The sequence below is a fragment of the Pseudoalteromonas sp. APC 3355 genome, from assembly GCF_030407615.1.
Classification (GTDB): Bacteria; Pseudomonadota; Gammaproteobacteria; order Enterobacterales; family Alteromonadaceae; genus Pseudoalteromonas; species Pseudoalteromonas distincta.
In genome coordinates this window covers 444,571-559,913 of the sequence record NZ_JASDDB010000001.1, presented here as the reverse complement: position 1 = coordinate 559,913, position 115,343 = coordinate 444,571, and the positions used below count along the sequence as shown (strand labels likewise).

Sequence of the window (115,343 nt, the reverse complement as noted above, 5' to 3'; positions counted from 1 at the left end):
CTTCAGGCCCCCAGCCGGCACGGTTTACCCAAATATGTTCTTTTTGTAAGTAGTCGTCTAACCCTGATTGCTGTAAAAATGTATTTTTAGGATGGGTTAAACAACAGTAATTATCTCGCCATACACTGGCTTGATGAAACGAGCGTGGCAAACCATTAAAGCGATTTATTGCTAAATCTATCGTGCCTTTTTCCATGTCTTGCAGGTTTACGTCGCTTGGACTTAATACATCAAAATTAATACCGGGATTTTTACTAAGCTGCGCCGTTATAAAAGGGGCTATTAAGGTCGACTCTATGTAGTCATTTGCCATTATTCTAAAGGTAACTTCAGCGGTTGCAGGGTTAAATTGCTCACTAGGCTGCGTAATAGCTTCGGCCATTTTTAAGAGCGCCTCAACTTCAGGTTTTAACGCAAGTGCCTTTGCCGTTGGCGTCATAGAGCCTGCAGCACGAACAAGTAGCGGGTCATCAAATAAATCGCGCAAACGTTTTAGCGCATTACTCATAGCAGGTTGCGTAAGAGCAAGTTTATTTGCAGCTTTTGACACACTTTTTTCATCGATGAGTACATTTAAGTAAACTAACAAGTTGAGGTCGACGTTTCTTATATTCATATGGGCGTGTTGGCCTTTCAGGGTTGAAATTTGTTCAATCTAGGGGCAATTTAATCGCGGCGCGAGGTTTGCCACCTAGTGGGCTAAGTAAAAATCGAGCAAAGCTTCCGCGTCCTGCTCACGCCCCTTACCTACATCCATGTAGGCAACAAAGAGTTAATCGTCCCTAGAAAGAACCCTATGGGCAGTGTGTATTTGGCCTTTATGCAGCGTTAAAGTACATTTATGGGGAGTCACCACACTACATGTACTTTGCCTTGCTTAAAAACCAAATACACGGCTGAAAAATTAACCTCGAAAGGTCAATACGCCCAATAAATTCTATTTATATGCTTTATTAATTATCTAAATTAAAGCCTGCTTGCTAAGGTGTAAACAATTAATAAAAAATAACCGCCATAACTGGCATCAATATAAGTGCTGTATTTATGAAAAATAGGCTAACAAATCAATCTAATAATGCGCTACAACACGTTGTAGCAAGCAAGCTTGCACGATCTGTTTTTGCTGGATTTGAGGCGATGTTTTCGCAATTTTTAAATATTACACTGGGTGCACAAAGCCGTTTTGAGCAACGACAGTACCACAGTGTGCAAAGTGCTATGCGTGAACGTTTACAAGTGTATGAGCGCGAAGTAAAAAACGTGAGTGAAGCCGTGAGAGTTATTGCTTATGCTGAACTTACTTGCCCGCAAACGTGGCAGTTAGCTAAAAATATTTACGGCGATATGGTACAAAATCACGAAAATAAACCTATTGCGCATACTTTTTTTAATTCAACGTTTGGCGCAATTTGGGACGATAAAAAAATTCGTACTGTGCATTTGTTTGTATTAAAAGCAAAGTATCGTAGTGAGCCACGCTCTTATGAAAGCTTAGTGAGCAGGGTATCGCTACATAATGGGTTTAATAACGCCGTTAAAACGCTTATCACTAATCAAGTATTTAGAGTGCCATTTAGTCATTTAGAGCGTGATGTAGCCACATTACAAAGTACGTTAATGCAAGGCGCTAAGCAGCAATGCAAACAGGTGTACGAACTTATAAATTTAAACGACGGGTATATTGAATACGCCAACTCATTATTTTTTAGAAACAAAGCCTGTTATTTAATTGGGCGCTGCATTGCTAAAAATGGCGACAATATGCCTTTTGCTATCGCTATTTTAAATACCGATGAGGGACTAAAGCTTGATGCTGTAATGATGGGCGCCGATCAATTAAGTTTATTATTTGGTTTTGCACGCACCTATTTTATGGTTGATACCGATAAACCCGCACGTTATGTAGATTACTTAAGTGTATTAATGCCACACAAACAACGCTTTGAGTTATTTAACGCAATTGGTTTTATAAAGCACGCCAAAACTGAGTTTTATCGGCATAAGGTCGATACGACTAAAAATAGCCCAGCCAACTTTAAGTATGTCACAGCAGCAGGGACGCCAGGTATGGTAATGCTGGTATTTACTATTGAAGGGCTAGATTACGTTTATAAAGTAATTAAGGACAAATTTAGTGCGCCAAAAACAGCCACCAAAGCACAAGTCAAAGAAAAGTATAACTTTGTAAAACAAGCCGATAGGGTTGGTCGTTTGGTAGACACACACGAATTTAGATATTTAGCGTTTGATTTAAGCCGTTTTAGCGACGAGCTTCTTGAGCAGATGAAAAGCCAAATTGGTAGCAGCATGGTTATATCTGGCAAGGCACTAATTTTAAAGCACGTTTATGTTGAGCGTAAAATGACCCCGCTTAATTTATATATTACCCAATGCGATAACAAAACCCTAGAACGAGTAATGCATGACTACGGCAAAGCAATTAAAGAATTAGCGGGTGCTAATATATTTCCGGGCGACATGCTAATGAAAAACTTTGGCGTAACGCGATGGGGGCGAGTTGTGTTTTACGACTTTGACGAAATTTGCCCACTAACCGATTGCAACTTTAGAGAGGTGCCACAAACCCAAAATGCACTAGAAGAGCTAAGTAGTAACTCGTATTTTGATATAGCTGAAAACGATATATTTCCGAGCCAATTTAAGGTGTTTTTTAGCGCCAACGAGATTGCGTTTAGTTATTTTAATAATGAGCACAGTAACTTGTTTTTAGCGACGTTCTGGCAGGATTGTCAGCAACAAGTACACAATGGTTATCTACCCGATGTTTATCCTTACAAACAAAGTTGGCGCTTTTGAGGTTGTTTGAATCTGTGTTCATCCCCATCTATATGTTATTACAGTTTTTAAACTTGGAGCAACAATGAAATATATTTCTCATGAAGATGGTAATCTTGCATTTAGTGAAACCGAAAAACCGGTTTTAAAGAGCCATGAAGTACTTGTTAAAGTTGCAGCAATAGGTGTAAACCGTGCAGACAGTATGCAGCGCCAAGGTAAATACCCGGCCCCTGCGGGAGATAGCCCTATTTTAGGTTTAGAATGTGCGGGTACAGTTACTGAGCTTGGAAAAGATGTAGATAAAAGCTGGCTAAACAAGCGTATTTTCACGTTGTGCTCAGGTGGTGCTTATAGCGAATATGTAGCCGTTGATGCAAAACAACTTATGGAATTACCCGATGATGTAACAATGGCAGAGGGCGCCGCAATAAGCGAAGTGTATTTAACGGCATTTGGCGCATTATTTGAGCTTGGTAAATTACAAAAAGGGCAAACAGCGCTTATTCATGCAGGTGCTAGTGGCGTAGGCGGTGCAGCAATTCAAATGGCTAAAAGCGCCGGTGCTACCGTGGTTATTACCGCTGGTACGGATGACAAATGCCAACACGCAAAAGAGCTCGGTGCCGATCATGCAATTAACTATAAAACCACCGACTTTGTAGAATATATGAAAGCAAATGAGTTAACAGCAAATGCAATTGTAGATCCTGTTTCGGGTAGTTACTTAAATAAAAATGCCGCTATTGCAGCCATGGATTGCCAAATTGTAATGCTTGCATTTTTAGATGGACGTTTTGCAGAAGTTGATTTTGCGGCGCTTTTACAAAAGCGTATTTCGTTTCATGCCTCAACGCTTAGAAATCGTAGTATTGAGTTTAAACGCCAGGTGCGCGACGACTTTGTAGCACGCTTTTACAATGATATTGCCACTAAAAAGTACGACTTTAACCTGTATAAAACATTGCCTTGGAGCGACGCAAACGAAGCGCATGCTATTTTAGAGCGTAATGAAAACGCAGGAAAAGTGGTTTTACTTGTAGAGTAACTCTTTAATTTTAGGGTTTAGCCCATATACTAAGCCCTATAAAAAATACTTAAGGTTTAATAATGAATCCAATACTAGCAATACTTAAAGAGCACAATGTAAGCGACGAAAAAGTAAAAGCATTGTTTGAAGCGTTTACTCAAAATCCAATGATGGCAATGGCGCTTGTTCAAGAGCTTGGTATTCCGCCAGAAAAGTTACAACAATTAATGGCAGTCGTGATGACTCAACCGCATCTTATTAAAGAAGCGACTGACGAACTTGGTTTAGATTTTGAAAAAGTAAAAGAAGCGAAAGAAAAACTAAATCAACAATAATTGATAATCTAATTTTCAGATTGTTCATATAGCAAGGTAAGCAACTACCTTGCTATACCCGTCGTAAAGCACACACTTTTTGTTACACTCTACATTGAACTGCTCAGTATTTAATTAGTCATAATAATACTTAATTAACGCAGGGAAATAATATGAAACCGCTTTATAGGTTTTGGAAAAATAACCGCTCTCTTATCGTATTTATTGCACTAATGAGCGTATTTAGAAGCGCTGTAGCCGATTGGTACGAAGTGCCAACAGGCTCAATGAAACCAACAATTCAAGAAGGTGACAGAATACTTACCGATAAAATGGCCTACGATATTCGTATCCCATTTACGCACATAAAACTACTTAAACTAGCGGACCCACAAACCGGTGATATTATTGTTTTTGACTCACAAGCTGCCGATAACCGTTTAATTAAACGTGTAATTGGTGTGCCAGGAGACACCGTTGCGCTTGAAAATAATGAGCTCATTATTAATGGTAAAAGACTTAATTATGCAGATCAGCAAAGCAACATAGACTCGCTTGATAAAATCGAAGATTTAAACGGATTAGCGCATTCGATAAGAGTGGCAAATATTCCTTCCCGTTTATCGGGCTTTGATGCAATTACAATTCCTGATGATTATTATTTAGCAATGGGCGATAACCGCGACAATAGCGCTGACTCGCGTGTAATAGGTTTAATTCCGCGTAATGAGTTATTAGGAAAAGCAGAGCGCGTTATAGTGTCTCTTGATTACGATAACTATTACCTACCAAGAAAAGACCGCGTATTGAAAAAGCTCAATTAAATAAGATAATTAATTTTAGAGTTAAAATATAACTGCCTATTTAGGCAGTTTACTTATATATTTTTTTACAAGCTTGGTAAGAACACTACGCTCTTGTTCGGTATTTAATACCTTACAAAAATCGCCACTAACTGCAGCGCCACAAGCACCTGCTTCAAACCACTGAGATATATTATCTAAATTCACACCACCAACAGGCATTAATTGTGCTTCTGAAAATGGACCCGTTAATGCTTTAAAGTAACCAACGCCCATACTACCAGCAGGAAATACCTTAATAATATCAGCGTTATATTCAATTGCATTTGCTACATCGGTAGGTGTTAGTGCGCCCATTAATACGGGTAACCCGTGCTGGTGGGCAAGTTCGACAACCGATTTGTTGGTATTTGGCGTTACGATAAACTGCGCGCCAGCATCAATAGCTTGCTGGGCAAGGGTGGTGTTAATTATTGTGCCTGCACCAATAAGTGCGTTTTTATGCGCTGCGCGAGCTCTTGCTATTTCTTGCTCAAAGCCAGGTGTGTTTGAAGTGATCTCTAATGAGTGTATGCCCGCATTTATTAAACAATCAATTAATGGAGCTACATCGGTTTGTTGTTTTAAGCGCAGTATGGCGACTAATTTGTGTTGCTTTATTTGGCTACTTACTTTTGTTCTGTTGGTATCTAAAATTTGGGTCATAATTACAATTCACTTTATATCAAACGGGGTAGACGATTTAATAGGAAATAGTATAGTCAGGGAGTATGTACCTTTCTAAATTGAAAAATTAATTGATAAAGGTCACAGGCTTAATCAATTAAAGGCTTCAGAAAAATCTTGATTAACTTACTTGTTTTAATCGGCAATTCTTCATGAGGTAGGTGACCGGCATTACTCACTATTTCTAACTGAGTATTTGTGCTGTTGAGTATAAATTCTTTTGTGTAGTCAAATGGAACTACCTCGTCCTCCTCTCCCCAAACAACTAAAGTAGGTATATTTAGTTTATCGCCAGCAAATAACAAAGGGTCGAACGAGTACGATTTTAAAAGGGAGATTAATGCTGCTCTATTACCAACTCTAAGAGTTAGTTCACTGTACTGCTGAAACTTACTAAACGGTATATCTTTATTTTTAAACACTCTTCTGAGACTGTTTTTAGTCACAAAGTAAGGTAAAAAATACAGGCTTAATTGCTTTGTTATTGGTAAATAAGCAAGTTTCCAGCCTATTAGCCAATTCTTAAATGGGGCTAGACGAGGAGTTGCGTTTATAAGAATAAGGGCATTTATTTTATTTCGATGATTTTTGGCTAGTTGCCATGAAATTTCACCACCAAAAGAATTGCCAACTAACGTATATGAGAATATTTCGAGTTTATTAATAAATTTCTCAACAAATTTTGAATAGTTTTTACTATCGTATTTTTTGCTCTCTTCCCATGGCCCAGTTATGCCAAAGCCGGGTAAGTCCAAACTTATCACCCTGAAATCTTTTGTAAGTGTTTTAGTAACATCATGCCACGTATGTAAACTTGCTGATAGTCCATGCAGCATAATGAGTACTGGCGCATCTTTTTTTCCTTCATCTATATAATGAACGCTTATTTTGTCGATATTTACAAACTTTGAGTTATCGTATGACCAGCGTTTTTTTATTACAATAGCCGAAATATCTGGCGAGTACGTTAAATAAAATAATACTGTAAAGCCCAGGAGGAGAAAAATTATAAGGTATGTCAAAGCTTATTATTCCAATTATTGATTAGCGATATTGTAGAAGCTGAATCAATAGGTTTACTGTAGTAATAACCTTGGCCATAAGTACTGCCCATGCCTTTAAAAATTGCTATTTGATTAGCTGACTCGATACCCTCGATTGTTGTTTCAAAGTTAAGCGCTTGTGCCAAAGATATAATAGATTTAACGATGGCAGTAGCTTGGGTGTTATCTACTACATTCAATTTCTCAACGAAAGATCGGTCAATCTTTAATTTATCCAACGGAATTTCTTGGAGATAGGAAAGTGAAGAGTAGCCTGTTCCAAAGTCATCGAGAGCAACCTTTACACCTCGCTCTCTTAAATTGTTCAATACCTTAACAACGTATTCGTAATTGTTAATCATTACAGACTCTGTAAGTTCTATTTCTAACTGTTCGGACGCCAAATTACTGCTTTTTAGGGCATTAAAAATATCTTCAACCAATGTGTTTTTAGTAAACTGTAATGCCGAAACATTAACAGAAACCTTAAGGTGTTTAGGCCATGAAGTAGCATCTTTGCAGGCTTGATTTAAAATAAATTGGCCAAGTTTATTTATTAGGCCACTTTCTTCAGCAAGTGGTATAAATGTATCCGGTGCAATAGTTCCTTTTATAGGGTGATTCCAGCGAACTAACGCTTCAAAACCATTGAGGCTACCCGACTTAAGATTTACTTGTGGCTGGTAATAAATAGTAAATTCGTTATTTATAAGTCCTTTTTTTATATCAGAGAGTAGGGCAAGCTTCGATTTTCCATTTTCTTCCATATATTGTTCAAAGAAACTGCATTTAGATTTTCCTGTCTCTTTTGCTGAATATAGAGCCATATCAGCAAATTTAAATAAATCATGAGCAGTCATAGTATCTTTTGGTGTAGAAGCAATTCCTATGCTCGCATACATTTCAATCTTGTATTCGTGAACATACCATGGTTTTTTTAAAGTATCTAAAATTTGCTCGGCATGTTCTTGGGCTGAAGTTTTATCTAATGTATATTGATAAACAATTGCAAATTCATCTCCGCCAAGACGAGCAACTAACCCATTTGGCTTTATTGCAGCAGAAAGTCGTTTAGCCATTTCTTGTAATAATTTATCGCCCACTATATGTCCTAGTGAGTCGTTTATTATTTTAAAGTTATCTAAATCCATCAAGAAAAGAGTACAGTTTGCTGATGCTTTCTTTTCAAATACTTGTTTAATGAATTGATTGAACTTATGCCTGTTTGCTAAACCAGTTAAAGGATCTGCATTAGCTAAGAACTCCATTTCTTGTTCTCTTAATTTTATTTCTGTTATGTCAGAAATAACACCACGCCAACCTAAAAATAGTCCGTTAAAATTTACTAATGGCTTTGCTGTGATAGCCCACCATTTGTGGCACTTTGCTACTTCAACAGGTATTTGCATATTTTTAAATGGGAGTGGGGTACATAATTTAGTATTGAGGTCTTGAAACAGCTCTTTGCTTGTGGCGCTTTTACACAAGGAAAATATAATTGATGAGAAGTTTTTACCTTCTAATTCCTGTATGGTTACATTAAGTGCTTTAGCAAGGTGAAGGGAGGTATGCTGCAAATTACCTTTTTCATCAGTTTCCCATAGCCAGTCGCTTGCATTTTTTTCGAAGTCATTGAGTAACATACCAACGACTTGACGTTGATGTTCTATTTTTGTTTCTGCCTCTAAGTTTGATAAAAACATTCGAGAAAATACAATTACCGTTGAGGCGAGTATCAAGCCAAAAAAAGTGACTATTAACGCAAAGTACCAATAATGCCCCCAAAAATGGTATGGAATACCAATAAGTAATCCAAGAGTAAAAATACCAACCCATGCTAAGCCCGCTATAGGAAGAAATGAAAACATCCAAGCACCAACAGAGGCAAACGAAATTATAATACAGATAATTAATAGCCGGCCTTGTTCATCAGATAAACCAAATAAATAATTGGCCATCGTGATATGTAAAATAGCCGCTAAAGATAGAATTACAGTTAACCATTCTGCTGCGTGCTTCTTAATTAATGTGTTTTTTTCAATCGATTTACTTTTATGCCACAAAATAATGTTAATAATAGCTATGCACCAAAGAGCGCTTATCCATGATATTAATACATAATGATTAACATCGTTCCAGAAAAATAATGTAAGAAGTAAAGAAGTTAGCATGTTGCCAGTACTACTAAAGGGCATTTGCTGTAAGATTGCGTAGTATTGGCGTGATTTAAACGCTTTGTACGTGTCTCTATTAGAGGAGTTTGTATTTATACTAGACTTGATATTTTTGATAAACCAAAAATAAACAGAATATAACAAATTAAAAAAGCTAGGGTTTGATGAGGTCGGTTCTCGATTCATGAATCTTAGGGGGTCCTTTCCCAAATAGCATTAATTGACAATTTAAAAGGTCTAAATTATTGGCTTATATATTAGCACAGTCCTTTTTTAATACTATTTATGCATTTTATGATAATCATATTGTAATAAAAACCGCTGATGTATCAGCGGTTTTTATAGTATGAGTAATATTACATTACGCGCATACCAGGCTCTGAGCCGTCATCTGGGTTAAGAATATAAATTTCTTTTCCGCCAGGGCCTGCTGCTAATACCATGCCTTCAGACATACCAAAGCGCATTTTACGAGGCTTAAGGTTAGCAACCATAACGGTTAGCTTGCCTTCGATATCCTCAGGTGCGTAAGCTGATTTAATACCCGCAAACACTTGGCGGGTTTCGCCGCCTAAATCAAGTGTTAGCTTAAGTAGTTTATCTGCGCCTTCTACGTGCTCTGCTTTAGCAATTTTAGCTACTCGTAAGTCTACTTTTGCAAAATCATCGAACTCAATTTCGTCGCTAATCGGCTCTTTTGCAAGTGGGCTGTTAGGGTCAATTGTTACTTTTGGTGCTAAGCTTTCTTTAGATTCTTCAACCATTTTGTTTACTTTATCCATTTCAACACGTTGCATTAACGGTTTAAATTTATTGATAGGGTGGCTTACGAGTGCATTTTGAACGCCGTCCCATGCAAGGTCGTCATTTAAAAACGCTTGTACATTGTCTGCCATTCCTGGTAGCACGGGTTTTAAGTAAGTAATTAAAACGCGGAACAAGTTAAGACCAAGAGAACACACTTCGTGTGCTTCTTGTTGCTTAGTTTCGTCTTTAATTAATACCCAAGGTGCTGCGCCATCAATAAATTGGTTTGCTTTGTCGGCAAGCGCCATTATTTCGCGAATTGCGCGGCTGTAATCGCGGTTCTCGTAGTGTGTTGTAATGCTCGGTGCAGCCGCTTGAAACTCTGCTAACAGCTCTGGTTGCATAATAGTGTTGCTTAGCTTGCCATCAAACTTTTTAGTAATAAAGCCAGCACAACGGCTCGCTATGTTGACTACTTTACCTACTAGGTCTGAATTTACGCGCTGTGCAAAGTCTTCTAGGTTTAAATCCAGATCAACAATACCGCTACTTAATTTTGCTGCGTAGTAGTAACGTAAGTATTCTGGGTTTAAGTTATCTAAATAAGTACGCGCTTTAATAAACGTACCCTTTGATTTAGACATTTTTTCGCCATTTACAGTGACAAAACCGTGAGCGAATACGTTAGTTGGCTTTCTAAAATTCGCGCCTTCTAGCATTGCTGGCCAAAATAAGCTGTGGAAGTAGATAATGTCTTTACCAATAAAGTGATAAAGCTCTGCGTCTGAACCCTCAGCCCAAAACGCATCAAAGTCGATGCCTGTTTTGTCACACAGGTTTTTAAAGCTCGCCATGTAACCAATAGGAGCATCTAACCAAACGTAGAAGTATTTGCCCGGTGCATTTGGAATTTCAAAACCAAAATAAGGTGCGTCACGGCTAATATCCCACTGTTGCAAGCCATCGGTAAACCATTCGTCTAGCTTGTTAGCCATTTCTTGTTGAATAGTGCCCGAGTGTAACCACTCTTTTAGCATGCCTTCAAATGCTGGCAGGTCAAAAAAGTAATGCTCAGAATCTTTAAGTACAGGCTCAGCACCTGACATTACAGAACGCGGGTTAATAAGTTCGGTAGGGCTGTATGTAGCACCACACGAATCACAGCTATCGCCGTTTTGGTTTTCAGACTTACACGTTGGGCAAGTACCTGTTACAAAGCGGTCTGGTAAGAAAATACCTTTTTCTGGATCGAATAATTGCGAAATAGTGTGCTTTTTAATATGACCGGCATCGTTTAGGCGGTTATAAATAAGTTCGCTTAATTCTTTGTTTTCTTGGCTGTGGGTGCTGTGGTAGTTATCAAATTTGATATTAAAGTCAGCAAAGTCGCGTTGGCGCTCTATGCTCACTTGTTTTACCATTTCTTCAGGCGTGATCCCTTGCTTTTGCGCATTAAGCATAATTGGCGTGCCGTGGGCATCGTCTGCGCAAACATAATAAGCTTCGTGGCCTTGTAGTTTTTGAAAACGTGACCAAATATCAGTTTGAATATATTCCAATAAATGACCTAGGTGAGTAGGGCCATTTGCATAAGGTAATGCGCTGGTAATCAGGATCTTTCGCTGCGTCATAATCATTCCGAATTGAGGATAAAACGCCGTTTTTATTATACAAACGGCAATTATCATTAATTTATCTACAAGCTATCTGCTTAGAGTGCGCACAGCTTATGGATTTTTATTAATTGACTGGTGTTAATGCCCTGAATGTTACATAATTCCGTGGCACTTTTCATCAAAGAAACGCTATTTAATTGCTATGTTTGGACTGTCGAAACTATTCTCTTCTAAATCGGTGCAAAAACAACCGATTATAACTGCCTTAGCGGCATATCGTAGTGCGGCTTTTGCCGTCGGTATTGACGAAAGCTTTATCGATACTATTACTCAAAATGACGATAAATCACTACACATTAAATTAACTCTGCCATTTGCTGGGCAATCAGAAATGCCTTTAGTTGAGCAACACGTAAGTGAAAGCTTAAATGTGCCTATAACAATTAGCGCCAAGGTTATCATTAAAGAGGCGGCTAAGTTTAAAGCGATTAAACATATTGTACTTATTGCCTCAGGCAAAGGTGGGGTAGGTAAGTCGACTACTGCCGTTAACTTGGCGGGCGCCCTTAAAAACGAAGGCGCAAAGGTGGGTATTTTAGATGCTGACATTTATGGCCCATCTATTCCAATGCTTTTAGGATTAGTGGGCGCAGAGCCCGTAACTAAAGATAACAAACAGCTACAGCCTTTTGATGCAAATGGCATTAAAGCGCAGTCAATTGGCTTTTTAGTTCCAAGCGATGATGCCACGGTATGGCGTGGACCAATGGCGTCAGGCGCACTGAGCCAGTTACTTAACGAAACCGATTGGGGCGAGCTTGACTATTTAATTGTTGATATGCCACCGGGCACCGGTGATATTCAGCTTACAATGAGCCAAAAAGTACCCGCTAGCGGGACTGTTATTGTCACTACACCGCAAGATTTAGCGCTAGCCGATGCGCAAAAAGGCATTGCTATGTTTAATAAAGTAAACGTACCGGTGCTTGGCTTAATAGAAAATATGAGCCACTACATTTGCACTCACTGTGGTGAAGCTAACCACGTATTTGGTAAAGACGGTGCACAAAAACTGGCGCATAAGCACGGCGTGCCTGTACTTAGCCATATTCCACTTGCAATAGATATACGCGAGTATTCTGAGCAAGGTAAACTTATTGCAAGCGATAACGATGCCGCAATAAGCAAAACATACAGCGCAGCAGCAAGGCTAATAGCCAGCACGCTTTATTATCAACAGCATCACAATGCAATTGAAATTGTGATTACGGAAGATTAATAAATAATGAGACTTTCAGACACACATATTAAAGAATACTTAAGCGATGGCCGCATTGTTATTGAGCCTGCACCAACGAGCGAGATGATTTCAGGCGTGACTGCCGATTTACGCTTGGGAAATAAATTTAGAACTTTTAATGCGCATAACGCCGCATATGTTGATTTAAGTGGTCCAAAAGATCAGTTAAATAAGGCCATGGAATCAATCATGAGTGAAGAAATAGTGCTTGATGAAGGTGAAGCATTCTTTTTACACCCAGGTGAACTTGCACTAGCTATTACCCATGAAAAAGTCACTTTGCCAGCAGATATAGTAGGTTGGTTAGATGGACGCTCATCGCTTGCGCGTTTAGGTTTAATGGTGCATGTAACCGCGCACCGAATAGACCCAGGCTGGAGCGGTAATATTGTTTTAGAGTTTTACAACTCAGGTAAATTACCACTGGCACTACGCCCACTGATGAAAATTGGTGCTATGAGCTTTGAAATGTTATCGGGTCCGTGTGAAAACCCATACAATATTCGTAAAGATGCAAAATATAAAGATCAAAGCAGCGCAGTAGCAAGTCGTATTAGTGACGATAAATAATTACCAAATATAGGCATTACTCGTCTATTTTATGAAGCGCATAACCCAGTAGTTCAAAATAGTGGTTAAGCGCTTCATTTGCTTTATTAATATGCTCACTATTTGGGTATATTAAATTACTACTTTTTAAGCCTCCCACTAAAAAGCTATTTTTTATATATGTGTGGCCTTCAATACAGGCTTCAAAACACCGTGCTGCAAGCTCTTCTGGCATGCTCATATAATTCATATTGTGGGCTTTATCGTGTTCTATACACGCTTGTACAAAATTATTTGCATCAATACCATCTTCATCTAAAAATACATGTTTATAAAAACTGTTCAAAGCATTATTAAGTGGATGCGATAAATTAGGCGTGTTTGAAAGCCACAATTTTGAGGCAAAGCCAAAGCGTGGTTTTGCTGCAAATAAGTGCTCGCTTATATGATGGTCAAACGCATGGAACCATTCGTGAGCAAGTGCACCACCGCCTGCATTTTTTGCAAGAGCAAGTGTTTGAGAGGCTGCGTTATAATGCGCTTGCACACCTTTTTGACCACCATGACCAAACGCAAAATTAAGCTTCCCGCGCAGGCCAATAGCTTTGGGCGGTAAATGCAGTATTTGCGCAAGATCCGCCAGCGCATCGTAAATTAAATTAGCGCTAATGTAGCGCTCTTCTTTAGTTACCCATTTACCGACGACCATAGATCTAAAGCCGAAGGTATCTCTTATATCGCTAAAGTCGACTTGGTCGTCAAAGCGATAGTCGGGTCCTTGGCGAGTAAAGCCACGTTTTAGTCTGTTAGGGTAGTTACGCATTGCAAGTTTCATATAGTAACGGATTTAATCTAAGTAACGTGCTTTTACGTGCTCAGGCATGTGTTGGGTTTGTTTTTGTATTAATTCATTAAGCGTATTATAAAGTGGTGCGGGATTTAGCTGCTCTATTAAAAACAAACTATGCGCTACAGCCTCAAGTGTGGATAGGCTGTCGGCCCGAGGGGCTTTACGAATAGCATAACGATTTTTAGGTAGCTGTTTAAAACTGACCGTTTTAAATTGATTTAGTAATGTGGTGAGCTGCAAAATTTTGTAGGCTTTTTTCCATGTACCATCAACCACGATTAAATGGGTGATTTTTTTTACATTTGGTTGCTCAGTGTTATCGTCTAAATTTACAGCGTGTTCGTTAGGGTAGAGTAAAACAGTTGAGCTTACTGGCAGTGTTTTTAGTATGGAAAAGTCATCATTATTTTCGCCTTTGATTATTTGGCAATCAGTTAGGCATAAATTGAGTAGTTTAGCGGTATTTTTTGCTATTTTTTCTTCACTCGGGTGCTGTAGAATAATAACCGTAACTTTGTTGTTTATATTTGTAATTGCGTTGCAAATACAGGTGTTTAGTGAAAAGTTACAATGATTACAAAGTGTGCGTGCCATTTAATAAACTTTTTGTTGCCAGTATGATCCTCGCAATTATACATTTATAAGGTAATTAAGTTGGTTTTTTTTACGCATCAATATAAAGTAGTACTATTAAACTGTAACTTACATGGATTGTTTTAAGGGCTTAAAATATGACAGAAATAAATATTGATACATCAGCATTAGAGAGTATGGAATCGTTATTGGGTGAGCAGTTTGCTGATACACTTGATTTTTGCTGCTCAGAGTTTGAACGTTTAGGCTCAGAAGTTTTAGCAACCATTGGTAAAGATAAAGAAGCAGCTATTCGCCACTCCCATAGCTTAAAATCGAATGCGGCGCAGTTTGGTGCTTCAAGCCTTGCTGAAGTATCGCGTGTTATTGAACAAAATTTAAACCTAGATAACTTAGCTGAAGCTATCGACGCATCTAATAGCTTAATGGCTCAAGTAACAGGCTCTCAAGCTAAGCTAAATGAATGGTTAGCATCTCGTTAATTATTGAAGCTGAAACGTGAATTTATTTCAGTATTAAGCACCTAAATTGACTGGCATTTTACGCCTTTACTAGGTTAGTCTAAAGACTCACTAGGGCGTGTTGATCTTTCGAGATTGAATTTGCAACGAGTGTCTGGTTTTTAGGTTAGGCAGAGCCTATGCAGTGTGGTTTTTCCACATAAATAGGCGATAACAACACATAAAATCCAAACACGCATTGCCCAGAGGGTTCTTCCTAGGGGCTATTTTCTCTTTGTTACTCAATTTTTACTTAGCCCACTAGGTTACAAATCTCGTGCCGCGATTAAATCGCCCCTAGGTTGAACAAATTTAATCCATAAAGCCAATACGCCCTAAAGAGGTAATAATGTCTGATATTAAAAAGAGTCACAAATTAGAAGGTGTATGTTATGACATTCGTGGGCCGGTTTTAGCACAAGCTAAAAAAATGGAAGACGAAGGTCAAAAAGTATTAAAATTGAATATAGGTAATCCGGCTGCTTTTGGTTTTGATATGCCAGAAGATATGCACCGCGATATTATCCGCAACTTATATTCAGCCCAAGGTTACTGTGACTCTAAAGGCCTTTATTCAGCCCGCGTGGCTATTTATCAGCACTACCAACAACGTGGATTACATAATTTAGATGTAGATAGCATCTATATTGGTAATGGCGTAAGCGAACTTATTCAGATGATCACCCAAGCGCTATTAAATAATGGCGATGAAGTGCTTATTCCAGCTCCAGATTATCCACTTTGGACTGCTTCTGTAACATTATCGGGTGGTAATCCGGTGCATTATTTATGTGATGAAGAGCAAGATTGGTTTCCGGATATTGCCGATATAAAAAGCAAAATAACGTCTAAAACTAAAGCTTTGGTATTAATTAATCCTAATAATCCGACAGGTGCGGTTTACAGTGATGATTTGCTAATGCAATTAATTGATATAGCGCGTGAACATAAACTACTGTTATTGAGCGATGAAATTTACGAAAAGATTTTATACGATGGTATAACGCATACTTCAATCGGCTCACTGTGTGATGATGTACCAATCATTACTTTTAATGGTTTAGCAAAAACCTACCGTGCAGCGGGGCTAAGAATGGGGTGGATGGTTCTAAGCGGTCGTACCTCGGTAATGGATGATTTACGCAAAGGTCTTGAAATACTTTCATCTATGCGTTTGTGCGCCAATGTACCTGCGCAATATGCAATTCAACAGGCGCTTGGCGGTGTGCAATCAATTGATAATTTAATTAACCCAGGCGGGCGCTTATACGAGCAGCGCGATATAGCATGGCGCGGGTTAAACGCTATTGAAGGCATTAGTTGTAAAAAACCTAAAGGCGCGCTTTATGCGTTTGCCAAAGTAGATACAGCACTTTTTAACGTTAAAGATGATGAAAAGATGATGTACGATTTGCTAAAAGCCGAAAAAATATTACTTGTACATGGCAGGGCGTTTAATTGGCCCGAGCCGGATCATTTTAGATTGGTATTTTTACCAAGCAAAGATGATTTATCGGATGCGATGTTAAAAATGAAGCGTTTTTTTAAAGACTATCGCCAAGTATAGTTATTTAAAAAGTAAAAAAACGAGCCAAATTTGGCTCGTTTTTTTACTTTAGTCATGAATATATTGGCTAGTACGCTTTATCTACACGCACCGTGTTGTCGTTCAAGTACACTAATCTTACATTATCGCCTTTGCTAAAGCGCATTGATTGGTCTTGATCTTGAACAACCATAAACTGGTCGCCGTTTTCAACTTGTATTAATAACTCTACAAAATGATTTTGCTGATAATGACTTTGCTGCTGCCTATTGTGTGCAACACTGCCGCCAATTACCGAGCCTAATATTGTTGCTACTGTGCGGCCGCTACCGCCACCAAACTGGTTGCCTACAACACCACCGAGTAATGCACCGCCGAAGGTTTTCCAGCCGTTGTTTTTGTCTTGAATGATTTCTTGTTCGGTAATATTGCGTACCGATTTTACGTCACCAAATAAAACTTGCTGCACAGGGACTGCTTTATTGCGCTCGTATTGAGCAAAAGTTGGCGCGCTCACACTAAGTAGGGCACACATTATTAATATTATAGCTTTCATAATAATCTCCTATTGGTAGCCTTTATGGGCTTATTAGCCCGTAAAGGCTTAGTAACTACCAACCAAATGTCGATTTTTCTTTAGTTTTACGAATTTCAGTTTCGTCAGCCCATTCTACAAGGCCGCTTTCCATATCCATTAAGCGCATTGTAAATTTGTAATAAACATCTGATTTATCAGCGTTTGATTTAACTATGCTCGATAAATTTCCGTATAACATATATTGCGCGCCAATTTGTTTACCAAATGCAACGGCTGTTGCAGGGTTAACAAGGGCATCTTCGTTTTGAAACGTTAATTGCTCACGTACTGATTCAACACGCGTCATATCTACAAAACGGAATTTACCACTGCGTAGCATTTGCGTTGAGATTGAATCGGTGATTGATTCAGTATCAATGTGCTCACTAGTTTTGTTTTTAATACGCTCAACAAATACTACAGGGCGTTTATTAGCGGTCATTGTGCCAACAACGGGTGAGCTGAGTAATGAATCGGTCATTTGGCTAGCTACTTTTTGTAAATCGGTAGAGCCAAAATTAATATCGGTTGTTTCTACTGCTTGTGCATCGCCATAACTTACTACGGCTTTATTAGCACAGCCACTTAATACTAAAGCGCTCAGGCCAACTAAAGCGTAAGTTGATGCTGTTTTAAATTTGTTACTGATGATCATGGTTGTTTCCTTTAATCTTTAAATTCTTGTGATTCGGTAGACACTTCTCTTACTGCTAAAGAAAAGGTAACCGCATCAGAGCTCGGTGCTAAGCCCGGTAATTGTGTTTTTGCAAAACCAAATAAGGTGAGTGCTTGCCAAGGTGAGTGGTTGCCTTTAATAACAAAGCCGTCTTTATCAAACCAATTAAATTGATACTGTAAATACTGTGATTTTTTATACTGGCTCGAAAGTGTCACTACCACATCGGTTAACTGGTTAGTTTGACGTGTTTTCACATCAGTAATGGCCAGCTTTTTACCAAGCTCTGGGTTATCTACACGTAATTGCTCATTAAACTGGTTTTTATTTTGTTCAACAGAAATACCCGATGTAACCGGTTGGCTGGAACATGCACTGAGCATTAAGGCTGCTAATAATGGCGCTATGTATTTCATGATGGCTCCTAAAGTTGAACTACGTGGTAATTAAAGTAGTTATTAATAGAGGTTAAGTAAATTAACGTTAACCCTTGCTTACTAATGGTAAAATTTATGGGTGCTTGTGTGCCTATATGCACAGAATGCTCACCTGTATTTAGGCTTTGCCTTGCGACACTTATTTGATTTGGAAGTGTAAGCCAGCTGCGTGTATCAGCTTGCTCAGACGCCAAATTATAAATATTAGCAAGTATGTTACCTACATCACCGGCACTGCGAGCAAGTTCTGCCCGTACTTTCTCTTTGGCTACTAATCTGAGTACTTGGCGAGCGACTTTTGCAGGTATTTGATCTTCTAGAGTTTTAGCTGCAAGTGCCTCAATGTGTACCAGTGGGCTAAGCGCCAAGCTTTGTGCATCTATATTTATATTGTTAAGGCGGCGCACATAGGCATTATCTTTATATACCGGCATCGCCAAGCTGTAAAAGCGTGCATCGCCACGTGATGAATAAATTGGCAAGCGCAGTTTAAATTCATCTTGTTTTGGTACTAATCCTTGTTCAAATAAAACAATTACTTCGCCTTGTGATGAAGAAATAGTGGGCGTATCGCCAAAGCGTTTTTTAAATTCATTTAGATCTTGGTCAAACCCTTGTTTTTTAGCAAGGCGCATCACATCTTGCTGTAAATAAATATTGTTAGGTTGTATAGCCAATGCTTTTTTATAATCGATATAGGCGTCGTCGTATTGTTTAGCACTTTGGTAAAGCAAAGCAGATAAGTAAAATGTGTAGGCATTTTGAAAGCCATTTTTTATGTTTCTGGTTACATTGCTCATGCTTGGGTAGTGTTGCTGAGCTTCTTTAACGGTTGAGTCTACTTCTGCTTCATTCTCGCTAAGCGCATCAACTTGTACTTTATTAGCTCGGCGAATTTCGACCAATGCGCCTTCAACATCATTTTTATACACGTAGTTAAGTGCTTTATAACTATGAAGCATGCTCATTTCGTAAGCGGGTGGCACATAAGTTATTGCTGAGTCGTTGGTAAATAAAGCGTTACTTTGTTCAAGGCCCGCACTAACTTGTATTTTGGCGGCTTCACGCTTTTTTTGCATTTGCGTATACACGTTCTCAAATTTACTTTGTGCATCATCTGGTGTATTTGCTAAGTCGTTTAAACGAGCTTGCTCAAGTTGGTTGAGTAAGTAGCTGCTGTGCAAGGTGCTATTATTAGCAATAAGGGATTGCGCTTCTTCGATGTTGTTTTTCTCGATCGCATTTCTTATTGGTGTCATTTGTGTGGCATAGTCATTAAATAGGTCATTAAAACCCATTGTGCTACACCCACTTAAAATATAACAAAAGCTTAAAATTATACTGCGGCGCACTGAGCACTCCTCTTAATTTACCTGTATACATTAACATACTATTTTTAGCTAAATGTGTGAAATATTGTAAAAAATCGTAGAGTAAAACTGCCTGCTAATAAAGAAATATAAAGTGACATTAGTGAACAAAGTGTGAATTTTTTTGGTTTATTATCACTCCACTGAAATAGTATTTTCGCTTTAGCGGTCTTGCTAAGAGTTATATCACTTAGAGGAATTAAAAAATGAAAAAGTTTACAGGTGCAGCAATGGCTGTAATGGTAGCAGGTTTAGTTGGTTGTAATGCAACAGAGGCAGAAACGGCAACATCAAGTGCAGTTGCTAGTAATGGCGCAACAACTGATTTAGTTCATTGTTATGATGCGAATGTATGTGGTGGCCATAACGATTGTAAAACAGCTGAGAATGCATGTGCAGGTCAAGCGTCATGTAAAGGGACTGGTTTTGTAGCAATGCCTGCAAAATCATGTGCTGACGTTGGCGGTACAGTAAAAGATAAATGGGTTGGCAGTGTAGCTAAAGCAGATTTAGTACATTGTAACGATGTAAATGTGTGTGGCGGTCATAACGATTGTAAGACTGCTAATAATGCTTGTGCTGGACATGCATCATGTAAAGGCACCGGTTTTGTATCAATGCCTGCAAAAGCATGTGGTGATATTGGTGGTTCTGTAGGTAGCTAATACCAATTTATCGAACGCATAAAATAAGCTTGAACGATGTGTTTATTATTCAGGCTTATTAAGGAAGTTTATGACAAATCGTTTTTTAGGTTTTGGTTTAGGACTAAGAGCCCCGCATTTTGAGCAAATTATTGCAGATAAACCAGCTGTAGATTGGTTTGAAATTATTTCAGAAAACTATTTTGTAGCCGGTGGAAAACCTTGGCATTATTTAAATAAAATAAGAGCAGATTATCCGATTGTTATGCATGGGGTATCAATGTCGATTGGTAGTATTGACCCTATTGATAAGGACTACTTAAATCAGTTAAAAAACACAATTGCGAGGGTTGAGCCGCATTGGGTGTCTGATCATTTATGTTTTACCCAAGTGGGCGGTATTAATAGCCACGATTTACTACCAATGCCTTACACCTCAGAGGCGCTTGATCATTTAGCAAATAAAATTTCGCAAGTTCAGGACTACCTAGGGCGCGAAATGATTTTTGAAAATGTATCGAGCTATTTAACCTATAACGATTCACAAATGAGTGAGTGGGAATTCTTAGCGCAATTACATAAGCAAACAGGCTGTAAGTTTTTAATGGATGTAAATAATGTTTATGTAAGTGCGCGTAATCACGACTTTAATGCAATGGATTATTTATCAGCTATTCCGAGTACAGCTATTGCACAAATTCACTTAGCAGGACATCAAGACTTTGGTACGCATATTATAGATACGCACGATGAAGATGTTCCCGATGCGGTATGGGACTTATATGCTCAGTATGCAAAAACATTAAATCCGGTAAGTACCATGATTGAACGCGATGATAATATTGGCTCCCTTGATGATTTAATTACTGAGCTTGAGCATGCCAAAGCGCTAGTGAAACCGTTTTGGGATATAAGGTCATGAGTGGTTTAGCAAAGCTGCAACAACAGTTTATGGATTTACTGCAAGGAGAAAGTTCGGATATTAGCGAGCAAATTGCGCAGCAAGGGCAGTTAAATACACAACAGCGACTCTCTATTTATCAAAGCGCTTATAAAATTCGCTTAAGAGCCGTGATTGAGCAAGATCACGAACAGTTGGGCATTTACTTAGGTGATGATTTATTTGAGATGATGGTTGATGGTTATTTAGCTTTATATCCTTCAACTCATACGTCACTACGAATTTTTGCAGAGAAGCTACCAGATTATTTAGCCGCTAATACTCCTTTTAGTGATTACCCCATACTTGCAGATATAGCAAAATTTGAACGACTATTACTAAGTACTTTTGATGCAAGCGATAAAACATTACTTAATGTATCAGAGCTTGAAAGTATTGAACCTCAGCAATGGCCAACTTTACTATTAAAATTACATCCAAGTGTTCAGTTAGTTGTGTTTTATACGTTGGCGGTTGAAAGTTGGCAGGCAATAAAACAAAAGCAAACACCGCCAGAGCCAAGAGTCTCAGAACCTCGCTTTTGGGTTGTAGCACGTGATGCTCAAAGGCGTACACAATATTTAAGCGTTGATGCACAAGAATACCGCTTACTGAGTTTATTAAAACAAAACACACCCTTTGCACAGTTATGTCAATCCTGTTTAAATGAACTCCCAGGCGAGAAAATCGCTGGGTTTTTAATTACTAAAATTAATCAATGGCTTGAACGTGGTTGGTTAATTAGCGAGTGAGTTAAAACAATATAGTTATTTTTCGTTGCGAAGGAATTTTTTTGAAAGCCACCATATACACATTAATTGCTTTAATTGCGTTTGCCGCAAATTCTCTTTTTTGCAGAATGGCCTTAGCAGAAGGTTATATAGATGCTTGGAACTTTACTGTTATTCGCTTACTTAGCGGGGCTGCATGTTTGGGCATTATAATGGCTATTTATACCCATAATTTAAAACGTAAAGGCACATTCAATCCCGCTATTTTAAGTGACAGAGGAAGCTGGCGAAGCAGTATTAGCCTGCTTGTTTACGCGCTTTGTTTTTCGATTGCCTACGTAGAGCTAGATACCGGTACCGGTGCACTAATTTTATTTTCTGCTGTGCAACTTACTATGATTGGCTGGGGTATTTATCAAAAAGAGCAATTAAGCGTACTCCAGTGGTGTGCATTTATAGTGGCGTTATCTGGTTTTGTATATTTAATGCTGCCATCTGCAGCGGTGCCTTCATTATTAGGTGCATCACTTATGGCACTCAGTGGTGTGGCATGGGGTATTTACAGTATTCGCGGTAAAGTGTGCGTATCGCCACTGCGTACTACTGGGTTTAACTTTATAAGAAGCTTAGTTGCTATCCCTGTTTTATTACTTGTAGGTATGAGTTATTTAAAAAATATGAGTATTGAAGGGGTATTACTTGCGTGTGCCTCGGGGGCAATAGCGTCTGGAGTTGGTTATAGTGTTTGGTATGTAGCAATGCCACTACTTAAAAGTACCCAAGCTGCGGTTGTGCAACTTTGTGTGCCGGTACTTGCTGCCATTGCTGGTGTTATGTTTTTATCAGAGCAGGTAACAATTGAGTTTATAGTAGCAAGCTCGTTAATATTAGGGGCCGTGCTGGTGTTTATTTTAAATAAAAAGAAGGCTTAATAAAACCTAACCTTCTTTTAGGTGTGGGCTTACGTTTGTTACAAAGCGTTTATAAATAGCAGGTAAGTTATCAAGTATTGCCTGCTTACCCTGTAGTTCACTGTTTTTTATGCATTCAAAAAGTACTTGCTCGCTAAGTTTATTCACTAATAATTGTGATTGCTTAATATGGCTTATATGCCAAAGCTCAGGTGCTACGCCACCTAAATCATGCTGGTAAGGGCGATAAAAACCAAATTTAACTAAGTTAGTATCAAGCCAATTACTTAAAGGTGCAAACGGCCCACCTTGCAGGTATTCATCAGGTGTTAGCTGTAGCTTATAATCATCACTGACCGCAGCTTTATCAAACACATCTAAGTCAGTCCCTAAATGGTGTCTGCTTGCGCCAGGTAGTGCAGAGTAGAGCATTATTGCTATGCATTTATCTACATCATTTAATTTAGTTAAATTTACAACCTTTTGCTGTTTATTATAAACAGGTCGAATACCTAAAAACTTATTATTCCAAATAATTGACTGGCGTTCAAAGTCGCGAAAACTTGAGGCAATAGTAAGATCAAATCCCGCTTTTTGAGCTGCACTTTGCAGCGCTAAAAAGTCGCTAATAATAGCGCTGTGCAAGCGATGATTTTGTATGTCAGTTAAATGTGTATCACTTTGCCCTGTGATACACATTATCGATGTTGGTTTAGTTACATCCATTATGCTAAAAGTTGCTCTAGTATTTGCTCGTAAATGTCGGTAAGGGCTATTAAATCATCGGTACTTACGCATTCATCTACTTTATGAATAGTTTCGTTACGTGGGCCAAGTTCAATTACTTTAGCACCTGTTTGTGCAATAAAGCGACCATCTGATGTGCCGCCGGTAGTTTCTAGGTTTGTGGTTAAACCGGTTACTGATTTAATCGCTTTTACTGTGGCATCAACAAGTGGGCCGTGCTCGGTAATAAAAGGTAAGCCATTTACTATCCAGCTTAATTCATAATTTAAGTTATGCTTTTGTAGTATGTCATTTACACGTTGTTGTAATTGCTCATGTGTTACTTGCGTGCTAAATCTAAAGTTAAACTGTACTTCTAGCTCACCCGGGATCACGTTGCCTGCACCTGTGCCGCCATTAATATTTGAAATTTGAAAGCTGGTAGCAGGGAAGTATTCATTTCCGTTATCCCACACCGTTTGGCTAAGCTCAGTAAGGGCAGGGGTTGCTAGGTGAATTGGGTTTTGTGCTAAATGTGGATAGGCGACATGCCCTTGTACACCCTTAACGGTTAAAAAAGCGGTAAGTGAACCTCTGCGGCCATTTTTAACAACATCACCTAATACATCTCGTGATGAAGGCTCGCCTACTAGGCACATATCAATTTTTTCACCGCGCGCCTCTAGCGTATCAATTACACGGGTAGTCCCGTTTATAAACGGGCCTTCTTCGTCAGAGGTTATTAAAAAAGAAATTGAGCCTTTATGATCTGGATGTTTAGTAACAAACCGCTCGGTTGCAACAAGCATTGCAGCTAACGAGCCTTTCATATCGGCAGCGCCGCGCCCATGTAATAAACCGTCTTTTATTAATCCTGAAAACGGCGGGTGTTGCCAATTTTTTTCAGGGCCTGTTGGCACAACATCAGTGTGGCCTGCAAAACAAAAGTGCGGTGATTGTGTGCCTTTTCGAGCCCATGTATTTAATGTGTCGGTAAAAAATAATGACTCAATATTAAAACCAACCGCAGCAAGGCGATCGTTCATCATCTGTTGGCAGCCAGCATCCTCGGGCGTTACTGACTCACGTTGTATTAGTGCTTGGGCGAGTTTAATTACATCATCTTTCATGATTTAAATATCTCATCGTATTGGGCTGCTTTAAAACCTAAGTGGTAACTGCCATTGTTAATAAGTACTGGACGTTTGATCATGGCAGGTTGTTCAACTAACAATGGGATAGCACTTTCTTTAGTCAAACTCTGTTTTTGCTCATCAGTTAGTGCGCGATAAGTTGTGCCACGTTTATTAACAAGCTGTTCCCAATCGAGTTTATCTGCAAAATCACTTACCATTTGCTCATTTACGCCATCTTTGCGGTAATCATGAAACGTAAATTCGATGTTGTTGTCGGCTAAGTATTTTTTTGCTTTTTTTATCGTGTCGCAATTGCTAATACCGTATAGAGTGATCATAAATTTAGTTCTTCTTAATAATAGTTAATAAGGTATCTACATCCGCATTTACATGCGAATGTGAGTAATGAAATGTGCCGAGATTATGGCCGTTAAGTAAGATTAAACTGGCCAGCATAGGCGTTTCTAGTTCACGTAAATCAAAATAAGCGAGGCGCTGGCCTTTACTTATTTCACTACCATTTAATTGTGCAATATGGGTATGTGTAATTGATTGCGAACCGGTAATAGTTAAATTGATTAAAACTTTTAAACCATTTTTAGCCTGTAAAATAAACTCAGTACCTGCGTTTTTTACTTGTAATAACGTGCCATCAAACGGCGCTAAAATTTTGTGGCTACTGAGCTTTACAGTAATACCAGGACCGAGAATACCAAACCTAAAAATAGGTTCGGGGTGTTCTTGAAGCGGTATTACTTTACCTGTAAATGGGCTTTTAATAAGGATGGCACTGCGGGGCGTTTTATTGAGTGCTAGATATTCAATTGTTTGTGCTTTCATATGCTATTGGGCCACCACGTTGTAACCATCTTTTTTTAAGGCGTTAAGTGCTAGTGAGGCCGTTTGCTTTTTTACTAAAATATAATCGGTATCGTAGGTTGAGATTGAAAAAATAGAAATTTTAGCGCGTGCTAATACACCCGATATATTAGCCATTATTCCGGTCAGCGAAAAACCAAGTGGGCCAACCACCTCAAGTGCTTGCCAATCAGATTCGGTATCTAAACTCTCTATTTCAAAGCTACTAGGGCAAACAATAGATAGTTCATCCTGGGTTTTAGATATAAAAAATAAAGGAAGCTTTAGTAGCGCCGCAGGTATATCGGCGTCAACATCTAAACTGTGAATAGATAAAACCGTGCTGTGTAATTGTAATGTTTGTTTTGACATTAAACGCCTGCGATACAGCATTATTGATAGCTTTATAGTATAGATTATTGCCTTCAAGTTAAAGGTGTAAGCGTGACTAAAATGAGCATTTGGAAGTGGGTTTTAATAGAGATTAAAAACTTACCCACAATTTCTGTGGATAAGTATGGGGGTTGCAGGGTATAAATAGCCTAACTACTTAATTATTAAATAAATAATAGCTAGGCTATAAAAAGCACACGTTGTGTTTAATGTGCTATTAGCGCTTCTGCTTGGGCTGCCTGAATTGCAGTTAAGGCGATTGTATACACAATATCATCGACTAATGCACCACGGCTCAAGTCGTTTACGGGTTTGCGCATACCTTGAAGCATAGGGCCGATACTTATTAAGTCGGCACTGCGTTGTACTGCTTTATATGTTGTATTACCCGTATTTAAATCTGGGAATATAAATACAGTCGCTTTACCAGCTACAGGGCTGTTAGGCGCTTTTTTAAGTGCTACATTTTCCATTATAGCGGCATCGTATTGTAGTGGGCCGTCGATAATTAAATCAGGACGTTTTTGTTTTGCTATTTTTGTGGCTTCACGTACCTTTTCAACATCGGCACCCGTACCTGACGTACCCGTGCTGTAGCTTATCATGGCTACACGTGGCTCTATGCCAAATGCAGCTGCAGAGTCCGCAGATTGAATCGCTATATCAGCAAGTTGTTCAGCATTAGGGTCGGGGTTAATTGCACAGTCGCCGTAAACTAACACTTGATCAGGTAGCAGCATAAAAAATACGGATGATACTAGTGATGATCCTGGCGCTGTTTTAATTAACTGCAGGGGCGGGCGAATTGTATTGGCAGTGGTATTTACCGCGCCCGATACTAAACCATCTACTTTACCTTGCTCAAGCATCATTGTGCCAAGTACGACGTTATCTTGTAGCTGCTCTTGTGCTACAACCGCAGTTAGGCCTTTGCTTTTACGAATTTCGACCATAGGCGCAATATAATCATTTATAATACTTTTTGGCTCGATGATACTTACATGTTCGTTTAGCTCAATACCTTGCTGCTGTGCAATACGCATTATTTCTTCGCGATCGCCAAGCAATATAGTTTTAGCAATGCCACGTTGACCACAAATAGCAGCCGCTTTAATTGTACGAGGTTCGCTTCCTTCTGGTAATACTACGGTTTTACCTGCTTTACGTGCTTTATCGGTTAATAAATAACGAAATGCAGGTGGTGATAACTTACGCGTTTTGCCTACACTTTGAGCTAGAGTATCGAGCCAGTTTGAATTGATATGTTCTGCGTTGTGATCTTTTACTTTTTCAATGCGTTGGTCATCATCATTTGGTACTTCCATATTAAAGTTATGCAGTAATAATGATGTACGCCATGTGTCGGCATCGGTTGCGAGTATTGGTAAACCGGTTTGCATGGCTTGTTCACACAAAGCCATAATACGTGGCTCTGGCTCAAAGCCACCGGTGAGTAATATAGCGCCAAGTTTAGTGCCGTTCATAGCAGATAAACACGCAGCAACAAGTATGTCTGAGCGATCGCCTGGTGTTACTAATAAAGCACCTGGCGTAAAATAATTTAAAATATTAGAAACCGTACGCGCACAAAAAGTAATACGGCGCAGACGACGATGAAGCATATCGCCTTCGTTAATTATTGTTGCTTTTAAATACGCGCTTAAGTCTTTTACGCGTGGCGCTACTAAGTCAAAATCCCACGGGATTGCGCCAAGCAACATAAACGGATTTTTTTTAAAAATAGGTAAAGACGCTAAACGATTTAACTCGTTTTCAAGCTCTTCAGGTTTGTAAGCGTCGACTAAATCGGCGCGTGCACGGCCCTCTTCATCAAGTGGCGCATTTACTTTATTAAAAATACAGCCCAGTACACGAGGATGATCGATTCCACCGTAGTTACCTGCCGCAATTTCCAGGCGGTCTTCTATTTGAGTAATGGTGTAATTACCAGGGGTAAGTACAAATACAATTTCAGCGCCGAGTGTTTGCGCAATTTCGCGGTTTACACGCCCAGCATAAGGTTGGCGACGAGTAGGCACCATACCTTCAATAATAGCGACTTCATCGTCGTTTATTTTACTTTCAAAGCGTTCAACAATTTCCTCTAGTAGATCATCACCTTTACCGTCGCCAATCATTTGCTCAGCATAATCAAGTGCAAAAGGGGTGGGTGGGTTAATAGGTGAGCCTTGAGTGACTATTTGTGTTGATTTTTCAGGACCTGTTTCGCCTGAACGAGGCTGAGCGATGGGTTTAAAAAAGTTAACTTTAACTGTTTTTTGCTCAAGAGCGCGGACTAAACCAACTGATACCGACGTTAAACCCACACCGGTAGACACAGGAATTAACATAATACGACGTGCCATATTAAAGCTCCTTTACGATGTTAGCGGCATCAAGTGCAATAACCCACTCTTCGTTGGTCGGCATTACTACCACTTTGGGTGAAGTATTGGCTGAACTAATAATACCTTGATTACCAAAACGTGCATCAAGATTGCTCTTCTGGTCACAACTGAACCCTAAAAAAGCTAATTGATTAATGACATTTTCACGTATGATATCGGAGTTTTCGCCAATGCCGCCAGTGAATATAAGTGAATCTAAACGTTGTAATGGTACCATGTAAGCTGCAATTTGTTTGGCTAGTCGGTAGCAAAAAATATCCAGCGCTAAACGTGCCTGTTTATGTCCGGCAACAGCGGCTTCTTCAATCGTTCGACAATCGTTAGAGAGTTCGCTAATACCTAGTAGGCCGCTTTCTTGGTTTAATAAATTATCTATTTGCTGAGCGTTGTAACTAAGCTGTGTGGTTAAAAAATTAAATAAACCGGGGTCAATATCTCCACTGCGAGTACCCATAACAATACCAGCCAATGGCGTTAAACCCATACTGGTATCAACACTTTTACCATTTTTTATTGCAGTAACAGAGCAGCCATTACCTAAATGAGCACTAATGAAATTACTCTTCTCTATAGGCTGATTTAATAATTTAGCAGTTTGTCCTGCTACATAGTAATGACTTGTGCCATGCATACCATAGCGTCTTACACCGTAGTCTGTATAAAGCTTATAGGGTAGGGCGTAAAGGTAGGCAACTTCATCCATAGTTTGATGAAATGCTGTGTCAAATACTGCTACTTGCGGTAAACCTATAAATGAAGCTTGTGCAGATGAAATACCTAACAAGTTCGCATGACCATGTAGCGGCGCTAAAGAAGACGCTTTAGTAATACCGTTAATTACATCTTCATCAATTAAGACTGACTTTGTGAAATGCTCTCCGCCATGAACAACACGGTGCCCAACAGCAATAAGGTGCTCATCAAGGTTATGATCCTTTATTAAGCTTACAAGCGTATTTATAGCCTCAGCATGTGCTTGATTAGCCGCTAAGTCGATAACCGTCTTAGCCCCATTAAATTTGTATTTAATGGAGGGGGCTTTGGCGCCCAAGCGTTCAGCAAGGCCTGATATAATTTCTTGACCGTCGTTTGCATCAATAATGGCAAACTTTAAACTAGAGCTACCACAGTTTAAAACTAAAACATGTTGGGATTCAGGGGAGGTTGTTGGCATAGATTCAATTTCCATAAACAAGTTTAGTAAGTGAACGTTAATACGTGATAGTTACACTTACTGTATTAAATAAAGCTAAAACAATTGAATGTTCAACTGCAAAGTGGTTAACGCAATGTTAAATATTTTACCTTATTTATGATGTTTAAGTTAGGATTGTTCGCCATTAAAGGGTAAATTTAAGCTCTTTTACTGAGAAAGTGTAACTCCCTCATTTTGTGTTACACTTTGGGTATAGCTCGTTTTCTATTGTATTTAAAAGCAGTATCTGTGAGGAGTCATGATGCAAAAAAGTGTGATGTCACAACTACAAACAGGCCGTTTGTATGGTAAAAAATGGCCAATGCGTAAAGAGCTTGCGCCTTTGTTTTTAGAGTTTAGAGTGATTAGAGCGACTGAGCTTGCCATTACAGTAATGCCAATCTTGGCTATGCTAACGTTGTTTTTTCAGCTTAATTACTTAGGATCTGATTTTTTACCGCAAGCTATTGCGAGTGCATTATTTTTTATATCGTTACCTTTACAAGGTTTATTTTGGTTAGGCAAACGAGCGCAAACGCCTTTAGATCCTGCTATGCAAAAATGGTACAACGAGCTGTACACTAAAATGGCGGCTAATGGATATCAAACGCAGTTAAGTGAAAACAAGCCCCGTTATATGGAGCTTGCTAACTTACTTAAAGATATGTTTGAAAAAATGGATAGAGCATTTACTAAAGAGCAGTTTTAGCGGGTTATACCATTATCTATTTTGGTAAACTGAGTAATATAAAATGATAAGGTGACATTGTGTTCACCTTTTTGTTCGAGTGCTGTCCAGTGCTCGGGTCTAAATTTCCATGCAAATGGCGTCATCATTATTAAGTTTTTAATATCAGTAAAGCTAAGCGCTACATGCTCTGTTAAAAGAGCCTGTTCTGCTTTTTGAAACCCTTTTGGCGTGGCTATTTCAGTATGTTCGTTTACTTCTGAATATATATACGATTTTAGCTCTTTTAAATGATAAGGGCCTGGGCTTGCGACCACTAATGTTGCATTTTTATTAGCTAGACGTTCAAGTTCATCCTCAAACAAAGGTGCAAATACGCTAATAAGTACATCAGCAAATTGACTTTTAAAAGGTGCTTGGCTAATTGATGCAACACTAAAATGGCAATTAGGGTAGCGCTTTGCTGCATATTTAACGGCGGATTTAGAAATATCGACGCCGTACACAACTGCGTCTGTTTTACTTGCTATTGCTTGGGTATAAAACCCTTCGCCGCATCCTAAATCTATAACCGTATTCGAACTTATTCGACCGACTAAATCGCTAAGATTTTGTTGTAAAAAGCGGTAGTATCCACGCTCTAAAAATGCGCGTCTAGCTTGTACCATTTCAAGGGAGTCGCCCGGTTGTTTTGAATTTTTTTGTTGCACAGGCAGTAAATTAACATACCCTTCTTTGGCAAAATCAAAGCTGTGGTTATTAGCACAACGAAGTGTTGAATCAGCTTTCAAAAGTGCGAGATTACATAGCGGGCATTGATATTGTAGACTCATGAGTCTAGGTAGTCCTTATCGTAAAAAGTTTTTACCCAATGCGGGCGATAGGTGATCATAATTGTTATAGCCATGCCGTTGAGCATTGCTTCAGGAAACCAAATTATGGCACTTAAATAAACGTAGTTATCTGCAAGTTCTTGCCAATTGTATTGCCCTATAGCTAAGTAAAATAAAGCACCTAGGCTTATTTTTATACAGGCTATAAACCCTGCAGTTATAAACGCACAAACAAATATATAAACAAAAAAATGACGAGGTAAATACTGGTAACTAATTATAAAGCCAAGGTAGCTTAGTAAAATAGGAATAAACGCACCAATAAGCAGTTGTACTGGTAACAGTTCAAGTTCAATTTGACCAAATGCAGTTAGTAGCGCTGTGGCAAGTAGGCTACTTAAAATAGTCAATCGCCAGCCTAAAATTAATGTCGCGGCCGTAACGCCTAATATGTGTAAATCAAGGCCAGTTAAAATTCCTGCTTTTATTCGCCAAAGCACTGCAAACACTAACGCACATGCAAGAACTCCAGTTTGACGGGCTGGCGTATTAAGCAATGTTTTATATGTTTTTTTATCAAAGCTTAGTAGGGCAATAATAATTACAAGGGCCCAAAGTAGCCCTTGTATTGTTATGCTTAGCATAGTAATTACTTAAATGTTGACCATATAGGGGCATGATCTGAGGGTTTTTCAATACCGCGCAGTTCGTAATCAATGCCAGTATCTATACAGCGTGCTGCAAGCTCATTAGTTGCAAGTACTACATCTATTCGAAGCCCTCGGTTATCTACAAACCCTTTAGAGCGATAGTCAAACCACGAATATTGATCGTCTGTTTCTGGGTTTTGCTCTCTAAAGGTGTCTTTAAAGCCCCAATTAAGTAATGTTGCAAGCCATTCACGCTCTACCGGTTGAAAAGAACATTTACCCGTTTTTAACCAACGCTTTGCATTAACTTCGCCAATACCAATATCTAAATCGGTGGGTGATATGTTGATATCGCCCATAACAATGACGTCTTGATCGGGGGTGTGGTTGGTTTCAAGGTGTGTCATTAAATCTTTATAAAATTGTCGTTTATAAGGAAATTTAGTTTCGTGATTAATATTATCACCTTGTGGGAAGTAGCCATTCATGACTGTAAGGTCGCGACCGTTATCTTGTTCAACAGTGACACTTATCATGCGTTTTTGCGATTCCTCTGTATCGGTAGCAAAGCCTTTTAAGACCGATTTAGGCTCTTTTTTGCATAACATAGCTACGCCATAATGGGCTTTTTGGCCATGAAAGTAGACGTGATATCCCATTTTTTGTACATCTTCTAGTGGGAATGCTTCGTCATGAACTTTAATCTCTTGCAAGCCAATAACGTCTGGTTGATGTTTGTCGATAATTGCTTGTAATTGGTGAAGACGAGCACGCAGACCATTGATATTGAAAGAAATCACTTTCATAAAATTTACCTTAAAATTGGATCTATTTAATGAATTAAATTGTATCAGTAAATACGCGTACATAACATGACTGAAATGAGAAAATAGCTGCGCAAATGTTGATCAGTTGGTGAGTAAAGTTTAAACATTGTAAATGCAGTATTAATTTTTTAAATAAATAAAAAATTCAATTGAACTTAACTTTATTGAATATATAATGCGCGAAATTCACTTGTTTAGCTCGTTCAAATAGGATCTCTCATGAAAACACAACTACTTTTAGCTACTGCTTTATTAGCATCTGCAACTGCTTCAGCACAAAGCAATACTTACTTCAGTCAAGATAATAAAATTGAGTCTAAGTTATGTGTACTAAGCGCAAACGAAGGCTTTAGTGTTGCTCGTAAAGAAGCTGCTCAGCACGGTGTTTACTTATCTCGTTTTTCTAAAAGCATTTTATGTAATGGTGAAGATATTCGCGATATTGCTAAAAAAACGACATTAAGCAACGGATCAGTTGAGAAAGTAGAAGTATTTGCAAAAGACGCTCAACAAGAAACTCAATTATGTATGACGGCTTTAAAACAAGGTTTAGCACCTGTTCGTCAAAAAATTGGTAACTTAAACTCATTAAAATGTAATGGTCAAAACGTTACTGAGTTTGTTAAACGCTACCAAAACGCAGCAATCTAATTATTAGCTGAACTATATAACTAAAATTGAGATACCTGGTCTTTACCGGGTATTTTTTTGCAAAAATTACAAGGTTGTTTGCAAAGCTTGCAAGCTTAACTTATTGAAACTGTTCAATAAACGCACCAATCAAGATTAAGTTGTTGATTCTTATAAGTTAACTATTATTGGCATTGGATTTGTATTAGTTAAAGTGACATTTAATTAATTACGAAGGATACGTCTTATGAAAAAGTTAACATTAGCAGCCACTATTTTAGCATCATTAAGCCTAGCGGCTTGTTCATCTAATCAAGGTCTTGAAAGAATAGACAGTGACTTTGCAAGTTTAGATAATGACAGCGATGGCTACATCTCAAAAGTTGAAGCTGATGACGATAGCATTTGGGGCCATTTTTCAAATATTGATACCAATATGGATAACGAAATTAGCCGCAAAGAATTCAACACTTACATGAAGTTAAACAATGGTAAAGTAGCCACTGATTCTGAAGTAAGTGAGTCGGCATTTAAAGCTGAAATCGCTAAATTCGATAAAATTGAAAGCAGCTTTTCAAGCTTAGATAACGACAGTAATGGCTATATTTCGGTAGTTGAAGGTAACGATGATGATATTTCAAATCACTTTGGTTACATGGATAAAAACCAAGATAAGCGCATCAGTAAAAGCGAGTTTATGGGTTACATTAAAAAATACGGTAACGCAGTAGCTGAAGATGATGCATTAGAAGCCATTAAACACAGCTAATATTTGTTGTTTTAAAGAGTAAATTAGAAGCCAGTGATAATCACTGGCTTTTTTGTGTTTAAAATCTAGTTATTTAGTAGATATATTTTCCTAGTTTGGCGTTGTTCTGTCATAATAGATGGCTGTGTATTTTTATTTGTTAAGAGTGTCTATGGCGGGTCGGCGAATTAGTGATGAACAACTAGTTGAGATCATTGAAGCAGCTATTTTTGTTGCAGATAAGCCTGTGAGTAAACGCCACCTTAAAGATACTGTATTAACAGATTTAGCTATTTCTATGGCGCGAATAAACGACGCAATAGATACAATACAAGAACATTTTCAAACTCGTGGTATTCGCTTAGTCGAAGTTGGTAGCGGTTATCGTTTTCAGGCATGTAGTAGTTTAAGCCCTTGGTTAAATAACTTGTGGCAAGAACGCGCACCAAAATACTCGCGTGCTTTACTGGAAACATTATCACTTATTGCATACAGGCAGCCCATTACACGCGGCGAAATTGAGCAAGTAAGAGGTGTTACTACGGGTTCGAATATTATTAAAACCCTACTCGAAAGAGAGTGGGTTAAAGTGGTAGGGCATAAAGAGGTTCCGGGTAAGCCGGCTTTATATGCAACTACTAAACAATTTTTAGATTATTTTTCGTTAACTGGGCTTGAAAACTTACCTGCGCTGCCAACAGAGCAGCAAAGTAAAATTAACCAGTTATTGAGCGATCCTTCTGTGAGAGAACCATCCGAATGAGTATACAAGGTGAAAAGTTACAAAAAGTCCTAGCCCGTGCAGGCGTAGGCTCACGCCGTGAAATGGAAAAATACATTGATGCAAACCGCGTTAGTGTAAACGGTAAAGTGGCAAAGTTAGGTGACCGTGTTGAAGAAACTGATTTAATTCGTGTAGACGGACACACTGTAAAGATTGAAGAAAAAGCAGATAGAATCTGTCGTGTAATTATGTATAACAAACCAGAAGGTGAGTTAAGCACACGTAAAGATCCAGAAGGGCGTCGTACCGTATTTGACCGACTTCCTCGTATTGATGGTGAGCGTTGGATTGCAGTTGGTCGATTAGACGTTAATACTTCGGGTTTGATGCTCTTTACTAATGATGGTGAATTAGCTAACCGCTTGATGCACCCTAGCTATGAAGTAGAGCGTGAATACTCTGCGCGTGTATTTGGTGAAGTAACCAATGAAACGGTTAAAAACTTACTACGTGGTGTTGAGCTTGAAGATGGTCCAGCCAAATTCACGACTGTAACCCCTATGGGTGGCGAAGGCGTTAACCGCTGGTTTAACGTAACGTTAAATGAAGGACGTAACCGTGAAGTACGTCGTTTATGGCAGTCTCAAGATGCGGAAGTATCTCGTCTTATTCGTATTCGTTACGGTAAACTAGAGCTTGATAAGCGCGTGCCACAAGGTGGTTGGATGGAGTATGATTTAGAAACAGTAAACTACTTACGCAAAACCGTTAAATTAGGGCGTGAGACACAAACTAAGCTTTCTGTTATGCCTGAAAAACGCAAAGATAAACGCGCTAAAATCAACCAGATCCGCAAAGCAGTTAAAAAACACAATCAACGTGTTAAGCCTACTAAACGTAAATAATAAATTAGTTATTTATTGAACACAAAAAAGCCGCTAATTGCGGCTTTTTTAATGTGTTGTTTAAATTTTTTAAACTCTAAATTACTTTTTTACTTGAGCATCTAACGATTCGCCATTCACTTTACTAGAATCATCGCTCATCAAGTATAAGTAGGTTGGCATTAAATCTTCTGGTGTAGCAAGCGCGTCTCTATCTTCTCCTGGGTATGCAGCAGCGCGCATAGAAGTGCGAGTAGCGCCTGGATTAATACAGTTTATACGAATATTCGTTTTGCCTACTTCACATGCCCATGTTTGCATCATGCCTTCTACTGCAAATTTTGAGATGGCGTATGGCCCCCAAAACTCACGGCCTTTGCGGCCTACACCTGATGACGTAAATACTATCGATGCATTATCAGACTTACGAAGAACAGGGAAAAGCGCTTTAGTGATCATCGCTTGCGCGGTCACGTTTACTTTCATTATGTTTTCGAACGTAGATGAGCAAAAATGTTCAAGTGGACCAAGTGACCCTAAAATACCTGCATTATTGAGCAAGCCATCAAGGCGGCCAAATTGATATTCAATTGTTGCAGCAAGGTCACGATAGTTTTGTTTAGTTGCGCCTTTTAAGTCCATGGGCACAATTGCAGGTTTAGGGTAACCCGCATTAACAATTTCATCGTAAACACATTCAAGTTTATTAGTTGTTTTTCCTAATAAGATAACTGTAGCGCCGTATTTCGCATACGTAATTGCTGCTACTCGGCCAATACCATCACCGGCGCCTGTTATTAAAATAATTTTATCTTTAAGTGCGTTTTCAGCCGCTTGATATGTGTGCATAAAAGTACCCATTCATCTATTTTTTTTGATTTTAACATAGCGAAACGTGAAGTAATCGAATTTATTGTAAAATTAGGTGGCGAAAATAGAAACTTTACGTTAAGTTTAACTGGTCTAATGTCTCATTAATAACCTGATTACATTGTTTTAACTTAATACACTGATTAAACACACTATAAAAATAAAATATGTGCGGAGCCAACAATATGAAAAAAATGCTACTTTCACTCTCTGTTACAGCTGCCTTGGCAGGTTGTGGCGGCGGAGAAACGTTAGAAGATGTTAAGAACGACACAGCAACCGTTATTCCAACAGCAACGGTTACATTTGACCCTGCTGCAGGCATCTTATCGGTACCTAATGATTTATTAATGAGTGGAACCCAAGACGGTACACTTAATATTCCTGGAGAATTAGATGACAACAATATGTCTATTTCTCGAGCAGCTTATGCTGACCCTCAGCTTGCTCTAGGCGCACTTGACGGTTGGTCTTCTCAGGTTCCTTATAAAATCGATTTAACATTTCCGCCAAATGTGAGTTTAGATGAAGCGTCTGCTGGAACACCAGGTACAGTTCGCATTTTTGAAGTAGTAATGGGTGCAAGTTTAACTGACGCAGAATGTTCAGTTGTAGCTGCAGGTACAGCTTGTAAATTGGTCGGTGAGCTTACTTTTGGTGTTGATTTTGTTACTCAAGCTTCTGGTGATGCCGTTGCAATTATTCCTTTAAAACCATTTACGGCAGGTAGCTCATACATCAATGTACTAACGACTGGTCTTAAAGATTCATTAGGACGCTCTATCGAGCCTTCTTCTACTTATGGACTGGTTAAGCAAGAAGCGCCATTAATTACAGAAGCCCAACTTGGTTTGCAGGGCGCTGTTAACAGTTACGAAAATGTAGTTGTAAGTTCAGGAAATATAACAAAAGAAGATATTATTTTTTCTAGCGCAATGACTATTCAGTCTGCGGGGCCAGTACTTGGGACAATTAAAAAATTGCTAGCTGCAAGTTTGCAACAGCCTGCGATGCCAACGCCTGCGCTTCAAGTTCCTGAACAACCGATGGTAAATGTACAACAGGTATTTGCTTCTCAGGGTGTAGAAGTGTCTGCTGCTTTCTCTGGTGTGCAATATCAAAAAGGTAGCATTATGCTACCGATGTATTTAGGTACACCAACGGGTACTGATATTAGTGATTTAAGTGATACATATTGGCAAGGTATGTGTGATAACGCGGTGGCAATAATCGGTTACAAGGCCGTTGCTGGTGATGCATTTCCGACAGATCCTATTAGTGAAAATGATGGTTTATGTTCTGCATTAAGTGACGGGCAATTACGTGACTTAGGACTAGATAGCACACGTCATTTAACAAAATATAACTCCATTCCAAAAGTACAAAGCATGGCAAATGTGCCAGTGCAAGTTACTAAGCCTATTTTACCAATAATTAATGGTGTACGTGCACAGTTACAATTAGATCCTATCGCAATGCCTGATAGCGGATGGCCAGTTGTTATTATGCAACACGGTATTACAACACAAAAAGAAAGTATGCTTGCTTTAACGGCGCAGCTTTCTATTCAAGGCTTTGCAACAGTTGCTATTGACCATCCAAGACATGGTGAGCGTGGAATAGATGTTGATGGTGATGGAACAGACGACTTTAATGCAACAACAGGTTCTGTGCTTAGTTACATGAATTTAAGTTCATTACTTGTTGCGCGTGATAGCTTACGTCAATCAGCGGCTGATTTATTAGGTTTACGTTTAGGTCTAAACTTTATTAATGATGCAACGATTAATGCGCAAGATGTAACTTACATTGGTCATTCATTAGGCTCTATTGTAGCCCCTGCATTTATTGCACAAGCTAATAACCCATTAGCGCCAACCGTTGACCCATTATTTAATGTAAACACAGTAGCACTTGCAAGCGGCGGCGGCGGTATAGCTAGCTTCTTACTAGAATCAGCTGCATTTGGTCCATTTATTCAAGGTTCAGTACTTTCACAAGCAGGTACAACAGAAGCTGATGAGTTTAACGCGTATTTACAAGTTGATGCAGTGTCTAACTGTGGTGCAGTATTGCCAGATATGGAAGCATATTTAACCTGTGGTTATAACGAGTATGTAGCTTCGTTAACTACAGCTGGTGAAACAAGTAAGCTTACTAATATTCAAGGAGTGTTTACTCAATTTGCATTTGCGGCGCAAACAGCACTTGATAGTGGCGATCCAACTAATTACGCAGCCACTGTGAAAGCATTAGGCACTCCTGTTTATACTAATGTTGTTGTGGGCGATGGTGTTGATAATAAGCCTGACCAAGTGATACCACCAATGGCAGCAAATAATCCTATTTCAGGCACAATTCCATTAGCTAACTTGATGGGTCTTGAAACAGTAAGTACTTCGCAGGCATTGAGTGAAACACCAACAAGCTACTTAGTTAAATTTACTAAAGGGCATCATGGTTCTATATTAACGCCAGCTCAAGATGCTGCACAGGCTGCAACTGTTGAAGGCAGTGCTGCCGCTAATACAGAAATGCAGTTGCAAGTAGCTACTTACTTAGCTGCTCGCGGTCGAATGTTATTAGTTTCCAATCCTGAGGTTGTGACTGATTAATAACCAGTAAAATAATTAACCTTTAAAAGCCACTGAAAAGTGGCTTTTTTTTGCTTTAAAGCATGCTAAATTAGCTGAAATTTATAAATGGAGAAACCAGTTGGAATTTTTATACGAATACGGTTTGTTTTTTGCTAAAACAATTACTTTTGTTATCGCTATAGCAGTTATTCTAATGCTAATAGTTGGCGCTGCAGTTAAGCCTAAAGCCAAAAAAGGTGAAATACAAATTGACGACATATCAGAGCAATTAGTCGATCTTAAAGAAAGTTTTCTACAAAATACGCTGGGTAAAAAAGAGCTTAAAGCACACCAAAAACAGCTTAAATCGCAAAGTAAAAAAGCAGATAAAGATGAGCCTAAACCTCGTTTATATGTAATTGACTTTGTAGGTAGTATGGACGCTCACGAAGTAGAAAGCTTACGAGAAGAAATAACAGCCATTATCTCTATTGCTAACCCAAGTAAAGACAAAGTACTTATTCGTTTAGAAAGTGGCGGCGGAGTTGTGCACGGCTACGGACTTGCTGCATCTCAGCTACAGCGTATTAAAAATGCCGGTATTCCTTTGAGTGTTGCAATTGATAAAGTAGCAGCGAGCGGTGGTTACATGATGGCGTGTGTAGCCGATGAGATACTGGCAGCCCCTTTTGCCATAGTTGGATCTATTGGTGTGATAGCTCAAATACCAAACTTTAATAAAATATTAAAGAAAAATGATGTTGAATTTGAGCAAATAACTGCAGGTGAGTTTAAGCGTACGCTTACTTTATTTGGTGAAAACACAGATAAGGCCCGTGAAAAGTTTCGTGAAGAAATTGAACAAACACATGATTTATTTAAAACGTTTGTAAGCACTCAACGTCCAGGCTTAGATATAAACTTAGTTGCGACAGGCGAGCATTGGTTTGCAACGCAAGCGATTGATAAAGGTTTGGTAGATGTTATAAAGACAAGTGATGATGCATTGCTGGAGCAGCAACATGAGCGCCAAATTTATAAGATTAAATACAAAATTAAAAAGGGATTAAGCGATAAGCTAGCTCTTGGCTTGAGTAGTGGTGTAAATAAAGTGGGAATAAACTTACTCTCTAAATTTAAATCCCTAAATCCTTAGATTAGAATCTTTCTTACGATTCAGTTTAATTATTTTTACTCGAAAAAAAACCTTGATGTATTGCATCAAGGTTTTTTTATAGCTGTATAAATGTAGCTTAAGAGTCAATAGATTTATGATAATCTTCTAAGTCTTTAGCTGCATTAGGGTCGTTAAAGATGCTCTCATCTAGCTCACCTTCAGACTTGGCAACAACACAGGTAACCATACAATCACCGGTTACATTAACTGCTGTACGTGTCATATCTAGCAAGCGGTCTACACCGATAATAATTGCAATCCCTTCTACAGGTAAGCCAACTTGGTTAAGTACCATGGCCAGCATAATTAAACCAACACCAGGTACGCCTGCTGTACCTACAGAGGCAAGTGTTGCTGTTAATATAACCATTAGATAATCAGAAATTGTTAAATCGACACTAAACACTTGTGCAATGAATACGGTAGCCACACCTTGCATAATAGCAGTGCCATCCATGTTAATGGTAGCACCCAGTGGGATAGTAAATGAGGCAACCGAGTTATTAGCACCTAGTTTTTTAGTAGCAGTTTCAAGTGTAATAGGCATAGTTGCGCTTGAGCTCGAGGTACTAAATGCAAATAAGCATGTGTGCTTCATTTTTGCTAAGAAAATAAGCGGGTTTAAGCCCGTTAATATTTTTAAAAGCAATGTGTAGTTTACAAAAGCATGTAATAACAGTGCAAGCACTACAACGCCAAAGTATTTGGCTAGGCTAACAATTAAGTTAAGCTCAATTGTTGTAAATAGTTTTGCCATTAAAAAGAACACGCCATAAGGTGCAATGTTCATTAACAGCGTAACTAGTTTTAAGATTACTGTGTTTAAATCTTCAAAAACACTTGCTACGCGTTTGCCTGTTTTACCACTTAATGCCATTGCTACACCAAATAATAGTGCAAACACAATAACTTGAAGCATATTACCTTTGGCCATTGCTTCAAATGGGTTAGTAGGAAACATATCTATAATTACACGTGCAAGGGTAGGCGCTTCTTTAGCATCATAAGTTGCATTAGATGGCAAGCTTATACCTTCACCAGGGCTAAATAATAAGGCAAGTGTAATAGCTACCGTTATAGCAATAGCCGTAGTTAATAAATATAAACCAATAGATTTACCACCTAGGCGGCCTAGTTTTTTAGGGTCACTTAAGCTACAGGTACCACAAACAAGCGATACAAAAACAAGAGGCACAACTAACATTTTTAAGCTGGCAATAAATATTTGGCCACCAACATGGAAAATACCATCAACAAAAAAGGCTTTAATTGGCAAAGAGAATAACCCAAGTGGTATTAGATAATCGTCTTCACCAGCTAATATAGCCTGAAATATAAAACCTACTGCAACCCCAAGCGCCATACCAATCATGATGCGAGTGGTTAAACTCATTGAACGGATTTTTGACATATTCCCTGATCTACATTTTATAAATTTGCCATAGACTACCAGCAAGGAAATATTTACTACAGAAAAAATTGGTATTTATTTAAAATTATTTTGCGCAAAAAAGTAATAAAAAACTGAGATTTTAGACTAAGTTATAGGTTAATATTAAGTGAAAATTAATTTTGATTATAATAACAACGCTAGGGAGAGGTTCATGCCTTTAATGCGACTGCTCGGCATTTCATTGCTAAGTTTTTTACTCACAGCCTGTGGTGGCGGTGGGTCACTTGAAAAAGACGGCTCTATTAGTGATGGTGACTCCACTACAGAGGCTGCTACATACTCGGTTTCATTAAAGGGGTATTCTCAAACAGACGCAACAGAGTCAAATTCTGTTACAGCTACCTCCTCTTTAGATTTACGCGCAATTCTTACTCAAGACGGGGAAATTGTTGCGGGTAAGCGCATCACGTTTACATTAGAAGATGATATTGGTGAACTGTCTCCATCGAGTGCATTAACCCAGAACGATGGTATTGCAACCGTTGAACTTACAGCCGGTGCTCAAGCCGGTGCTGGGGAAGTAACCGCTACTTATACAGTCGATGGTGAATCTTATACAAGTACTTTTGCTTTTCAATCAAGCGGTGGGCAGGGTGATGATACTGGTGTTAGTGGGTCAACAACTCTAACAGTAAATATTGTAGATGAAAATGGTGCTAAGTATTCTGATACAAACCCGGTTACAACTGACAATTTAGGCACGGTTACAGCAACTTTAAAAAATGATGGAATTGCACTTAGCGAGCAGCTTGTTACTTTTACTACAAACTTCACAGGTAAAATAACGCCAGACTTAGGAACTGCAATTACAAACTCAGCGGGTGAGGCAAAAGTAACTCTCTCTAGTGGTAGTTTCAAAGGCGCAGGTCAAGTGGTTGCAACTTATAATCCTACGAATTCAACAGAAGTGAGTAATACAGCTGTATTTTATTCATCAGGTGATTCTGCACCAATTGATTTGGCACAATTCTCTATATCAGTAAAGCTTTTAACAGGTTGTAATGCAGGCTGGGACGATAATCGTTCAAGTGTAAAACTTGACCCTACACAAGCAGCATCGGGTTGTACAGTAGCTAATACAATCTCTTCATCAGAACTAGGTGAATTATTTGTTGAAGTCATTGATGAACAAAGTGGTGAAGGTAGTAAAAATTCGCTTGTTAATATTTCAACAAATTTAGGTTCTGTTCTTCCTTCATCTGGGACAGCTCTTACCGATAACTTTGGTATTGCTTTGCTAAAATTACAGCCTGGAAATACTGGTGGCGCAGGTACTGTGACTGTAACGTCTGTAGGTGAAACTAATTCAACTAATTTTGCTGTAGGTATTGCTGACTTAACCCTAGAGGTTGATAACGGGCTTAATAAAGATACTTCAGGAAATGTTATTCCTTTAAAAGCAGGTGGTAGTACCGTGATTGAAGTAACACTTTTAGATGAAGACGGTAATTTATACTTGACTCCAACAGATGTTGAATTCAGCTCAACTTGTGTAATTAGTGGTGACTCAGTAATTGATGCATCAGTAAAATCATCAAGTGGTATCGCAACATCAACATACCGAGCTACAGGTTGTAGTATTGACGATGATATTAATATCACGGTTGAGACAGGTGGTAAAAACTTTACTGCTACTTCGATTATTCCTGTGGAAACATCAGCGGTACAATCAATACAGTTTGTTGATGTGAGTGAGACATTTATTGCATTACCACCAGGTGAAGGCGGCGCCCCGACTCAATCGATCGTTAGATTTAAGCTAATAGATGCAGATGGCCTTGCATCCACGCAGCAACGTATAGATTTCAAGTTAACAGATTCAGTGGGGGCAGCTAAACTGTCACTTAGAACAAGTGATACAAATAATGAAGGTTTTGTTCAAACAACGGTTGAATCTGGCATAGTGCCTGGTCCATTAGTTGTAAAAGCGTGTTTTATTTCTAAAGAAGATGTTAATAACTTACCTGAAGGTGATGACTTAACATGTTGGGTTGATGATGTAGAACTGTGTGCATCAGAACCTAACAATGAAATTTGTCCAGAAGGAACACTTACTTTAGTACCATTGAGCGAGCAGATAAGTTCTGTATCGGCTCAATTAACACTCGCTTCGGGCGTAACAGACCAAAACAGTTTTGATGCAAGCCCAAATACGTTTAATACTAACTCACTTAATTATAACGGTGTTTTAAATGATATTACGGTATATTTTGGTGACCAATTTAATAATTATAACGGTGACGGTGTAGAAGCAACTATTTTAGCCGAAGCGGGTGTCATTGGCTCATCTAGCAATGAAGTTACGTGTAAAACTGACGATGCTACCTGTGTTGTAACCTGGCGCTCTCAGGGAGACCGTCCATTTTATGATTACAAATGGGGTAACCGAATTGGCGATATTGACGAGGACCCAACAACTACTGAAGGTATTAATCCAAAAACAGGTATTATAAATTGTGACCCATATTTTGGTATCGCAGCTCCTTGTATAAATGGTATTACACGCGCTAAAAATAATGCTGATGGTGTTGTTATGGGAGGGCGTGTAAGTATTCTCGCTGTCACTAAAGGCCAAGAGAACTTTGTAGATGAGCAAACCACGGATGATGTTAAACGTACCAATGGCTTGTTTGATATTGGTGAATATTATACTAGTTACGACTTACCTGAAGCATTTATAGATCACAATGAAAATGCTGCCTTCGATAAAGCAAACTGTAGTGATGCAGATGCTTCAAATTATGACCCGTCTACGGATGAATGTTCTGAGTTAATTTCACGAGGTGGTCATAATGAAACATGGCGAGACCTAGATAATGACGGTATTTATGACTTTGCTGATGGTAAATATAATGGTTTATTATGTAGCGAAGCCGCTGAAAATGCAGGTGAGTGTTCTCGTGAGCTAATTGAAGTGCGTAAACAAATTGAATTGGTTATGTCTGGAGATAACCCATATGTTCGTTTTTCTGTGCTGAAAACAACGGATATTCTTGATGCGCCGTATCCTGTTTATGTACCTGCAGATTGCTCTGTTTCAGTTGTAGCAGTACTTGAGCCATCCGATGTATCTGAGCGTTGTGATATATCAGCAGTTGACTTATCAAATGTTTTTGCAGATAACCCTGAATATGATGAAACGGATCCAGATGAAACTGATCCTCAACTATTGGAAGTTGGCTTATCTGGTATTACAGTTCGTATTCACTACACAGATGAGTTTGGTAATCCACTACCAGCGGGTACAACTGTATCTATAGCCTCTACAAATGGCGACTTATCTATTATCGAAAATAACGCTATCATTCCAAGTACGAATACGGATAAACCAATGTATTCAGATGTTCGTATTTCTCGTGAAGCGGATGGTAATGATAAATTTGACGGTGTACTTTCAATAACATTTGAGTTTACTACTCAGGCTGGTGGCACTAAAACAGTCTCCAAAGGAATCGAAATTTACGATAGTAAATAAGGCTTTATTTTAAAAATGCCAACCTTTAGGTTGGCATTTTTGTTTCTGTTCTATATATTCCACATCAATTAATCTAAAAACACCTGTTTGTTTAATTTAACGACAAAAATTGTTCGTTTATTCAGTAAATACTGAAAAGTTTGTATTAAAAGCTTGTAACAACTAGTGTTTGTAGATATACCTATAAATATTCGCGCCGCTTATGTCGGCAAAACACATTTTTAATATTTGGTTAGAAATAGGCAACTATGGGCAAATCGCTAGTAATTGTAGAGTCACCTGCTAAGGCTAAAACAATTAATAAATATTTAGGTAATGACTTCATCGTAAAGTCCAGTATTGGGCATGTACGTGATTTACCTACTTCAGGTTCGAGCAAAGCTAAAGTGCCGGCAACTAAAACGCCAGCAGAAGTTCGCAAAATGGAACCTGAAGAGAAAGCAGCGTATAAAAAGCAACGAGATTATACTAACCTGGTCGCGCGTATGGGTATTGATCCTGAGCAAGGTTGGGAGCCGCATTATGAAATCCTGCCAGGTAAAGAGAAGGTTGTTCAAGAATTACAAAAGCTGGCTGAAAATGCAGATCAAATATACCTCGCAACGGATTTGGATAGAGAAGGGGAAGCAATTGCTTGGCACCTTCAAGAAATCATTGGCGGCGAACCTGAAAAGTATAAGCGCGTAGTTTTTAACGAGATTACCAAAAACGCAATACAGCAAGCTTTCGAAACACCTGGCGAGCTTAATACTGACATGGTTTACGCTCAGCAAACACGACGCTTTTTAGACCGTGTTGTAGGCTTTATGGTTTCTCCTTTGTTGTGGGCAAAAGTTGCACGTGGTCTATCTGCAGGACGAGTTCAGTCTGTTGCGGTACGCTTATTAGTTGAGCGTGAACGTGAAATTAAGGCATTTATCCCTGAAGAGTTTTGGGATATTCACGCTGATGTTAAGAATACTGAGTCTGAGTTACGCTTAGAAGTAACCAAACAAGCAGGAAAGGCATTTAAGCCTGTAAATGAAGCTCAGGCTAGCGCAGCTGTTAAAAGCCTTGAGAGTGCAGAATACAAAGTAATTAGCGTTGAAGAAAAACCAAGTAAAAGTCGCCCAAGTGCGCCATTAATTACTTCAACCATGCAACAAGCGGCAAGTACACGCCTAGGTTATGGCGTTAAGAAAACTATGATGCTCGCTCAGCGTTTGTATGAAGGCGGTTATATTACTTATATGCGTACCGATTCTACCAATCTTTCAAAAGATGCGGTTGAAATGTGTCGTGAGTATGTAACGAACGAGTTTGGTGCTAAATATTTACCAAAAGATCCAATTAACTATAGCTCTAAAGGCAATGCACAAGAAGCGCATGAGGCAATTCGTCCTTCAAGCGTTACTGTGTTGTCTGGTCATATCGAAGGCGTAGATGCCGATGCTAAAAAGCTGTATGAGCTAATTTGGCGTCAGTTTGTAGCGTGTCAAATGGTACCTGCTGAATACGACTTAACAACACTGACTGTTGCAGCTAACGATTTCCAGCTCAAAGCAAAAGGCCGCGTGCTTCGCTTTGATGGTTGGACAAAAGTACAACCTGCGGTGCGTAAAAAGAACGAAGAAGATCAATCACTGCCAGCTGTTAAAGAAGGTGAAATACTTACTTTAATAGAACTTGATCCTAAGCAGCATTTTACTAAGCCGCCAGCTCGCTTTAGTGAAGCTAGTTTAGTAAAAGAGCTTGAAAAGCGTGGTATTGGTCGTCCATCTACTTATGCGTCGATTATATCAACAATTCAAGATCGTGGTTATGTACGTGTAGAAAATCGCCGTTTCTTTGCTGAAAAAATGGGTGAAATTGTTACTGACCGCTTAGTTGAAAACTTCACTGATTTAATGAACTTTGATTTTACAGCTAAAATGGAAGGCCGTTTAGATGACATTGCTGAAGGCGAGCGTGTATGGACTCAAGTTTTAGATAAGTTTTATGCTGATTTTTCAACGCAATTAACTGTCGCTAAAGACGAGCCTGAGAATGGCGGCATGCGTCTTAATGAGATGGTTGAAACCGATATAGAATGTCCTACATGTAGCCGCAAAATGGGCATACGTACGGCTTCAACCGGTGTTTTCTTAGGGTGTACTGGTTACAGCCTTCCGCCAAAAGAGCGTTGTACTACAACAATGAACTTAGTGTCGGGCGATGAAGCGGTTGCTGCTGATGTCGAAGACGTAGAAACCGAAAAATTAATGCAGATGAAGCGTTGTCCTATTTGTGAAACTGCAATGGACTCATACCTAATTGACGAAACCCGTAAACTACATGTGTGTGGTAATAACCCAGCATGTAAAGGGCATATAGTTGAAGAAGGTACCTTTAAAATTAAAGGTTACGACGGACCAATTATCGAATGTGATAAGTGCGGTTCTGACATGGAGCTTAAATCGGGTCGCTTTGGTAAGTACTTTGGCTGTAATAACGAAGAGTGTAAGAACACACGTAAGTTACTTAAAAATGGCGAGGCTGCTCCACCAAAAGAAGATCCTGTTCACATTACTGAATTAGAGTGTGAAAAGTCAGATGCGTATTTTGTTTTACGTGATGGCGCTGCGGGTATATTTTTAGCCGCAAATACTTTTCCTAAGTCACGTGAAACACGTGCACCTAAGGTCGAAGAACTAAAACGCTTTAGAGACCGCATTTCGCCTAAGTTTTATTATTTAGCAGATGCACCTGCTAAAGATCCTGATGGTAATCTTGCTGTTGTACGCTATAGCCGTAAAAATAAATCTCAGTATGTTATGACTGAAGTTGACGGTAAAGCTACCGGCTGGACTGCTCATTATGAAGCAGGTAAATGGACAGAAGAAGCGAAGAAAAAAGCAGCGCCTAAAAAGAAAGCAGCTGCAAAAAAGGCACCAGCTAAAGCTAAGCCTAAAGCGAAAGCTAAAAAAGAAGATGAATAAGCACGTTATTGCTTATTCATAGCTTTTGTAGATTTAAAAAATCATAAAAAAACCGGAATGCACAGCTTGTGTCTATTCCGGTTTTTTTGTGCCTAGTTGAATGCTTTCGCAACGGCTTTATTAGCAGTACATTCACCTAAGCGTGTTACCAATTTGATTAAAAACCTGGTCATTTTAGCGTATTAAATAACTCAGTTACTGCGTTAAAAGCTATTCATATATGACTGCGTAGATGCAGAAAGTAGGCATTGCAGGGAGCAGCTGCCGAGAACAAATATATGTCATGTTTTTTCGCTTAGCTATTGAGCTATATTCTTAGCGCTTTAATAGATCACTAATTAAATGTAATTGGTATAATTAAATCTTAACAGAAGATACTTTTTTATAGCCTTCAGATTCAAGCTCATCATTTACGCATTTTAATACGTAAGCATTTAGCTCTTCATTGCTTACGTCATCATCTTTAGCCCAGTTAACACACATTTCTGTGTATTCTTTTATCATTTCGGCTGAAGCTGTTGGCGCATCGTCTGCAACCGCGTAAGTCGCAGATACTGCAAATAGTGGTGCTACGATTAATGCTAGCAATGCTTTTTTCATTCGTTTATTCCTAAAAAAATGGTGTGATGACTGATTTATCCAGTTTAAAGTTAGGTATAAATCAGTAGTGCCCAATCCAGAACAACTCTGTTGGTATACTGATTTTTAATCGAAATTGAAATAAAAGATAACGAAATTTTTTTATCGTGAGGATGAGTAATTTACTTGTCAGTTTTTAAACTTTAGTAAGTACAGCATTATCAGCTGGAGTAATATATTTAGTAGCTACGAAAACTTGATTCTGCGCTTTATATTAATAACCTTTAGATTGTTTTAGGAAAAATTGATTTTTTAGGTTCAAAAATGAAATGCATAAGCGCCATTGTTTATTTATGTTATGAGGATATTTTAAGTTTGTAATATCAGTCGTATTATTTGCTTTAACTGAATGTCTAAATGGTGAACCTAAAAGTCATTAGAATGCGTTAAATACAAAAAAGCCCAAGTGAATAGCTTGGGCTTTTTTGTGCGTAACGCACTTAGGTAAACATTAAACGCAACTTTTGAGTCATTAACACTGAGCGTAAAAACATGCGTAAGGCTCAAGCGTTGTGGTGCCTTGGTCTAACTTTGCGCTGTGGTGGCTAAGCTCGGTGTATTCTTTAACGATTGATGTTGGCATATCAATACTTGTTTGCTTAGCGCTGAGATTGAACATACAAAGCATCCTTTGCTTTCCAAGCGTTCTATAAAAAGCAAGCACAGGCTCTGGCGTTTCTATAAATTCAATATCACCTTCAAGTAAAACTGTTTGGCTTTTTCGCCATGCCATAAACTCACGGTAGGCATTTAAAATTGAGTTGTTATCATCTGTTTGTATAGCTACTGATTGCTGCTTATGTGCATTATCAACGGGTAGCCAAGGTTTTACTTCACTAAAACCTGCATGAGATGAATCAGCTAGATCCCAAGGCATTGGTGTTCTACAGCCATCACGCCCTTTGAAATTAGGCCAAAATGTAATGCCGTATGGGTCTTGTAAATCTTCAAATGCCACACTTGCTTCACCTAGACCTAGCTCTTCACCTTGATACATACACACGCTGCCACGAAGAGAAGCTAATAGGGCGGTTAGCATTTTACATTGTTGAGGGTTTACTTCGCCATTTTCGCTCCAGCGGCTCGCTACGCGCTCTACATCATGATTACTAAATGCCCAGCATGGCCAGCCTTCAGTCATACGTTGTTCTAGAGTTTGAACCGTAGTTCTAATATATTCACTTGAGTAATCATTTGTTAATAGTTCAAAGCTATAACCCATGTGCAGTTTGTCGCCACCTTGGGTGTACTGCGCCATTGTAGCTAATGAATCTTCTGATGAGATTTCGCCAAGCGATACAGTACCTGGGTATTTATTAAGTAGTGTGCGAATATCTTGCATAAACTCAATATTTTCAGGCTGAGTATTATTGTAGTAATGATACTGAAATGCATACGGATTATCTTCACTAAAACCACGCCCCTGGCGCTTATCTTTTGGTTTAGCCGGGTTATCACGTAATTGCGCGTCGTGATAGCAAAAATTAATTGCATCAAGCCTAAAACCATCAACGCCTTTTTTGAGCCAAAACTCAACATTATCAAGCACAGCTTTTCGAACATCTGGGTTATGAAAGTTAAGATCCGGTTGTTCGGTTAAAAAATTATGTAGGTAGTATTGCCCGCGACGAGGCTCCCACTGCCAAGCACCACCACCAAAAATAGATAGCCAGTTGTTTGGGGCTGTCCCATCATCTTTTGCGTCAGCCCAAACATACCAGTCGGCTTTACTGTTATTTTGATTTTCACGGCTATCAGTAAACCATTGGTGTTGATCTGATGTATGGCTTAACACCTGATCAATAATTATTTTAATATTACGAGTGTGGGCTTCGCTTATTAGCTCATCAAAATCATTTAGGTCACCAAAAAGCGGGTCAATGTCACGATAGTCGCTAATATCATAGCCAAAGTCTTTCATTGGCGATTTGAAAAAAGGTGAAATCCAAATAGCATCAACGCCTAAGCTTTTAATGTAATCAATACGATTAATAATCCCTCTTAAATCACCAATGCCATCGTTGTTGCTATCTTGAAAGCTACGCGGATAAACTTGATAAATAACCGCACCTTTATACCACTGCTTTTGGGTCATGCTTTTCTCCGTCATTCCACACAGTATTTAGACTATTTTTATTTGTGATTACGATTAATCACGTTGTTTGCAAAAAGCATACGTGAAGCCTTGTACACTGTAAAAAGTCTGCATACGTATGCACTAAAATTAACGCAATTAAATTATTAAAAATAAGTACTTATAGCTAGCTTAAAGGTGTTTTATTTATGTGTTGGGTGTTTACCAATTATGGTACTGACTTACTTTCTGACTTTTATTAAACATAACGGTTTGTCATACAAGAGAAAATATATTTTATGTTTTGAATTTAATGGTCTGACCAATTAAACATTTGAATTGTGTCTAATATTTCTTATTTTGAATAGCGATACTAATTAGTTTCACTTTGTTTACATTGCGTGCTGTTAACTTTTAGTTTTTGATACAGTAGATTTTACATGTAAAGTTAGCTACGTCATTTTTAATGGTTTTATTTGCAATGAAATCAATTGCTTAATATTTATTTGGCAAGGTTTATATTAATGTGAAGTCGTGCTATAACTGTTGAATACGTATGCATAAAGTTGTTAATAAAATAAAGCTGGCGTTAATATCCATCCTGACAACAAAATTAGCTCGCCTGTTTGACTATCACTCAAATAAAGAAGCGAGTATCACAATATGGGTAACGGGAAAAACATCATGTCTATGTTCAAACCAAGTATATTAACGTTGGCAATGGCTACTGCAGGATTAGCAAGCTTTGCCTCTGTAGCAGCACAAGAAGATACAGTCAAAAATGATGACGTTGAGGTTATCGAAGTAAAAGGCTTTCGTGGCAGTGTTGTAGAATCAATCAACACAAAGCGTTTTTCTACTCAAGTCGTTGAGTCAATTTCAGCAGAAGATATAGGTAAGCTACCTGATTCATCTATTGCTGAGTCTATTGCACGCTTACCAGGTTTAACGGCGCAACGCTTAGATGGTCGTGCAAGTAGAGTATCTATTCGTGGCTTTGGCGAAAACGAAAGCGGTACTACATTTAATGGCCGCGAGCAAGTATCTATTAGTGATAACCGCGGCGTAGAATTTGACCTTTACCCATCAGAAATTATGAGCGGTGTAACTGTTTATAAAACACCTAGTGCAAATTTAGATGCAGAGGGTATTGCGGGCATAATTAACATGCAAACAGTTCGCCCACTAAGTAAAGGTGAACGTGTTGTTCAAGTTAATGGACAGTATGAGCAAACAAGCTTTGATAAATTAAACCCTGACGGCAACGACGACGGTTACCGTGGCACTTTCTCATACATCGACCAGTTTGCTGATGACACCATTGGTATTGCATTTGCACTAAACACCATGAGCTCGCCAAACCAAGAAAAACGTTGGAATTCATGGGGCTACCCTGAATTCACTGCTGAAGATGGTAACTCGTATTCAATTTTAGGCGGTGCTAAACCATATGTTCGTTCATCAACGCTTGAACGTGATTCAGCAATGCTTGTTCTAGAGGCAGCGCCTACAGATAAACTAAATATGACGTTTGATGCGTTGTATGTAGACTTTACAGATGAGCAAATTTTACGCGGCATTGAAGTTCCTTTTGCTTGGGGTCAAGGTAGTATTGATGCAAGCAGTGCTATAGTAGATGCAGAAAGTGGATTTATAACAAGTGCTGTAACACAAGGCCAACGTGTTGTTGTGCGTAACGATTACCAAGAGCGTGATGCTGAACTAACTGCATTTGGATTTAACACTAAATACGATATTGATGATTCATGGTCAGTAGAATTTGACGCAAGCTACTCGCAAGTTGACCGTAAAATTTGGAGTATAGAAAGCTACTCAGGTACAGGGCGTGGTGATTCTCGCGGTGTTGCAGATAACTTAGGTTATGCTTTTAATGGTGGCAATACTGGCGCTACTTTTTCACATGACTTAGATTACAGCGATTATGATCTAATTCAATTAGGTGGGCCGCTTTCGTGGGGTGCAAGCTCTGCACTAAATGATGCATATGGATTAACTGGCACAGAGTATGAAAACCAAGCTCAAGACGGTTTTATTAATGCTCCAACTATTGAAGATGAATTAGTTACATTAAAACTTGCAGCGTCTAAAGTACTAGAAAACGAATACATTAGCTCAATTGAATTTGGCTTAAGTTATAAAGAGCGTGAAAAGTCTAAATCTTCGCAAGGTTACTTCTTAACTTTAACTGATTTTTCTCTTGAAAACCCAGGAATGCTTAGTGTACCTGAGCAATACCGTTTAGGCAGTGTTGGCCTTGACTTTATTGGGCTAGGCGACATGATAGCCTACGATGTAAATGGTTTAGTTAATGATGGTTACTATGAAACCCTTGACGAAAGTTTAACTAGCTCAACTCATGCAACTAAGTCGTGGACAGTAAAAGAAGAAATCACCTCAGCATTTGCACAAGCTAATATTAATGCAGAAGTAAGTGGTCTTCCATTAACTGGTAATGTTGGGGTGCGCTATGTTCATACAGATCAATCCTCTCAAGGTAATGCTTTTGGTGTAGATGGGAATACTGGTCTAGTCATTACTTCACCTACAGATATTGGTCACGATTATTCTCACGTTTTACCAAGCTTAAATTTATCACTTGCGATTGATGAGCAGCAAACAATACGTTTTGGCGCAGCTAAAACAATCTCACGTGCGCGTATAGATGAAATGAACGCCTCTGTTAATGCATCATATAATGATACACCGGATGAAAACGGTAACTTTTGGTCTGTATCGGGTGGTAACCCTAATCTAGAACCTAAAGAAGCAACAGGCTACGATTTATCTTATGAAAACTACTTTAGTGATGAAGGTTACTTCTCTGCTGCATTTTTCTATAAAGACTTAACCCAGTGGATTTTTGACGGTACTTACGCGATTGATATGTCGGGTGTTGCGGACCCATCAACAGGTGAAGTCCCAGCTACGTCAGAAGGTACTGGCAGTGGTAAAGTAAATGGCGGCGGCGGTGACCTATACGGTTACGAGCTATCTCTAGCGTTACCATTTAAAATTTTCCACCCGTCTCTTGAAGGCTTTGGCTTAATTGCTAGTCATACAGGTATTGAATCTGATATTGAAGATGGAAATGGCAATGAGTACGAACTACCGGGTCTATCAGATAAAATTCAAAGCTTAACGGTTTACTACGAGATGAATGGCATGCAATTACGAACCAGCATGCGTAAGCGTAGTGACTTCAAAGGTGATGTTTACGGATTAGGCTTTAATACAGAGCAAGTGAATATTATCGGCGAAACAATTTGGGATATTCAGGCAGGTTATGACTTCTCTGAAGCAGGGGTTGAGAGCCTTGAAGGTTTATCAATTCAGTTCCAAGTTCAAAACTTAACAGAAGAGCCGTTCACATCGCTTTCTGGCGATAACGCGCTACAAGTTCGCGACTACCAAGATTACGGTCGCACTTACTTGTTAGGCTTTAGCTACCAGCTATAATAAAGGTTGTGTGTAGGAGCCCTTGTAATTTGTTTTACAAGGGCTTTTTTATAGCTACTTTATCAAACTTAACAAAGCTTTAAACTGTAAACGTGGACAATAATATGAAACCAATAAAACACGTCGTAATCGCAGGCGGGGGCACTGCAGGGTGGATAACAGCCGCCTTGCTTAATAAAGTGTTAGGTAAGGTAATTAAAATAACCCTTATTGAGTCAAGTACTATTGGCACTATAGGCGTGGGTGAAGCAACAATTCCGCCTATTATTCAACTTAACAACGCGCTGGGTATAAACGAGCAAGAGTTTATAAACGCAACTAATGCATCTATAAAACTAGGAATTGAGTTCGAAAATTGGAAAACCACCTCTCATAGCTACATGCATGCTTTTGGCTCATTTGGAAAAGACTTCCCTTTTTGCGATTTTTACAATTTTTGGGTAAAAGGAAAAATTACAGGTTGTGAAGACAGCCTATGGGATTTTTCGTTAAATTACCAAGCAGCTAAACAGCATAAGTTTGCACCATTAAATACCATACCTAACACGCAATTACCTGGCTTAAGCTATGCGTACCATTTTGACGCAACTTTATATGCCGAGTTTTTAAAAAAGCTCGCAATGTCACGCGGTGTTGATCATATTGATGCCAAAATAGAGCAGGCTGAACAATGCCCTCTATCAGGCAATATAAAATCATTAACCCTTGATAACACACAGCAGATAAATGGCGATCTTTTTATTGACGCTACAGGCCAGCGCGCCTTACTCATAGAGCAAACCCTTAACACAGGTTTTGTAGATTGGTCTCATTACTTACCATGCGACAGCGCCGTAGCGGTGCAGTCTCAAGGTACTAGCGAGCTAAAACCTTATACGCGTTCAATTGCACACAGCGCAGGCTGGCAGTGGAAAATACCGCTGCAAAGCCGAATAGGTAATGGCTTGGTGTACTGTAGCCGTTACTTATCTGACGATGCAGCAACGCAGTTATTATTAAGAAATTTACCCGCTGAGCCCATTACGGCGCCACGTGTTATAAAATTTAAAACAGGACGGCGCTTAAAGCAGTGGCATAAAAATGTGGTGTCGGTTGGTCTTGCTAGTGGCTTTTTAGAGCCGTTAGAGTCAACCAGTATTCATTTAATACAAAGTGCAGTAACCCGTTTAATAAAGCTGTTTCCACATCATGGCATAAGCGAAACTTTAGTTACTGAATTTAATAAGCAAAGCGTGATAGAAATAGAGCACATACGCGATTTTATTATTTTGCATTACAAACTGACGGAGCGAGAAGATTCTGCTTTTTGGCGACAATGCAAGCAAATGGACATTCCTCACTCATTGGCCCACAAGCTCAAATTATTTAAGGAAACTGGCAAAGTAGTGCGCGAAAACGATGAACTATTTGCCGAAGTTGCTTGGCAACAGGTATTTATTGGCCAAGGTCTCATCCCCGATGATTACAACAGTATTGTTGACTCATTAAGCAGTGAACAACTAAACGACTTATTTTCTACATTAAAAACGCTTATTACCTCAACAGTAGATCAATTACCCACTCATAAAGATTTTTTAGCAAAAATTAAAAAGGCCTGATGATGCGATTTTTAAACACACTTTTACTTGTAAGTGCCTGTACTTTACCAACCATTAGCTACGCACTTAACGTTGAGCCTGCTAATTGGTGGGTTGGCATGAACAAAAACACCATAACCATCATGGTGCATGAGCAAAATATTACAAACGAGCAAATTAAATTAGCTAAATACAATGGTGTTAAGTTAAATAAAGTAACACGTACAGATAACCCAAATTATATATTTTTAAATATTACCATTACCGACGCCGCTAAAGCAGGAACGCTTGAATTTAACAGCAGCGAAGCGAGTCAAAATTTTGAGTTTTCATTACTTGAACGGGATAAAAACAGCGCAAAGCGCCAAGGGTTTACATCATCCGATACTCTTTATTTAATTAACCCCGATCGCTTTGCTAATGGTGATAAACAAAACGATAGCGTTCCTAGCATGTTAGAAGCCGCTGATCCTAGTACTAAGGGTGGGCGCCACGGTGGTGATATACAAGGTGTTATAAACGCACTTCCATATTTAAACGATTTAGGCGTAACACAGCTTTGGCTAACCCCAGTGCTTGAAAACAACATGCCTAATTATTCTTACCATGGCTATGCAATTACAGACTTTTATAAAGTTGACCCACGTATGGGCTCAAACCAGTTATATAAAACGCTCTCGGTAAAAGCAAAAGAGCAGGGCATAGGCCTGGTAATGGATATGGTTCTTAACCATTTTGGCTCTGAGCATACTTGGGTTAAAGATAAGCCAACTAAAGATTGGATTAACTTTAATGGCGAGTTTAAAAAAGGTAAAAACGCCACAAGCCATGCGCGCCAAACTATACAAGACCCACACGCGAGTGAATACGACAAGCGCCAGTTTAACGATGGTTGGTTTGTAGAAACCATGCCCGATTTAAATCAGCGCCAGCCACTGTTAAGTGAATACTTAATTCAAAATGCTATTTGGTGGATAGAATACGCCGATTTAAGCGGAATTCGAGTTGATACCTACTCATATTCAGATAAAGCATTTTTGAGTGATTGGACAAAAGCCATAATGCAGGAGTACCCAAACTTTAATATTGTTGGAGAAGAGTGGACGTCAAACCCTGCTATTGCCTCTTACTGGCAACGTGGCAAGCATAACCAAGATGGTTATACATCAAGCTTACCAAGCGTGATGGACTTTTCTTTGCAAGAGTCGGTAATTCAAGCGCTAAATGAAGAAGAAAGCTGGAACACGGGCTGGGTTAAAGTCTATGAATCGTTAGCTAATGACTTTTTATACCCTGATACTAATAACATTATGGTATTTGCTGATAACCACGATATGAGCCGTGTATACACCGAGCTTGGGCAAGACGTTGCTAAAACAAAAATGGCGATGACCTTGTTTTTAACCACACGTGGTATAGCGCAAATGTATTACGGCACCGAAGTACTATTAGATAACACCCCAAGTAAAGATCATGGCGATATTAGAATCGACTTCCCGGGTGGATTTAAAGTCCAAACTCGGAACGCCTTTACAGGCGAGGGGCTAACAAAACAGCAAAAAGACATGCACAAAACAATTAGTACCTTGCTTAATTTTAGAAAAAGCAGCCCAGCACTTGATAAAGGAAAACTTGTGCACTTTACGCCTCAACAAGGCGTGTATAGTTACGCGCGTATTAGCGACGAGCAAACTGTGTTGGTATTTATGAATAAAAACACAAAAGAGCTAACTAAGAATATTGAGTATATGCAGGAAGTAATACCAAAAAATACCAAAGCACTTAACTTATTCACCCACAAAACACAGGTGTTGGGTAATACAGTTGCTTTACCGGCAATGAGTGCAACGGTATTAATTATAAATACCTCTCAATAGTTTACCTGAATACGTATGCAGCAACTGTATGGTTGCTGCAGTAATCTTTAGTATAAAGTTAATAACAATACTGACAAAAAAGACACACAATGAAAAAATCAGTTTATGTACCCGCAGTACTTTGTAGTGCACTTATTGCTACAGGGTGTTCAGAAAATAACAAACCTGAACAACAGCAACCACCTGCACACACGCAAAATGAGCTTACCAAGCCGGTTGTATATCAAGTATTTACCCGTTTGTTTGGTAATACCGAAACAGCCAATGTGCCATGGGGCACTAAAGATCAAAATGGTGTAGGTAAATTTGCCGACTTTAACGATGCAGCCCTAAAAGGCATTAAAGAGCTAGGTATCACGCACGTTTGGTATACCGGTGTGTTACACCATGCGTTAGTAGGCGATTATACCGACTACGGCATTTCGCAAGATGACCCCGATGTAGTAAAGGGCCGTGCAGGTTCACCGTACGCAATTAAGGATTACTACGATGTTAACCCCGATTTAGCCGTTAATGTAACAAACCGCATGGGGGAGTTTAGCCAGCTTATTGAGCGTACACATAGCCACGGTATGAAAGTCATTATTGATATAGTGCCTAACCATGTAGCACGAAATTACCAATCCCTTGGCAAACCTAAAGGCGTTAAAGACTTTGGCGCACAAGACGACACCACTAAAGCGTACGATAAAAATAATAACTTTTACTACGTACCAGGGCAGTCTTTTCAGGTGCCAACATCGCCAGAGTATAAAGCATTAGGGGGTAATGAAAGCCCACTAGCTGATGGCTTTTTTGATGAAACACCCGCTAAATGGACAGGTAATGGTGCCCGTGTACCGAAACCCGACATAAACGATTGGTACGAAACAGTAAAAGTAAATTATGGCGTAAAGCCAGATGGTAGCTACGATTTTGCTCAGCTGCCAAACGACTATAAAGACAAGGATTACCGTGCTCACTACGAGTTTTGGCAAGGTAAAGAGCTCCCTAACAGCTGGTACAAATTTAGAGACATAGCGCTATTTTGGTTAGACAAAGGCGTTGATGGCTTTAGATACGACATGGCCGAAATGGTACCGGTTGAATTTTGGAGCTTTTTAAATTCGTCAATAAAAATGCAAAAAAGCGATGCCTTTTTATTGGCCGAAGTCTATAACCCGTTAATGTACCGTGCCTATATTCAGCAAGGTAAAATGGATTACCTTTACGATAAAGTCTGCTTTTACGATACCTTAAAAGCGATAATGCAACTTAAACAACCTGCCAATAGTATTTTTGATGCGCATCAAAGTGTGCTCGATATAGAGAAACACATGCTGCATTTTTTAGAAAATCATGACGAACAACGCATCGCGAGCCCCGACTTTGCAGGTAATGCACGCTGGGGGAAACCAGCAATGGTAGTTTCTAGCTTAATTAGTCGCGCACCTACTTTATTATATTTTGGCCAAGATGTGGGGGAAGATGGTTCAGAAAACGCAGGTTTTGGAACACCTACTCGCACCAGTATTTTTGACTACATTGGCGTGCCAGCGCACCAAGCATGGATGAATAATGGCAAGTTTGACGGTGCTAATTTAACACAAGAGCAAGTAGCACTTCGTGACTACTACAAAGCGATTATGTCACTAAATAGTTTACCTGCTGTAGTAGGCGGAGAAATGTCGGCACTTAACCTTGTAGGAAGTGAACGTGTTGTTGGTTTTACCCGCTCTTTAGGCCAGCAAAGTGTGTATGTGTTAAGTAACTTTAGCGAGCAGCCACAAACAATTACGGTTAATTTATCAAAGGCACAATTAGGTGAAAATACGCTATTAAATGATTTACTTGAAAATCACACCCCTCAGCTTAAAGCTCACCCGCAAGGCGCAACATTTACACTCACACTTGATGCATTTAGCAGCGCAGTATTAACAAATAAGGCTAGCAATGAATAATCAAAATAATAATACCGATAAGCCAAACTTAAGTTTTTGGCAAATATGGAACATGTGTTTTGGCTTTTTAGGCATACAGTTTGGTTTTGCCCTGCAAAACGGCAATGTGAGCCGAATATTTCAAACATTAGGCGCACAAGTTGATGATATTCCCATTCTATGGGTTGCAGCCCCTCTTACTGGCTTAATCGTACAGCCTATTATTGGTTACTGGAGCGATAAAACGTGGGGGCGCTTTGGTCGCCGCCGTCCGTTCTTTTTTATAGGCGCAGTGTTAACAACGCTTTCATTATTTATTATGCCGCATTCTCCTACGCTTTGGATTGCCGCTGGTATGTTATGGATAATGGATGCGTCAATCAACGTAACCATGGAACCGTTTAGAGCACTTGTTGGTGATAATTTACCAGAAAAACAACGCGCTACAGGTTACGGGTTACAAAGCTTTTTTATTGGTATTGGTGCGGTACTAGCCTCAGCATTACCATGGATGATGACCAACTGGTTTGATGTAAGTAATACTGCAGCGCCTGGGCAAATTCCAGAGTCTGTTAAATACTCATTTTATTGGGGTGGGGTGGTGCTACTTGTTGCTGTGCTTTGGACCGTTGCACGTACAAAAGAGTATAGCCCAGAGCAATTAGCGGCTTTTGAAAAGCAGAGCGCTCAACCAACTACAAGCAAACTGGTTGATATTAACTTTAATAAAGGCGCCATTATTTTTGTAGTGTTAGGTTTAGCAACTCTTGCATTAGTAATAGGCTTATCCCTTGAAAAAGAATTATACCTACTTGCTGGTGGTTTATTAGCGTTTGGTATTGTGCAGTGGATTGCAGCAGCGCTTAAAAATGCTAACAAAACTCAAGGTGGTTTTTACCAAGTAGTACAAGATGTATTTACAATGCCAGAAGCCATGAAGCAGCTTGCATGGGTGCAGTTTTTTAGCTGGTTTACTTTATTTGCCATGTGGATTTATACCACCGCAGCAGTAACAAGCTTTCATTATGGTAGTAGCGATGCAACCTCTAAAGCATTTAACGATGGTGCAGACTGGGTGGGTATTTTATTTGCCGCCTACAATGGCTTTGCAGCTATTGCCGCTATGTGTATTCCGTTTTTAGTTAAAAAAATGGGGTTAAAAGGCGCGCATTGTTTTAATTTATTGCTGGGCGCGTTAGGTCTTGCAAGCTTTATGTTTATTCAAGACCCTAAAATGTTACTTATTCCTATGATTGGGGTGGGGTTTGCGTGGGCGTCTATTTTATCGCTGCCTTACGCCATGCTAAGTAACGCACTGCCAAGTAATAAAATGGGCGTTTACATGGGTATTTTTAATTTTTTTATAGTTATACCTCAGTTACTTGCCGCCAGCATTTTAGGGCTCATTTTACGCCACGTATTTTCTAATCAGCCTATTTACGCATTGTTAATTGGTGCAGCCTCGTTCGTTGTCGCTGCCGTTGCGGTAATGCGCGTTAAAAATTCACATTAAGGACACACAATGAAAAAATATAACCTTATAACCGCCTCACTTTTAACGTTAGGTTTAACGGCTTGCGGCGCTCAAAACACAAGCACAACTAACGAAAGTACCACAGCACAGGTTACATCAGCACCAGGCGCCCCAGGCGCAGAGCCTTTTTGGGCTTATGCGGGTAAAACCGGTATTGGTACATCGTACGAGCAATACCAAAACGGCCAATACAGTGATTCAGCTGCAACGGGCGATGTATCTAAGGTGTGGTTTTCAATTGCTAAAGGTATGATCACCGAAACCATGTTTGGGCTTATTCACCAAGCTCAAATAAAAGACATGCAATTTATAGTAACAGGTAAAGACTTTACCGTTAGTGAAGCTGATGATTTAGATGTCACCATTGATTACTTACATAAAGATGCACAAGGTCGCCCACTTTCTCTGGCTTATAAAGTAATTAGCACTGATAAACAAGGGCGCTTTAGCCTAGAAAAACACATTTTTACTGACCCAGATGGGCAAACATTATTTGTACGCAGTGTATTTAACACTGAGCTTGAAGGGCTAAAAGCATATGTGTCTGTTAATCCGTATATTAATAATAACGGGCTAGGTGACTTTGCTAAAACAACAGAGCAAGGGCTTGTCGCATGGGAAGACGATAACTATTTATCACTTCAATCCTCATCACCATTTAAAGCAAAAACGGTAGGGTTTACAGGTGAAACCGATGGTATTAACACACTTAAAACTACGCAATCTATAAATACACAATACACAAATACCGGCGATACAGCAGGTAATGTAAGCATGCTTGCAGAGCTTGGCGAGATAAGTGCAAATACTACCTTTGATTTAGCCCTTAGCTTTGGTAAAACGCAGCAGCAAAGTATAAAGCAAGGCGAAAAAAGCTTAGCAAAAGGGTACCAAGCGGTGCTTGAACACTATAACGGTAAAGGTGAAGCGCTAGGCTGGGAAGATTACTTACAAAGTCTAAAACCGCTTAATACCATGGTTGAACAAACAGCCGATAACGGTAAGCTTTTATACACCAGTGCCATGGTATTAAAAGCACAAGAAGATAAAACACACGCAGGGGCATTAATTGCTTCTCTATCTAATCCATGGGGCGAAACTGTTTCAGCCAAAGAAGGCTCTACGGGTTATAAAGCAGTATGGGTGCGCGACTTTTATCAAGTAGCCATGGCCTTTATGGCACTCGGTGATACAGCCACAGCAAAAACTGCTTTCGAATACCTTGAAAAAGTGCAAGTAAACAGCAAAACACCGGGAAATAAAGGCGATACCGGCTGGTTTTTACAAAAAACACACGTCGATGGTGAATTAGAATGGGTAGGCGTACAGCTTGATCAAACTGCTATGCCTATTATGCTGGCATGGAAGTTACATAAAGCCAATGTACTTAGCGATGAAGAGCTAAAAAGCTGGTACGGCAAAATGTTAAAACCAGCGGCCGATTTTTTAGTCGAGGGGGGACTTGCTAAAATTTTGTGGAACGACACACAAATTACACCACCGGCAACACAACAAGAGCGCTGGGAAGAGCAAAGTGGTTATTCGCCTTCGACTACTGCGGCAATAGTGGCAGGCCTTATTACAGCCAGTGATATTGCAACACTAAGCGGCGATGATACAAACGCAAAGCGCTACCTAGCTACGGCTAAAAAGTATAACAACGATATTGAATCGCAAATGTTTACCACTAAAGGTAACTTAAAAGGCGAAAATAGCGATGGCGAATACTTTATCCGTATAGGCCAAGATACCGATGCAAACTCAGACACTAAAATTAACGCTAATAATGGCCGTGAAGGGTTTAATAAAAAGCAAATTTTAGATGGCGGGTTTTTAGAACTAGTACGCTATGGCGTACGTGGTGCTAACGACGAAAGCATTGTTAAAACACTACCTGAGTACGATGACGAAACGCTTGAAGATAACCTACAAGTTAAATACAGCTTTAGCTTTGACGACGGCAGCGGCACTTTTGCAGGCTACCGCCGCTATGGTAATGATGGCTACGGTGAAGATGAAGTTAAAGGCACAAACTATGCTGAGGGTGGTAGTAATACACCAGGCCAACGTGGGCGTGTATGGCCATTTTTCACCGGTGAGCGCGGGCATTACGAAATCGCAGCAGCTAATGCGAACAACGCTCTGGATGATGCTAAACAAGCGCAAATTAAAAACAGCTATGTTAAAGGCTTAGAGCAATTTGCCAATAAAGGGCTAATGCTACCAGAGCAAGTATGGGATGGTGTAGGTGTAAATAAAGCTGGTTATGAACTAGGCGAGGGCACAAACTCAGCAACGCCACTTGCATGGACACATGCAGAATACATTAAGCTTGTACGCTCACTCAGTGATAAACAAGTTTGGGATTATTACCCTGTGGTAGCCGAGTCGCTTAAAGACTAATATAAAGCAAGCTGCAGTTATTAAAAAAGGCTTCTAAATAAATTTAGAAGCCTTTTTTACTATTCAGTAATTTTGTATTTAAACTAATATGAATAAGTAGTAATACTTAATTATTTGTTGGTAATAACAAGATAACGAAATTTTTATCTTGTTATCAGTACGATTTTCTTACCTCAAAATAGATCACCTAATTAGGCGATTTGGTATAAAGGGTGCTCTTCATATGAAATGAATGCCACCCTTTTATTACATTATTTGAGGCCACATTTATTATCAAACCAAGATAACAACTCTGTATAAAACTCTTTTTTATGATCGTAGAAAAGCGTATCAGAAAAGTGATCAGCATCTTCTAGCTCAATATATTTAAAGTCTTTTTTGTACTTTTCAAGCTCAGATACAAAGTCTCTACTGTGTTTTACTGGAACACGACTGTCGATATCGCCATGTACAACCAGTATAGGAATATTTACTTTATTTACTTGCTCTACAGGAGAGACACCAGAAATAGTAGGGCGTTGTAAGATACTTAAAAAGCGATTTTCGTTAAGAGTTGCATTGATACGACTCAAATCACTTACACCCGCACCGGCAACAACACATTTATATATGTTGTTTTCACGCATAGATGCAGCAAATGCAGCATAACCACCATAACTCCAACCAAATAAAGCAAGCTTATCTTTTGTTGCTAAACCTTTATCTATTAAATATTGTGCGGCGTCGTCTAAATCATCTTGTTTTTTCAAGCCCCAGTTATTATCACCGGCTACCCAATGCTCCAAACCGTAACCTGTAGAACCTCGGTAGTTTGGTTGAATAACTACGTAACCATGATAGGCGAGTAACTGTGCCCAGTCATCAAATACAACAGAGTCACGAACCCAAGGACCACCATGAGGGAGTACTATTGCGGGGTAAGGACCTTTAGTTGCAGGAATAGTTACGTATGCTTTTATTTTACGTCCATCTCTTGCTTTATAAGAGATATATTTAACGGATCCCAATTTGCTTTTATCAATAAACGGAAGGCGATCACCAATCTTAGTTAACTTCTGTTTATTAGTAACAATGTAATAGCTGCCAGGGTTATCGTCAGCAGATACTCTCACTACTAATACATTATCGTTATCAGAGCTACTGATGATTTGTACAAATTTACCTTTAAATAAAGACGCAACAGATTCGTTAAGTGCTTGCAGGTTAGGATCTGTGAAATAAAACTTAGGTTGCTTAGTTGTATAGCGAAAGCCTTGTAAGGTGCCGTCGGTATCAAGTATTACACCATCGGTATCTACAGACTTAAGACCAAATTGACGTTCAGAATACTGACCTGTTTTAATATTATAAATATAAATGCCAGTCGTATTTTCGCCTAAGTTGGCATTAACATAAACTTCGTTAGGGTTACCTTTCGCAAACCCTAAAATCTCAAAGTTTTCACGCTTTTTAGGACTAACTTGCTTAATTACTTTCCAATCATCATTACCTTTATCTCGGGCATAATAATCGATTGCGTTATCAGACTTATTCCAACCTTGGGCTATTCTTATTTCACCGTCGTAATCAGAAACGAATGAGCCTGATACTTTTTCATTTCCGCGCATTACAGTAACGCTTCGTCCAGTATTAATATTAAAGCGCACTACATCTGGAATGTAGTTATTATTAATATCAACCTCTACTAATACTTCATCTTTTTTGTCAGGAAGTATATTTATTATATTAAATTGAACATTTCGTTTTTTCTTAAATGGTAATAGCCAGTCGCCTTTACCATCTGCATCGGTTATTGCAAACTTATTAACCCAGTATTTGCGACTTCCATCTTCTAATATTTGCCTAAACATAACGCCAAGTTTTTCATCGTTTAACCATACGATTGAAGATATCAGCATTTTATCAGCGCCTAATCTTACAGGCTCTGCATCTAGGTTATTTGGATCTCTTATCTCAATTATATAGTCACCATTTTTAGTAGTCGCTCTTAAAATAGCAAGCTTCTTACCATCAGGTGATGCTACAACACTGCGTATAGCAGATGACATTGAGAAAGCATCAATACTGCTTACTTGTGCCGCATCTTCAGTTTCGCTATTAGCAAAAGAAGATAGGCCTAGTAGGGTTAATCCTACTAATATTCTTTTTTTAAATTTCATTTTTATTCCCTCAAAAAAAATGGCCTAAAATTTTAGGCCATCTGGATTGAATATTTACTCAGCCAATTCTAATTAAAAAGAAGCTGTAAAACTGATGTATGGGCTACGACCTGAAGTGTCATAACCAACACCTAGAGGGATATTAGTGTTTGAAAAAGAACCACTTGGATCTACTTTAGGAGGAGCTTCATTAAACACGTTACGAACACCAAAGTTCACTTTATAAGCATCGTTAGACCAAGTCATACCGATGTTATGTACAAAGTAGTCATCGGTGAAACCAACTGGGCGACATTTAAGTGCTTCACCGTTAGCGTCAGTTAAACCACGACAACCTGCAGTGCCTTCTTCAAATTCACCTAAATCATCCTCATCTTCACGACCTTTACCGATGAAACGCGTTTCCCAGTTAAATCTAAAATCAGAGTATTTAAGTTGTAAGCGAGCGGTACCACGCCATTCTGGAGAATCTGGTTCGCCCATATTGTCATCAATAGTACCAAGCACGTCAAAAACTTGCTCTGTCATGCGAGTAGCTTGAAGATCTAGTGTAATACCTAGGTTTTCTTCTGCGATTACTGTATCTGTTTCAAAGTAGATATTGTAATCAAAACCTTTAGATGAGATTAAACCAATATTGATAAAGCTAGCATCAACTAAATCAATTTGACCATTTTCGTCACGTCCTATACGGCTACAGAAAGCATCATTACCATCAGCAGAATAACACTGACCAATACTGTAACCAGCGCTTGGCTCTGCAATACTATTCGTTACTTCAATATCAAAACGAGTTAATGACATTGTTAAATCAAATGCATCAGTAAATGGTTGTTCAAAGATAAAACCATATGTTTTAGCCACTGATGTTTCAGCACTAAGCTCAGTTGTACCGCCAGTTTCAATCTCAGCGCTGTAAGCGGCAGTGTATGAGTCAGTTCCATTTTGACCTAAACCAAGAGTAGTTGGATCAATACCTGATGCTTGACAAGCGTTTAGTACAGCTGTATCACGTGTTTCTTCAGCTGCATTATATGTAGCTGCTGAACCTGGGTTCAATGGGTCGATATTACGAGCATCTTCCGGAACAACACATGGATCGGCAACTGTATTAAAACCAGACGTACCGTTTAAGAAACGCTCGCGTAGGTTAGGTGCTCTGTACGAAGTACCTTTTGTTGCACGTAGAGTAAACCACTCAACAGGACGGTAAATTGTTTTAAGACTATAAGTTGATTCTGCATCGTAGAAAGATTCTTCAGAAACACGGCCAGAAGCTGTAAATGTAAGTTCTTCAGCGCCTTTAACGCCTTTAAGTAAAGGGAATTCAACTTCTGTGAATATTTCCTTTAAGTTACGTGAGCCATCAGCGCCTTGGTCAGCAAAATAGCCCCATAGTAAGCCTTGAGATGCAGCAGCATTTGGATTTGATTCAATTTCATCACGACGATATTCAACCCCAACGATACCTGCAACAGTTTCGTTGTTCCATGGTAATGCGAAGAAATCACCACCCATGAATGCATTGAAAACAAACTGGTTTACTTTAGTTTCGATATCGCGGTCGATAAATAAGTAAGCAGCTTCTTCAGGTGAAAGCGTACCGCCACCTTCTTGATAAATACTATCTGCAAATAAATTAACAGGAACACATCCATCAGAACCGGTACCACAGGTAACAGTACCATCATCATTAAGAACAGCGGTTTCTAATGAGTTAATTAAGCGCTCTTCATCAATACCAACACGGTGGTCAGTACCTTTTGATGCGCTGTACGATACAGACGCGTCGTAGTACCAATTGTCTAAACCGATGTTTTCAAACATACCAAGATTACCAGTAACACCAGTAACTAAACGATATTGTGAAACTTCAACCTCAGTTTGATCACGGTCACCACGAATATTGATGATTGGCTGAACGGCTTCTGGTCCACCAGGGCCCACACCTAACACGCCAAAACAGTCAATACCGTTTGTTCCACAAGGGTTATATGGGTTTGATGCCGCTACTTGTTGAAATATCTGTGCACCTGGGCTAAAAATTGGTGATTTACGACTAGCGTATAAACCTTCGTAGTAGAAAGTTGTATCGTTATCATCTTGGAAGTTATATTCACCATTAAGCATTAGTGAAATACGTTCATTTTTACTTCTGTAATCACCACTTTTGTAATAATCAGATTGTTGGAAAGCGTATAGAGGGTCTTGGAAATCAACGTCACGGAAACCATCGCCGTTACCATCTACAAATACACCATCATTGATACCATCGCCATCAAAATCGCCCGCTACCCATGAAGGTAAAAACCCTTCAAGACTTGATGGTACAGTTGATTCACTGAAGTTTGGAATACCAGTGTTTGTAAAGTCAGGTGTATAATAAACACTACCAAAGAAAGATGGTACGCTAATACGGTTTGTTAGAGGGAAAATGTCACATGAATCTTCACCGCTTGCTACAGGACCATAGCCACTGTTTCGGGTTACGATACTGCCATCTTCAGCTTCCCAAATACGCTCTTCACACCCTTTAACAAAAGGGTTGCCAGCTAAAGATTGAGATTTCTGTTCTGAATATTCAACACCAACGGTGATAAAACCATTATCCATGGTTTTGCCCCACATACCCGAAAGTACAGTTTCTTCACCGCCTTCACCTTTAGGTTGACGGTAAGATGCATCAAAAATAAAGCCTTCAACATCTTTTTTTAATATTACGTTAGCTACACCCGCTACCGCATCAGAACCATAAACGGTTGATGCGCCATCAAATAAATTCTCTACACGCTCAATCATTACACCTGGTATTAAGTTCAAATCAGGTGAAGTTGGCGCACCACCTACACCTGCGGGAGCCATTCTTCGACCGTTGATAAGTACAAGAGTACGCTCAGCACCTAAACCACGAAATCCGATTGTTGCAGCGCCTGGACCGTTATCTAGTACAAAACCGCCAAATGTATTATCTATTTGAGCACCAGCCGCTTGGCTAGTTGACTGGAGCATTGAACCTGCATCAAATAAACCCATTTCACGAGATAAGTCACCGTTGATAATTTGAATTGGCGATGCATTTGAAAATTCAGCTTTTCTTATACGCGAACCTGTAACAACAATTCGCTCTGGCGCTTCTTCTTCTAGTTCAACGTCTGAGTTTAAGTCATTTTCCTGGGCTAGCGCGTTAGGCGCTAAGGCTACAGATCCTAGCAATAAAGAATATCTTATTGCATTTGATAGTGCTTTAGTTTTAAACATATGTAAATCCCTGAGATATTATTGTTATTTAGGCTATAAATCATAAATTAAACAAAGTGAAATATAGCATCACAATAAATTTACATTATTGAAACTAAATAGTAAATGCGGTTAATGGTGAGTAACCATGCAAAAGGTGATGAAACAGCCTGTTTTGGGCCTTAAAAGTGATTTTTTTCGCTAACTATTTTTTAATTAACTGTTTTTAAATGGGTTTTTTGTTTGTAAACGAATGTGAATGGATGTAATCGGCATATACATGGAAAAAGAAGGCTCAGCTTGACTTTCTAGGAATGAGAATAGGAGGCAATAGGGTGCTTTGAACTTCTTCACCACGTATCAGTTTTAATAGGTTCTCTACTAACATTTGCCCAGCAATAGTGGTGTTTTGCTCTATTGTAGTTAGGGGGGGGTTTACGTAACTTGCAATGGCTATGTTATCAAAGCCGACTACCGCAACATCTTTCGGCACGTTAATATTTGCTTCTTTAAGTGCGCGTATAGCCCCAATAGCAATTAAGTCACTTGCAGCAAATAAGGCGTTAAATTTAATATTATTAGCAATTAGTGAGCGTGTGGCGTGATAGCCAGATTCTTCAGTAGATATAGCATTAGCCATTTTACGCTCATTTATTTTAACGTTGTTAGCCAATAGCTCATCTTTAAAACCCTGAAAACGTCTAAAAAATTCGGGGCTGTGATCAGAAGCATCACCAATAAAAGCGCAATCAGTTCTGCTATGCGCAATAAAGTGTTCAGCGGCGAGCTTACCGCCACCGTAGTTATCACAACAAACAGTTAAATCGGGACGGTTATCTACAGTTGCACCCCAGCACACAAACTTAGTATTTTGTTCAAGTAAGGTGTTAAATTTTGGTTGGTAATCAATGTAATCGCCATACCCGAGTAAAATAATGCCATCAGCTCTGTGGCTGTCTTCGTAGTCTGCTTGCCAATCAGCACTGGCCGATTGAAATGAAACTAATAAATCGTAACCTTCTTTAGCGCAAGCACGGGTAATACTGCCAAGCATGGCTAAAAAGAAAGGATTTATTTGGGACTCGTCAGAAGTGGGATCTTCAAACAACAATAATGCAAGCGTACTACTTTGTTGAGTGCGAAGGTTACTCGCATTTTTATCAACTTTATAATTAAGCTTTTTAGCTATATCGAAAACACGCTTGCGTGTTTCTTCATTAACAAGGTGGCTGTTACGTAAAGCGCGAGATACAGTCGATTGAGATACCCCTGCATAGTGGGCAATATCAAATGAGGTAGCTTTACCTTTCATTGTTACAACTTAATTAAATTGATAAATAATTGTGTCATTTTCGTTTATTGATGAATAATTTCAAGCTTTTTGTGAATTAACGTATATTTTTATTGATAAATTCCTGACACCGGTGTCATAATGTCAGTGTTTTATCATTTTGTTGTCAAAACGTATTCGCTGTCTATATCTTTATAGGCAGCATTTTTTACTGTGATAGCTACTTTGAGGTGATAGCTCAAAGTATAAATAACAATGGTACACCATTGTAAAATAATAAGCATGAGTCGCTTAACAAAAGAGATAATACTATGAGCCCAAACGCTTCTGCCCAATTTGATCCCATCTTAGTTGCTGATGTCGGCGGCACTAATGCCCGCTTTGCTTTAATAACTGCTTTTAATGAACAGACTAACCAATTTATAATAGAGCACATTAATATTTTTCCTAGTGCCAATTTTGGTTCTCTTGAAAGTGCGCTCGAGCAATATTTACAAACAGTCCCACATATTGCACCCAAACGCGCATGTTTAGCCGTTGCAGGGCCAATAAAAGCTGGGCAAGTGCATTTAACCAATTTAGGTTGGCATTTTAGCGTCAGTGAATTTAAAACTCATTTTGATTTACAACAACTTGAAGTCATTAATGATTTTGCTGCCTTTGCTTACGCTGCACCTTACTTAGATCCTAAACAAAATGTCATTGTTAAATCAGGTCAAGCTGATGATAACGCAAACATTGGTGTTATAGGTCCAGGTACTGGTTTTGGTGCCGCGTGCTTAGTTAGAACGTCCCAATCTACCGCAGTGCTAAGTTCAGAAGGGGGGCATATATCACTTGCACCTGTTAATGAACTCGATACTTTATTATTGAATGAATTAAGAAAAGATCATCCCCATGTTTCTATCGAAACAGTTTTCTCAGGTCCTGGCATAACGCATTTATACAAAGCAATGTCTGCGGTTAAGGGTGTAACAGCTAAAAATTTAGATGCCGCACAAATTAGCAGCCTTGCAAATAGTGGTGAATGTGATGTGTGTGATGCAACCTTAAACCAGTTTTGTGATTGGATTGGCAGTGTTGCCGGTGATTTAGCGGTTGTTTATGGCGCCTTAGGCGGATTATTTATTGGCGGTGGAATACTACCTCGTATGCAAGCGAGACTTCTTGAGAGTCGTTTTGTTGAACGATTTTCGCAAAAGGGTATTATGTCGCAGTACGCAGGACAAATCCCTGTAACACTCGTAACACAAGACAACATACCGCTAATTGGCGCTGCTGCGTGTTTACACAATAGCTAATAGGGCTTTGGTCTTACAGGTTGTATTTGGATAATGGATAGATGAAAAAAGTAACCATAAATAGTGTAGCAAGCCATGCAGGGGTTTCTAAAAAAACCGTCTCACGCGTGTTAAATAATGAGCCTAATGTAAGTGCCGCCACCCGAGAAAAGGTGCTTGCGGTATTTAAAGAGCTTGATTACACCCCAAATCCAATTGCACGAGGTCTTGCTCAAAATCGTAGCTTTATTATTGGCTGTTTATACGATAATCCAAGTAAAAGTTATATTACCCGAGTGCAAACGGGCGCCTTAGAAGCGTGTAAAGAAAATAACTATAATTTATTGATACACCCTTGTGAGTTTCGTGGTGAAGCACTTATAAATAATATTGAGCAATTACTACAAACTTCTCGATTAGATGGCATTGTGCTAACACCTCCTTTTGGTGATTTTGCTGAGCTTGCTTCTTTTTTAAAATCTAAAAAAATTCCTTATGCAAGGGTTGCTTCAGCTTTACTACAAGATGATTCAATTTCAGTGCGTAGTAACGACGAGCAAGGCGCATTTGAGATTACTGAGCATTTAATTAACCTCGGTCATAAATCTATAGCCTTTATTAAAGGGCACCCAGATCACAGTGCCACGCAACAACGTTTTAAAGGTTACAGGCGTTCACTTGCAAGCCATGGTATAGAATTTGATGAGCGCTTAGTAGAGGAGGGTAACTTTAGTTATCACTCAGGTGTAGATAGTGCACGCAGTATTTTAGATTTATCCCCTAGGCCAACCGCTGTATTTGCATCAAACGATTACATGGCGGCTGCCGTACTTAAATTAGCAACTCAGCGCCAATTAAAAGTGCCTGATGACATTTCAATAGCTGGGTTTGATAATGCACCCATTGCACGTCATATTTGGCCTGGGTTAACAACGATTGCACAGCCCGTTGAAGAAATGACTAAACAAGCCGTAACACAACTTATTTCACACATAGCTCAACCACAAGAACAGCCGTATCAGGTAACGCTTGAGTCGCGCTTGATTACACGTGAGTCTACCTCAGCAATAAAATAGTGGGTTTAAAACACTTTCACAGTAGCCCGAATATGAGTGACGCTTATTCGGGCTTTTTTTTACTCTGAACTTGCTAAAACATGCTTTGTGCCTAAAAATCAATTAGGTCATTATTCGGTCATGTTAAAATATTAAACTATTTTTGTTACCCGGGGTTGACACCGGTGTCATTGCTATGCGTTAATACAGTGACACCGGTGTCAGGGTTGTTGTGAGAGGCTCCCTGGTAGCGTACCTTTGAACGGGTAAATCAAAGATGCTCAGTACAGTTATTTACGTGGAGTCTGTAGTTGCTACTGAGCCTTTATCCTCTAACTAATAGAGATGAGTTAAATTATGTTACATCCTCGTATTCAAGAAGTTACCCAGCGCGTTATCGAACGCAGTAAAAATACCCGTCAAGATTATTTAGATCGCATTTCGCACGCAAAAAAACAAACAAGAGTTCGTGCCGGTTTAGGTTGCGGAAATATAGCCCATGTTATGGCTGCATGTAGCAGTGATGACAAAGCGCGCTTAAAGGCTGATGAGCAGCCAAATCTTGCTATTATCAACTCATACAACGATATGTTATCGGCTCATGTGCCATACAAAGACTACCCAGATTTAATTAAAGACATTGCAACAAAATACGATGCTACAGCTCAAGTTGCTGGTGGCGTGCCTGCAATGTGTGATGGTGTTACGCAAGGGCGTGACGGCATGGAACTTTCACTTTTTTCTCGCGATGTAATTGCTATGTCTACAGCAATTTCTCTTTCGCACGATGTGTTTGATGGTGTTTTTTGTTTAGGCGTTTGTGACAAAATTGTTCCTGGTTTATTAATTGGTGCATTGTCGTTTGGTCATTTACCTGTGTTCTTTTTACCAGCAGGTCCAATGCAATCTGGTATTCCGAATAAAGAAAAAGCACGTATTCGTCAAAAGTTTGCACAAGGTTTAGTGAGCCGCGAAGACTTACTCGAAGCTGAAAGTGCGTCTTATCACAGCGCTGGTACATGTACGTTCTACGGTACTGCCAATTCAAACCAAATGTTGATGGAAATAATGGGCTTACACCTTCCAGGTAGCTCGTTTATTAACCCTTACACTGAGCTTCGCGATGGCCTTACAGGTAATGCTGTAGAGACAATGCTTAAGCAGCTTACAGATGATAAAGAAAGCCCGTGTTTAGCCGATGTGATCAGCGAAAAAACGATTATAAACGGTTTAGTAGGCCTGCTTTCTACAGGTGGTTCTACTAACCATGCAATCCATATTGTTGCGATAGCAAAAGCTGCCGGCATTCAGGTTACGTGGAAAGATATGTCTGACTTATCAGAAGTTGTACCACTTCTTACACGTATTTACCCTAACGGCTCAGCTGATGTAAACCACTTTCAAGCAGCAGGCGGTATGGGTTTCTTAATGCGAGAACTAGCAAGCGCTGGTTACTTACATACAGACGTTAAAACAATGCTTGGCGATGGTTTAGCACCATACATGACAGAGCCTCGTTTGGATAAAGACGATAGCTTGATCATGAGCGACTCAACTGGCCCAACTAAAGTTAAATGGGTAGATTGCCCAGCAAACTCGCACGATGAAGAAGTACTTCGCCCAGTGAGTAACCCATTTAGTAAGCAAGGTGGTCTGCAACTTCTAACTGGCAACTTAGGTAAAGCTGTTATCAAAGTGTCAGCTGTTGCTGAAGAACATCAAACCGTTACTGCTCCTGCAAAAGTATTTAGTTCACAAAGTGCTCTGCAAGATGCATACACTCGTGGCGAATTAAACCAAGACTTTATTGCCGTACTAAAAGAGCAAGGCCCTAAAGCGAAAGGTATGCCAGAGCTACACAAGTTAACGCCAGTAATGGCAACGCTTCAAGATGAAGGCTTTAAAGTAGCCATTGTTACTGACGGTCGTATGTCGGGTGCATCAGGTAAAGTACCTGCTGCTATTCACTTAGCACCAGAGGCAGTAGAAGGCGGCATTATTGCTAAAATCCGAGAAGGCGATTTAGTGACGCTTGATGCGCCAAACGGAATATTAAAAGTACACGTTAGCGACGAAGAACTTGCTAAGCGTGAAGCAGAGCTTAGCCTGCCAAGTGCAACATTTGGTACAGGTCGTGAATTATTTACTGGATTTAGAAATATCGTAAGCAGTGCCGATTTAGGCGCGAGTGCTTTTGGACTTGAATAAATATTAGCCATACTGGGTAATGAGGAACAAGTAATGAGTATTGAAAAAATCTTAGCATCGGCACCCGTAGTGCCAGTGGTTGTAATCGAAAAATTAGAAGATGCAGCACCACTTGCAAGAGCTTTATACAACGGTGGCTTAAAAGCCTTAGAAATAACACTACGTACACCCATTGCTGCAGAGGCTGTAAAGCTAATGAAAGCAGAAGTACCTGAAGCCTATGTAGGTACTGGTACGGTAGTAGATAAGGCAAGTTTTGATCTTTCGGTTGCCGCTGGTGCAGATTTTATGGTGAGTCCAGGTGTGAGCGATGAGCTTATTGCTTTAGCTAAAACATCAGATATACCATTTTTACCAGGCGCTGCAACTGCAAGTGAAGTTATGCAACTTGCGTCGCATGGTTTTAAGTATTTAAAATTCTTCCCAGCAGAAGCTGCAGGTGGAACAGCTATGCTTAAATCAATCGGTGGCCCATTACCACATATTACTTTTTGCCCAACGGGTGGCATTAGCCTAGCAACTGCTCCTAATTATTTAGCGCTTAACAACGTTATTTGTGTTGGTGGTACGTGGATGCTAGATAAACAACTAATTGAAAATAAAGACTGGCAAGCAATTGAAGCGCTTGCTCGCCAAGCAAGTGAACTTAAATAGGAGTCTAAAATGATTAATGTAGCAATTAACGGTTACGGCCGTATCGGTAGAAATGTTTTACGTGCACTTTATGAGTCAGCTCAAAACAGCGAAATTAAAATTGTAGCAATTAACGATTTAGCACCAGCTAACGTAAATGCACATTTAACGCAGTATGACTCAGTTCATGGTCAATTTTCTAAAAAAGTAACACTTGAAAACAACACTATGCTAATTGGGGATGACGTAATTACGTTAACGCAAGAGCGTGACCCTGCAAACTTACCGTGGAAAGAGCTAAACGTAGATATCGTTTTAGAATGTACTGGTTTTTTCACTAAACGTGATGACGCTGCTAAGCACATTACTGCAGGCGCTAAAAAAGTAATCGTATCTGCTCCAGGTACTGGTTTAGATGCAACAGTAGTGCATGGTGTAAACAGCGACGTAATTAATGCTGATAGCAATATCATTTCTAACGCTTCTTGTACTACTAACTGTTTAGCGCCAATTGCAAAAGCAATTAACGACACAGTAGGTATTGAGCAAGGTAGCATGACGACTATTCACGCTTACACCAACGATCAAAACTTATCTGACGTATACCACCCAGATTTATACCGTGCGCGTAGTGCAACTCAATCTATGATCCCAACTAAAACAGGTGCTGCGGCAGCTGTTGGTTTAGTATTACCAGAACTTGCTGGTAAATTAGATGGTATGTCGGTACGTGTACCTACAATCAATGTTTCTTTAGTTGATTTTACGTTTATCACTAAGCGTGATACGACTGCAGAAGAAATCAATGCAATCATGAAAGAAGCATCAACGGGTTCGATGAAGAGTATTTTAGAATATAACGAGCTTCCGCTTGTTTCTATCGACTTTAACCATAACCCAGCGTCGTCTATCTTTGATGCAACGCAAACTAAAGCCAATGGCAAACTAGTTAAAGTAATGGCTTGGTACGACAATGAGTGGGGTTTCTCAAACCGCATGTTAGACCAAGTTAAAGCATTGGGTCAGTACTTATAATTGACCTTGTAAAAGTTTAGCTTTATCCAACCAAGCCACGCATTGCGTGGCTTTTTTGCGTTTAGTTTATCTGTATATTTGCAATTCAAAATTAGGAGAGAACTATTTGTATTTTTTATACCCTAAATTTTGTTAATATGTGGGTGTGTAAATCAATGGAATTTCGTTGTATTTAATCAACTCAACGACGCAAGGAATAATAAAAATGATAAGAGTTTTATCGCGAAAAGTATTTCGCACAAATCATCTTCAGATAGGTGAGGGCAACATAAGTGGCTACATAGCCTGCTTTTTAGCAATACTGAGTTGCTTAGGCGTATTAGCGTTTCACTTTCCTGAATACTTAACCACACCAGAGCTAAGAAAAAGCTACAGCGTCGACTTTTTACGTCAGCTTATGTTTGTATCATTATTGGTCTCGGGCAGTCTAGGATTACTTAACTTTGTACGTAATACCAATAAGCGTTTAGGGGCTACAGCGTGGTTTTTTATTTTACTCGCTATTATGTTTGGCGGACCAAACGTTGAAGTAAACGAATTTGCTTCTGATACACCTTATATAGGGCTTGATTGGTTTATTTTAGATTTACTCGGCTCAACACTTATATTTATTGTGATTGAAAAGTTATTACCTCATCGTAAAGAGCAAAAAATATTACGTAGCGAATGGCGAGGCGATTTAAACCACTTTTTTGTAAATCATTTAATTATTGGTTTTGTATTACTCGTTACTAACCACTTTGTGCATTATGGCTTTGGCTGGGCTGTATCATCTACAGTACAAGGTTATATAGAGCAAACACCCTTTATAGTGCAGTTGTTTTTAATAATACTCGTGGCTGATTTAATGCAGTATTGGGTGCATCGTGCTTATCACGAAGTCCCTTTATTATGGCGCTTTCATGGCGTACATCACAGTGCTAAAGAAATGGATTGGTTAGCGGGCTCTCGCCAGCATATTCTTGAAATACTCGTAACGCGCAGCTTAGTGCTCACGCCTATATTTGTGCTTGGTTTTTCACAGCAAATAATTAGTTTGTACGTAATAATTGTGGGTTTGCAGGCTGTGTTTAACCATGCAAATGTACGTGTGAAATTTGGTTGGCTAAAATATTTTATGGTTACACCGCAGTTTCACCATTGGCACCATGCGTCAGATAAAGCCGCGATTGACCGAAATTACGCTGCACATTTTTCGTTTTTAGATTACGCGTTTGGTACTGCTGTTAAAGGCGAAAAAGAGTGGCCACAAGCGTATGGTGTAGTCGGGGATTACATGCCCGTAGGTATGCTTAAACAACAGTTTTACCCGTTTAAGCGCACTAAATAAGTTCGGAAAATCCGAATAAACATAAAATAAAAGCGAGTAAGGTGTTACATTTTGCTCGCTTATATTATTAATATTAAATTTATTTTAGCTCTGCTAATAACTCAGTAAATGTAGGTCTTTGATTTAATGTAGGTTGCATGGCACATTTTGCCATATCGGACATTTTAACAAAGAGCTCACTTTGTCTATCATCGCCAGTTACCGTGCCTAATAAGTCTTCAATTAAACACCCTAATGCACGCACTTCAATTAACTCGATTTGCTTTTGTTGATAATCACTTAACATGGCTAAGTTTGTGGCTGCACCAAAATCACCAAATAATACATCAGCATCTTTGTTTATCATGGTGTTATGCGCATACACGTCGCCATGGCTTACTTTACAAATATGCAAGTGATGTAAGGTACTTACCATTTGCTGTGCAATTTTTAAAATAGCGTGAATTGAGTAATGGAAATCATCATTAAAGGTATCACGCGTACAGGTTTCAAGGCTTGGAGGCAGGCCTAAATTAGCAAAGCTTTTATCTATTAGCTCCATTACTAAACCTAGCTGATCACTTTGCTCAATGTAGGCAAGTACTTTAATTAAATTAGCGTGATCGCCTGCTTGTAGGCAGCAATTTACTTCATCAAGCGGGTAGCCGTCGCTGGTAATTGCGCCTTTAAATAATTTGATCGCTACAGCGCTATCAGCTGCTTGTGCTAAATGAATAACGCCCGATGCACCTTGGCCAATAACATGACTAAGTGTGTAATCGTTAAGAGGCTTATTTTCTAAGCAGCTTTTTGTAAGGCACTGAGCTTTATTAAAATCGTTACCGGCAAACGCAAGCCAAGCAAGTTTAGGCAATTCAAACAGCCAGTCGTCTACGTGTGTTAAGTTATTAGCAGAGAGCCTAACAAGCTCAAGGTTTTTACACTGCGCCATGCTACTTGGCAGTTGCTTAAGTTGATTGCCTGCAAGCGCAAGCTTTTTAAGCTGGGTATAATTACCAAAATCTTCAGGCAATTCGCTTAACGTATTATCGGTGAGTATTAGCCACTCAATATTTTTTGGCAGGCTGTTTAAAACAAATTCAGAAATTTGGTTACCTTTAAACGCGACCATAATTAAAGCAGGGCATTTAGCGAGCACTTTGGGAATATGCTTAAACTGATTAAACGATAAAAACACACGCTTGAGGTGTGTTAAACAGGCAAATTCATCAGGTAGTGTTGATAAGTTATTATTTGATAAATCGAGAACTTCAAGCGTGTCAGCTAAGCTAAAAATTTCTTCAGGAAATGTCGTTAGCTCTTCTACCAATTGCAGGCGAGTAGCACCAACAAGTTTGCCACTTTTAAGCTCTTTAAGGGAGTTCATATTAATACCATGTTCTAAAAATGAAAAAGCCAACATAGCTGTTGGCTTAAGTCGTTCTAACTTACTAAATCGCTCTTTAGAATTGCGCGTTATGGTAAACGTTTTGCACGTCGTCGCAATCTTCTAACATTGCTAAAAAGCGTTCCATAACTTCAACGTCTTCGCCTTCAATCGGCGTTTCAATTTGTGGCACAAAGCTAATTAGGTCTTCGTCAAATTCAGTCACGCCCATTTCTTCAAGCGCTGTACGTGTATTGTTGTACTCTGTGTGAGGAGCAAAAACAGTAACTTTACCGTCATCTACTTCTACGTCAGTTACATCAACATCAGCCATCATAAGAGCTTCAAGTACGGCTTCGTCGTCATCACCGTCAAATACAAAAATAGCAAGGTGATCAAATAAATGTGAAACAGAGTTTTGAGCGCCAATTTTAGCATTTGCTTTGGTAAAACAAACACGTACATCAGCAAAGGTACGCTTGTTGTTGTCTGTTAAACAGTCAACAATAATCATACAGTTACCAGGGCCGTAACCTTCGTAACGTGTTGCTGCGTAGTCTTCACCGCCGCCGCCTTTTGCTTTTTCTATTGCGCGGTCAATAACGTGTGCTGGTACTTGGTCTTTTTTAGCGCGTTCAATTAAACGTCGTAATGATAAGTTACCATCTGGATCTACACCGCCGTTTTTTGCACAAATATAAATTTCTTTGCCGTACTTAGAATAAACTTTAGTTTTAGCACCCGCAGTCTTAGCCATTGAATCTTTTTTGTTTTGGTAAGCTCTTCCCATCTGCGTTTCGCCTTAATATATGTAAATAATAGAATAAAATTATAATGCGTATTCTAAAGGTAAATGCATTCAAGGGCTAGTAAGTATTAAAACAGATTAAATCGGTAACGTTTAAAAGCCATGTAAACTGTATTTTATTAATGGGATCATCGAGGGTTCTAGACGTTGGAATTATATCTATTATGTGTAAATTTAATTCAATAAAAAAGCAACCTGTATAACAGGTTGCCTTACTAAGTAATAAAAAGTAAGTGTTACTTACCAAATACGTACACGCTCATCTTCAGGAAGGTATAACGCATCGCCTGGTTTTACATCAAACGCTTTGTACCATGCATCATGGTTACGCGGCGCTTGTGCTCTAAAGCGACCTGGGGCATGTGTGCCACCACGCAGTTGGTTAAGCATGCTTTGCTCAGTACGTTTTTCTTTCCATACTTGTGCCCACGCAAGGAAGAAACGCTGATCGCCAGTAACGCCGTCAATAACAGGCGCTTCTTTACCATTTAAACTGAGCTTGTACGCGTGATAAGCCATTGATAGCCCACCTACATCACCAATGTTTTCGCCAAGGCTATTTCGACCATTAACAAAGTTACCTTCTATTGGCTCGTATTTACTGTACTGCGCAGCCAGTTGATCGGCTTTTTTGTCAAATGCAGCGCGGTCAGCATCAGTCCACCAGTTACGTTGCACACCGTTTTCGTCTGATTTTGAACCTTGATCGTCAAATCCATGACCCATTTCGTGACCAATTACAGCGCCAATACCGCCATAGTTTACAGCCGGATCGGCATTTGGATCGAAAAATGGCGGTTGTAGAATCGCAGCCGGAAATACAATTTCATTAAACGAGCTATTGTAGTAAGCGTTTACGCGTTGTGGCGTCATGCCCCAGCGGTTACGGTCTGTTTTTTGTAGCTCTTTTTCAACACTTTCTGCATGAAAAAATTCACGCATGTTTTTCACATTACCGATTAAATCGTTTTTAGTAATGCTTAAACCATCATAAGACTGCCATACATCGGGGTAACCAATTTTTGGTACAAATGCAGCCAGTTTAGCGCGCGCATTTACTTTAGTTTCATCGCCCATCCACTCTAGATTATCAATACGTTCACCAAGGGCTGTACGAAGGTTTTCAACCAGCTCTGACATTTGTTGTTTTGATGATTCAGGGAAGTAACGTGCTACGTATATTTTACCAATAGCAAAACCAAGCGAACTTGTGCCTGACATTTCACTTATTGCACGTTTCCAACGAGGGCGAGGCTCTTGCTGTCCGTTTAGTTCTCTGCCAAAAAAAGCAAAGTTAGTATTAAATACTTCCTCTGATAGTAAACCTGCGTTACCGCTAATTGCGTGATACGTTAGGTAGTCTTTCCATACTGCAATATCTTCTTGATTGATTAGCTCAATCATCGCTTTTATAGGTTCAGGTTGAGAGACATTTAACTGAGGTACTTTATAACCTGTTTGCGCAAAATATAAATCCCAGTTAAAACCAGGGTAAGTAGTGCTTAAATCGGCGCGTTCAATTTGGTTTAGCGTTAAATCGCGATTACGACGCTTTTCACGTGGCCAGTGACCTTGTGCAATTTTGGTTTCAAGGTCTAAAATAGCTTGAGCACGTTCAGTTGCATTTTCAGTGCCTGCAAACTCAAGCATGTCAGCAATGTGGGCAACATAAGCTGTACGGGTTTTAACAAAGCGCTTAGCATCTTCAAGGTAGTAAGAGCGATCGGGTAGACCTAAACCACCCGCACCTAGTGACATTTCATATTTATTAGGGTCTAGGCGATTAAACCACATGCCGCCGCCAAATGGGGCTTTATTACCGGTTAACCAAGACTTACCAAACATTTCAGCTAAATCGTCGGTTGACGCTATATCACTAATTTCACTTAATAATGGCTTGATTGGCGCCACACCGAGTTTATTAAGTGTTTCGGTATCCATATACGCATTGTAAAAATCAGCAACGAGTTTTTCTTCTGCGTTTAAGTCTTTGCGTGCTGCTATTTCTTCAATAATAGCTTTAACATCGTCTTCGCTTCGCTCAGCTAATCCTGAAAATGCACCATAGCGGGTTTTATCTGCAGGCATTTCGTAGTTGTCATACCACGTGCCGCTGGCATACATAAAAAAGTCATCGCCTGGTTTAATGGCTTCGTTACGAGCTGTTAGATCAACACCAAAACTGCCTAACTCTGCTTTTTCTGTCACTGCTGCAGTGGCTACTTTAGGTTGTTGCTCTTCTGTTTTTGTTGTTTGCGGCTCTGAACAACCGGTTATAAATGTGGCAGCTAATGCTGCGGCAATTAAACTCTTTTTCATTACTTACTCCTGAGTATCACTGATTGAATTAAAGCAGCAGTGAATCATTTTTATTGTTACGAATATTTAACTTATCGATTGTTATTGATATTAATCAGACAAACAAATCTTTTGAGGTGAATCACCACAGTGCTCGATAAAACTAATATAGAGGAAAAGAGAAAGGCTAATAGGCGCTATAAACGCTTTATTTAGCTCGAATACTTGAAAGTATCCGAGCTAAAAGGGGTTACACACTATTTATTTTTTATGCTGAAGCTCCCACATACGGGCGTATTCTCCAGCGAGTGTAAGTAACTCATCGTGCTTACCTTGCTCAATAATTTGTCCGGCTTTGAGCACAATAATGGTGTCTGCATCGGTAATAGTAGAAAGACGATGTGCAATAACAATACTCGTATGATTACTGGCAACTTCACGCATTGCAGCAAGTATTGCTTGCTCAGAATGAGAGTCGAGTGCAGATGTTGCTTCATCAAAAATTAATATAGGGGATTTTTTCAAAATAGCGCGGGCAATGGCAATACGCTGTTTTTCGCCGCCGGATACTTTTAAGCCGCGCTCGCCAACCAGTGTTTTATCGCCTTTATCAAGTGTGCCTATAAAGTCTTTTAAATGCGCCATAGCAATGGCTTCATCAATTTCAGCATCGCTTGCTGATGGTCTGCCGTAAGCGATATTTTCACGAATCGTGGTGTTAAACAGCACGGTGTCTTGCGGGACTATTGCAATGGCTTTTCGTAAACTATTAAGTGTTACTGAGTTTATAGGTTGATTATCAATACTAATTTCACCGGCGCTTACATTATAAAAACGATAGAGCAGTCGCGCTAATGAACTTTTACCTGCACCACTGGCACCAACAATGGCTACTTTGCTGCCTGCTTTAACATTAAAGCTAAGATTATTAAGAATAGGGCGATGCGCATCGTAACTAAAACTTACATTGTTAAATGTTATTTCACCTTGGCTAATATTGAGCTCTTTAGCATTAAGTGCATCGGTTATTTGTGGCTTTTTGTTAAGTAGCCCTAGCATATTTTCAAGGTCGGTTAGCGCGCGTCTTATTTCGCGGTACACAAAACCTAAAAAGTTAAGCGGTAAAAACAATTGAATCATATACGCGTTAATCATCACAAGTTCACCAATAGAAAGCGTACCTGCAACTACCTCGGTTGAGCCCAACCACATTAACGCGGTAATAGCACAAGCAATAATAAGTGCTTGGCCTGAGTTGAGGGCGAGCAGCGACATTCTATTTTTTAAACGGGCTTTTTCCCAGTTTGCTAAAAAGGTGTCGTAAGTTTTTGCTTCAAACTGCTCATTATTAAAATATTTTACAGTTTCATAATTAAGTAGGCTGTCTATAGCGCGGGTATTACTTTGATTGTCGGCAGCGTTTGCTTCTCTAATAAAGCGGTTTCTCCACTGAGTAACCACCACAGTAAAGGTAATATAAATAGCGACTGCCAATAATGTAATCAGCGCAAACCAAACAGAAAACAACGTGCCAAAAATAATCGCAACGGTAAGTATTTCAAACAAAGTAGGCACAATATTAAACATTAAAAAGCGCATTAAAAAGCTTAAGCCGCTAGTACCGCGTTCTATATCGCGGCTAATGCCACCGGTTTGCCTATCTAAATGAAAAGCCAGCTCAAGTGAGTGTAAATGCTTAAATACCTTTAAACCAATATCACGCATTGCGTGTTCGGTAACGCGAGAAAATACAGCATCTCTTATCTCACCTAAAAATACGCTAGCAAAACGCAGTGCACCGTACATCAATAACAATAAAGCGGGGATAACTAACAGTGGGTTAATTGACTTATCTACCGAGTCTATAATTTCTTTAAGCGCCCAAGGCATTAAAAGTGTGGCACCTTTTGCGCCTATAAGCGCCATAAGCGCAATAAAAACACGGCCTTTAAATTTTGTAAGGTAGGGCCACAGTGTTTTTACACTTTGGCGTAAATTCATGGCGTCTGGTCGTTTTTCATTGCTTTGTTTGGAGCGCATTAGTGATCTCTGTTAAAACTAAATACTTAATTAATAAGCATTGTATTTTAAATGCTTGCCCTTATATACTACGCATCCCTTATTTTAGTTTTAAAACGTGAATGTTTAAATTTAGAGTGTTTTTAACTGCCTTTTTGCTACTTGCTGCACTTTTTAGTGTGCAGAGCAATGCTATGGGCGCCTCACAAAATTTAAATATTACTGTTAGTACGCAGGTTTCGCTTACTGATATTGGCGATTTAACTAAAATACAGCCTATTAGTAAGTCTGTAGATACTTCGCAGCATAAAAAAACGCATCAAACCGATTTTGACGCGCACCAACCAAGGTTAACAGCCAATAATTCTTCATTGTTTTTGCACACTGTTCAAAGTGAGCCAGAATACGATGTGGTTTTTGAATTTTTTGCTCAAAATCTTGTTAGGCATATATTCTTACGACCAAGAGCGATTAATCCTATACAGCCTTGGTATACGCTTGTAACTAATAGTAAAAAGTCGCGCTTGAGTGGCTGGAAAGACGTAAACTTACTCTACAGAGCTGTAACTACCTACCACGCTTAATTTTCCTTATTTAATTTTATTAGGTTTTAACTTTTAAAGTTTTAGCCTGCAGATTAATTGTGCTTTTAAAAAGTACGTTGCTAGCTTTGCTGGCAATAAGGATTCAACATGTTAAGTTTTAAAAAAGATAAAAAGCCGTCTACGGCTAAGTTTAAATTAAGCTATATCGCCATGCTAATAGTACTGGTTTTATTAGCTATCAGCGCATTACCAAATTTATACCCAAATAAATCGTGGTTGCACATCAGTACTGCTCCGCACAGCGAAACGCAATCTTTACCGAGCACTAAAACGCTAGTTACTTTTTTAAATAACCAAGGGTTAGAGGTTGAGCAGGGTTTAGATAAGCAATCAACTATTAATGTACTTTTAAACGAGCCAACTAAAAGCGCTCAGGCACAAGCGGCTATAAAAGCGCAGTACCCAAACACGCAAGTTAAAATTGTTGAGCATGCAACCAGCCCTACATGGTTACAAAATTTTGGTTTATCACCAATAAAGCTGGGCCTTGATTTAAATGGCGGTGTGCTATTTGTACTAGACGTAGATTTAGATAAAGCCGTTGATGAGCAATTAGTCAGTGCGTATCAACAAGCTAAATCAATCATTATTAAACAAAAAGCACATGGCGTAAAAGCGCAGCAAACTCAGCACGGGTTTGAAATAAACGCATTGCCTAATGCAACCGACAAGTTAACCCCTGTTATTGAAGAGCTAAAAAGCCGATTTGCTAATTTAGCCGTTGTAACAAGCAATAACGGCAGCGTTAAAACTGCCAAATTTAGTTATTCAGAGCAAGGCCGCAGCAGCTTTGATAAAGAAGTAATGGGGCAAACACTTACAACCCTTCGTTCACGTATTGAAGAGTTAGGCATTACTGAAGCGGTAACACAGCAACAAGGTAAGCACCGCATTCGTATAGAGCTACCGGGTGTGCAAGATCCAACCGAAGCTAAGCGTATTATTGGTGCAACAGCATCGCTTGGTTTTTATCAATTAAAAGAAATAGGCGGACAAACATTTAATATGCAATCGGGCGGAACGATAAAGCTCGATCCTGTGCCAATTTTTACAGGGGACCATATTAATAATGCAAACATAGGCCGCGACGATTGGGGTAAACCACTTGTACAACTAAGCCTAGACGGCCAAGGTGGGGATGCAATGTCGGCATTTTCAAAAGCCAATATTGGTAAGCCAATGGCGACGGTTTACTCTGAGTATTCTCAAAACGCTAAAGGCGAAGTAGTTAAAAAAAGCGAAGTTATTAATGTTGCCAATATTGCTCAGCATTTAAGTTCGCGTTTTAGTATTACCAATATGAAAAGCCAGCAAGCGGCAGCCGATCTGGCATTGTTACTACGTGCAGGCTCGCTTACAGCGCCCGTTACAATTGTGCACGAACAAACAATAGGGCCAAGCCTCGGCCAAGAAAACATTAGTAATGGCTTAGCCGCGCTTATGTTAGGCATGGGTATTACCCTTGCATTTATGGCGCTTTGGTATCGCCGTTTAGGCCTTATTGCAAACGTAGCACTTATATTAAATTTAACGTCCCTTGTGGGCTTAATGTCATTATTACCAGGGGTTGTATTAACGCTTCCGGGTATTGCAGGCCTAGTATTAACCATAGGTATGGCGGTAGACACTAACGTAATAATTTTTGAACGTATTAAAGAAGAACGTCGCCAAGGCCGTGCACCATATCAAGCTATTCAAGAGGGTTATAAACAAGCCGCAAATACAATATTTGATGCCAATATAACCACCATGATCACCGCACTTATTTTATACGGCATAGGCTATGGGCCCGTTAAAGGTTTTGCCATTACACTCGCACTGGGGCTTTTAACGTCTGTATTTACAGGTGTGTACGTATCAAAAATATTAAGTCAAACGTTGTATTTAAAAATGGGTAAAAAAGCAGGAGTAAAAGCACATGCTTAATTATTTTTTGAAAGGTGAAAAGGGTACACGTTTACGCTTTATGGGCATGCTTTTAAGCGCCATTTTAGTGCTGCTATCTGTATTCACGCTTACGCAAAAAGGTTTAAATTTCGGCTTAGACTTTACCGGCGGCTATTTAACTGAGTTTACAACCAGCCAAAGCGTTAAGCTAAAAGAGCTTCAATCGTTTATTGCTAAAAATCACAACGGTGAGTTTGAGCTAACCGCGCAAGGTAATAGCCATTTTCAATTAAGAGAAGCACCAAGTGCATCAACAACAGCTAATAGCCTTGATTGGCAAAGCGCTGTTACACAAAACGATGATATAAACGCACAGGTATTATCGTCAGCTTATATTGGCTCACAAGTAGGCGATGAGTTATTTGATCAAGGCTGTTTAGCCATGTTTGCTGCAATGATTGCGGTAATGATTTACCTTGCAGTGCGTTTTGAATGGCGCTTAGCGGTAGGCTCTGTGGTTGCGCTAGTGCACGATTTAATACTCGTTCTTGGGTTATTTTCACTATTACAAATTGAGTTTAACCTGACCGTGCTGGCCAGCTTACTGGCTATTATTGGTTACTCACTTAACGACTCAATAATAGTGGGGGATAGAGTGCGTGAGCTTTTACGTGTTCAATCAAATAATGTACTTAGCCCAGCGACTATTATTAATAATGCGATTAAAAGCACACTAACGCGCACCTTAATAACGTCGGGTACCACACTTGCAACGGTTGCCAGCGTTTGGTTACTTGCAGGCGCACCACTGCAAGGCTTTGCTATAGCATTATTTACCGGCATTGTAGTGGGTACGTTCTCGTCTATTTGTATAGCGGCAACCTTGCCGGAGCTATTGGGTTTAAGCGCTAAAAACTACGAAGTTAAAGTAGATGCCCACACGCAAACATTATTAGATATGCCATAAGGTTTTTAATAAAGCACAAGCAAAGAGCTGTAACAACCAACGGCTCTTTGTTAGTTTAATGCAAATTTAAGCCCCGCTAGTATTCCCACCAAATTTGCGGGGTTTAAAACAATGGTTTTAAGCCCCGCAAAAATGTTAAACTAGCTGCCTTATTTTTACAGCCTGTATTGTATTAATCCCCATGAATAAAACCCACGTTATCGAACATCTTCGTTTTGCGCTAGAAGCGCAGCTTACAACAGCAAAAGTAGCGGCAAAAACCGCGCACGACACCGCCACACATGAAGAAAACATAGCCGAAAACAAATACGATACCCTAGGGCTCGAAGCCGCTTATTTAGCACAAGGCCAAGCCCAGCGCGTAAACGATTGCTATAAAAGCATAGAATTGTTTGAGCCTGCCTTTAACGAAAAACCAACCGACAAAATAGCTATCGGCTCGCTGGTATGTTTAGAAGATGATAACGCAGCGCAAAAATGGTTTTATCTAGGCCCTGCAGCTGGTGGTTTAACCGTAAATGTTAAAGAGCACGCAATAGCTGTAGTAACACCCGGCGCACCAATGGGTAAGCAGTTATTAAATAAACAGATTGATGATGAAATTACGTTAACAATTGCAGGTAAAGCCCACGAATACGTGGTGGTAGAGATTTTATAAAGCTTTGGTTTTTTAAGAGAAACGTTTGCTGGCAGAGCCATACCAACGTAATAAACGCTTTTTTATAAATTAATTGTCGGATAAGCGAAGCGCCATCCGACAAAGCTAATTTTGTCACATAACATTTTTAAAAGTCGCTTTGGTGAAAAACAACAGAGCCTATTTTATAACATGGCTAATCATTTGTTTACATTGAAGTTATTTAGTGGAATTATTGGATTATGTAATATATGCCGTTTTGGTGTGTTATAACCCCCAAAGTGGTGTTTAATAAGCTGTTAGTTAGCTTCATTCACTTACAAGTTGCCAATTATGACACTCAAAAGAAGTTTTTCCCACGTAGGAGCAATAACCAATTCAGAAGGCCTATTAAAGATGATTAAATCTTTTTTAGAGGCTAACGAAGTAGAACGTTCTACGAGAATTTGGGGCATAATAAATCTTTTTGAGGAAAAGCAATTAAAAGGCTGGAGCGACTTACCAAAAATATTGATTTACCACGAAGTATTTGAAATTTATGAAATTATTTCTACTCTTGGTCATATATGCCCAAACATGATATTAGAAGCGATTTCAAAAGATCATGTCAATGAATTGTCAGGGAAAAACCAAAAAGGTAGAAACACTCAATTTGAACTATTCATTGCTTCCAAGTACATACAAGCAGGATATAACGTTCAATTCGGTGAGCCTGATTTATTTTTTTATTACCTAGGTAATAGGTACAATATTGCTTGTAAACGCCCTCAGAGCAAGAGCAAAGTATTAAATAATATTAAAAAGGCATCAAAGCAAATTTCTTTACACGATGGGTTTGGTATTGTAGCTCTCGATCTAACCCCTACATCGGTTAGAAATTTCGACTGGAATTCAGACCTTAGTGTTGTAATTAAGTCTGGTCAGGATTTAATTTGGAAAAACTTTTTAAGCTCAAATCGTAGAAGAATTAATGAGTTAGTTGGAAAGCGTGTGTCGATCGTACATGTATATGGAGGATTAAATCTCAAGGTAAAAAATAATTATGTCTACTCTTTGTTCGATTATGCTCTTGAGATAAAAAGTAACAGGACCGAAAACGACTATTTTCACGAAATTATAAATAAAGTTCAAAGCGTTCATCCCTGTCGCATAAGCTAACAACACTTCCTGATGTGGACAGCAAGCACTAAAGGCTACTCTCCACCGCAAATTTTAATAGAGCATTAATTTGGATGACACCCAGCCTAATTACCAACACGATAAACTATTACCTTTGTTCATAAATCTATTGTCGGATGGCATGGCTTCGCCATTTATCCGACCTACGAGGTAGCTTTTTTCACAAATTTCGCTGTTACCATCATTTCGCCAATGCCTTCTACTTTACAATCAAGCTCGTGATCTTTTTTATCAAGCACTCTTCTAACTACCGCTTTGGTGCCAATTTTAATTACTTGCGAGCTGCCTTTAATTTTTAAATCTTTGGCTACTGTCACTTTATCGCCATCATTAAGTAATGTGCCGTTGGCATCTTTAACTAAAATAGCGTCTTCATCGTTTGTATTATTTGGGTTCCACTCATGGGCGCACTCGGGGCAAATAAGCAGTTGTTGGTCTTCGTAAACATATTCACATTGGCATTTTGGGCAAGCAGGCAGCGACATTTTTAAACTCTCATAAGGTATTGTTTTGCGTATTTTAATCTGCATTTATAGGAAAATATAGTTAATCAATATTTTTCATCTTCACGCTAAAAATATCTCGTTTGTGCGTTTTTAAAAAAGGGCATATAAAGCACATGTCGCTTAAGCAATTTAAGCGCTAACTCGTACAGTAGGTACCTGTTAAAGCACCCATCATATTAAGTGATTCGCGCAATGCCCACTTAGTACGATGGGTGTTTCTATTTATAATGCTTAGTATTTTACTAAGCATGCTTTTTATATTTTGACTTAACTAGGAAAAGTCGTGTTTAAAACCTTAATTGTGGTTGATAACAACGAGCAAACGCTTGCTCAATCGTTCGAAAATGTAATTACGTTTAATACCTACTTACGTGATTACCCAAAACATAACGAACCAAAAACACGCATTATTAATCTGTGCGACTCAAGCCAATACTTGAGCAAAGGTTACTATTGCTCATTACTTGCAGAGGCGCGCAAGCACCAAGTTTTACCCAGTGTAAAAACCATTAATGCTCTTCGTAGTGGCCAAGCTCCTATGTTAAATGTGGGCCAAATAGACGGCACACTTTACTTTGGTAATGCCCAAAACGATTTACAATCAAAAGCGGCAAAGTCGGTATTTAAACAATACCCGGCGCCTATTTTATTTGTTGATGAGCAAGGCTTATTACAACAAGGCTCGATGTCGTCTTTAAGCGAGCAGCAGTACAGCGAATTTGTAGCAAAGCTAGATAACTTTACTAAAACACAGTGGCGTATTAGTTCGGTGCAACGTCGTTTTAGATGGGACATGGCAATACTTGTTGATCATAACGAAAAAGTACCACCGAGTGATAAAGACGCCATTGCACGTTTTATTAAAGCAGCGGCTAAACACGGTATTTATGCACAAGCATTAAGCTTTGATGAAATTGATAACATTGCCCAGTTTGATGCGTTATTTATTCGCCAAACTACAGCGATTGACCACCCAACGTATCGCCTTGCAAGCAAAGCGCAAAGCCTTGGTTTAGTGGTTATTGACGATGCTGAGTCTATTTTACGTTGTTGTAATAAAGTGTATTTACATGATGCGTTTAATTATCAAAAAGTGCCAAGTTTAAAAACGCTTGTAGTGGCTGATCAAGCAAATGAAACGCTTGAGCAATTAGAAGAAGCGTTTACATATCCGCTTGTTTTAAAAATGCCAGAAGGGTCGTTCTCAAAAGGTGTGTTTAAAGTTTCAAACCGTGATGAGCTAGTAGCTAAGCTTACAGAGCTGTTTGAATATAGCGCATTAGTGCTTGCACAAGAGTACATGTATACCGAATACGATTGGCGAGTGGGTGTGTTAAATGGCCGTGCAATTTATGCATGCCGCTATTTAATGGCGCGTAACCATTGGCAAATTTATAACCACGACGCTAAACGGTTTTTCTCTGGTGGCTTTGAAACCTTGCCAACCTTTGAGTTACCAAAAGCGGTGTTAGATGCAGCATTAAAAGCATGTAAAACAGTGGGTAGGGGTTTATATGGCGTAGATGTTAAAGAGCATCAAGGCAAAGCATACGTGCTTGAAGTAAACGACAACCCAAGTATTGATCACAAGGTAGAAGACGGCTATTTAGGCGATGAGCTATACATGATCATTATGGATGAGTTTAAACAACGCTTAGAAGCACGAGGCCGTGGGTAATAACATGAGCAACCTTGTTATTCGAAAGGCGCTTAGTAGTGATTTAAATGCACTGATTGACGTTGAAAATGCTTGCTTTAATAACGATAAATTAAGTCCGCGTAGTTTAAAGCGCTGGCTTAGTGCTAAGCACTGCATTTTACTCGTTGCAGAAAGTGGCGAGCAACTATGCGGTTACGGGTTAGTGTGGTGCCATAAAGGGACGCGTTTAGCGCGTTTATATTCGCTTGCTGTTTTACCCACAATGCAAGGTAAGGGGATTGCAAAAGCACTACTTACTAGCCTTGAAAAAGAAACGTGTGAGCGTGGGCGTATTTACCTTCGTTTAGAGGTGGCTGTAAATAACGAAGGTTCGATAGGGCTTTATAAAAGCTTGGGTTACAGAGTGTTTGGTCAATATAGCGATTATTACGACGACCACAGTGATGCCCTACGAATGCAAAAAAACATTCGACAAACGAGTGAGTTAAAAGTGGCGCGTTTAACGCCGTGGTATCAGCAAACTACTGACTTTACGTGCGGACCTGCTGCGCTATTAATGGCAATGGGCGCACTTGAGCCAACAACTGAGCTTACCCAATCGCATGAGCTGGCACTTTGGCGTGAAGGTACCACCATTTTTATGACATCGGGTCATGGTGGTTGCCATCCGTTTGGTTTGGCACTTGGGGCTAATAAGCGGGGCTTTAAAAGCGAGGTAATGGTTAATACCACAGAGCCTTTGTTTTTAGATGGCGTACGTAACGAAAACAAAAAAGTGGTACTTGCCACCGTGCATCAACAATTTGTAGATGGTATTGCACAGGCAAATATACCGCTTACGTATAAAGATTTAGAGCTTGAGCATATTGAGCAGTGGTTAAGTAAAGGCTTTAGTGTGCTGTTATTAATTAGTACATACAGTTTTGATGGTAAAAAATCGCCACACTGGGTGTGTGTTACGCACCTTGATGAGCACTGCGTGTATGTTCACGACCCATTTTGTGAGCCCGGTAACGATAAACAGCTCGCAATAGATTGCCAATATGTACCTATAGCACGAAGTGATTTTAGTAAAATGTCAGCGTTTGGTAGCCAACGTTTAAGAACGGCGGTGGCTATAGCTAATAAAATATAAGGTTAACAGTGACTTTTTTAGATTTAATTGATGTAGCCCCGTATTCGTGGGCAGCTATTGGTACTGCGGCTTTTTGCGGTGCTATTATTGGTATAGAGCGCCAATTGCGTGGTAAACCTGTAGGCATTCGTACCTCTGCGTTAATAACTTTGGGCACGTATTTGTTTTTATCCACTGCGTTTAATTTACAAGGGGATGTAATAGATCATTCTCGTGTAGTGGGGCAAATAATTACAGGTATTGGCTTTTTAGGGGCAGGCGTTATGCTCGCAAAAGATGGTGCGGTAGTTGGCGTAACCTCTGCTGCAACCATTTGGGTGCTTGCATCAATAGGCGTTATGATAGCGACCGAAAACCTTGGCGCTGCAATAAAACTTTCGGTGCTGGTGGTCGGTATTTTATACGGTGTAGACGTACTCGAAGCTAAATTTAAAAGCTTAAGCAAAGGCGTACACACTAAAGTAAAAAACTATCAAAAACGCTATTATCGAAAAGAATTTAACGAATCAGAACGCCACTAAAAGTGGCGTTTTTTTAGTGCTATTGAAATTAGTACTATTCGAACAAGCACTATAATTAGCCAAATAACTTTCTCCTAACTACTTTTCTGTAACCACTGGGTGTTTGGCTTAATACTTTTTTAAACACGCGGGTTAAATGCCCTTGGTCGTTATATCCTACTTCTAAAGCCACTTCTTGAATTGATAAATTTGATGATGCTAATAACTCCTTCGCACTTTCTACACGTAATTGCTGCCAATACTCAATAGGGCTTTGATTAGTAGCGGCTCTAAAACGGCGGGTAAAAGTACGGTAGCTTAAGCTAAATTGAGCAGCGACTTCTTGCAGGTTTAACTCGGTGGCTAAATTTGTTTTTAGCCAAAATTGAATTTGCGCAATTAGCTCATCGGGGTGGCGGTCTACTGCACCTTCTAAGTAGCGTTGATCTTCATAGGGTTTGCGTATTTCGTGCGAAAAATTACGCTCTACATGCTGCGCGGCGGCTTTTGTGTAGTACTGGCTAATAATGTGTACGATCACATCTGCAAGCGCATTAAGACTGGCCACCGTATACATTCGCTCTGACTGGGTTATAAAAAAGTCGGGCTTTAGGTGCACCTGCGGGTAGTCATGGCTAAATTGTTTGGCGTAATGCCAATGGGTGGTAGCAGGGTGTCCATCGAGTAAGCCTGCCTCAGCTAATAAACAGTTGCCAGTGCCTACACCAATTATATGGCTGCCTGCGCTAAAGCTCTCACTTAGCCAATCAACTATTTCTTGATTTGTTCGCACCACTGGGCGTGGGTTTCGCCAAATACCCGGCACTATAATCAAATCGCTGTAGGGCGCGTTAGTTGTTATGCAATCAGGATTTATAGCAAGGCCTGCGCGGGTGGGTATAGATTCAGTACTTTTAGCCACTAAATTTATAGCAAGTGGCCTAAAGCTTTGCTTATCAAGATGCCCTTTAGCAAAGGCCTCGCCGGCTCTTAGCATTTCTATAGGCAGCGTTAAACTAGTCACTAACAAATGCGGATATACCGCTATAGCAATGTTTAGTGGTGGATTAGTGTGTTTATCAGTCATATAAATGCTCCGACCAGTACCTTTTGGCCTTTTGTGCTGAATATTTGGCTATTAAAGCACAATGCGTGGTGCATAATCCATTTAAACTGCCTCTTCTCCTTATAACACGTTTCTAAAAGGTAAATTATGACAGCATTACCCGTTATAGTAGGCATGGGTGGCATTAACGCCGCTGGCCGTACTTCTTTTCATCAAGGTTATCGCCGTATCGTGTTAGATAGTTTAAATGCTCAAGATCGCAGTGAAACATTTTTAGGCCTCGCCACACTGATGAATCTAGTAAGCGTTGTAAACGGCCAATTACAAGATACACAAGGTAATAATGTTGAGCAAAGCGACATAGAAGCACGCTTTGGTGAGCAAATTATTGCTGGTACACTTATTCGTAAAATTGAAAAAGAACACTTTGATGCCGATGCCACACCGTGGCAGCAAAAAATGACACTAACCGCATCAAGCGATAACGCAATTGTGTTTGAAACGCGTGCTCGCGACTTACCTGCACCAGTTCCAGCTAGCTGGCAAGTTGAAGAGCTTGAAGGCAAAAAAGTTAAAGTAACTATTGCAGCCGACTTAGACGTAAAGCACGACTCAACACGCGATAACCCAATTAAATCTGCTGGGCAATTTCCGACTGGGTTTGATCCATCAGTTATGTATAACAGCCGCTATCAGCCTCGTGGTTTGCAAGCCACTATTTTTGCAGCTACTGATGCTATTAAATCAACAGGGCTTGATTGGCAGCATATTATGAATAGCGTAGAGCCAGATAAAATTGGTACCTATTCAGCATCGGTAATTGGCCAAATGGACGACAAAGGTCTAGGCGGTTTAGTAAAGGCGCGCCAACAAGGCGACCGTGTTAGCACTAAGCAGTTAGCACTGGGCTTAAATACAATGTCTACCGATTTTATTAATGCCTATGTTACGGGCAATGTAGGTACTACGTTTTCGACCTCGGGCGCATGTGCAACGTTTTTATATAATTTACGTGCAGCGGTTAACGACATACAGGCAGGGCGTACACGCGTTGCGGTTGTCGCAAGTGTTGAGTGTGCTATTACACCAGAAGTTGTAGAAGGCTTTGGTAACATGAGCGCACTTGCAAACGTTGAAGGTTTGCGCCGTTTAGATAACTTATCAAATGATGAAGAACCAGACTACCGTAATAGCAGCCGCCCATTTGGCGATAACTGTGGCTTTACATTAGGTGAGGGCGCGCAAGTTGCTATTTTAATGGATGATGCTTTAGCCCTTGAGTTGGGCGCTGATATTATGGGCAGCGTACCGGATGTGTTTGTAAATGCAGATGGCGTTAAAAAGTCGATTACATCACCTGGCCCTGGTAACTATATTACAATGGCAAAATCAGCCGCACTTGCTAGCAGCTTATTAGGTAAAGAAGCACTGCAAGAACGTAGCTTTATTTTAGCCCATGGTTCTAGTACACCGCAAAACCGTGTAACAGAGTCTTTGATTTATCATAAAGTAGCGCAAACGTTTGCTATAGATAACTGGAAAGTAACAGCGCCAAAAGCGTATGTTGGCCATACTATTGCACCTGCAAGCGGTGACCAGTTAGCGATTGCGTTAGGCATATTTAGCCATAATATTATGCCGGGTATTACCACAATTGATAAAGTGGCTGATGATGTTTATAGCGACCATCTTGATATTCGTAATAGCCATTACGAGTGCGCTGATATGGATATTGCTTTTATAAATTCAAAAGGCTTTGGCGGCAACAATGCAACAGCGACTGTACTTTCACCAAAAGTAACAATGCAAATGCTTGCTAAGCGCCATGGCGATGATGTTATGACTAGTTACACACAGAAAAATAGTATGGTTAGCGCTTCGCAGAAAACGTATCAAACGCAAGCAGATTTAGGGCAGTACGAGCTTATTTATCGCTTTGGCGACGGACTTATTGACGACAACGACATTGTAATAGACGAGCAAAGTATTCAGTTACCAGGCTTTGAAAAAGCAATTACGTTTAGCACAACAAACTCCTATCAAGATATGTTTTAAGCACACATACTTGTTAGCAAGGCGCTTTTTAAGCGCCTTTTTTAATTCCTCAAATATATTTATCTATTAAGTTTTGTCTAAGTGAAGCTCATTAAATGAACTGATTTTTGTATTTACACTTGCTTTTATGTCGATCGTTTGTTTCTATTATATAAACACTATCTAGGATGGATAAAATCGATGAAAAAACTCATATTAGCGCTTTCTTTTACTTCTGCTTTTACTCAACTCCCTGCGTTTGCTGACGACTTTGTCCCTGCAGAGGTGATTAATAAAAATTACGATCAACTTACTAATACCTCACCGCGTGCGTCTCGATTAGAAGGAATTAATTTAAGTAGTTATCTTGTTGATGAAAACGGCCAAGTGAGCGATATCGAAATTGTAGCTACAGCTGGTCAAAAAAAGTATCAAAGAGAAGTAATGGACTACGTGTCTAAGCTCAACTACAAAAGTGCAAAATTAAATGGCGAGACTATACCTGTAGCAAAAACTATTACTGTAAGTTCGCAAAATTTACATGCTGGTTTTTCAAATGATAAAGCGTCTCGCGGCTTTTTTAATGATTATGAACAAGCTAGTAAGTTAATCGATGAAAAGAAATACGATGAAGCTAAAAGCCGTATTGATGAGTTAGAAAACGAACATACGAAAAATACGGTTGAGATTGTTTTGCTTGCATGGCTTAAAAGCCAGCACAGTTATTTTGTACAAGATTGGAAGAGCTTTGATCAGCACATCAACGAAGCATTTTTATTTCGAGGTAACCTACCAGATCAAATTCAAAAGCGTGTGATAAAAAATGCATTACAATGGTTTATATCAAAACAAGATTATGTACGTGCCTATGACGCAATAGATGCGTTAGGCAATATTGAATCCATCACTTTTACACAGGAAAATAAGGAGCAGTTATTAGCTCAAGTTAATGACATTTATAAAAGTTCTGGCGATATAAAACAACAAATAGAGCTATTGCCTAAGCAGGCGGTATTACCTTTATTGTCAAAAAGTGAAGTAGCGCTTGAAGCGCAAATGCCGCTAACTAAAGTCCAGTTACGCTGCGAGAACAAAGTAGTAAATTACGATACAAGCACAATTGATAAAATTGTAATTTCACAAAACGATGTGCGTTGTGGGTTATTAATTAAAAGCGCTCAAGCACAAACTGTTACGCTAAAGCAAAGTGGTGATAGCTTTTTATAAGTTTTACGTATTGGTTAATGACATAAAACCCCGCAAATATTATGCGGGGTTTGTGTTTTTACTTATATATATTTAGCAATTAAGCTATGTTTGTGGCTTCGCTTCCAAACAATGTATCGCTTAGCGAGTAGGGTTGTTAGCCCTATTACAACGGCTATGAATAGAAGTGTTGCTGTGTAACTCATGCCATAACCTTCAGGCAAACCAACGAGAGTATCTGCGTAGGTCATATCGCTAAAATTAAAGCCAAGAATAGGTATAAGTAACCAAGCAATAGCATGTAATAAATACAAATGCACAAGGTATGAAAACATACTTGTTTTACCCAGTACTTGTAAAAAGTTATGCGAAAAATCGGTTTTTAAACCACTTAATGCCTTTAAAGAAATAAGTCCAAGGCCAACTGTAAGTAACATGAACTGAAGCGAAAGCGGATACTTTGTTGGGTTCAGAAACGACATAACAGTGAGCAATGAGCTTGTATGTATATCAAACTGTGACATATCACCGTATAAGTTAAATCCACGTAAAACGCCATAAAGCGCAAGGCAAGTAACCCCTAATAACAATGCGTGATTCATCACTTTTTTACTGTATTGTTGCGCTTTGTAATAAACACCAGCGCAATATGCCAATGCCATTAAGCCAACAATGGGGGCAATTGGGTAGGTTGTTCTAATTTGAAAATCAAATGGGAGATCAAGTACATTTTTTTGATGTGCAATGGACCAAGCAGTATGTGCAAATGTATTGGGCTCAAAGCTTGTTCCATCAAATAAATTATGCCCAAACACGAGTAATAACCCTGCTACAAAAATGGCATAAATGCCCAGGAAACGCAGCAGTCCTAAAATAACAAAGCCCCAGCCGATAGCCCAAATAACTTGTGCGTATAGCATTGGGTATAATGGGTTAAAGCTCCAAGACCACGAAACAATAGTAAATTCAAACAAAATTAGCACTAAACCACGAATAATCAAGCTTTGTGAAAATGCTTTAGTGGATACATATTTATGCTCTGTTATAGCCGCAGATAGACCTGCTAAGAATACGAAGAGTGGTGCGCAAAAGTGAGAAACAAAACGCGTAAAAAAGGTAACGGGATCAGTCCCTGGAATGGTCATCGGATCGGTAACTGAGTAATTAAGGCAATAATACATACCATGGTCAATAACCATAAATATAATTATAATGCCCCGTAATATATCAATATGATGTAAGCGGTTATCGGTTGAAGGTAGCGACATAAGAGAGCTATATAGAGTGATTTAAAACTGTATTTATTATATGTTATATTGTATCAAATTGAAATCGTGTATTTATATTTTGCCAGTGATTATACACACGTAATACGACCAATATTTGCTCGCATTACTTGTAATAATACTGCTAATTATCACTTAAACTTTTTTACATACCTTAGCGTTATAAAATTAATAATGGCAAGCAAAATGGCTATTTCGTAGCGGCTATAGGCTACAGCTATACCAATTAAGCCCATATTCCAAATACTGGCTGCGGTTGCTGTACCGGAGGTTGATTTGTTATTTTTCAAAATTGCGCCACCGCCAATAAAACCAATGCCAGTAATGATGCCTTGCAACATTTTAGATTGAGCTTCTGCGCCATCTAAAACCGACATAGCTATTAATGCATACCCACACGATGCAACAGCAACAAGAGGAAAGGTACGAAGGCCTGCACCATCATGGCTACGCTCTCTGTCGTAAGCCATAGGTAGCGCAAGTAGGTATGCAATACCTAAATGTATTAAGTTATCGATGATTTCATTCCACTGTAAATCAATTTCCATTATTGAGCCTATGCGGGTTAATTTTGTTAATAATAAGCAAGCAGCGGGCCATTGCATAAATAACTAATAATCAATGGTTTATTGTAGGAAGCTGAGTTAAATAAAAAATTATTGAGGAAACTTTTACATGTTTTTATTACTATTTTACGCGATAGTTAATTTGATCTGAGTTTTAAAGCCCCGTATTCATTTATCATATCTAAAAGACACCTATGTGAACCTTTTGCCTTTAAATAAAACATTAAGTACACCCACTAAGCTTGAAAAAACAGCGTTACTATTTTGCGCTGGGTTATCTGTTTTTGCTTTTTTATTTCCTGAATTTCTCACAGAACACTTACAACCCGCTATTAATAAAATTTTAGGTTATTTAGGATCACCATTTTTTATATTGCAGCTGGTGGGTGTTACAAGAAAGTTTATAAATGATTTTAGGTAGTAATACTTACATTTTTTTACAGAGTTACAATAAAAAACGTATACAATTTAGGTAATATTTTGTTTAGGATGAATGATGAAAACAATTATTGTACTTTTGTTTTTTTATTGCCTTTCTGGCTGTACAATTGCGGGCGCTATTATTGATGGGCAAGCACAATCTCAGGCGCGTAATGATAAAAATAGTATTAGCCCGGCGCAGTCAACACCTTATAAAAACCCACTAGAGCCAGTACCTACAGATAAAAACGGATTTAACTTTACTGATATGGGATTAAAGATAGATTCGGCTCTTGTTAGCCTAGTTAAAGGGGAAAGCACTACTACGCAAGTATGTAGGCAGGTCACTAAAAGTCTAAAAGAGTGTGTAGAGGTAGAAAAGTCATCTCTACACACTAATGAGTCTAAGCAGTTAAAAACTGATGATGAAATAATAAGTGTTGGTCAATAAAGCTGCTTATAAAAAAGTAGCTATGATCGTAGCCTGCTTGCATTTCAAGTGTAAGCGGGTAGCCTTTTTTATCTGCAATAGCGACTAGGTTTTCTGGCTTGAGTTGCTCTTGTAAAAAACCATCGGCATCACCTTGACTCACTAACATGGGTAAGTAATTAGCTTGCTCTGCGTTTTTCATCAGCTCGCAGCTGTCGTATTGCTTCCAAAGCGCTTTATCATTTCCTAAATAACCAGTAAATGCTTTTACACCCCAAGGGCATTCAATCGGATTTACAATAGGGCTAAAAGCCGAGGCACTTACAAAAGTAGTCGGGTTTTTAAGTGCAACCATTAATGCACCGTGCCCGCCCATAGAGTGACCACTAATTGCTTTTGTACTTGTTATTGGAAAATGTTGTTCTATCAATGCTGGTAATTCCCTAACAACATAATCGTACATATTAAAATGGGTGTTGTAAGGAGCTTGCGTTGCATTTACGTAAAAGCCTGCGCCTTGTGCAAAGTCGTAACTGTCTTCATTGGGTACGTTTTCGCCACGCGGGCTGGTGTCAGGCGCTACAATAGCAATGCCCAGCTCTGCTGCTTTTTTAAATGCACCGGCTTTTTGCATAAAATTTTCGTCGGTACAGGTTAATCCCGATAACCAATAAAGTACCGGTACTTTATTTGCTTCACTTGCGCCAGGAGGTAAAAATACGGCAAAGCGCATAGTGCAATGTGTACTTTGCGAGCTGTGAGTATATTGCTTATGCCAACCGCCAGACACTTTTACACTTGAGATATTTTCTAACATACTTAATCCTTAAAAGCCGTAAACTTAAAAGTATTACGGCTTATTAATAAGCTATTTTACGAATGCAGTTTATTAGTAATGAATGACTGTACGAATACTTTTGCCTTCATGCATTAAATCAAACGCTTCGTTAATATCTTCAAGGCTCATTGTGTGAGTAATAAAGTCGCTAAGAGCAAATTCACCTGCCATGTAACGCTCAACAATTTCAGGAAGTTGTGAACGGCCTTTAACGCCACCAAATGCACTACCACGCCATACACGCCCAGTTACCAGCTGAAACGGACGGGTTGATATTTCTTGGCCTGCACCTGCCACACCAATAATTACTGACTCACCCCAACCTTTGTGGCAACACTCAAGCGCTGAGCGCATTACGTCAACATTACCGATACATTCAAACGAGTAGTCAACGCCGCCATCTGTCATTTCAACAATAACTTCTTGAATTGGCTTATCGAAATCTTTTGGATTAATTAAATCAGTTGCACCTAGTTTTGTAGCTAAATCGAATTTAGTGGTGTTTATATCAACACCAATAATACGACCCGCACCAGCCATCTTTGCGCCAATAATCGCAGATAAACCAATACCGCCTAGGCCAAATATAGCAACCGTGTCGCCAGGCTTTACTTTAGCTGTGTTGGTAACTGCGCCCATACCTGTTGTCACACCACAGCCTAGTAAGCAAATCTCTTCTAGTGATGCTTCTTTATTTACTTTAGCGAGTGAAATTTCTGGTAATACAGTGTACTCAGAGAACGTTGATGTACCCATGTAGTGATAAATTGGTTGGCCGTCTTTAAAAAAGCGTGTAGTGCCGTCTGGCATTAGGCCTTTACCTTGTGTTTCGCGCACGGCTGAACACAGGTTAGTTTTACCTGAAGTACACATTTTACATACGCCACATTCTGCAGTGTATAAAGGAATAACATGATCCCCAACTTCAACACTCGTTACGCCTTCGCCAACAGCATAGACAACACCAGCGCCTTCGTGACCTAAAATAGCAGGAAATATGCCTTCAGGATCTTGGCCTGATAATGTAAATGCATCGGTGTGACATACACCTGTAGCGGTAATTTTTACCATTACTTCGCCTTTTTTAGGCATCATCACATCAACTTCTTCAACACTAAGTGGTTGATTAGGACCCCAAGCAATGGCAGCTTTTGATTTAATAAATTCAGACATGTGTTTTATTTCCTTTAACTGGCTATTAAAAAATAATTGTAGACCCAATTTGCTTGGGTGATGTGCTTATTGTATTTGTTTCTCAAATAATGATAATCTCAATTTTATTAAAACACTTTTACAGTATGGTAATAATGGCGCGTTGGGATGGAATTGATGAGTTTATAGCGGTTGGTGAAGAGGGCAGCTTTACTGCTGCTGCAAAAATGCTTGGGCTTTCGGTTGCGCATATTAGCCGCCGTGTAACAGCGCTTGAGCAACGTTTAAATACCCAGCTTTTAACTCGTACTACTCGTAAAGTGGTTTTAACTAAAGAAGGTGAAGTGTACTTACATCAAATAAAGCACTTACAACACGCTATGGACGAGGCAACTCAAGGCCTTGCTCAGCAACAAAGTACGCCTAAAGGTAAAATAAAGCTCACAGCACCCGTTATGTACGGAGAGAGCTTTATTATGCCCATAGTGCATAATTTTATGAAGGATCATCCCGAGGTCGAAGTTGTTACCACACTAAGTAACGAGCAAGAAAACTTATTAGAGGGCGGATTTGATTTAGCCATAAGGTTAGGGCATTTAAAAGATTCGAGCTTAAAAGCGCGTAGGTTAAGTGCGCGGCGTTTTATTATGTGCGCGGCACCACAGTATTTAACGCGATTTGGTGAGCCGCACACTTTAGGCGAGCTAAACAGCCATGAATGTTTAATTGGGAATAGTAGCTACTGGCGCGTAAACGAAAATGGGCGCGATAAACACATTAAAATAGCGGGGCGGCTACAGTGTAATAGTGGTTGGGCGCTGGTGGATGGCGCAAAAAAGGGGCTTGGTATTGTACAGCTCCCAGACTACTACATTGAAAACGAAATTAACTCAGGGCAATTGGTGCCTATTTTAACACCCTATCAACCACAGCAAGAAGGGGTATGGGGCGTATATCCACCAAGGCAGTTTGTGGCCACTAATGTACGGGTATTGCTCGATTATTTAGTTAAAGGGCTGAAAGCTTAACCGCGAATTAATGGTTAAGCATGTATTGCTGTAAATATAGCCAAGTATCAGATTTTTAAATTATTTCTTACATTTTACGCCATACCCAAAGGCACTTTTTTCGTGCTACTATTGCTCAATACTTTTACGATAAGTGTTAAAAATAATATGTTTCAACCGGTTAGCTTATTTATAGGGCTTAGATATAGTCGCTCATCTAAAGGAAATGCGTTTATATCGTTTATTTCGTTTTTTTCTATTGCCGGTATCGCTATTGGTTTAATGGCATTATTTACGGTAAGTAGTGTAATGAACGGGTTTGAAAATAGCCTAAAAACCAATATGCTTGGACTTATTCCGCATGTTGAAGTTAGCGCAGGTAAACACACTGCCACCCAAATGGGCACCCTTAAAACCGACCTCGAACAATCTCCTTATGTTGATCATGTAAGCTTATATCGCCACGGCGAAGCTATTTTGCAAACAAATAAAGACTTGCACGGCGTTTTACTACAAGGCCTTTATAACGATAGTGGTTCTTTGCATAAAATTACCGATAAAATAGTGCAAGGCGATTGGAAAACTGTATTAAACAAAAATTACAACATTGCTATAAGTCGTTATTTGAGTCGTAAATTAGGCGTTAGCGTGGGTGATAAGCTTCGCGTTATTATGCCTAATGCTTCAACGTATACACCTCTTGGGCGAGTACCCAGCCAGCGTTTATTTAAAGTTGCCGCAATATATGAAACCGGATCTGAGATAGATATGGCACTTGCGTTTACAAGTGGCGCTTCACTACAACGGGTATTAAAGCTGGATAAAAACACTGCCCCAAATTTAAGTGTTTCATTGCACGAACCTTTCGAACTAGATGAGTTTATTGAAGCAAGCCAGCGTATTTTACAAGATCATAATTATAGTGATTGGCGCAGTACCCAAGGTACTCTATTTGCAGCCGTTGCTATGGAAAAGCGCATTATGTCTATGTTGCTTGCCCTCATTGTATTGGTGGCTGTATTTAATATTGTATCGGCATTAACCATGATGGTAAGCGAAAAACAAGGTGAAGTAGCCATACTACAAACGTTAGGTTTAACACCTTCGCAAGTGCAAAAAGTGTTTATGGTGCAAGGCTTATATAACGGCGTAATTGGTACCGCAATAGGCGCATTTTTAGGTGTAATATTTAGTTTATATATAAATGAGCTACTTGCATTAGTGGGCTTAAACTTATTGGCGGGTATAGAGCTTCCGGTAAAATTTGATATTTTGAGTTTAGTAATAATAGCGTTTGCCAGTATTGCTATGAGCTTTTTAGCTACCTTATATCCTGCGCGTAAAGCCGCAAAAGTAAAACCAGCAGAGGTATTACGTTATGAATGATTTAGTAATTAGTTGTGAAAATTTAAGTAAAGTTTATCAAGATGGCAGCAACCAAGTTGAAGTATTAAAAGGCGTTGATTTAGCGCTGCAGCAAGGTGAAATGCTCGCTATTGTGGGGAGTTCTGGCTCTGGTAAAAGTACGCTTTTACACATACTTGGCACATTAGATACCGCAAGCTCAGGTAGCGCTAAAATTAAAAACCAAGAAGTTGCAAAACTTTCGCGAACAGAGCAAGCCGCATTTAGAAACCAAAACTTGGGCTTTATCTATCAATTTCATCACTTATTAATGGAGTTTAGCGCAGTTGAAAATGTGGCTATGCCATTATTAATTAAAGGCTTGAGTGCAAAAGAAGCCAAAGCTCAAGCGCTCGACATGCTCGAAAAAGTAGGCCTTGCACATCGCAGCTCGCATAAACCGTCTGCGCTTTCTGGTGGAGAGCGCCAACGTGTGGCTATTGCCCGCGCACTGGTTACTAAACCTGCGCTTGTGCTTGCTGATGAACCAACCGGTAATTTAGATAAACAAAATGCGATTAAAATTTACGATTTAATTAATGAGCTTAACCAAAGCTTAAACACGAGTTTTGTGGTAGTTACACACGATTTAGAACTTGCCGATAAGCTAGGCAAAATAGCTTATTTAGACGATGGAAAACTAGCTATTAAAGAGTCGCAGCATGTTGCTTAGTGCATTTTTAAGTAAACGTTTTAGAGCCTATTCAGGCCACAAAGATGAAAAAAACGGCTTTGTTAGTTTTATCGCTAAAGCGTCGACTATTGGTATTTTATTAGGTGTCGCAGTTTTAATTGTGGCGCTGTCGGTAATTAATGGTTTTGAGCAGCAACTAGTACATAGATTGCTAAGTGTTGTGCCGCAGGTTGAATATGTAGCACCAAGTAGACCCATTGCAAATTGGCCGCAAAAGGTAGAGGATTTACAAACACAACCGCATGTGACAGGGGCTGCGCCATTTATTGCCGTTAACGGAATGGCGCAATATAAAAGCCAGCTAAAAGCGATAGAAATTCGAGGTGTTGAGCCATCGCTCGAGAGTAATGTATCGGCGGTAAACCAGTTTACCAGTGGTAAATTAGTGAGTCAGTTAGGCCTTGACGATGTAATTTTAGGTAAGCAAATAGTAAAACAGTTAGACGCCAAAGTAGGCGATAACATTACATTACTTATTCCGCAAATTAGTCAAAAAGGTCAATCATTATTAGCGCCTAAACGCGTAACACTTAACCTTGCAGGTGTTATAGAAATGGGCGGACCGATTGATAGTACCGCTGCATTTATACATCTTAACAAAGCACAGCAAACATTGGGTTACGATGAAACCCAAATAACAGGGCTGCGTTTAAGTGTTGATGATGTGTTTTCGGCGCACCAAATAGCGCTAAAAGTAGGGCAAACTATTGACGACTACGTGTATGTTTCCAGTTGGTTTAGAACCCAAGGTAGCCTTTATCAAGATATTCAAATGGTGCGTACCATTGTTTATATTGTGGTGTTTTTAATTATAGCGGTAGCCAGTTTTAATATTGTGTCCTCTTTAGTGATGGAAGTACGCGAAAAACAAGGCAATATCGCAATTTTAAAAACCATGGGCGCGAAAGACAGTACTATTTTAGCCACCTTTGTAATGCAAGGCTTAATGCAAGCATTTGTAGGCGTGGCACTAGGAACACTAATTGGTGTGGTATTAGCGCTTAATATAAGTGAGCTTTTTACGTGGATAAGCCAATTATTTGGAGCTAATCCACTTGAGGGCGTTTATTTTATAGAGTTTTTACCAAGTAAATTAGTACTTGAAGACATTGGTATTACAGTGATTGTTACGTTTGTGCTTGCGATACTTGCCACTATTTATCCTGCATGGCAAGCAACGCGCGTAGATCCTGCTAAGGTGCTTGGTAACTAGGTATAAGAAGCTCAGATAAAAATTAATAGGGTGGTATTAGTAAACCTGTTAAACTAGGTGCTTATTTAAAATTAAGCAATAACTGCTTGGTTGCTATACCTCACTTTGGGATTTACTTTGACTAATAACGATATTTTACGCCGCATTCGCTACACTTTTAACTTAACTGATACTGCTATGGTCAATGTTTTTGCATCAGCAGAGCATACGGTCACCAAAGAGCAAGTAATTGCATGGTTAACTAAAGAAGGTGAAGAGGCTTTTACCCCAATAAGTGATACTGAGTTTGCTAGCTTTTTAAATGGGTTTATTAATACCCAACGTGGCAAACGCGAAGGTGAGCAACCAGAGCCTGAGAAAAAGCTAAACAACAATATTATCTTTATGAAGCTACGTATTGCTTTAAATATGAAAGCAGAAGATGTTATAGCAACACTTGCACTTGTTGATTTTGATTTAAGTAAACATGAGTTAAGCGCATTTTCTCGAAAAGTAGATAACAAACATTACCGTGTTTGTAACGATCAAATATTACGTTTGTTTTTAACTGGCGTACAAAAGCAGCACCGCCCAGAAGAGTCTGCTGAGTAACTGGTTTTAGCTAATTAGCTTTTAGTTAGTGGGTTTTTTGCGAGCGCAATGCAGTATAAAACCCATTAATTGTTATATTTTCAAACAAACCCATACCTAACCTAATACTTCTAAAACTCCCTTTTGAAAATATAAAAATTCGCTTGGCACTGTTCTAATTTTAAATCTGTGAATTTAAATTCATCTTTAATAAATAAAAATCAAACTTACAATCAAAAATAATTCACGCAGCTGGCGTTAAATATCTCAATTTTTCATGCTAAGGTAATAGTTAATTATATTAAATTAAGACCTTAAAGCATGAATCATAAACTTGATCACGTTTACTTTAACATCTGATAAATACTTTTATTATTAACACGGAAGAATAATTATGAATTATATCCATAGCACAATCGCACAATTAAAAAATAGTAGTCCTGCACAATGCGAGTTTTATCAAGCCGTTGAAGAAGTACTTGAATCACTCGAACCTATCTTAGAAAACTCAGAAAAATACAAAAAAAATGCCATTATACAACGCTTAGTTGAACCCGAACGCCAAATTATGTTTAGAGTTCCTTGGGTTGATGACGAAGGCAATATTCAGGTAAATAAAGGCTACAGAATTGAGTTTAACTCTGCACTTGGCCCCTATAAAGGTGGCTTACGTTTTCACCCTAGTGTGAATGCCAGCATAATTAAATTTTTAGGGTTTGAGCAAATATTTAAAAATGCTTTAACAGGTTTACCGATCGGTGGTGGTAAAGGCGGGGCAAACTTTGATCCAAAAGGGCGCTCAGATGCTGAAATAATGCGTTTTTGCCAATCATTTATGGGTGAGCTCTATCGCCATATTGGTCCTACAACCGACGTACCCGCTGGAGACATTGGAGTCGGGGCGAGAGAAATAGGTTACTTGTTTGGTCAATATAAGCGTTTGACTGGGCGCTATGAAGGTGTTTTAACAGGTAAAAGCTTATTGTGGGGTGGATCGCTTGTACGAAAAGAAGCCACTGGATACGGCGCTGTTTATTTTGCTGACTACATGCTGCAAGCGCGCGGCGATAGCCTACAAGGTAAGCGCTGCTTGGTCTCGGGCGCAGGTAATGTTGCTATTTATGCCATGGAAAAGCTTTATCAAATGGGGGCAACACCAGTAAGTTGCAGCGACTCTCGTGGCACTGTGTATCATGAGTCGGGTATAGATTTAAATCTTATTAAATGTTTAAAAGAGCAATCGCGTGATTGCTTGAGCGTATATCAACAAACTCACCCCGATGCTATTTATATTCCTGTAAATGACTACCCTAAAGATGGGCATGCTGTTTGGCGCTTTAATGCTGCCGCTGCTTTTCCGTGCGCCACACAAAATGAATTAACACAGGCGGATGCAAGCGCTTTATTATCCGGCGGTTGTTTATTAGTAAGTGAAGGCGCAAACATGCCTTCAACAAAAGAGGCTATTGATTGCTTTATTGCTGCAAAAATTGCGTATGGACCAGGTAAAGCGGCCAATGCCGGCGGCGTTGCGACAAGCCAATTAGAAATGGCACAAAATGCGAGTATGCAAAGTTGGACCTTTGAAGAAGTTGATGAAAAGCTAAAACAAATTATGAAAAATATATTTGTGACCGCCAACGATACCGCTACAGAACTTGGTGAGCCTGGAAATCTTTTATTAGGCGCTAACATTGCAGGCTTTAGGCGCGTCGCCGATGCAATGATTGAGCAGGGCGTCGTTTAATATTAAAGCTGAACAATAAGGCTTTACTATAATGTGATTTTAAAACTAGCCATAAAATTGAGTATATTATGGTTAGTTTTAAATATTAACGCCATTAGTGAACTATAACCCTATAAAGCTGAGCCATAACAGCGTAGGATCAAGTTACTTTCGAATGAAAATTAGGTTTGCACTTTAGGTGCATTAACATATAAAAATTATGCAACTAACTGCAAAACCATCACTTCCTAATGCGTTACTTATTTCTATTAGCACACCACAATTTAAAGGCGACGAAGCAACAGAGTCGCTTGCAGAGCTTGCTCGTTTGGTGACTACGTTAGGATTTAAAGTAGTAGGTACGCAATCGCAAAAGCAAAGCTCAACTCAAAAAGTTAATGTACTGGGCTCAGGTAAACTAGCTGAAATAGCCCACCTTACCGGCAATAAAGGGATGGTTGAAAACGAGCAAGAAGATGATTTACTCGATGAAGACCCTTTAACCGAAATATCCTCAGAAATCCCATCAAACGATTTAGATTTTGCATGTGCTGATGTAGTGGTATTTGACTGCGATTTAACGCCTTCTCAACTACGTAATGTTGAGAACCAGCTAGGTGTAGAAGTATTTGACCGCACCGGTATTATCATTGAAATATTTAGTCGTCATGCGCGTACTAAAACTGCAAAATTACAAGTTGAAATAGCTCGCCTTAATTATGTAGCGCCACGACTGCGTGAAACATCAACAGGTGATAAAGAACGCCAAATGGGTAAAGGTGCGGGTGAAACCACACTTGAGCTTAATCGCCGTAAGGTGCGCGATCAGTTAGCAGAATTAAAGCGCGAACTTGTTAGTGTTCAAGATGTAATGATGGACAGACGTACTCAGCGCTCTGAGCTATTCTCAGTGGCTTTAATTGGTTATACCAATGCGGGCAAGTCATCAATGATGCGCGCAATTACAGGTAGTGATGTAGAAGGTGAAAATAAACTCTTTGCAACGCTAGATACCACTGTTCGCGCGCTGTATCCGATTACCCAGCCTCGTATATTGGTTTCAGATACGGTTGGTTTTATTAAAAAATTACCTCATGATTTGGTTGCTTCATTTCATTCAACGCTCGCTGAGGCACATGATGCGTCGTTATTGTTGTATGTTGTAGATGCTTCAGATCCTTCTTTTCGCTCACAACTTGAAGTAGTACATAAAGTACTGGCAGAAGTTGGGGTAGAAGGTAGCAAAAAACTATTAGTATTGAATAAATCAGACCAATTAAGTACTGAGCAGCAGCAGTCGCTAATGGATGAATTTCCTGATGCGATGATGACCTCTACACGTAATCCAGATGATATTAGTAAATTGCACAAATACATTATTGGCATTGCTCAAGAGGACATGATTGAAGAAGAGATTGTTATACCGTACACAGCCAAAGGTATTGTGGGCGAAATCCGATCGAGTATGAGTGTTGTTAAAGAAGAATATGAATACAGCCATATTAAATTAACAGTGCGCTCGAGTGCGATTGATTTAGAACGTTTAAAAAAGAGAATGTCGAATTTATAATAAATTCAGTACATAAAAAGCACAGCCAATTGGCTGTGCTTTTTAGTATTAGTCCTAACATACGTAAATTTAACGCTGCTAGCTCTGAACATAGCTCTGAGATAAATTCCCTATCCAGAGCCTCAGTTACTTAAAGACGAAACTAGGAAAAAGCGTTGTCGCTTAGCTCTTCTTGCATTTGCTCGCGCATTTTAAATTTTTGCAGTTTACCTGTTACTGTCATTGGGTAGTTTTCTACAAAACGGATATGTCGTGGCATTTTAAAGTAGGCTAGTTTGTCTTTTAAAAACTCACGAATTGCTTGCTCATCAAGTACAGCATCTTCTTTTGGTTGGATCCAAGCGCACACTTCCTCGCCATACCTTTCATCTGTTATACCAAATATGGCAGCATCTTGAATGCCCGGGTAGGTGTAAAGTACTTCCTCTATTTCTCGAGGGTAAATGTTTTCGCCTCCGCGAATAATCATATCTTTTATACGCCCAACAATCGTGACAAACCCTTCTGTATCCATGACACCTAAATCGCCAGAGTGCAGCCAACCTTCGTCATCTATTGTGGCTTTTGTTTTAGCTTCGTCATTCCAATAGCAGCGCATTATGCCTGCACCTTTACTACACACTTCGCCAGGTTGACCAATTTTTTGAATGTTACCCAGCTCGTCAATTATTTTAACCTCGGTATGGGCAAGGGCGCGGCCAACTGTCGTTACTTGCCGCTCTATTGAAGAGTCTGTTTCGGTAATGTTGTTTATGGGGCTGCACTCCGTTTGCCCGTAAGCAATCAGTACTTGATGCATGTTCATTTGTGTTTGTACTTTGCGCATTACTTGCTCTGGGCATGTAGAGCCTGCCATTACACCCGTGCGTAAAGTACTTAGGTCATAATCGTTAAAGTTACTCAGCTCAAGCTCACTAATAAACATAGTAGGTACACCGTGCAGCGCTGTACATCCTTCTTGTTGAACTACATCAAGCGTGGTTTTTGCATCGAACGAATCACTAGGGTAAATGGCTGCTGCACCTTTACTAACACACAATAAGCTACCCAATACCATTGCAAAGCAATGATATAACGGGATAGGGATACATAACTTGTCATCACTCGTAAAGTGCATAGATTCGGCGACGAATAGCGCATTATTTAAAATGTTTTTATGAGTGAGCGTTGCGCCTTTTGGGTTACCTGTTGTGCCTGATGTAAATTGTATATTGATGTCTTGCTCAGCATTTAAGTTTGCACCTATTGCTTTTAATTCAAGCTCATGTGCTGATGTTGGCAAGTTAATAACATCATTAAAAGAGTACATACCAGGAGATGCTTCATCGCCAATGCGGATTATATTTTTAAGAGTGGGCAGTGCTTTTAAATTAAGTGTGTCTTTATCGCAAGTTGCAAGTTCTGGAGCCAAACCATTGAGCATTTCTAAATAATCACTGCCTTTAAAGTTTGATGCTGTGATTAGAGTAGAGCATTCAACACTATTTAAGGCGTATTGTAATTCGTTAGGGCGATATGCCGGGTTGATGCAAACCATTATTGCGCCAATTTTTGCCGTTGCAAATTGGGTTAAGCACCACTCAATATTATTAGGAGACCAAATACCAACGCGCTCACCTGGTTTTACGCCAAGTGCCAGCAACCCCATCGCAAGCTGATTAACTTCTTTTTGGAATTCTTTATACGATAATCTAATACCTTGGTGATGAACTACAACAGCTAACGCCTCTGGGTTTTTGTCGACAATAAAGTCAAAGTACTCCCCGATAGTCGAATTTGTTAAAGGTGTGCTTTGTATACCTTTAAAATAGCTTTGCGATAACGGTAAGTGATTTATTTTCTCTACTTCTTTTACCGCAATAGTGTGTGTGTGCATTGCTCTCTCCATGAAAATGTGTGTGAGTTATGTAAACTACAAAGTTAAAATAAACACATATTGTCGACAAAGAGAAGTGCAGTTAGACTAATGTATTATTAGATTAATAAAAGCTAATACTACTTTTTAGACACAAAAAAACGCGTCTTACAATGTAAGTACGCGTTTTTAAACGAGTAATGAGTTTACATTTCGTCGCTGCGGTATGTTTTTTTCATGATGTAAACGTAAGCGTTTACAAAAGCATTTTCTTGGTACTTTTTAAGGCCTGTTTCTTCAAAGGCAATAGGTATTGGATTACGTTTAACTTGTTCTTTAATTTCTGTTGTAGAAAACACGCGAACGTCTAAGCCTTCAATTAATTGAATAGCAGTTTCCATTTTAAAGCCTTTTGCACTGCCAGCAAATTTACCTTTAGGCTGACGCTCACGAATTGCAACAGAATCAATTTGGTAATCTTGCATTAATTTTGCAAAATCGAATTGAAATTTACGCATTACTTCAGTGTCGTTACCGTTACCTAAGGTAAAGCGTGTTTGGCGCACATCGCGAATATCAAATACGTCATTATCTTTACTTAAAATACAAAGTAGTACATCACTACCGGTAATTTCTACACCACATGTTCTCATGTCTATTCTCTAAAATAACTTAATTACGCAGTATTATACGCAACGCACATTAAAATGCGAGTGTGGGTATAGTTGTAGGCGCGTAATTAATGCATTGATGCTTTTATATTTTAATAAAATGATTTTTTTGCTTTAAAAGCTACATTTTGTGGATAAAACGGGTGGATTTCACCCCTTTAAACTTGTAATTAAATGCGCGGCACGCGACAATATATCTTTGTAGTTGAATAGACTCCTCATCTACATATATTAGTCAATGCTTATTCGTAAAAGCGTTGTCGAGTCATTCTCATTTAATTTATTAAAAATACACGTGATACATTGTAGGTGTCACCACTGTAGCAAGGATTTATAATGCCAGTTATTACTCTTCCAGACGGAAGTCAACGTAGTTTTGAAAACCCTGTAAGCACGCTTGATGTTGCAAACGACATTGGTCCTGGTTTAGCTAAAGCGACCATTGCGGGCCGTGTAAATGGCGACCGTGTTGATGCATGTGATAAAATTTGTGAAGATTCTCGTCTTGAGATCATTACCGCTAAAGACGATGACGGCCTTGAAATCATTCGTCACTCTTGTGCTCACTTAATTGGTCATGCCGTTAAGCAACTTTTCCCAGACGCAAAAATGGCAATTGGTCCTACCATTGATAACGGTTTTTACTACGATATCGATATGGAACACTCATTATCACAAGATGATCTTGAAGCAATTGAAAAGCGTATGCTGCAACTTGCAAAAACCAACTACGACGTAGTGAAAAAAACAGTAAGCTGGCAAGAAGCACGCGATACATTTGAAGCGCGTGGCGAAACATACAAAATAGAAATTCTGGACGAAAACATCGCTAAAGATGACCGCCCAGGTTTATATCATCATGAAGAATATGTAGACATGTGTCGTGGACCTCACGTTCCTAACATGAAATTTTGCCAAAACTTCAAAATAATGAAAGTGGCGGGTGCATATTGGCGTGGTGATTCAGAAAACAAAATGCTACAACGCATTTACGGCACCGCGTGGGGCGATAAAAAGCAACTTAAAGCGTATTTAAAGCGCCTTGAAGAAGCTGAAAAACGCGATCACCGTCGTATTGGTAAAGCGCTTGATTTATGGCATTGGCAAGAAGAAGCGCCAGGCATGGTATTTTGGCACAACGATGGTTGGAGCATTTACCGCGAGCTTGAAGAATTTGTACGTGAAAAATTACGCGAATATGAGTACGAAGAAGTAAAAGGTCCAATGATGATGGACCGTTCACTTTGGGAAAAATCAGGTCACTGGGAAAAATATTCAGAAGCAATGTTTACCACTGAGTCTGAAAAACGTGAATACGCAATTAAACCTATGAACTGTCCTGGTCACGTGCAAATCTTTAACCAAGGTTTAAAATCGTACCGTGATTTACCACTTCGTATGGCTGAATTTGGTTGTTGTCACCGTAATGAACCATCAGGTGCACTACACGGTTTAATGCGTGTACGTGGCTTTACACAAGATGATGCTCACATTTTCTGTACTGAAGAGCAGATAATGGACGAAGTGTCAGCGTGTATTAAGATGGTTTATGATACATATGAAACATTCGGATTTGAGAAGATTGTAGTTAAGCTATCTACTCGCCCAGAACAACGCATTGGTGAAGACCATATGTGGGATAAAGCAGAGCTTGCTTTAGCTGATGCACTTAAGCTAAACGATATTGAATTTGATTATCTTCCGGGCGAAGGCGCGTTTTACGGTCCGAAGATTGAATTTACTTTGTACGATTGTTTAGACAGAGCGTGGCAGTGTGGTACAGTGCAATTAGACTTTGCATTACCGGGTCGTTTAGGTGCTACTTATGTAGCAGAAAATAACGAGCGTCGTACACCTGTAATGATACATCGTGCTATTTTAGGTTCAATTGAACGCTTTATTGGCATTTTAACTGAAGAGTACGCTGGTTTATTCCCGACGTGGCTTGCACCAAAGCAAGTGGTAATTATGAATATTACCGATAAACAGGCTCCTTATGTTAAAGAAGTTGTACAAAAATTAAATAAACTTGGAATTAGAGCCGCTGCTGACTTGAGAAATGAGAAGATTGGCTTTAAAATCCGTGAGCATACACTGAAGCGTATTCCATACTTGCTTGTTGTTGGCGATAAAGAAGTTGAACAGCAAGAAGTAGCAGTGCGTACTCGCACAGGTGAAGACCTTGGCAAATTTAATGTTGATGATTTTGTAGCTAAAATTAGTGAAGAAATTAAAAATCGACAGTAAAAATCGAGCGT

Annotated in this window: 92 protein-coding genes (1 of these 92 running past the window's edge); 52 read left to right on the top strand and 40 right to left on the bottom strand. The window is 39.3% G+C overall.

What is annotated here, in order from left to right; genetic code table 11:
• Nucleotides 1–616, bottom strand: partial view of a LysR family transcriptional regulator gene (locus QMA08_RS02430; protein ID WP_290173545.1) — the 5' portion only. The gene continues 332 nt to the left of window position 1, outside the view; 616 of the gene's 948 nt are visible here — the first part of the coding sequence; the start codon lies at nt 614–616; its stop codon lies off the left edge, out of view.
• 428 nt (nt 617–1,044) lie between these two features.
• On the opposite strand from QMA08_RS02430, the gene aceK reads away from it, so the two are divergent.
• The 4 genes from aceK (at nt 1,045) to lepB (ending at nt 4,964) form a co-directional block, all read left to right on the top strand.
• Nucleotides 1,045–2,817, top strand: coding sequence for a bifunctional isocitrate dehydrogenase kinase/phosphatase (aceK, locus tag QMA08_RS02425; protein ID WP_290173543.1), 1,773 nt, complete (start codon nt 1,045–1,047; stop codon nt 2,815–2,817).
• 64 nt (nt 2,818–2,881) lie between these two features.
• The gene (locus QMA08_RS02420) at nt 2,882–3,844 is read left to right on the top strand and encodes a zinc-binding dehydrogenase (RefSeq protein ID WP_024595341.1); all 963 of its coding nucleotides are present in this window, start codon (nt 2,882–2,884) and stop codon (nt 3,842–3,844) included.
• 62 nt (nt 3,845–3,906) lie between these two features.
• Nucleotides 3,907–4,161: a DUF2999 family protein gene (locus QMA08_RS02415; protein ID WP_002963210.1), complete on the top strand. Its 255-nt coding sequence runs from the start codon at nt 3,907–3,909 to the stop codon at nt 4,159–4,161.
• Between the two features lie 152 nt (nt 4,162–4,313).
• The gene (gene lepB / locus QMA08_RS02410) at nt 4,314–4,964 is read left to right on the top strand and encodes a signal peptidase I (protein WP_290173541.1); all 651 of its coding nucleotides are present in this window, start codon (nt 4,314–4,316) and stop codon (nt 4,962–4,964) included.
• Nucleotides 4,965–5,000: 36 nt separating this feature from the next.
• Here the strand turns inward: lepB and QMA08_RS02405 are convergent, their stop codons facing one another.
• From QMA08_RS02405 to metG, 4 genes are all read right to left on the bottom strand, one after another.
• Nucleotides 5,001–5,648 (bottom strand): bifunctional 4-hydroxy-2-oxoglutarate aldolase/2-dehydro-3-deoxy-phosphogluconate aldolase, encoded by a 648-nt coding sequence (locus QMA08_RS02405; protein ID WP_149614790.1) that lies wholly within the window; start codon nt 5,646–5,648, stop codon nt 5,001–5,003.
• A gap of 110 nt (nt 5,649–5,758) precedes the next feature.
• Complete coding sequence (locus QMA08_RS02400) at nt 5,759–6,691, bottom strand: alpha/beta hydrolase (RefSeq protein WP_290173537.1); 933 nt, start codon at nt 6,689–6,691, stop codon at nt 5,759–5,761.
• Nucleotides 6,688–9,072: a bifunctional diguanylate cyclase/phosphodiesterase gene (locus QMA08_RS02395; protein ID WP_290173535.1), complete on the bottom strand. Its 2,385-nt coding sequence runs from the start codon at nt 9,070–9,072 to the stop codon at nt 6,688–6,690. The genes QMA08_RS02400 and QMA08_RS02395 overlap by 4 nt, the downstream gene beginning before the upstream one ends.
• 170 nt (nt 9,073–9,242) lie before the next feature.
• On the bottom strand, nt 9,243–11,264 hold the full coding sequence (gene metG, locus QMA08_RS02390; RefSeq protein WP_290173533.1) for a methionine--tRNA ligase: 2,022 nt from the start codon (nt 11,262–11,264) through the stop codon (nt 9,243–9,245).
• A gap of 187 nt (nt 11,265–11,451) precedes the next feature.
• Between metG and apbC the strand changes: the two genes are divergently transcribed.
• Nucleotides 11,452–12,528 (top strand): iron-sulfur cluster carrier protein ApbC, encoded by a 1,077-nt coding sequence (gene apbC / locus QMA08_RS02385; RefSeq protein ID WP_290173531.1) that lies wholly within the window; start codon nt 11,452–11,454, stop codon nt 12,526–12,528.
• 6 nt (nt 12,529–12,534) lie between these two features.
• A complete protein-coding gene (gene dcd, locus QMA08_RS02380) occupies nt 12,535–13,119 on the top strand; it encodes a dCTP deaminase (protein ID WP_002959670.1) in 585 nt (194 codons plus the stop codon).
• A gap of 16 nt (nt 13,120–13,135) precedes the next feature.
• On the opposite strand, the gene QMA08_RS02375 is transcribed toward dcd, so the two are convergent.
• Together QMA08_RS02375 and QMA08_RS02370 are read right to left on the bottom strand one after the other, a co-directional pair.
• Entirely contained in the window at nt 13,136–13,921 is a 786-nt protein-coding gene (locus QMA08_RS02375) for a CLCA_X family protein (protein ID WP_290173697.1), read from the bottom strand.
• Nucleotides 13,922–13,945: 24 nt separating this feature from the next.
• A complete protein-coding gene (locus tag QMA08_RS02370) occupies nt 13,946–14,542 on the bottom strand; it encodes a tRNA-uridine aminocarboxypropyltransferase (protein ID WP_182715319.1) in 597 nt (198 codons plus the stop codon).
• A gap of 137 nt (nt 14,543–14,679) precedes the next feature.
• Here QMA08_RS02370 and QMA08_RS02365 point away from each other — a divergent pair, with 137 nt between their 5' ends.
• Together QMA08_RS02365 and QMA08_RS02360 are read left to right on the top strand one after the other, a co-directional pair.
• Nucleotides 14,680–15,024, top strand: coding sequence for an Hpt domain-containing protein (locus QMA08_RS02365; protein WP_002959674.1), 345 nt, complete (start codon nt 14,680–14,682; stop codon nt 15,022–15,024).
• A gap of 367 nt (nt 15,025–15,391) precedes the next feature.
• Nucleotides 15,392–16,609, top strand: a complete 1,218-nt coding sequence (locus tag QMA08_RS02360; protein WP_024597609.1) for a pyridoxal phosphate-dependent aminotransferase — start codon at nt 15,392–15,394, stop codon at nt 16,607–16,609.
• Nucleotides 16,610–16,676: 67 nt separating this feature from the next.
• Here the strand turns inward: QMA08_RS02360 and QMA08_RS02355 are convergent, their stop codons facing one another.
• The 4 genes from QMA08_RS02355 to QMA08_RS02340 are packed head-to-tail and all read right to left on the bottom strand — an operon-like array spanning nt 16,677 to nt 19,630.
• Nucleotides 16,677–17,144: a glycine zipper 2TM domain-containing protein gene (locus QMA08_RS02355; protein WP_002959676.1), complete on the bottom strand. Its 468-nt coding sequence runs from the start codon at nt 17,142–17,144 to the stop codon at nt 16,677–16,679.
• A 55-nt stretch (nt 17,145–17,199) separates the two neighbouring features.
• Complete coding sequence (lpoB, locus tag QMA08_RS02350) at nt 17,200–17,820, bottom strand: penicillin-binding protein activator LpoB (protein ID WP_007375407.1); 621 nt, start codon at nt 17,818–17,820, stop codon at nt 17,200–17,202.
• An 11-nt stretch (nt 17,821–17,831) separates the two neighbouring features.
• Nucleotides 17,832–18,257, bottom strand: coding sequence for a YcfL family protein (locus tag QMA08_RS02345; RefSeq protein ID WP_002959678.1), 426 nt, complete (start codon nt 18,255–18,257; stop codon nt 17,832–17,834).
• An 8-nt stretch (nt 18,258–18,265) separates the two neighbouring features.
• Nucleotides 18,266–19,630 (bottom strand): adenine DNA methylase, encoded by a 1,365-nt coding sequence (locus tag QMA08_RS02340; protein ID WP_290173526.1) that lies wholly within the window; start codon nt 19,628–19,630, stop codon nt 18,266–18,268.
• Between the two features lie 224 nt (nt 19,631–19,854).
• Here QMA08_RS02340 and QMA08_RS02335 point away from each other — a divergent pair, with 224 nt between their 5' ends.
• The 4 genes from QMA08_RS02335 (at nt 19,855) to QMA08_RS02320 (ending at nt 22,895) form a co-directional block, all read left to right on the top strand.
• A complete protein-coding gene (locus QMA08_RS02335) occupies nt 19,855–20,313 on the top strand; it encodes a hypothetical protein (RefSeq protein WP_024595110.1) in 459 nt (152 codons plus the stop codon).
• Between the two features lie 70 nt (nt 20,314–20,383).
• Complete coding sequence (locus QMA08_RS02330; protein ID WP_154903261.1) at nt 20,384–21,214, top strand: DUF692 domain-containing protein; 831 nt, start codon at nt 20,384–20,386, stop codon at nt 21,212–21,214.
• Nucleotides 21,211–21,984, top strand: a complete 774-nt coding sequence (locus QMA08_RS02325; protein ID WP_182733207.1) for a DNA-binding domain-containing protein — start codon at nt 21,211–21,213, stop codon at nt 21,982–21,984. The genes QMA08_RS02330 and QMA08_RS02325 overlap by 4 nt, the downstream gene beginning before the upstream one ends.
• Nucleotides 21,985–22,025: 41 nt before the next feature.
• Nucleotides 22,026–22,895 carry a DMT family transporter gene (locus tag QMA08_RS02320; RefSeq protein ID WP_024595107.1) on the top strand — a complete coding sequence of 290 codons (870 nt, stop codon included), beginning with the start codon at nt 22,026–22,028 and terminating at the stop codon, nt 22,893–22,895.
• A gap of 6 nt (nt 22,896–22,901) precedes the next feature.
• Here the strand turns inward: QMA08_RS02320 and QMA08_RS02315 are convergent, their stop codons facing one another.
• The 7 genes from QMA08_RS02315 to QMA08_RS02285 form a co-directional block, all read right to left on the bottom strand.
• A complete protein-coding gene (locus tag QMA08_RS02315) occupies nt 22,902–23,600 on the bottom strand; it encodes a M15 family metallopeptidase (RefSeq protein ID WP_024595106.1) in 699 nt (232 codons plus the stop codon).
• Nucleotides 23,600–24,730, bottom strand: a complete 1,131-nt coding sequence (gene dapE / locus QMA08_RS02310; protein ID WP_039489937.1) for a succinyl-diaminopimelate desuccinylase — start codon at nt 24,728–24,730, stop codon at nt 23,600–23,602. Before dapE ends, QMA08_RS02315 begins: the two co-directional genes overlap by 1 nt.
• Nucleotides 24,727–25,074 (bottom strand): ArsC family reductase, encoded by a 348-nt coding sequence (locus QMA08_RS02305; protein WP_002959693.1) that lies wholly within the window; start codon nt 25,072–25,074, stop codon nt 24,727–24,729. The genes dapE and QMA08_RS02305 overlap by 4 nt, the downstream gene beginning before the upstream one ends.
• 4 nt (nt 25,075–25,078) lie before the next feature.
• A complete protein-coding gene (locus QMA08_RS02300; protein WP_039489934.1) occupies nt 25,079–25,576 on the bottom strand; it encodes a PTS glucose transporter subunit IIA in 498 nt (165 codons plus the stop codon).
• Between the two features lie 3 nt (nt 25,577–25,579).
• The gene (locus QMA08_RS02295; RefSeq protein WP_002959696.1) at nt 25,580–25,966 is read right to left on the bottom strand and encodes an ACT domain-containing protein; all 387 of its coding nucleotides are present in this window, start codon (nt 25,964–25,966) and stop codon (nt 25,580–25,582) included.
• A gap of 227 nt (nt 25,967–26,193) precedes the next feature.
• Entirely contained in the window at nt 26,194–28,353 is a 2,160-nt protein-coding gene (gene pta / locus QMA08_RS02290) for a phosphate acetyltransferase (protein WP_039489932.1), read from the bottom strand.
• 1 nt (nt 28,354) lies between these two features.
• Nucleotides 28,355–29,569 (bottom strand): acetate kinase, encoded by a 1,215-nt coding sequence (locus tag QMA08_RS02285; RefSeq protein ID WP_290173521.1) that lies wholly within the window; start codon nt 29,567–29,569, stop codon nt 28,355–28,357.
• Nucleotides 29,570–29,852: 283 nt separating this feature from the next.
• Here QMA08_RS02285 and yfbV point away from each other — a divergent pair, with 283 nt between their 5' ends.
• Nucleotides 29,853–30,299, top strand: coding sequence for a terminus macrodomain insulation protein YfbV (yfbV, locus tag QMA08_RS02280; RefSeq protein WP_024596543.1), 447 nt, complete (start codon nt 29,853–29,855; stop codon nt 30,297–30,299).
• Here yfbV and QMA08_RS02275 read toward each other — a convergent pair.
• From QMA08_RS02275 to xthA, 3 genes are read right to left on the bottom strand one after another with little or no spacing between them, the layout of a single operon-like run.
• On the bottom strand, nt 30,296–31,111 hold the full coding sequence (locus QMA08_RS02275; protein ID WP_290173520.1) for a putative RNA methyltransferase: 816 nt from the start codon (nt 31,109–31,111) through the stop codon (nt 30,296–30,298). The two genes, yfbV and QMA08_RS02275, sit on opposite strands and share 4 nt — an antisense overlap.
• Nucleotides 31,108–31,755: an energy-coupling factor ABC transporter permease gene (locus tag QMA08_RS02270; RefSeq protein ID WP_182692884.1), complete on the bottom strand. Its 648-nt coding sequence runs from the start codon at nt 31,753–31,755 to the stop codon at nt 31,108–31,110. The genes QMA08_RS02275 and QMA08_RS02270 overlap by 4 nt, the downstream gene beginning before the upstream one ends.
• Before the next feature lie 5 nt (nt 31,756–31,760).
• Nucleotides 31,761–32,567 carry an exodeoxyribonuclease III gene (gene xthA, locus QMA08_RS02265; protein ID WP_024596546.1) on the bottom strand — a complete coding sequence of 269 codons (807 nt, stop codon included), beginning with the start codon at nt 32,565–32,567 and terminating at the stop codon, nt 31,761–31,763.
• A gap of 240 nt (nt 32,568–32,807) precedes the next feature.
• Here xthA and QMA08_RS02260 point away from each other — a divergent pair, with 240 nt between their 5' ends.
• From QMA08_RS02260 to rluB, 4 genes are all read left to right on the top strand, one after another.
• Nucleotides 32,808–33,239 (top strand): exonuclease III, encoded by a 432-nt coding sequence (locus QMA08_RS02260; RefSeq protein WP_290173515.1) that lies wholly within the window; start codon nt 32,808–32,810, stop codon nt 33,237–33,239.
• Nucleotides 33,240–33,465: 226 nt separating this feature from the next.
• A complete protein-coding gene (locus QMA08_RS02255; RefSeq protein WP_002959711.1) occupies nt 33,466–33,987 on the top strand; it encodes a calcium-binding protein in 522 nt (173 codons plus the stop codon).
• A gap of 151 nt (nt 33,988–34,138) precedes the next feature.
• Nucleotides 34,139–34,729, top strand: a complete 591-nt coding sequence (gene scpB / locus QMA08_RS02250) for an SMC-Scp complex subunit ScpB (RefSeq protein ID WP_290173513.1) — start codon at nt 34,139–34,141, stop codon at nt 34,727–34,729.
• Nucleotides 34,726–35,595, top strand: coding sequence for a 23S rRNA pseudouridine(2605) synthase RluB (gene rluB / locus QMA08_RS02245; RefSeq protein ID WP_138488964.1), 870 nt, complete (start codon nt 34,726–34,728; stop codon nt 35,593–35,595). The genes scpB and rluB overlap by 4 nt, the downstream gene beginning before the upstream one ends.
• 81 nt (nt 35,596–35,676) lie before the next feature.
• Here rluB and QMA08_RS02240 read toward each other — a convergent pair whose 3' ends face one another.
• Entirely contained in the window at nt 35,677–36,423 is a 747-nt protein-coding gene (locus QMA08_RS02240; protein ID WP_002959717.1) for a YciK family oxidoreductase, read from the bottom strand.
• Nucleotides 36,424–36,629: 206 nt separating this feature from the next.
• Here QMA08_RS02240 and QMA08_RS02235 point away from each other — a divergent pair, with 206 nt between their 5' ends.
• Together QMA08_RS02235 and sohB are read left to right on the top strand one after the other, a co-directional pair.
• Nucleotides 36,630–39,059, top strand: coding sequence for a VolA/Pla-1 family phospholipase (locus tag QMA08_RS02235; protein WP_290173511.1), 2,430 nt, complete (start codon nt 36,630–36,632; stop codon nt 39,057–39,059).
• A gap of 100 nt (nt 39,060–39,159) precedes the next feature.
• Nucleotides 39,160–40,176, top strand: a complete 1,017-nt coding sequence (gene sohB, locus QMA08_RS02230) for a protease SohB (RefSeq protein ID WP_290173509.1) — start codon at nt 39,160–39,162, stop codon at nt 40,174–40,176.
• 97 nt (nt 40,177–40,273) lie between these two features.
• On the opposite strand, the gene QMA08_RS02225 is transcribed toward sohB, so the two are convergent.
• Entirely contained in the window at nt 40,274–41,608 is a 1,335-nt protein-coding gene (locus QMA08_RS02225; RefSeq protein ID WP_024606768.1) for a dicarboxylate/amino acid:cation symporter, read from the bottom strand.
• 193 nt (nt 41,609–41,801) lie between these two features.
• On the opposite strand from QMA08_RS02225, the gene QMA08_RS02220 reads away from it, so the two are divergent.
• Together QMA08_RS02220 and topA are read left to right on the top strand one after the other, a co-directional pair.
• Nucleotides 41,802–45,125, top strand: coding sequence for a hypothetical protein (locus QMA08_RS02220; RefSeq protein ID WP_290173506.1), 3,324 nt, complete (start codon nt 41,802–41,804; stop codon nt 45,123–45,125).
• Nucleotides 45,126–45,373: 248 nt separating this feature from the next.
• Complete coding sequence (gene topA / locus QMA08_RS02215) at nt 45,374–48,082, top strand: type I DNA topoisomerase (protein WP_290173505.1); 2,709 nt, start codon at nt 45,374–45,376, stop codon at nt 48,080–48,082.
• Between the two features lie 357 nt (nt 48,083–48,439).
• Here the strand turns inward: topA and QMA08_RS02210 are convergent, their stop codons facing one another.
• Both QMA08_RS02210 and QMA08_RS02205 read right to left on the bottom strand, forming a co-directional pair.
• Nucleotides 48,440–48,682, bottom strand: a complete 243-nt coding sequence (locus tag QMA08_RS02210) for a hypothetical protein (RefSeq protein ID WP_002959734.1) — start codon at nt 48,680–48,682, stop codon at nt 48,440–48,442.
• A 511-nt stretch (nt 48,683–49,193) separates the two neighbouring features.
• The gene (locus tag QMA08_RS02205; protein ID WP_024595270.1) at nt 49,194–50,816 is read right to left on the bottom strand and encodes an alpha-glucosidase family protein; all 1,623 of its coding nucleotides are present in this window, start codon (nt 50,814–50,816) and stop codon (nt 49,194–49,196) included.
• A gap of 663 nt (nt 50,817–51,479) precedes the next feature.
• Between QMA08_RS02205 and QMA08_RS02200 the strand changes: the two genes are divergently transcribed.
• From QMA08_RS02200 to QMA08_RS02175, 6 genes are all read left to right on the top strand, one after another.
• Nucleotides 51,480–54,272, top strand: a complete 2,793-nt coding sequence (locus QMA08_RS02200; protein WP_290173503.1) for a TonB-dependent receptor — start codon at nt 51,480–51,482, stop codon at nt 54,270–54,272.
• Between the two features lie 104 nt (nt 54,273–54,376).
• On the top strand, nt 54,377–55,870 hold the full coding sequence (locus QMA08_RS02195) for a tryptophan halogenase family protein (protein ID WP_290173501.1): 1,494 nt from the start codon (nt 54,377–54,379) through the stop codon (nt 55,868–55,870).
• Nucleotides 55,870–57,726 (top strand): glycoside hydrolase family 13 protein, encoded by a 1,857-nt coding sequence (locus tag QMA08_RS02190; protein ID WP_290173500.1) that lies wholly within the window; start codon nt 55,870–55,872, stop codon nt 57,724–57,726. Before QMA08_RS02195 ends, QMA08_RS02190 begins: the two co-directional genes overlap by 1 nt.
• Before the next feature lie 89 nt (nt 57,727–57,815).
• Complete coding sequence (locus QMA08_RS02185; RefSeq protein ID WP_290173499.1) at nt 57,816–59,666, top strand: alpha-amylase family glycosyl hydrolase; 1,851 nt, start codon at nt 57,816–57,818, stop codon at nt 59,664–59,666.
• Nucleotides 59,659–61,158, top strand: a complete 1,500-nt coding sequence (locus QMA08_RS02180) for an MFS transporter (RefSeq protein WP_290173497.1) — start codon at nt 59,659–59,661, stop codon at nt 61,156–61,158. Before QMA08_RS02185 ends, QMA08_RS02180 begins: the two co-directional genes overlap by 8 nt.
• A gap of 9 nt (nt 61,159–61,167) precedes the next feature.
• Nucleotides 61,168–63,582: a glycoside hydrolase family 15 protein gene (locus tag QMA08_RS02175; RefSeq protein WP_290173495.1), complete on the top strand. Its 2,415-nt coding sequence runs from the start codon at nt 61,168–61,170 to the stop codon at nt 63,580–63,582.
• Between the two features lie 251 nt (nt 63,583–63,833).
• On the opposite strand, the gene QMA08_RS02170 is transcribed toward QMA08_RS02175, so the two are convergent.
• From QMA08_RS02170 to QMA08_RS02160, 3 genes are all read right to left on the bottom strand, one after another.
• Nucleotides 63,834–65,741 carry a prolyl oligopeptidase family serine peptidase gene (locus tag QMA08_RS02170; RefSeq protein WP_278381470.1) on the bottom strand — a complete coding sequence of 636 codons (1,908 nt, stop codon included), beginning with the start codon at nt 65,739–65,741 and terminating at the stop codon, nt 63,834–63,836.
• 72 nt (nt 65,742–65,813) lie between these two features.
• Nucleotides 65,814–68,999, bottom strand: coding sequence for a TonB-dependent receptor (locus QMA08_RS02165; RefSeq protein WP_024596124.1), 3,186 nt, complete (start codon nt 68,997–68,999; stop codon nt 65,814–65,816).
• A gap of 274 nt (nt 69,000–69,273) precedes the next feature.
• Nucleotides 69,274–70,290: a LacI family DNA-binding transcriptional regulator gene (locus QMA08_RS02160; RefSeq protein WP_290173490.1), complete on the bottom strand. Its 1,017-nt coding sequence runs from the start codon at nt 70,288–70,290 to the stop codon at nt 69,274–69,276.
• Between the two features lie 290 nt (nt 70,291–70,580).
• Here QMA08_RS02160 and glk point away from each other — a divergent pair, with 290 nt between their 5' ends.
• The 6 genes from glk (at nt 70,581) to QMA08_RS02130 (ending at nt 77,810) form a co-directional block, all read left to right on the top strand.
• A complete protein-coding gene (gene glk, locus QMA08_RS02155; protein ID WP_149602791.1) occupies nt 70,581–71,570 on the top strand; it encodes a glucokinase in 990 nt (329 codons plus the stop codon).
• 41 nt (nt 71,571–71,611) lie between these two features.
• Entirely contained in the window at nt 71,612–72,625 is a 1,014-nt protein-coding gene (locus QMA08_RS02150) for a LacI family DNA-binding transcriptional regulator (RefSeq protein WP_002959752.1), read from the top strand.
• Between the two features lie 336 nt (nt 72,626–72,961).
• Nucleotides 72,962–74,812 carry a phosphogluconate dehydratase gene (gene edd / locus QMA08_RS02145; protein WP_002959754.1) on the top strand — a complete coding sequence of 617 codons (1,851 nt, stop codon included), beginning with the start codon at nt 72,962–72,964 and terminating at the stop codon, nt 74,810–74,812.
• Between the two features lie 33 nt (nt 74,813–74,845).
• Nucleotides 74,846–75,466: a bifunctional 4-hydroxy-2-oxoglutarate aldolase/2-dehydro-3-deoxy-phosphogluconate aldolase gene (gene eda, locus QMA08_RS02140; protein WP_002959756.1), complete on the top strand. Its 621-nt coding sequence runs from the start codon at nt 74,846–74,848 to the stop codon at nt 75,464–75,466.
• A 9-nt stretch (nt 75,467–75,475) separates the two neighbouring features.
• Nucleotides 75,476–76,480, top strand: coding sequence for a type I glyceraldehyde-3-phosphate dehydrogenase (gene gap / locus QMA08_RS02135; RefSeq protein WP_002959757.1), 1,005 nt, complete (start codon nt 75,476–75,478; stop codon nt 76,478–76,480).
• 205 nt (nt 76,481–76,685) lie between these two features.
• The gene (locus tag QMA08_RS02130) at nt 76,686–77,810 is read left to right on the top strand and encodes a sterol desaturase family protein (protein WP_290173488.1); all 1,125 of its coding nucleotides are present in this window, start codon (nt 76,686–76,688) and stop codon (nt 77,808–77,810) included.
• A 79-nt stretch (nt 77,811–77,889) separates the two neighbouring features.
• On the opposite strand, the gene QMA08_RS02125 is transcribed toward QMA08_RS02130, so the two are convergent.
• The 4 genes from QMA08_RS02125 to QMA08_RS02110 form a co-directional block, all read right to left on the bottom strand.
• Nucleotides 77,890–79,176 (bottom strand): leucine-rich repeat-containing protein kinase family protein, encoded by a 1,287-nt coding sequence (locus tag QMA08_RS02125; RefSeq protein ID WP_290173487.1) that lies wholly within the window; start codon nt 79,174–79,176, stop codon nt 77,890–77,892.
• 76 nt (nt 79,177–79,252) lie between these two features.
• The gene (locus QMA08_RS02120) at nt 79,253–79,966 is read right to left on the bottom strand and encodes a YebC/PmpR family DNA-binding transcriptional regulator (RefSeq protein ID WP_182681370.1); all 714 of its coding nucleotides are present in this window, start codon (nt 79,964–79,966) and stop codon (nt 79,253–79,255) included.
• Nucleotides 79,967–80,224: 258 nt separating this feature from the next.
• Entirely contained in the window at nt 80,225–82,303 is a 2,079-nt protein-coding gene (locus QMA08_RS02115; protein ID WP_290173485.1) for a M13 family metallopeptidase, read from the bottom strand.
• 240 nt (nt 82,304–82,543) lie between these two features.
• A complete protein-coding gene (locus QMA08_RS02110) occupies nt 82,544–84,322 on the bottom strand; it encodes an ABC transporter ATP-binding protein/permease (protein WP_290173484.1) in 1,779 nt (592 codons plus the stop codon).
• Between the two features lie 101 nt (nt 84,323–84,423).
• Between QMA08_RS02110 and QMA08_RS02105 the strand changes: the two genes are divergently transcribed.
• From QMA08_RS02105 to QMA08_RS02085, 5 genes are all read left to right on the top strand, one after another.
• Complete coding sequence (locus tag QMA08_RS02105; RefSeq protein ID WP_008134047.1) at nt 84,424–84,885, top strand: hypothetical protein; 462 nt, start codon at nt 84,424–84,426, stop codon at nt 84,883–84,885.
• A 108-nt stretch (nt 84,886–84,993) separates the two neighbouring features.
• Nucleotides 84,994–86,832, top strand: a complete 1,839-nt coding sequence (gene secD, locus QMA08_RS02100; protein WP_290173482.1) for a protein translocase subunit SecD — start codon at nt 84,994–84,996, stop codon at nt 86,830–86,832.
• Nucleotides 86,825–87,760: a protein translocase subunit SecF gene (gene secF, locus QMA08_RS02095; protein ID WP_290173480.1), complete on the top strand. Its 936-nt coding sequence runs from the start codon at nt 86,825–86,827 to the stop codon at nt 87,758–87,760. The genes secD and secF overlap by 8 nt, the downstream gene beginning before the upstream one ends.
• 181 nt (nt 87,761–87,941) lie before the next feature.
• Nucleotides 87,942–88,418: a GreA/GreB family elongation factor gene (locus tag QMA08_RS02090; protein WP_101164031.1), complete on the top strand. Its 477-nt coding sequence runs from the start codon at nt 87,942–87,944 to the stop codon at nt 88,416–88,418.
• Nucleotides 88,419–88,730: 312 nt separating this feature from the next.
• Entirely contained in the window at nt 88,731–89,555 is an 825-nt protein-coding gene (locus QMA08_RS02085) for a hypothetical protein (RefSeq protein WP_290173478.1), read from the top strand.
• Nucleotides 89,556–89,719: 164 nt separating this feature from the next.
• Here QMA08_RS02085 and QMA08_RS02080 read toward each other — a convergent pair whose 3' ends face one another.
• Nucleotides 89,720–90,061, bottom strand: a complete 342-nt coding sequence (locus QMA08_RS02080) for a zinc ribbon domain-containing protein YjdM (RefSeq protein WP_290173476.1) — start codon at nt 90,059–90,061, stop codon at nt 89,720–89,722.
• Nucleotides 90,062–90,365: 304 nt separating this feature from the next.
• On the opposite strand from QMA08_RS02080, the gene QMA08_RS02075 reads away from it, so the two are divergent.
• From QMA08_RS02075 to QMA08_RS02065, 3 genes are read left to right on the top strand one after another with little or no spacing between them, the layout of a single operon-like run.
• Complete coding sequence (locus QMA08_RS02075; RefSeq protein ID WP_290173474.1) at nt 90,366–91,760, top strand: RimK family protein; 1,395 nt, start codon at nt 90,366–90,368, stop codon at nt 91,758–91,760.
• A 4-nt stretch (nt 91,761–91,764) separates the two neighbouring features.
• Nucleotides 91,765–92,877 (top strand): GNAT family N-acetyltransferase/peptidase C39 family protein, encoded by a 1,113-nt coding sequence (locus tag QMA08_RS02070; RefSeq protein WP_290173472.1) that lies wholly within the window; start codon nt 91,765–91,767, stop codon nt 92,875–92,877.
• 8 nt (nt 92,878–92,885) lie between these two features.
• Nucleotides 92,886–93,398: an MgtC/SapB family protein gene (locus QMA08_RS02065; RefSeq protein ID WP_002960746.1), complete on the top strand. Its 513-nt coding sequence runs from the start codon at nt 92,886–92,888 to the stop codon at nt 93,396–93,398.
• A gap of 55 nt (nt 93,399–93,453) precedes the next feature.
• On the opposite strand, the gene QMA08_RS02060 is transcribed toward QMA08_RS02065, so the two are convergent.
• On the bottom strand, nt 93,454–94,464 hold the full coding sequence (locus QMA08_RS02060) for a helix-turn-helix domain-containing protein (RefSeq protein WP_290173469.1): 1,011 nt from the start codon (nt 94,462–94,464) through the stop codon (nt 93,454–93,456).
• Nucleotides 94,465–94,590: 126 nt separating this feature from the next.
• Between QMA08_RS02060 and QMA08_RS02055 the strand changes: the two genes are divergently transcribed.
• Together QMA08_RS02055 and QMA08_RS02050 are read left to right on the top strand one after the other, a co-directional pair.
• Nucleotides 94,591–96,498, top strand: a complete 1,908-nt coding sequence (locus tag QMA08_RS02055; protein WP_290173467.1) for a beta-ketoacyl synthase — start codon at nt 94,591–94,593, stop codon at nt 96,496–96,498.
• Between the two features lie 180 nt (nt 96,499–96,678).
• The gene (locus QMA08_RS02050) at nt 96,679–97,704 is read left to right on the top strand and encodes an energy transducer TonB (RefSeq protein WP_290173465.1); all 1,026 of its coding nucleotides are present in this window, start codon (nt 96,679–96,681) and stop codon (nt 97,702–97,704) included.
• 62 nt (nt 97,705–97,766) lie between these two features.
• On the opposite strand, the gene QMA08_RS02045 is transcribed toward QMA08_RS02050, so the two are convergent.
• Nucleotides 97,767–98,951 carry a heparan-alpha-glucosaminide N-acetyltransferase domain-containing protein gene (locus QMA08_RS02045; RefSeq protein WP_149602778.1) on the bottom strand — a complete coding sequence of 395 codons (1,185 nt, stop codon included), beginning with the start codon at nt 98,949–98,951 and terminating at the stop codon, nt 97,767–97,769.
• 149 nt (nt 98,952–99,100) lie between these two features.
• Nucleotides 99,101–99,517: an MgtC/SapB family protein gene (locus tag QMA08_RS02040; protein ID WP_002960738.1), complete on the bottom strand. Its 417-nt coding sequence runs from the start codon at nt 99,515–99,517 to the stop codon at nt 99,101–99,103.
• A gap of 514 nt (nt 99,518–100,031) precedes the next feature.
• Between QMA08_RS02040 and QMA08_RS02035 the strand changes: the two genes are divergently transcribed.
• Nucleotides 100,032–100,406: a hypothetical protein gene (locus tag QMA08_RS02035; protein ID WP_290173463.1), complete on the top strand. Its 375-nt coding sequence runs from the start codon at nt 100,032–100,034 to the stop codon at nt 100,404–100,406.
• Here the strand turns inward: QMA08_RS02035 and fghA are convergent.
• Both fghA and QMA08_RS02025 read right to left on the bottom strand, forming a co-directional pair.
• Entirely contained in the window at nt 100,360–101,202 is an 843-nt protein-coding gene (gene fghA, locus QMA08_RS02030; protein WP_138488989.1) for an S-formylglutathione hydrolase, read from the bottom strand. The genes QMA08_RS02035 and fghA overlap by 47 nt on opposite strands.
• Before the next feature lie 72 nt (nt 101,203–101,274).
• Nucleotides 101,275–102,396 carry an S-(hydroxymethyl)glutathione dehydrogenase/class III alcohol dehydrogenase gene (locus QMA08_RS02025; protein ID WP_002960732.1) on the bottom strand — a complete coding sequence of 374 codons (1,122 nt, stop codon included), beginning with the start codon at nt 102,394–102,396 and terminating at the stop codon, nt 101,275–101,277.
• A gap of 134 nt (nt 102,397–102,530) precedes the next feature.
• Here QMA08_RS02025 and QMA08_RS02020 point away from each other — a divergent pair, with 134 nt between their 5' ends.
• The 7 genes from QMA08_RS02020 (at nt 102,531) to hflX (ending at nt 110,559) form a co-directional block, all read left to right on the top strand.
• Entirely contained in the window at nt 102,531–103,403 is an 873-nt protein-coding gene (locus tag QMA08_RS02020) for a LysR family transcriptional regulator (protein WP_272451327.1), read from the top strand.
• A 147-nt stretch (nt 103,404–103,550) separates the two neighbouring features.
• Complete coding sequence (locus QMA08_RS02015) at nt 103,551–104,768, top strand: lipoprotein-releasing ABC transporter permease subunit (RefSeq protein ID WP_290173460.1); 1,218 nt, start codon at nt 103,551–103,553, stop codon at nt 104,766–104,768.
• On the top strand, nt 104,761–105,459 hold the full coding sequence (gene lolD, locus QMA08_RS02010; RefSeq protein ID WP_007375330.1) for a lipoprotein-releasing ABC transporter ATP-binding protein LolD: 699 nt from the start codon (nt 104,761–104,763) through the stop codon (nt 105,457–105,459). Before QMA08_RS02015 ends, lolD begins: the two co-directional genes overlap by 8 nt.
• Nucleotides 105,449–106,693 (top strand): lipoprotein-releasing ABC transporter permease subunit, encoded by a 1,245-nt coding sequence (locus QMA08_RS02005; RefSeq protein WP_290173458.1) that lies wholly within the window; start codon nt 105,449–105,451, stop codon nt 106,691–106,693. The genes lolD and QMA08_RS02005 overlap by 11 nt, the downstream gene beginning before the upstream one ends.
• A 117-nt stretch (nt 106,694–106,810) precedes the next feature.
• On the top strand, nt 106,811–107,284 hold the full coding sequence (locus QMA08_RS02000) for a DUF1456 family protein (protein WP_002960721.1): 474 nt from the start codon (nt 106,811–106,813) through the stop codon (nt 107,282–107,284).
• Between the two features lie 373 nt (nt 107,285–107,657).
• Nucleotides 107,658–109,010, top strand: a complete 1,353-nt coding sequence (gdhA, locus tag QMA08_RS01995) for an NADP-specific glutamate dehydrogenase (protein ID WP_290173457.1) — start codon at nt 107,658–107,660, stop codon at nt 109,008–109,010.
• A 199-nt stretch (nt 109,011–109,209) separates the two neighbouring features.
• Nucleotides 109,210–110,559, top strand: a complete 1,350-nt coding sequence (gene hflX, locus QMA08_RS01990; protein ID WP_290173456.1) for a GTPase HflX — start codon at nt 109,210–109,212, stop codon at nt 110,557–110,559.
• A 142-nt stretch (nt 110,560–110,701) separates the two neighbouring features.
• On the opposite strand, the gene QMA08_RS01985 is transcribed toward hflX, so the two are convergent.
• Entirely contained in the window at nt 110,702–112,435 is a 1,734-nt protein-coding gene (locus QMA08_RS01985; protein WP_290173455.1) for an AMP-binding protein, read from the bottom strand.
• Between the two features lie 185 nt (nt 112,436–112,620).
• On the bottom strand, nt 112,621–113,067 hold the full coding sequence (locus tag QMA08_RS01980) for a DUF3010 family protein (protein WP_033029405.1): 447 nt from the start codon (nt 113,065–113,067) through the stop codon (nt 112,621–112,623).
• A 354-nt stretch (nt 113,068–113,421) separates the two neighbouring features.
• Between QMA08_RS01980 and thrS the strand changes: the two genes are divergently transcribed.
• The gene (gene thrS / locus QMA08_RS01975; protein WP_024606251.1) at nt 113,422–115,332 is read left to right on the top strand and encodes a threonine--tRNA ligase; all 1,911 of its coding nucleotides are present in this window, start codon (nt 113,422–113,424) and stop codon (nt 115,330–115,332) included.
• Nucleotides 115,333–115,343 lie beyond the last annotated feature (11 nt).

What these genes read in the sequence shown, in the direction of transcription:
- aceK (WP_290173543.1), top strand. Translation starts at nt 1,045, where the DNA reads ATGAAAAATAGGCTAACAAATCAATCTAATAATGCGCTACAACACGTT.
- QMA08_RS02420 (WP_024595341.1), top strand. Translation starts at nt 2,882, where the DNA reads ATGAAATATATTTCTCATGAAGATGGTAATCTTGCATTTAGTGAAACC.
- QMA08_RS02415 (WP_002963210.1), top strand. Translation starts at nt 3,907, where the DNA reads ATGAATCCAATACTAGCAATACTTAAAGAGCACAATGTAAGCGACGAA.
- lepB (WP_290173541.1), top strand. Translation starts at nt 4,314, where the DNA reads ATGAAACCGCTTTATAGGTTTTGGAAAAATAACCGCTCTCTTATCGTA.
- QMA08_RS02405 (WP_149614790.1), bottom strand. Translation starts at nt 5,648, where the DNA reads ATGACCCAAATTTTAGATACCAACAGAACAAAAGTAAGTAGCCAAATA.
- QMA08_RS02395 (WP_290173535.1), bottom strand. Translation starts at nt 9,072, where the DNA reads ATGAATCGAGAACCGACCTCATCAAACCCTAGCTTTTTTAATTTGTTA.
- metG (WP_290173533.1), bottom strand. Translation starts at nt 11,264, where the DNA reads ATGACGCAGCGAAAGATCCTGATTACCAGCGCATTACCTTATGCAAAT.
- apbC (WP_290173531.1), top strand. Translation starts at nt 11,452, where the DNA reads ATGTTTGGACTGTCGAAACTATTCTCTTCTAAATCGGTGCAAAAACAA.
- dcd (WP_002959670.1), top strand. Translation starts at nt 12,535, where the DNA reads ATGAGACTTTCAGACACACATATTAAAGAATACTTAAGCGATGGCCGC.
- QMA08_RS02375 (WP_290173697.1), bottom strand. Translation starts at nt 13,921, where the DNA reads ATGCGTAACTACCCTAACAGACTAAAACGTGGCTTTACTCGCCAAGGA.
- QMA08_RS02370 (WP_182715319.1), bottom strand. Translation starts at nt 14,542, where the DNA reads ATGGCACGCACACTTTGTAATCATTGTAACTTTTCACTAAACACCTGT.
- QMA08_RS02365 (WP_002959674.1), top strand. Translation starts at nt 14,680, where the DNA reads ATGACAGAAATAAATATTGATACATCAGCATTAGAGAGTATGGAATCG.
- QMA08_RS02360 (WP_024597609.1), top strand. Translation starts at nt 15,392, where the DNA reads ATGTCTGATATTAAAAAGAGTCACAAATTAGAAGGTGTATGTTATGAC.
- QMA08_RS02355 (WP_002959676.1), bottom strand. Translation starts at nt 17,144, where the DNA reads ATGAAAGCTATAATATTAATAATGTGTGCCCTACTTAGTGTGAGCGCG.
- lpoB (WP_007375407.1), bottom strand. Translation starts at nt 17,820, where the DNA reads ATGATCATCAGTAACAAATTTAAAACAGCATCAACTTACGCTTTAGTT.
- QMA08_RS02345 (WP_002959678.1), bottom strand. Translation starts at nt 18,257, where the DNA reads ATGAAATACATAGCGCCATTATTAGCAGCCTTAATGCTCAGTGCATGT.
- QMA08_RS02335 (WP_024595110.1), top strand. Translation starts at nt 19,855, where the DNA reads ATGAAAAAGTTTACAGGTGCAGCAATGGCTGTAATGGTAGCAGGTTTA.
- QMA08_RS02330 (WP_154903261.1), top strand. Translation starts at nt 20,384, where the DNA reads ATGACAAATCGTTTTTTAGGTTTTGGTTTAGGACTAAGAGCCCCGCAT.
- QMA08_RS02325 (WP_182733207.1), top strand. Translation starts at nt 21,211, where the DNA reads ATGAGTGGTTTAGCAAAGCTGCAACAACAGTTTATGGATTTACTGCAA.
- QMA08_RS02315 (WP_024595106.1), bottom strand. Translation starts at nt 23,600, where the DNA reads ATGGATGTAACTAAACCAACATCGATAATGTGTATCACAGGGCAAAGT.
- dapE (WP_039489937.1), bottom strand. Translation starts at nt 24,730, where the DNA reads ATGAAAGATGATGTAATTAAACTCGCCCAAGCACTAATACAACGTGAG.
- QMA08_RS02305 (WP_002959693.1), bottom strand. Translation starts at nt 25,074, where the DNA reads ATGATCACTCTATACGGTATTAGCAATTGCGACACGATAAAAAAAGCA.
- QMA08_RS02300 (WP_039489934.1), bottom strand. Translation starts at nt 25,576, where the DNA reads ATGAAAGCACAAACAATTGAATATCTAGCACTCAATAAAACGCCCCGC.
- QMA08_RS02295 (WP_002959696.1), bottom strand. Translation starts at nt 25,966, where the DNA reads ATGTCAAAACAAACATTACAATTACACAGCACGGTTTTATCTATTCAC.
- pta (WP_039489932.1), bottom strand. Translation starts at nt 28,353, where the DNA reads ATGGCACGTCGTATTATGTTAATTCCTGTGTCTACCGGTGTGGGTTTA.
- QMA08_RS02285 (WP_290173521.1), bottom strand. Translation starts at nt 29,569, where the DNA reads ATGCCAACAACCTCCCCTGAATCCCAACATGTTTTAGTTTTAAACTGT.
- yfbV (WP_024596543.1), top strand. Translation starts at nt 29,853, where the DNA reads ATGCAAAAAAGTGTGATGTCACAACTACAAACAGGCCGTTTGTATGGT.
- QMA08_RS02275 (WP_290173520.1), bottom strand. Translation starts at nt 31,111, where the DNA reads ATGAGTCTACAATATCAATGCCCGCTATGTAATCTCGCACTTTTGAAA.
- QMA08_RS02270 (WP_182692884.1), bottom strand. Translation starts at nt 31,755, where the DNA reads ATGCTAAGCATAACAATACAAGGGCTACTTTGGGCCCTTGTAATTATT.
- xthA (WP_024596546.1), bottom strand. Translation starts at nt 32,567, where the DNA reads ATGAAAGTGATTTCTTTCAATATCAATGGTCTGCGTGCTCGTCTTCAC.
- QMA08_RS02260 (WP_290173515.1), top strand. Translation starts at nt 32,808, where the DNA reads ATGAAAACACAACTACTTTTAGCTACTGCTTTATTAGCATCTGCAACT.
- QMA08_RS02255 (WP_002959711.1), top strand. Translation starts at nt 33,466, where the DNA reads ATGAAAAAGTTAACATTAGCAGCCACTATTTTAGCATCATTAAGCCTA.
- scpB (WP_290173513.1), top strand. Translation starts at nt 34,139, where the DNA reads ATGGCGGGTCGGCGAATTAGTGATGAACAACTAGTTGAGATCATTGAA.
- rluB (WP_138488964.1), top strand. Translation starts at nt 34,726, where the DNA reads ATGAGTATACAAGGTGAAAAGTTACAAAAAGTCCTAGCCCGTGCAGGC.
- QMA08_RS02240 (WP_002959717.1), bottom strand. Translation starts at nt 36,423, where the DNA reads ATGCACACATATCAAGCGGCTGAAAACGCACTTAAAGATAAAATTATT.
- QMA08_RS02235 (WP_290173511.1), top strand. Translation starts at nt 36,630, where the DNA reads ATGAAAAAAATGCTACTTTCACTCTCTGTTACAGCTGCCTTGGCAGGT.
- QMA08_RS02225 (WP_024606768.1), bottom strand. Translation starts at nt 41,608, where the DNA reads ATGTCAAAAATCCGTTCAATGAGTTTAACCACTCGCATCATGATTGGT.
- QMA08_RS02220 (WP_290173506.1), top strand. Translation starts at nt 41,802, where the DNA reads ATGCCTTTAATGCGACTGCTCGGCATTTCATTGCTAAGTTTTTTACTC.
- topA (WP_290173505.1), top strand. Translation starts at nt 45,374, where the DNA reads ATGGGCAAATCGCTAGTAATTGTAGAGTCACCTGCTAAGGCTAAAACA.
- QMA08_RS02210 (WP_002959734.1), bottom strand. Translation starts at nt 48,682, where the DNA reads ATGAAAAAAGCATTGCTAGCATTAATCGTAGCACCACTATTTGCAGTA.
- QMA08_RS02205 (WP_024595270.1), bottom strand. Translation starts at nt 50,816, where the DNA reads ATGACCCAAAAGCAGTGGTATAAAGGTGCGGTTATTTATCAAGTTTAT.
- QMA08_RS02200 (WP_290173503.1), top strand. Translation starts at nt 51,480, where the DNA reads ATGTCTATGTTCAAACCAAGTATATTAACGTTGGCAATGGCTACTGCA.
- QMA08_RS02195 (WP_290173501.1), top strand. Translation starts at nt 54,377, where the DNA reads ATGAAACCAATAAAACACGTCGTAATCGCAGGCGGGGGCACTGCAGGG.
- QMA08_RS02190 (WP_290173500.1), top strand. Translation starts at nt 55,870, where the DNA reads ATGATGCGATTTTTAAACACACTTTTACTTGTAAGTGCCTGTACTTTA.
- QMA08_RS02185 (WP_290173499.1), top strand. Translation starts at nt 57,816, where the DNA reads ATGAAAAAATCAGTTTATGTACCCGCAGTACTTTGTAGTGCACTTATT.
- QMA08_RS02180 (WP_290173497.1), top strand. Translation starts at nt 59,659, where the DNA reads ATGAATAATCAAAATAATAATACCGATAAGCCAAACTTAAGTTTTTGG.
- QMA08_RS02175 (WP_290173495.1), top strand. Translation starts at nt 61,168, where the DNA reads ATGAAAAAATATAACCTTATAACCGCCTCACTTTTAACGTTAGGTTTA.
- QMA08_RS02170 (WP_278381470.1), bottom strand. Translation starts at nt 65,741, where the DNA reads ATGAAATTTAAAAAAAGAATATTAGTAGGATTAACCCTACTAGGCCTA.
- QMA08_RS02165 (WP_024596124.1), bottom strand. Translation starts at nt 68,999, where the DNA reads ATGTTTAAAACTAAAGCACTATCAAATGCAATAAGATATTCTTTATTG.
- QMA08_RS02160 (WP_290173490.1), bottom strand. Translation starts at nt 70,290, where the DNA reads ATGAAAGGTAAAGCTACCTCATTTGATATTGCCCACTATGCAGGGGTA.
- glk (WP_149602791.1), top strand. Translation starts at nt 70,581, where the DNA reads ATGAGCCCAAACGCTTCTGCCCAATTTGATCCCATCTTAGTTGCTGAT.
- QMA08_RS02150 (WP_002959752.1), top strand. Translation starts at nt 71,612, where the DNA reads ATGAAAAAAGTAACCATAAATAGTGTAGCAAGCCATGCAGGGGTTTCT.
- edd (WP_002959754.1), top strand. Translation starts at nt 72,962, where the DNA reads ATGTTACATCCTCGTATTCAAGAAGTTACCCAGCGCGTTATCGAACGC.
- eda (WP_002959756.1), top strand. Translation starts at nt 74,846, where the DNA reads ATGAGTATTGAAAAAATCTTAGCATCGGCACCCGTAGTGCCAGTGGTT.
- gap (WP_002959757.1), top strand. Translation starts at nt 75,476, where the DNA reads ATGATTAATGTAGCAATTAACGGTTACGGCCGTATCGGTAGAAATGTT.
- QMA08_RS02130 (WP_290173488.1), top strand. Translation starts at nt 76,686, where the DNA reads ATGATAAGAGTTTTATCGCGAAAAGTATTTCGCACAAATCATCTTCAG.
- QMA08_RS02125 (WP_290173487.1), bottom strand. Translation starts at nt 79,176, where the DNA reads ATGAACTCCCTTAAAGAGCTTAAAAGTGGCAAACTTGTTGGTGCTACT.
- QMA08_RS02120 (WP_182681370.1), bottom strand. Translation starts at nt 79,966, where the DNA reads ATGGGAAGAGCTTACCAAAACAAAAAAGATTCAATGGCTAAGACTGCG.
- QMA08_RS02115 (WP_290173485.1), bottom strand. Translation starts at nt 82,303, where the DNA reads ATGAAAAAGAGTTTAATTGCCGCAGCATTAGCTGCCACATTTATAACC.
- QMA08_RS02110 (WP_290173484.1), bottom strand. Translation starts at nt 84,322, where the DNA reads ATGCGCTCCAAACAAAGCAATGAAAAACGACCAGACGCCATGAATTTA.
- QMA08_RS02105 (WP_008134047.1), top strand. Translation starts at nt 84,424, where the DNA reads ATGTTTAAATTTAGAGTGTTTTTAACTGCCTTTTTGCTACTTGCTGCA.
- secD (WP_290173482.1), top strand. Translation starts at nt 84,994, where the DNA reads ATGTTAAGTTTTAAAAAAGATAAAAAGCCGTCTACGGCTAAGTTTAAA.
- secF (WP_290173480.1), top strand. Translation starts at nt 86,825, where the DNA reads ATGCTTAATTATTTTTTGAAAGGTGAAAAGGGTACACGTTTACGCTTT.
- QMA08_RS02090 (WP_101164031.1), top strand. Translation starts at nt 87,942, where the DNA reads ATGAATAAAACCCACGTTATCGAACATCTTCGTTTTGCGCTAGAAGCG.
- QMA08_RS02085 (WP_290173478.1), top strand. Translation starts at nt 88,731, where the DNA reads ATGACACTCAAAAGAAGTTTTTCCCACGTAGGAGCAATAACCAATTCA.
- QMA08_RS02080 (WP_290173476.1), bottom strand. Translation starts at nt 90,061, where the DNA reads ATGTCGCTGCCTGCTTGCCCAAAATGCCAATGTGAATATGTTTACGAA.
- QMA08_RS02070 (WP_290173472.1), top strand. Translation starts at nt 91,765, where the DNA reads ATGAGCAACCTTGTTATTCGAAAGGCGCTTAGTAGTGATTTAAATGCA.
- QMA08_RS02060 (WP_290173469.1), bottom strand. Translation starts at nt 94,464, where the DNA reads ATGACTGATAAACACACTAATCCACCACTAAACATTGCTATAGCGGTA.
- QMA08_RS02055 (WP_290173467.1), top strand. Translation starts at nt 94,591, where the DNA reads ATGACAGCATTACCCGTTATAGTAGGCATGGGTGGCATTAACGCCGCT.
- QMA08_RS02050 (WP_290173465.1), top strand. Translation starts at nt 96,679, where the DNA reads ATGAAAAAACTCATATTAGCGCTTTCTTTTACTTCTGCTTTTACTCAA.
- QMA08_RS02045 (WP_149602778.1), bottom strand. Translation starts at nt 98,951, where the DNA reads ATGTCGCTACCTTCAACCGATAACCGCTTACATCATATTGATATATTA.
- QMA08_RS02040 (WP_002960738.1), bottom strand. Translation starts at nt 99,517, where the DNA reads ATGGAAATTGATTTACAGTGGAATGAAATCATCGATAACTTAATACAT.
- QMA08_RS02035 (WP_290173463.1), top strand. Translation starts at nt 100,032, where the DNA reads ATGAAAACAATTATTGTACTTTTGTTTTTTTATTGCCTTTCTGGCTGT.
- fghA (WP_138488989.1), bottom strand. Translation starts at nt 101,202, where the DNA reads ATGTTAGAAAATATCTCAAGTGTAAAAGTGTCTGGCGGTTGGCATAAG.
- QMA08_RS02025 (WP_002960732.1), bottom strand. Translation starts at nt 102,396, where the DNA reads ATGTCTGAATTTATTAAATCAAAAGCTGCCATTGCTTGGGGTCCTAAT.
- QMA08_RS02020 (WP_272451327.1), top strand. Translation starts at nt 102,531, where the DNA reads ATGGCGCGTTGGGATGGAATTGATGAGTTTATAGCGGTTGGTGAAGAG.
- QMA08_RS02015 (WP_290173460.1), top strand. Translation starts at nt 103,551, where the DNA reads ATGTTTCAACCGGTTAGCTTATTTATAGGGCTTAGATATAGTCGCTCA.
- lolD (WP_007375330.1), top strand. Translation starts at nt 104,761, where the DNA reads ATGAATGATTTAGTAATTAGTTGTGAAAATTTAAGTAAAGTTTATCAA.
- QMA08_RS02005 (WP_290173458.1), top strand. Translation starts at nt 105,449, where the DNA reads ATGTTGCTTAGTGCATTTTTAAGTAAACGTTTTAGAGCCTATTCAGGC.
- gdhA (WP_290173457.1), top strand. Translation starts at nt 107,658, where the DNA reads ATGAATTATATCCATAGCACAATCGCACAATTAAAAAATAGTAGTCCT.
- hflX (WP_290173456.1), top strand. Translation starts at nt 109,210, where the DNA reads ATGCAACTAACTGCAAAACCATCACTTCCTAATGCGTTACTTATTTCT.
- QMA08_RS01985 (WP_290173455.1), bottom strand. Translation starts at nt 112,435, where the DNA reads ATGCACACACACACTATTGCGGTAAAAGAAGTAGAGAAAATAAATCAC.
- QMA08_RS01980 (WP_033029405.1), bottom strand. Translation starts at nt 113,067, where the DNA reads ATGAGAACATGTGGTGTAGAAATTACCGGTAGTGATGTACTACTTTGT.
- thrS (WP_024606251.1), top strand. Translation starts at nt 113,422, where the DNA reads ATGCCAGTTATTACTCTTCCAGACGGAAGTCAACGTAGTTTTGAAAAC.